Below are 115,343 nucleotides of genomic sequence, written 5' to 3' on the forward strand. Positions count from 1 at the left end.
CCGATTGTGAAATTTACCCAGTCAATCACGGCAATTTCATTGTCAGCAGGAAGACGGCATTGAACTGGTTTAACACCTGAAGATGTCATCACCATGTGAGCGTATGGAATTGTGTATAGCGAATGCTCTTGATACGGGAGATCGGCGTCTTGCAGTTGCGTATCGGATGTCTTTACCCCCATCTTATTAATGGGGGTTACAACCATCGCATTTTTCAATCCCCCCGATAAAGCTGTGGGGTTTGGTTGTTTTTTATACTCACCCATTAGCAGATCCCCATTGAACGGAAATTATCATTCTCAGCTTTCAACATGTCGTAGTACTCCGCTACTTTGGCAGACTTATAGCCCCACTCCACCATGCACATTTCTATGTGACGTAGAACAAGCTCCGACTCGTAAGCAGGATTTCCCCCAACAACTAAAGTGCAGGCTCTATCGAAAATGATCTTAGCCACGATCTCGAATGCTTGTTCTTTATCCATGTATGATTTATCACAAATGATATTTTGTGGTTTTATAACATCTAATTTGTGATTTAGCAACATATCATAAAATATAAATCAGATATGATGTGTCACCTTTTAGGAGTAAGACAAATGGCAGTTACAGTTAGACTTAGAGACGAAGAAGAAGATATGGTCAAAGAAGCGACCTTAGAAATGATGTTCGAGACAAAAATCCGAATTAAAGAATCGGACGTACTTCACACTTTAATAAGAAAGTATTTAAAAGACATCAAAACTGAAGATGTGATGAAGTACCGAGCGGAAGTACTTAAAAAAGACGATTAGTTGTTTATATTGATCCAGAGTACTAACTGCCCCCTACTCTAGCCTTCAGATCGCATAATGCCGACTATGTAAAAAAACGCCGATTTGCAGTTGAAATGATTGCAAATCGGCTATGTTACATAATCAGGCTTACATTATACGAACTGTTGTGTAACTTACACCTAGGTCTTTAATCCTCCTTATTTTTATACACTGGTACTGTGCTTTGCTTAGCCAACAATGAAATTTTTGGCTAAAGTCTGATAAAAATATTATGTCTTATCTTTCACGCTCCATTTTAGCTATTGCACTACATCCCAGAAAGCATGGCTTTTTTATAAATTATTTCTTTTCTTTTTTAAGCTTCATTGTGCATTAACGCTAAGACTGTGATTTAACTAAAAATTCAAAATTTGAATTAAATTACAGATATGAAACTTAATTGTTAATTGAATAACCAAATTTAGGCAGCTTTCTTCTCTACAACTATAAAATAATTTTCTTATATCTAAATGCTACTTATTTAAAATTAAATTACCTAGATTTCAGCAAAGTTACAACTTGCCTCATACAATGAGAGTTTATTTAATTATGCTAAACAACTTTACTTACTATTTAAAATGTATTCAATATTGTTCTTATTAACTTAAAGCTTTTATATTTTAATTTATATAAAACACCACAAATTAGAGTTAAAGATCTAATTACATAATTATTTTTTAGTAAAATATATTATTTTATTAAATAATATAAATTTTTAAATCATTGAGTTTTTTAATTTTTAAAAAAAATAAGAATATTTTAAATTAAAGCATTTATTATCAGTAATTTAATTTTATACAAACTAAGATTCATTATTTGTTTAAAATGTGATTTTATTATCATTTTTAGCAAAATAGCTATAAAGCAATAACTATTTATATAAATAAAATAATTAGTGAGATATGCGTCACATGTTATTTATTATTTTTTTATTAAAATGAATTTTCATATTGTTTTTAAATAAAAATTATTGTATCTCTTATATTAACTATTTAATAAATAGGTATATATAAAATGAAAAATAATATATTTAAAATTGTAGTTTTGGCGGTACTTTCCACTTCCCCACTATTTTGTTATGCGAATAACACAATAATGATTAAAGGAAATATTGTTGAAGATACTTGTTCTACAGTAAATATTGAAAAAGAATGCGCTCAAATCAATTCTTTGAATACAACTATTGATACTCAATATTTAAACAAAGATAATGTATTCAACTTAGCGCGACATACTGAAAAAATGGATACGAGTATTGAAACTATAAGTGCTAATAAAAAAGTAGTGCTTGTTAACTATCATTGAAATGAACGAGCTTTCAACATCAACTCAGTCTTAACTCTTTACGGTTACTTGAGTATGAATGGCCTTATAAGAGTGAATTTTTGACTTTACATTGCAATACTTAGCTAAAGTTAACAATTCGCTCTTATTTGCTTAATAAATGATAAATTTTTCACGTTTTTTCATGCATAAAGATAAATTGTTCTATATAATTACTTCATTAAATTTTTCTTAAAATAATTTTCTTTAATTGTATTTTTATTTTGCAATTATTCTTAATAGAACTTCTATCAAATATTTCATATTTAAAAACAAAATCTTAACTTAAAAAGAGCATTTGTCATGTTTACTCTAAATTCGTGGTATTTTTTCTTATTCTTTAAAAAATATGTGATCTAGTTTGCATTTTGTTTAAAAAATGTTAGTATCGCCGCATTACTTTTCAAGATGTCAACCTCTGGAAAAGTAACAGATTAAACTTTTATCCAGACTTTTTGAGAAAACACTATGAAAAAACTTGCTTTGATCGCTGCTCTTTCAGTTGTAGGGATTGCGAACGCTCAAGCTGCTGATGGTACAATTACAATTAATGGTTTAGTTACAGACAAAACTTGTGACATCGTTACACCTGCTGGTAAAGATTTCACAGTTACTCTTCCAACTGTTTCTAAACAAACTTTAGCTGCTGCTGGTAACGTTGCTGGTCGTACTCCTTTCCAGATCAAATTAGCTAACTGTTCAGAAGGTAAAGTTGCGACTTACTTCGAACCAGGTGCAACGGTTGACTTCAATACTGGTCGTTTACTTAACCAAGACGCTACTGGTGCTAAAAACGTTAACGTTCAACTTTTAGGTAGCAACAACCAAGTAATTCCAGTTCTTGCTGCTGGTGCAAATGGCGCTCAAGCAAACTCTCAATGGGTTGACGTTGCTAAAGCTGGTAGTGCAGACCTTAACTACTATGCTGAATACTATGCAACTGGCGCTTCTACTGCTGGTAAAGTGAACACTTCTGTTCAATATACAATTATCTATCAATAATTGATGGATGATAGGGTTTCTATATCCGTATAGAAGCCCTATTTTGTGTAACGCTTTCCCGAACTTCCTTGGCTGAGAATCCTGAAATGAAATTGAACAGTTATAATTTTTTGTTAGGTTTGGCATTTGCTTCAGCGGTAGCCGCACCTGCCTCTCATGCAGAAATTGTAATTCATGGCACTCGTGTAATTTATCCATCAGATGCCCGAGAAGTTACGCTACAAGTTAGCAATAACGGTTCAAAACCAGCACTTGTCCAAGCTTGGATTGATGAAGGCGACCCAAAAAGTACTCCGGATCAATCAAAAGTTCCTTTTATGATTGCTCCTCCAATTTCTCGTGTTGAAGCAACAAAAAGTCAGACTTTTCGTATTACTGCTCTACCCACTGCTTCTCAGTTAAATCAGAAGCAAGAAACTGTCTTATGGTTAAATGTTTTGGATATTCCTCCAAGACCTACCTCAAAGGGCTCAGATGCGACACCTGATAATTTTCTGCAATTAGCAATTCGTTCACGTATTAAATTCTTCTATCGTCCAGCTTCGATTAAAGATGATGCGAACTTAGCGGCAGATAAGCTTCAATGGGTTAAATCTGGTCAAAACTTAACGGTAAAAAATCCAACACCTTTTCATATCACCATGACTTCTGTTTATCAGAAAGTCGGCGATAAAAAAGTAGATTTATTACCTGAAGGGCTAATGGTTAAGCCTTTTTCTGATGCATCCATTCAGCTTAAGAATGGCAATCTTCAGGATATGAGTTTTATTAATGTGAATGACTATGGTGGCCGAGTCGAACACTCAATAAAACTTCAATAATCAGATTTATATTTTTTAATAAATTTTAAGCACCTATTATGTGAGTAGGCGGACTTAGCTATGCCAAAAAAACGGCAAGAATCTTATAAATTATTAAAACGCCATATTTGTTATTACTTGGCTTCCGGTGTTGTTACCATGACAATGCCTGTATTCGTGCACGCTGAAGAAACAGCTGCGAGTGCTCCTGTCGAAGCTGAGTTTGATTCTGCTTTCTTAATTGGCGATGCAAAAAAAGTTGATATTTCTCGCTTTAAATATGGCAACCCTGTTTTACCTGGCGAATATAACGTTGACGTATATGTAAATGGTCAATGGTTTGGTAAACGTCGTATGGTGTTTAAGGCGGTAGACCCAACACAAAATGCGGTCACTTGCTTTACAGGAATGAATCTTCTTGAATACGGCGTAAAACAAGAGGTTTTGTCTAAGCATGCTCCCCTTCAAAAAGAAAATAATAGTTGCTACAAAATAGAAGAATGGGTTGAAAACGCATTTTACGAGTTTGATAACTCTCGTTTACGTGTCGATATTTCAATCCCTCAAGTCGCATTACAAAAAAATGCGCAAGGTTATGTCGATCCGAGCGTATGGGATCGCGGTATTAATGCAGGCTTTTTATCTTATAACGGTAGTGCTTATAAAACGTTCACTCAATCGAATGATAGAAGTGAAACCTCAAATGCGTTTATGGGTATCACAGCCGGACTAAATTTAGGTGGTTGGCAGCTACGTCACAATGGTCAGTGGCAATGGCAAGATACACCTGCTGAAAATCAATCTAAGTCAAGTTACGAAGAAACAAGTACTTATTTACAGCGAGCATTCCCGAAATATCGTGGTGTTTTAACACTTGGTGATAGTTTTACAAACGGCGAAGTATTTGACTCTTATGGCTATCGTGGTATTGATTTCTCAAGTGACGATCGAATGCTGCCGAATAGTATGCTTGGTTATGCCCCACGTATTCGTGGCAATGCTAAAACTAATGCAAAAATTGAAGTACGTCAGCAAGGCCAACTTATCTATCAAACAACGGTAGCACCGGGTAACTTCGAAATTAATGACCTGTACCCTACTGGATTTGGTGGCGAGATTGAAGTTACTGTTATTGAGGCGAATGGGGAAATACAAAAATTTTCTGTGCCTTATGCATCTGTTGTTCAGATGTTACGTCCGGGTGTAAACCGTTACTCACTCACTGTAGGTCAATTCCGTGATCGTGATATTGATCTTAATCCTTGGGTGGTTCAGGGTAAATATCAACAAGGTATTAATAACTATTTAACGGGTTATACCGGAATTCAGGCTTCTGAAAATTATACAGCTTTATTGCTGGGTGCTGCTTTTGCAACACCTATTGGTGCTGTTGCATTTGACGTTACGCATTCTGAGGCGGACTTTGAAAAACAAGCTTCGCAGTCTGGTCAAAGTTTCCGTTTAAGCTATAGTAAATTAATTTCACCAACCAATACGAACTTAACACTTGCAGCTTATCGTTATTCAACAGAAAACTTCTATAAATTGCGTGATGCCCTTCTTATTCGTGATTTAGAAGAAAAAGGTATCAATACTTACGCTGCGGGTCGCCAACGTAGTGAATTCCAGATTACCTTGAACCAAGGACTCCCTGAGGGTTGGGGTAACTTCTATATGGTAGGTTCATGGGTCGATTATTGGAACCGTAGTGAAACAACTAAACAGTATCAGATTGGTTATAGCAATAATTACCATGGTTTAACTTATGGTTTGTCTGCGATCAATCGTAAAGTTGAATACGGCGCAAGTAACCAATCACGTGATACTGAATACTTAATGACATTGTCTTTCCCAATGAACTTCAAGAAGAACTCAGTTAATGTCAACATTACTGCATCTGAAGATAGTCGTACAGTGGGTGCAAGTGGAATGGTGGGTGATCGCTTTAGTTATGGTGCTTCTATGTCGCATCAGGACTATGCAAACCCAACATTTAACGTAAATGGTCGTTATCGTACTAACTATACAACTGTTGGTGGTTCTTATAGTGTGGCTGATTCTTATCAACAAGCTATGGTGAGCTTAAGCGGTAGTATCGTTGCTCACTCAAAAGGTGTGTTATTTGGACCTGAACAAGGTCAAACAATGGTACTTGTACATGCACCTGATGCAGCTGGCGCAAAAGTAAGTAATACCGTTGGTCTAAGCATCAATAAAGCAGGTTATGCCGTAGTTCCATATGTTACTCCATACCGTCTTAATGACATTACCCTTGACCCTCAAGAAATGTCTAGCAAAGTAGAACTTGAAGAAACAAGTCAACGTATTGCGCCGTTTGCTGGTGCAATTGCTAAAGTAGATTTTGCGACTAAGACAGGTTATGCAGTTTATATTAATAGTAAGACTGCAGATGGCAACAGCTTACCTTTTGCAGCACAAGTCTTTAACCAAAAAGACGAAGCAGTAGGTATTGTTGCACAAGGTAGTATGATTTACTTACGTACCCCACTTGCTCAAGATCGTCTGTATGTAAAATGGGGAGACGAAAGCAATGAGCGTTGTTCGGTTGAGTACAATGTTGGTAATCAGTTGCAAAACAAGCAACAAAGCGTGGTAATGACGGAGGCTGTCTGCAAATGAAAAGAATATTATTAACGGGTGCTCTATTTACCGCGGGCTTAGGTGTGTATGGTGAAGCTAATGCTGCATGCTATATAGTCAATTATGAAGCAAATGATGTTCTTATGGCGGTGGGACGTGTTGTCGTACGTCCTAGTGATCAAGTAGGTGCGATTTTAAGAAAAGCGACTTTTCCTATTACCCGGACTAGAACACAAGCAAATAATTGTGATAGCCGCGATGTTGCCGTTGCGGAATTAACACAGGCTTATCCGTTAAGCTCCTTAGGCAATAGCATCTATACAACCAATATTCCTGGTATTGGTATTCGCCTATACCGTGAAGCAGATAATAATACCAATTTTTCTGGTTATTACCCTTATCAACGTGGTGGAATCTCAGGTAATCGTTACTTAGCAGATGGCTATTTTGTTGTGGAAATAATTAAAATTGCCTCACAAACAGGTTCTGGGACTTTAGTTCCTGGTAGATATAGTAGTTATTATATCCGTGGTTTTCCAGATAAGCCTTTCTTAACAAGTACTGTTAATGCCAATGCGATTACCATTGCATCTTCTTCATGTGAAATTCAAGGTAATATCAATAAAGTTGTACAACTACCAACAGTTACTAAAGCTGGCTTTAAAGGTGTTGGTTCAACTCAAGGTGAACAAACTTTTGATATGAACATCCTATGTAATGGTGGTATTAACCCTACTGGCTATGAAGAGAAAAATCTTATTAGTTTGACCTATGACTTTACTCAAGATGGTACAAACAATCAGGTTTTAGCGAATACAGCTGCAGCTTCTGAAAAAGCAAACGGTGTAGGCGTTCAGTTACTTTGGAATTATCAAAATAAAAATCAGGTTATCAAAAAAGGTGACAAGCTGGCTTTAGGTACATTGTCTTCTAACCAGACACTTCAATATAACGTACCGATGACTGCCCGCTACTATCAAACAGCAACGAATGTTACACCGGGTAAAGTTCGTGCTATGGCAACTGTAACTATTGAATATGATTAATCATATTCAATAGTTTTTAAATTTAACAATATCAAATATTTAAGAATTAATAATAACTTTTTCTTTATCCATACTTTCTAAGAATTTACTTAACTTTATAGGAACATCTATGAAAAAAATAGGCATAGTTGCTGTTAGTGCAATTACCTTATGCTGGGCCATGTATGAGGTATCATCTGATAATACCAATACAGCATTACGTAATGAATCTAACCAAAAAGTCGCATCTAAAAGAATTTCATCAACTACAAAGAATGAAAAATTGGCATCTCAACCCCTTTTGACTCAAATGAATTCCCCTAATTCTTCTACCCCAATCTGCCAATATCATTTTGATGCAACTCAAGAAGATTATGACCTATGGAATAATGAACATCCTGATTATTTTCCTATGAAAATATTTCCAATAATAAGTGGGCAAAAATTTAGCCTTAAAGTAGATCCTATACTAGAAAATGAATATGGCAATATAGATTATATAGCGAGAAGTAAAGCAGGTCTCAACTCGACTAATGATATTGGCGATTTCTCTATACCTAATAAGGGCATTATTGCCTTTGAAATGGAACTAAAAATTCCAACTGTAGCCGTTGGTAACTCTTCTTATATCTCTAATATTGATTTTACTGGTGTAACAAATAATGGATATACCGTTAGATCAAACTACGGGTTTCATACAGGGACTTATGACCCAGATTTTGGCGAGAATCCTCCAACTTTAAATTACTCTTTAGCATATCGAGTTAGTGATAATAGCGGACCTGATCATCCTTACTTCAAAAGTCAAAATATGACAAATAATATGAATGGATACCAACGCTTGGGTATATATATTAATCAGAACACGAAGCAAGTAGGCTTTATTTTAAATGGAGTTGATCAGGGGTATCAATCTAATTTGCCAGCTCCGCTTGCGAATATACGTTTTTCTATTATGAATGGTATAGCAATATATTCTGAACAATTATTTGGACAAGAGTTGTCGAGTGAACTAATTACAGACCGTAATGCTCTACAGTTTAGCTATCCTCAAGGTACCACTGATATGTGTGGTAATGCCATTTAAAATATAAAACTATTAAGCATAAAAAAAGGGCTGAATTACAGCCCTTTTTACTTCATTTAAAAATGAATGACAGTGCGAATGGATTTACCTTCATGCATTAAATCAAAAGCGGTATTAATGTCTTGTAAAGGCATTGTATGCGTTACAAAAGGTTCAAGTTGAATATCACCTTTCATAGCATCTTCGACCATTTTAGGAAGTTGTGAGCGCCCTTTACACCACCAAATGCTGTACCCAACCATTTACGGCCAGTAACTAACTGGAACGGACGGGTTGAAATTTCTTGGCCTGCACCGGCTACACCAATAATGACAGATTGTCCCCAACCACGATGTGCACACTCTAGAGCTGAGCGCATAACATTGACGTTTCCAATACATTCAAATGAATGATCTACGCCCCAGCCTGTCATTTCTACAATGACTTGCTGAATAGGTTGGTCATAATCTTTAGGATTTAAGAAATCTGTAGCGCCAAACTGTTTTGCCAGCTCAAATTTATCTGGATTTCTATCTACAACAATAATGCGCCCTGCTTTTGCTTGACGTGCTCCTTGTACAACGGCTAAACCGATACCACCTAAGCCAAATACAGCAACAGAGTCGCCCTCTTGTACTTTCGCTGTGTTATGCACGGCACCAATACCTGTAGTTACCCCACAACCTAATAAACATACTTGCTCGTGATTCGCCTCAGGATTAATCTTAGCTAAAGATACTTCGGCTACTACCGTATATTCACTAAAGGTTGAACAGCCCATGTAGTGGTAAATCGGTTGGCCATTATAAGAAAAACGCGTAGTGCCATCCGGCATTACACCTTTACCTTGCGTCGCACGTACCGCAACACACAAGTTAGTTTTTCCGGATTTACAGAATAAGCATTCTTTACATTCTGCCGTATAAAGCGGAATAACATGATCACCCGGCTGAACGCTTGTTACCCCCTCACCAACTTCAACTACTACCCCCGCGCCTTCATGACCTAAGATTGCCGGGAAAACACCTTCCGGATCATCACCCGATAAGGTAAATGCATCGGTATGACATACTCCAGTATGGGTAATCTTGATTAAAACCTCTCCCGCTTTGGGTGGTGCAACATCAATTTCAACAATTTCTAAAGGTTTTCCTGGAGCAAAGGCGACAGCTGCACGAGATTTCATCTTTGGGTTTCCTTTATATCATTCGGTATTTATAGTCGAGCAAAATAGATAATGTAATGCTAATACAAGAGCTTAATTTTGCTTAAATTAAAATTGGCTTTCATAGCAATCCATTACAGCATAGCCAGTCACATACGTCTAAGCAAGCCTACATTTAAAAAACGAGAAAACCCCTTACTTGAAGAGGTTTCTTATCAAATCATTATCTTGTAACCAGCTTATTTTTACTTATAGGTAAATATCCGGTGGGTATGGCGTGTTATCACTAATAGGTGTATAGAGCGTATTTTCAACAAAGAAGCCATTTGGAGCTTGAGTAGTATCGATTGTAATCGAGTCAAACATAACTTGTGGATATGCCCAGATAAATTGCTTCATAAGCCCTAGAGATACATTATTTTGCATATCTCCAAAAATACGTTGCCAGATAGGTGTTCGATATGGTTTGTTTTTGTCGAATCCATAGATATAAGCAATAGATGCATCTGGTACAAACCCTGATAAATAAGCAACTTTACTGGCAGGATAGCCTAAATCTTGAGTTGGTATTTGTGAAACAGCTTGATGGGCTAAATCTAATTTCGCTTCTAAAAGCCAATCATAGGCTTCAGTCATAATGTAATCAAAATGAGGGTATGAATAATGCTCACTTGGATAATTAATATAAGTTGCTAGGGTTTGTATTGGTGAGCGAATAGATGGGAAAAATATTAAAGGACACACTTGGGCATTTGCATATTTTGCTTTAATTGCTGTTCTAATATCTTGGCAGGTCTGCCCTAACTTATTTCTTAACCATGTTTTAAATTCATCATACGGCGTTCCTGTTTTATTCATCGCCTCATAAATTGTTCCTAAGTCTGGTGCATATAAACCTGTATCTGCATTAAAAGCTAACTTGGTTGGATAGTCATAGACACATGGTAAGTTCGTATCTGTGTTATACCACCACCAAGGCTCACCAATTTGCATGTTGACATCACACCCACCCGTCACCATGGTATCTGCAAACTCAATAAAAACTTTATGTAAATATGCCAAAGCATTTTGATCACTTAAACTGAAGAAATAACTTGGTGGCTGGTAGCCTGTTTTACCCAAATTACTATTCCAGTCTCGCTGTGCCCAAAATTCATTTGCGCCTAGCGAGTACATTTCAAAACTTACCCCAAAAACGGGTTGCATATTTGCATTATGCAGAGCTTGGGCATATTTCTCATGCCATTTACGGGTACATGGGTTAATAACATCCTGTCCTGTAACGAGTGTGTCAGGAATCTGGAATCTATTAATATCACTTCTCCAGATTATTTCAGGATAATGTGACATACCACAGTAATGATTAATGAAACCGTGATAACCCAAAGCAGCCATGTTATCTACTATACGCTGCGGGTTCAGGTCGTAATGATCGTCATAGCTGGTACATAAGCCATAGTTATGCTGTGGTACAACCACTCGGCTTAGATTTAATTTTGCATTTGCACCTGTCACGACTGAATTAGTAATGCGAATATAACCATCTTCAGCCTGACTTAAGGGCAATGATGAGTGTGGGTTATAACTACTTGTAAAAGCCGAAAATGTGATTTGCTGAATATTGGTAACTGGAAAACTATCTGTAGCCGAGAAACCTGCTTTGACTGTATCCCAGTTGATATGAATATGGGCAGATCTTGAAGATGGAGTATTTGCATAGTTGAACAAGACAATATACGCAATTTTATCTACTCCATTGTCGTTATAATAAACCGTTAAAGTTGGAGTTAGCGACTCATTATTTAGAACTGGCATAGATGGTGATAGTTCAATATCAAAGTCCCATACCACACCTGAATAGCTATATTTAGTTTCATAAGCTAAAAATTTATGGTCTTTAGAGTCGTAAGAGTCCCAACTAATACCAGCCAAGTCTGTAGTCATGCGTGAGCGGAAAGACGCCTCAAAACCGTTGCCATAATTGGTAATCGCAAAAGACATGGTTTGTGGACCATCTATTCTCCAATAAGTTGGGTTGAACCGATCAATAAGTATATTTTGAGTAATGGGTTGAGGTGAAACAGTCGAATTATTTTGTACATTTTCTGAATTATTTATCATGTCATATTGCTCTTAATGGTTTTAAGAAGCTTTATATTAAATAATAATTTTATTTATATTGTTCAGATAAGTAACAATTTAGTCTAATCTATTAACAGTAGATAATGGTTGGAATCATTAAAATAATGTAAAGCTAACATATTATTTTAATTCTAAAGTGGACTTTGCAATAAGGAGCAATGAATGCCAAACTTTTCTCATTTAAGCCACTTTAGACTACTCGTTATTTTTACTCCAGTTCTTTCATTATTAAGTGGCTGTAGTGATCCAATATTTTATAAAAATACTAAAGCTTCTGCTATTTCTACTCCTACCTATACAACTAATTATCCAATACCTGATGAATATTTAGATGAAAAGCTCCAACCAAATGAAAAAAAACTGGCTCAAGAAATCTCTACCGTTATTGAAGAATCAATACGCAAAGAGTATGCACCTGGTAAAGCCTTAAGAGATGCACATCCTAAAGCACATGGCTGTGTTCGTGCCGAGTTCCATGTACTTAAAAATATTCCAACTCAACTTGCAAAAGGTATATTTGTTCCTGATAAGAGCTATCAAGCCTGGATTCGATTTTCGAATGCATCTAACGATGCTTCTCAAGCAGACATTGAAAAAGATGCTCGCGGCATAGCCATAAAAGTCTTAGGCGTACCAGGTCAGAAAATTTTAGAAAGTGAAAAAGAAGCGACAACTCAAGATTTTATTATGATCAATCATCCTGTCTTTTTCGTAAATGATGGGCAAAGATATCTTTCTTTTATGCAGGACGTTAATAGCAAAAGTACTCTCAGAAAGCTTCATATTCCGTTTGCTTTAGGGCTTAAAGGAACAATCAATGCTTTAGGAGCGCGTAATTCTAAAATTTCTAATCCATTATATGCACGTTACTGGTCTATGGTGCCCTATCAATTAGGATTAGATAATGACCGTCAAGCTGTTAAGTACTCCGTAAGAAATTGTTCTACGGTGTCTACATCTCTACCTGACCATCCAAGCCATAATTTTTTAAGAGCTGCACTACAAGATACGCTGCAAAAACAAGACGCTTGTATGGAGTTTCTTATACAGCCAAGAACTTCAACTCAAATGCAAGTTGAAGATGCAATGACAGAATGGAAAGAAGCAGAAGCACCTTTTTATCAGGTTGCAACTATTCGTATTCCAAAGCAAAGCTTTGATACACCGGAACAGAATCAATTTTGTGAAAATCTCTCCTTTACGCCGTGGCATGCTTTACCTGAGCACAAACCTTTAGGTGCAATAAACAGATTACGTAAAATTATTTATGAAAATATAAGTAAAGTGAGACACGATATGAACTCGGCCCCTCGACAAGAGCCTTAAAAGTGAGTTCGTTATACTTTACATATAAAAGAACTACCGATAAAAAAGGTAGTTCTATATCAATGGACCTTAAAAGAATGGCTATACTAAGCTAAAGCCTATAGATCAATTTTCTCAACAATAGAGTGTAGGATGGCTAACTTCTTTTTTATTGAATAATCTCCTTTACTTGTGTCGATAGTGATTCGATCAATGAAATCTGCTAACCAAAAAATAAAGTCTTCTTCACTTTTATAGATGGGAATCAAGCTAATATCTAACTTGAAAGGTAACTCATCCTGAAGATTAAGCAATGTGCCTCCGAAATCAAAAAAATTATATAAAAACTTTAATTCTGTACCATTAATTGCTTTTTTGATTTCCATAATTAAATTATTTAGGTTTTTTAGATGATTATTGGTATGTTCTTTTTTTATATTTTTTGAAATTTTTTCTGCTAATAGTAAATATTTTGGCATTTCTATCTCCTTATTAATTTCTTATAAAATATGAGTATAAGATTAAAGTTATAAATTTAAGTTTTTAGTTTTTATTGAAGTGTTATTTATTTTTTAAATTTAATATAAATTTATGTAAATTGAAACCTTTTATAATTTAAAAATGTGATCTAATTTGAATTATATTCTGAGTAAATTAATAGGTTTTTTATTATTCATAAATAAGCCCAATACTTTTAAATTATTGGGCTTATTTTTTTAATATGCTTAAAATCACTTTCTTTAATCTTAAGTCATTTTATGGAAACTTTTCACTTTATGAATTTTCCCACATTTTCTACATTCTCTTATCTCATCATGAGAAATATCAAAATCATATTCCCAGATGTGCATGCAGAAAAACTGTCTAAAATTATGGAGCATAGACACCTCCTTTAAAAAACTAACAAACATGAAAGTTCTTTATAGATTCAGAATACATCTAGACTAAATTGTCTACAAGGAAGCAATTTAACTCTCTTTTAAAATTTCTATATCTCCTTAAATCATGAAGATAATAAAAAGCTAACATTGATTTCTGTATCTATTTTTATAGCGAACAAGTGAGTTATGTTCATAGTGAAAACTTATGTGAAGACATCAACATAACAAGGAATTTTGCTAATTCCAAAAAAAAACCCGCCCCAGAAGGCGGTCGCTGAATTTTGACAGCGATATAGAAGTGTGGTGGAAACACTTCTATTCTTTAAATTATTTTTCTTCGTTTATAATTTTCATGAAGGCCTCTGATTTAAAGTAATTAATGATAAGTTCCCCCTCATCATGTCTCTGTACTTCTACTGGCTGAGTATGACCACTATCAAATTCACAGTTAAATTTAAAGTCTGGTGGAATAAATTTTGAAATAGGAGGAAGATGAGTCTCACCACCTGTCGTCATTCTTTCTATAAATCCCGCTAACCATAAAATATATTCGTCTTTATTTTTATGGCTTGGCATTAGGCTAATATCAATCTTAACGGCGCATTCATCCAGTGGCTTTGTTAAACATTCTTCAAAGTCAATAAAGTTATATTTAAGCTTAAATTTTGTACCTTTAATCTCTTTACGGATTACGCCTATCAAGTTATTCAAATGTTCAGTCGGAGTATCAGAAAAAAGATTATTTTCTTCAATTTTTTTATATACCTTTTCAGCAATCATTAAATATTGTGGCATTTCCTATCTCCTTCCTTCTACCTTCCATTGTTTGGTAGGTTGCTTATGCAGCTTTTTAAGGAAGTATGATAGAAATCATGTGTTTTAATGTAGTAGTTAGTGACCATTGTAAGTAATGTGAACTTGTGAAATTAGAGCGCATATTAAAACACAACTTATAAAAATAAGGAGTAATATGTCACAGTTTTATAAGTGAAATTCATAAATTATCGAAATAATTTCTTGCAGTAAAATACAGCTCACACAATCAAAATGATTATTTAACACGCCGCTAGTAAAATTTTAATCTCTACTAATACATTGTTTTCATTATATTTTAATTTTATAGTTTTTTAGAGTACAACAAAATCATACAGTTATTGAGGTTTTTGACATATAAATTGAATATAAGAATGCTCTGATAGATCTAACTTGGATGCAAATTAAATGCTTACATGATCAATCAGCTATATGAGCAGTATAGTACTATGGCCTTAAGTGCTTGGGGTTTTACTGATTTACCTTCTTATACAGATACATACGATCCTAATGAGAAAGATATAGTGATAAAGACAAATAATTGGTTGAATGATGAGGCAGCAGAAGAAAAAACACGTCAGGGTCTTACCGCTTTTGTAGCCCTCGATGATGCATTTATGAGTATCGCTTCACGTATTTATTTAATTAGAAATGCCAAAGAAACCATAGATCTACAATATTACATTTGGACTAATGATTTTGTGGGTAATCTGATCTTGCATGAATTACTGAAGGCGGCAGATCGAGGCATAAAAGTCAGACTGTTAATTGATGATCAAAACGGTATAAAACTCGATGGCATATTAAGAAGCCTTTTACAGCATTCCAATTTTGAAATTAGGTTATTTAATCCTTATAAATTTAGATATTTAAGAATATTCGACTATATTTTTCGCTTCAAAAAAGTGAATCACCGTATGCATAACAAGCTCATAATTGCAGATGCTTCAATTGCAGTAACCGGTGGTAGGAATATCAGTAGTGAATATTTTGAAGCAAGCAGTAAGTTTCAATTTACAGATTTAGATATTTTGTTTTATGGAGATGCTGTACGGCATGCCCAAGCTGTATTTGCTGACTTTTGGGAAAGTACCTTAAGTGTAGACGCGACTAAAGTGATTGGTACTTGTGCTGAGCATCATTTAAAAGCACTAAGAGAGCATTACGAACAATTACACCATGAAAACCATAGTCTGACTGAAGATAAACTTTATGATGCTCAGTCTTATCTAAAAGAGCTTTTAGAGCACAACCCTATACAATGGTCTAAAGCACACTTTGTAGCAGACTCTCCCAAGAAAATTTTAGGTACCGCAGCTGAACATGAAATGCTGTATGGGCAAGTCATGTCTATTATGGGTAAACCCAAGCAGCACTTAGAATTAGCTTCTGCTTATTTTGTACCCACTCAACAAGGTACGTATTATTTGAAACAGCTGCGAGTTGAAGGAATTAAAGTTCGTGCTTTAACTAACTCTTTTGCTGCGAATGATGTTGCGATCGTACATGCTTTTTATAGTCAATACCGTGTAGAAATGCTTAAAAATGGTATTGAGCTTTATGAGTTTAAACCTGTTTTAGAACGGCGACGTAGAACTTGGTACGAAATCGTAACGGGTAGCGTTATACCGGCAAAAGGTAAAAATAAATCAAGTTTGCATGCGAAATTTTTTGATGTAGATGGCAAAGTATTTATTGGTTCTTTTAATTTTGACCCTCGCTCTACTTATTTAAATACCGAAGTAGGTTTAGTCATTGAATCTAGCCAATTACAAACTCAGATTTCCGTTATGTTAGATCAACATTTACCTCAAGTGGCCTATCAGTTAAAACTAAATAGCCAAGGTGAAATTACTTGGCTAGATTACCAGTCGAATGGGCAAGTCATTGAATACGATAAAGACCCGGGAACCAGCCGTTTTCAACGAACAATGATTAAAGCTGTTTCTTACCTGCCTATTGAGTGGATGATGTAAGTTTGAATATTACAAGAAACCTATTTCATTAAAGAATTTTTGATAGGCTTCTGCTTTCTTCTCAAGCGCTAATGGATATGCTCTAGAAGATGACGGTAACCGATATAAATGAATATTGCGGTCGGCAAAATAAGTTGTTGTCGATGTTCCAATTAAAGGTTTTTCAGTGTTCTCAGGTAAAACTGAAATTAAGGTATCAGTTGCTTTGTCCCCTGTAGTCATAATAGTTTGGCATAAAGGGATTTTTTGAAGCAAAGCCGCCAAGTCTGTGGGTGTGACAATTTCCAGAAATTTGTCGGAAGCATTACCTTTGAGGCGTTTAATTTGATAAGCCGTATCGAAAATGGCAATACCTGTTTCAGTTAAGAAGTTTCGGATACGTTCTTCATTAAATGTTTTCTGATTTTCGCTTAAAAAATAGGTCTTGTTTTGGAAAAAGATTAAGCCAAAAATTCTCCACATGTCATTTTGAAAGTTTGGATAGTAAAAGTCCATTTTCCATTTATTACGAGGAGGTGGAAAACTCCCTAGCATTAATAAACGGGCATTTTCAGGTAAAAATGGTTGTAGTGGATGGGTTTCTATCTCAATTATCATAAAAAATCAGTATTTACTTCAAAAATTATAAGTAACTTAACGCATTTTCAGGTTAATCACGAGTCAAGAAATGCAAATTCACTTAATTAAATGCATTGAGGCGAAACCTTTTGTTGTTTCGCCTCAATCATTTCGTTTATATGCATGTTAGTAACCAAACTGTTTAGGAGTTTAAAATTTTAAAGACTTTACCTGTTCTTGGATGGGCAAAGGTGTTGTCTTGATCTAAATTGATAACTTTGTCTGAAATGACAATCTTCGAAAGTGGTAACCAGTTTTGCTCTACTTCGGTTGAAGCTAAATTTTTTTCCAACGCATTTTCAAAAATTTGCTCTACCACAATTTCCATACCACACATACTTTTTGCATTAACTTCTTTTAAAATATGACGTTTAGACATTTTAGTCTCCATTTTTTATTCTTAACGTTAAAGATAATAAAGGGAGTTTTGCTACAACATGTAAAATTTAGCATTTGAAGTGTTTTTTTTGTTTTAAACATATTTATTTAATAATTAAATGAATAGTGAAATAATTATTTAAAATAAAAGTTAATATTAGATGAACTTGTCAAAAAGCTTATTATTTTAAATAAATCTAATTTATAGAAAATAATATTTAAAGGGGCCACGTATGAACCCCTTTATTTACTTTTAAACTTGTACAGCATTATCTAGAGAACTATCATCTTTGTTTTTATTATTATCTTTACTAATCAATGAGTCAGTATCGCTATCGGCACTAAAGCTCTTACTATTTTTTTGCTTCTTCTTGTATACGCACATGCCAATGGCAATACCTGTTCCTAGTACTAAAATTGATTTTAACATTTTGCACCTCTTCAGTTGACGGAGAAACTTTTGAGAAATCAACTTAAATTAATAGCACATTAATTGTTATTTAAGGGCTTTGATTTGAGTCGCTTTTGTAAGGTATTTAATTTTTATGTTAATTGAAGAGTATAGTAGTTTCAAAAATAAATTTTGATACAAAGCAAAAAGCCTATTCTAAAAATGGAATAGGCTTTTTACTGTATTTCAGGATTAAGCAGTATTATTAATTGCTTTAAGCAATCTTATTTATCTTTAAATACAGTTCCAATGTATTTAATGCTGAACTTTTAGTCAAGATGGGAAAGGGACCATTTGCAATTAATTGGTCATTCTTGTGATGAAATTCTCATTTTTAAAATAAGCAATAAAAAACGACCATTTCTACTTCTCAAAAAGAAATGGGCGCATGTGAAAACCACTAAAGACCTGAAATACCAAATGTTCTTACATTCAGTAATATTGATTCTAATTAATTTACCGAATGGTTGACAATTAAACCATTTGTACTTTTTTTAGTCATTTCGGCCAATAAAAAATGCAAAATAATTCGCTATTTTCAATATGTTTAGCAATAAATTATTTAATTAGAATGCGATTGAGTACAGTTAACCAGTTTGAAAAACAAATTTTTTCTATAGTTTCATTTGAATAATGTCGCTTTTGCATTGCTTCAATAAGTAAGTGTAGTCCCCTTACATCTTCAATTTCATCGCTAATAAGTGCTCCATCAAAGTCGGAACCAAAACCGACATAATCTTCTCCCATTTGATCTATTAAATATTCAAGATGCTCTAAAAGTACATCAATAGATGTGTTGGCATCGCGCTGCCCGTCTTTACGTAAAAATGCAACGTCAAAATTTACCCCGACTATGCCTTTAGAGTCCCTGATCGCCCTAAGTTGGTCATCTGTTAGATTTCTAGCTTGTGGACATAAGGCATGTACATTCGAATGGGTCGCGACTATGGGCTGTTGAAGAATGTTAGCGGTATCCCAAAAAGCTCGTTCATTCATATGGGAAACATCAATCACCATTTTTTTATCAGCACAGCGTTTTATAAATGCTTTCCCCTCGTGTGTAAGGCCGGCTCCCGTATCGGGTGAATGGGGAAACTTAGCATTTAAACCATGTCCAAAGCGACTGGGTCTATTCCAAAGCGGTCCAATGCTACGAAGCCCTGCATCATAAAATACATCAAGTAAATCTGGATTGAATTGTAGTGCTTCGGCGCCTTCCATATGCAATACAATGGCTAACTTTTGTTTTGCTAAACAGTGCTGAATATGCTGAACAGTTGTGCAAATTTGAATATCGTTAGAATACTCGGCAAGTTGTTTTGCTAAATCGAGTTGTGCCAGACAAATTTGCTCAATTTGCTGTTGGGTAAAGTCAGACGCGTTTTGGTCAAATAGTTTGTTGGCATGATGCTGCTTAACATAATGAAAAGGCGGCAAGAAAATAGCAAACATCCCACCGACAAAACCCGCTTTTTGACAGCGTTTTAAATCGAGATGCCCTGCTAAACGTTCCTGAATAAAAGCCTGAGCAGGATTGCTATGATCACTTAACCACAAACGGGTTAATACATCGTTATGGCCATCAAAAACAGGAAATGTGCCATGATTCATATCGGTTTTCTCACAGCTAATCATCTACAATATTTTGAACAGGAATGTTTTGTTGAACCGTAAATTGCTTTGAATTTCGGCTATTACGGAACACCAATTTTTCCAGTGAAGAATCAATTTTGCTCTCGGCACGTGCCTGTTCAATCAGCTGATGATATGGCGATTTACCACAAACAGGGTCTGCATTGCTTGCATCGCCTGTTAACATATAGGCTTGGCAACGACAGCCACCAAAGTCGCGGTCTTTATCTGGGCAACTACGGCAACCTTCTGGCATCCATGCATCGCCACGGAAGTGATTAAAACCGGTAGATTTATACCAAATTTTTGATAGGCTTTGTTCACGAACATTTGGGAAAGAAATAGGCAATTGTCTTGCTGCGTGACATGGCAAGGCCATACCATCTGGAGCAACTGTAAAGAAAATTTTTCCCCAACCATTCATACAGGCTTTTGGCCGTTCTTCGTAATAATCAGGTACCACAAAAATAAGTTTGCAAGGATGGTTCTGCGCTTTTAACTTGTCGCGATATTCATTGGTAATACGTTCAGCACGTATGAGTTGTTCTTGTGTCGGTAATAAACCTTGACGGTTTAAAAATGCCCAACCATAAAACTGACAAATTGCTAGCTCGACTGTATCGGCATTGAGTTCAAGGCAAAGCTCGATAATTTTATCAATTTGGTCAATGTTATGCCGATGGATCACAAAATTAAGGACCATCGGATAATCATATTTCTTAACAAGTCGGCACATTTCATACTTTTGTTCAAAAGCATGTTTTGATCCTGCCAAAGCATCATTAACAACTGGGTCACTTGCTTGAAAGCTAATTTGAATATGGTCTAGGCCAGCTTGTTTTAAATGGGAAATACGCTGTTCAGTAAGGCCCATGCCTGAGGTAATGAGATTGGTATAAAATCCGAGTTGGTGTGCGTGTGCCACAAGCTGTTCCAGATCTTGACGTACTAAAGGTTCACCACCTGAAAACCCTAGCTGTACAGCACCCATTTGCCGAGCTTGATCGAAAACGTCAAACCACTCTTGAGTAGTCAGTTCATTTTTGTGCTGTGCGTAGTCTAAAGGGTTCGAGCAATATGGACATTGTAGCGGGCAACGATATGTTAGCTCCGCTAGTAGCCATAGGGGTAAACCAACACCATTGGTCATATAAAATCAATCCAGTGCTGTTGCTGGGCAACTAACATGTAATCAATAACATCGTTGTCAATTTCGGCTATATCGCCAAATTGTTCCTTGAGCTGGGCAATAATGGCAGAGACATTATTTTTCCCATCAATATACTGTCCAATAGCCCCTGCACTTTCATTTAATTTAATCATGCCTTCAGGATATAAAATGACAAAGCTATTTTGAGCAGGCTCAAATTGAAAGCGATAACCTTGTCGCCATGTAGGCACAAGATTTACATCAAATTGTTCTTTATTCATTTAAATAGTCCTTTGTGCCATACCCGTTCTTGAGTCACGCTATGATATGGTGCTTCATTGTGTACGTATGCCAGTGTTAAGGCATCTAAAATGCTCCATAAAATATCCAGTTTAAACTGCAATATTTCCAGCATTCTTTGTTGTTGCTCATGAGTGGTAAATGAATCAAGCGTAATTGTTAAACCATGTTCAACATCACGGCGTGCTTGACTTAAACGAGAACGAAAATACTCGTAGCCCTTGTCATCAATCCAAGGGTAATGTTGTGGCCATGATTCAAGGCGAGATTGATGAATCTGTGGGGCAAAAAGTTCAGTTAAAGAGCTGCTTGCTGCCTCACGCCATGATGCACGGCGTGCAAAATTTACATAGGCATCTACAGCAAAGCGAACACCCGGTAAAACCAATTCTTCGGAAATCACTTGCTCACGACTCAAGCCTACAGCTTCTGCTAACCGTAACCATGCTTCTCGTCCACCGCCGTCAGGATATTCGCCATCTTGGTCAATCATGCGTTGAATCCATTCCTGACGTACACGTTGGTCTGGACAATTTGCCATGATTGCGGCATCTTTGAGTGGAATATTGATTTGATAATAATAGCGATTTGCAACCCAAGCCTGAATTTGTTGTTGAGTGGCTTTTCCTTCATACATCATCACATGAAATGGATGATAGATATGATAATACTGACCTTTATCAATAATGGCTTGTTTAAATTGTTCGGTTGTTAAAGCTTCAGGGGTTTGAGTCATGTTTCACCTTAGAGTTCGATCTGCATGCCATCATAGGCAACTTCTACACCATGTGCTTTTAGTTCAGCAAATTGAGCAGAGTCTTCATTTAAAATTGGATTGGTATTGTTAATATGAATCAGCACTTTTTTGGGTGTATTGAGTTGGTTCAAATAAGACAGTGAACCGCCTTCCCCACTAATATATAAATGCCCCATTTCACGGCCAGTTTTTTTACCTACACCCGTTTGCTGCATTTCATCATCGGTCCAGAGTGTGCCATCAATCATGACGCAGTCAGAATTTTGCATAATCTGCATGATTTGATCATCAATCTTTCCAAGCCCTGGTGCATAAAACAACTGTTTTTGTGTTTTACGATCTTTGATGATTAAGGCAATATTGTCGCCCTCATGCGGGTCATGGCGATGTGGTGAATATGGCGGTGCCGCGCTTTGAATAATTAAAGGTAAAAATTCTAAATTTTCAAAACCATTAATTTTAAAAGCTTGTTTAGGATTAATTTCATTGTATTGAAGACCGCCATTCCAGTGCTTCAACATATTAAAGACTGGAAAACCTGTGGTCAGGTCTTGATAGACCATTTCTGTACACCACACATTCATTGGGCAGCCTTCACGTAAAGTTAACAGTCCAGTGGTATGGTCAAGTTGGCTATCCATCAAAATAACGTTGGTAATGCCCGTGTCACGTAATTTACGTGCAGGTTGAGCTGCTTTAAAGTCAAATAATTGTTGACGGATATCTGGTGATGCGTTTAATAAAATCCAGTCTACGCCGTTTTCTGAAACCGCAATTGAAGATTGAGTTCGTACTTTGGCATTAATTTTACCTGTACGAATACCATGACAATTAGGACAATTACAGTTCCACTGAGGGAAGCCGCCTCCAGCCGCTGAACCTAAAATATAAATATACATAAAATTAATATCTTATTAGAAAGACATAAGCCCTAGAACAAAACTAGGGCTTATGTCAGATTTGAATAGAAATAATTAACGTGCTTCAAAGTACATTGTTACTTCAAAACCAATACGTAAATCAGTGAAAGCTGGTTTTGTCCATTGCATAAATTTTTCTCCAGTCAGGATTAATCTTGCGAAATGAATCACTTGATTAAATCTTATAAAGCAATTAAAAATTTATTCTAATTAAAAATGCCACGTTTGTAGATAAGGTTGATACAAGATATTGTTCGATAATTGTGTTTTTTGTCCAAATTTTAATAACTCCTTATCAATCAAAGGCGATTAAAAGGTCATAACAGACAAATATTCTGCTATGACCGAACTTTTACACGGCTAAGTTCATTAAGTATTGCTGTGCAATATAAAGATCTTGCTCTGGTTTAGGCTGGCATTGCACCCAAGTTCCATCAGCTTGTAGTTCCCACGCTTGACGATTATCTTTTAGGTAATTGTTTAGACCATCTTCAATAACTTGTTTCTTTAATTTTTTACTTTCGATTGGAAAACACGTTTCGATACGAGAGAACAAATTTCGTTCCATCCAGTCTGCACTAGCGCAAAATACTTTTGTATCGCCATCATTATAAAAATAGTAAACCCGTGTATGTTCTAAATAACGCCCAACAATTGAACGTACCCGAATATTATCGGACAGCCCTGCAACTTGTGGTCTTAAACAGCAAATTGAACGAATAATTAAATCAATTTGTACACACGCTTGAGAAGCTTTATAAAGCGCACTGATGAGCTGTGGTTCAGTAAGTGCATTCACTTTAATAATGATATGTGCTTTCTTGCCAGCCAGACTGTTTTTAATTTCCTGTTCAATAAGCTCTAGTAATTGTGAATGCAAGGTAAAAGGTGCATGAAAAAGTTTCTTAAGCTTTGCCATTTTGCCCATACCGGTCAGTTCTTGGAAAATCTTATGTACGTCTTCACAGATTTCAGCATCACTCGTAAGCAGGCCAAAATCGGTATAAATTTTGGCATTCACTGCATGATAGTTGCCTGTACCTAAGTGAACATATCTTTTAATTTTGTCTTGTTCACGGCGAACAACTAAAATCATTTTAGCGTGAGTTTTATAGCCAACAATGCCATAAACGACAACTGCGCCTGCTTCTTGCAATACGTTAGCTACTTCAATATTGGACTCTTCGTCAAAACGTGCTCTTAACTCAATAACAGCAGTAACCTCTTTTCCGTTACGCGCCGCTTCTGCAAGAAGTTGAACGATTTCCGAGTTGGCACCACTACGGTATAAGGTTTGTTTAATTGCCAAGACATTTGGGTCTTGAGCAGCTTCCCGAAGAAACTTAATGACGGGTGCAAAAGAATCAAATGGATGATGAAGTAAAACATCCCCTGTTTTTAACACATCAAAAATTGGCTTTTTGCTATAGAGAAGTTTTGGTAAAACCTGTTGATACGGTTTATAGCGTAACTCTGGCAAATCAAAGTTGGAAATAAAACGGGCTAAATTGACAGGACCATCGACGTAATAAAGATGTTCTGCATCTAAATCAAATTGCTCTAATAAATAGTTCGCAATTTCTTCAGGACATTTTTTTGCTACTTCCAAACGAACTGCTTGACCAAAACGGCGTGAAGATAATTCACCTTTTAAAGCTGCCGCCAAGTCTTCTACATCTTCAGAAACGGTTAAATCAGCATTTCGGGTCACACGAAATTGATGACAGCCTGTCGCTTTCATGCCCGGAAATAAATCCGAAATATGCTGGTGAATAATGGCAGAGAGCAGAATGTAATGTTCTGCACCACCGGAAATATGCTCCGGAATTTTAACAAGTCTTGGTAAAGAACGCGGTGCCGGCACAATAGCTAAATCAATCTGACGTCCGAAAGCATCTTTGCCTTCCAAAGTCACAATGAAGTTAAGACTTTTATTAACTAACCGTGGAAATGGATGTGCAGGATCAAGACTAATGGGTGTAACTACAGGTTGTACTTCTTTAAAAAAGTACTCTTTAATCCATTCTTTATGTTTTTCTAATATATCGCCGTGCTGAATAAAGTGGACGCCATAGCCTTGCAACTGTGGCAACAACGTATAATTTAAAATCTTATATTGCTCTTCAACGGCTTCATGAGCATTTTTCGAAATTTGCTTTAATACTTCTGGTAATGGCAGACCTTCTGGTCCAGTCGCTTGTGTCATTAGACTAATTTTCTGGATTAAACTTGCCACACGAATTTCAAAAAATTCATCCAGATTACGTGAAAAAATAATTAAAAAATTTAAACGTTCAAGTAATGGGTGTTCAATATCTTTGGCCTGAGCGAGCACACGCTTATGAAACTCTAATAAAGAGAGTTCTCTATTGATATATGTCTCTAAATTATGCTGGTTTGAGCTAGATAATGTAGGTAATGATGTCATTCTTGACTCTTATAATGGATAAAAAGTGAACATGAATAAAAAAGATTAATTTAAAAATATATAACCGATTTTATTCACTGAACATTTTGTAACTGTTTTATTGCAAATTCATGAATTTTTTATGAAAAACTTAAAAATTAAGATGTATTTATGTGTCTTAAGTATTTCCTTTTATTAGTTTATCTCTAATATTATCTTAGCATTAATTTTTTAAAGATCATCTGATTTTGATTAAGATTTAGTTTTCATCAAATATTCACACAGTATGCGTATTTTTTATGCATCTTAATTCACCAATTGATAAAAAATGACAACTTTAAATATATTATTTAAGACAACATCTTTATGTCTGGCGATGGCTTTATTAGCCGGTTGTAATGATAACAATGACAGTGATTCAAATACATCTGCGCCCCGAAGTAACCAGATTGTCGATATTTTAGCTTTTAATGACTTTCACGGAAATCTAGAGCCACCTAAACGCTACGTTGATGCCGCTAACCCTAATGACGCGTCTCAAACAGTTCGTATTCCAGTTGGTGGTGTGAGTTACCTTGCAGACGCAATTAAAAAACTTAGAGCTCAAAATCCAAATAATGCTGTTGTTTCAGCGGGTGATTTAATTAGTGCTTCCCCACTCACTTCTTCATTATTTTTAGATGAGCCAACCATTGACGTCATGAATGATATTCAAATTGACTTTAATGCAGTCGGTAACCATGAGTTTGACCGAGGTACAGATGAGTTACGCCGTTTGCAAAATGGTGGATGTCAACAATATACAAGTACAGCACCCTGCCAAATTAATAAAAACTTTAGTGGGGCGAAATTTAATTTCCTTGCAGCTAACGTCGCAATGAAAAACGATGCAAGTAAAACTATTTTTCCAGCTTATAAAGTCAAAATGTATGGTGGAATTCCAGTAGCATTTATTGGTTTAACGCTTAAAGCGACTCCAAGTATTGTTTCTGCAGCCGGCATTAAAGATGTTGAATTTCGTGATGAAGCGGATACAGTTAATGCGCTAATTCCTGAACTACAAAAACAAGGAATTCAGGCAATTGTTGTGGTTGTTCACGAAGGTGCTGCACCAAGTACTAAACTTAATGAAAAAACTTGTGATGGCTTAAGTGGACCTATTTTAGGTATTTTAGATCGCTTAAATCCGGCAGTTGATATTGTTGTTTCAGGGCATACGCATCAATCTTATATTTGTGACTATGCAACTAAAAATCCAGCTAAGCCATTCTTACTGACTTCAGCTGGCCAATATGGCACGCTGATTACCGATATTAAGATTGAGCTAGACGGTAAAACTGGCGATATCATTAAAAAAGATGCTAAACAAATTCCGATTCAAAGTGAGGCCTATACTTCAGGCACAACGACCGTAAGCCTTACAGATCTTTATCAAAAATTTAGTAAGACACCAAGTATTGAAGCGATTTTAGATAAATACCGTCAGGCGGTAACAACCATTTCTGGACGCGTAGTTGGAACTTCTACTGCTGTTGTGAGCCGTACTCAAGTCGAAAGTGGTGAAAGTCCGTTAGGCGATATGATTGCCGATGCACAACAAGCCTCTGCTCTTAAAGCAAGCGACCAAGGTTCAGACTTTACACTCATGAACCCAGGTGGTGTACGTGCCGACCTCTTAATTAATAACAATAACCAAATTACTTTTGGTGATATTTTTGCGGTTCAGCCTTTTGGTAACTCTATTGTGACATTGAGTTTAACTGGTAAACAAATTCGAGATGTGCTTGAGCAACAATGGTCTGGTGGAAATGCTAGCTCTCCTAAAATTTTACAGCCGTCTAAAGAGTTAAGTTATCAATATTCAGCAAACACAACCGTTTCACCACGAGCAAGCAATATTATGGTTGCTGGTTCCCCATTGGTTGATACGAAGGTGTACCGTGTAACGGTAAATAGTTTCTTAGCAGATGGTGGTGACAATTTCACTGTATTAAAAGATGGCCAGAACCGTGTTGGCGGCGGTCAAGATATTGATGCTTTTGAGAGCTATGTTGCTAAAAATTCACCACTCATTATTCCGTCTACAACTCGAATTAAAGTCATCAAATAATTTCATTTAATGACGTATAAAGGACAGTACGAAGCTGTCCTTTATTTTTATATGAAAATTTAAACGAAATTTTTATTCAGTATAGAGGTTAAGTTCTACACTGCTGATGTCTGTTCCAGTATTTGCAAAAATAATATCCATAACTTCGTATAATAGTTCATTCACTTTTTCATGCTCAAAGCTTGAAGTTTCAGCAGTTTTTAGAGAAATCAGGTTACAGCTCATTTTATCTTTTCTGAGTTTATAAATACTTTTACTTTTTCCCAAGAACACTCTTTTAACAAGTTTTCGATTTTCAAACTCAGATAAAATTCGGTAAATGGTCCCTAGCGTAATTTTATATTCATTTTTAATTTGTGCATAAATACTATCTGCACTTAAGCCGTGTGGATTCTGATTTAAAATTTCAAAAACCTGTATTCTCGATTTTTTTATCGGTAGTCCATTTAATAATGATTTTGATATTGTCGTCATGTTAATTAACCTGAATGTTTAGAAATATAGGAATTTTTAAAAATTATTTTGTTTATGTTTACTTGAAATCATGGGTGTTTTACTAAAAATCTCAAAGCCTACTCCTCTATGAATAAGCTTTGAGACTAGATTTAGCTTAGAAACTATAAGTCGCTTTTAAGAAGTAATTGCGGCCATAAAGTTTGGTATTAAAGGTTTTGTTTTTATCCTCCAAATCAACATCGGTCAGGTTTTTTACACCGTAGTCCAGTGTTAAACGTGGCGTAATAGGAGAAGTAAATGTCACGTCATAGGTGGTATAAGCTGGCAACTCTTTAGTTGCAGAGTACATTTGTTTGCCTACATAACTCACACCTGCATTTATACGAAAGTCTTGAACTGGTGCCCAGGAAATAGAGCCATTGGCAAGCCATTCTGGACGTTCGGTTAAGTCTTTACCTGTGGTTTTATTTTTTGCGTCGAGATAAGTTGCGTTTGCCTTAACACCTAAATTGTCAGTGAAATCATATCCACCTGTAAGCTCAACACCTTTGAGTTCTGCGCGGCTCACATTGGTCCAGATTTTTCTAAAATCACCTACTAAACGCGGGTCACCATCACTCAAGGTAATTGCTTCAATCAAGTTCTTCACATCGTTTTGGAAAACTGTAACGCCAGCATTCCAGTTTGGACGGGTCACAATTAAAGATGCTTCATAGTTTGTACTTTCTTCGGGTGCTAAATTTGGATTACCTCGAATATGACAGCTACCACCACATGAAATCATCGAGTAGTTAATGTCTAACTGAGCAGGAGCTGGAACTTTATAAGCTTGTCCCACGCCACCTTTAAGTATGACTCCTTCAGCGAGTTGATATGCTAAATAGGCTTTACCTGTGGTTTTACCATCAAAGTCATCAAAATCGTCGTAACGACCACCTAATGTTAAGGTAAGTGCGTCATTAATATGGGTATCGTTTTGAACAAATATACCGTAGCTCTTTTGCTGATTCTTTCCAGTGCCGATATAACTTACGACATCTGTAATTTTCTGATCTTTATAATCAAAACCACTGGTCGTATTATTCATGAGCCAGTCAAAGTTGGCAAAAGCACGGCCAATTAAATTTTCTTGTTTATAGTGACGGCTTTGAGGCGCATCGTATTCACTGTCATAGTCATAAATTTTGGCGGTTTCTTTACCGATATAAGCTTCTGTTTTACCCCAAGCCCATTTACCACGGTGAGCAATCCCCACATTGGTACGTTTCATTTCTGATTCTTGAATGGAGGTAGCTGCATCTTGAGTTAGCGGGCGTTTATCGTTGTTATAGCCCAAATCTATATCTAAGGTTTGCTGGTCATTAATATTCCAGCTTAAAGTACCATTTACGTTTTTGGTGTCTTTTTCTACAAAATATGCACCATCTGGATCTGGCTGGCCCTTTCTATACCATGCATCGCGGCTATAAGCATCACCTGCCAGAGTGAAACTTAAATTATCGGTTAAACCACCGTATAGGTTAAACCCGTAACGGTACTGGTTTTTACCATCACCACGGTCTGCTCGGTTATATTGACCAAAAATAGAACCGTGTAATTGTCCATCTTCTGCTTTTTTTGTAATGATGTTAATGACACCGCCCATCGCATCTGCACCATAGAGAGATGACATTGGCCCACGAATCACCTCAACACGCTCAATACTATTTAAAGGAATCGCACTCCAGTCAAAGTCATTGCCTCGCCACATGGCGCCATTAGATGACATGCGTTTACCGTTTAAAAGAATTAAGGTGTAGTTCCCTGAGGTATTCAGCATTCCCCGTATAACGATTTTATCTTGACCACTGTTATAGTTATAAACCCCAGCTTGTTTTTGTAAAACATCGGCAAGGCTGAGTGCCGCGCTACGTTCAATATCTTCACTTGTGATTACACTAATCGATGCAGGTGCTTTATCTACATCTTGTTCTTTTAAAGCAGCCGAAACCACAATAGTTTTAAGTTTTTGAACAGGTTCATTTGTGTCCTGTTGGTCAATATCGGTATTTGCTTGGACTGCAAATGGAAGCAGTGTTGAGAGGGCGACCACCAGCGCCTTTTTTGTTAACGTCATTTCTCGGTCCTTATATTTTATAACGATTACCATATGATAATTGTTATCATTTATGATGTGCCGAGCATGATAGCCCCATGACTTTTATTGTTCAAGATAAAACTAATTATTATTTATATAATGATAATCATTATTGTTTGTTTGGTTTAAAAAAGTTAATATTACAATTTGGTGTGCCTAAAAACCTATTGAAAACAAGCTTAAAGTAGACATAACAATGCTCTCTCGATTTTTTATTTATCACCCTATTTTTGTATCTGTCATTGCCATCACTATTCTTATTTTTGGTTTTTTTTCTACTCGTGCAATGCCGGTTGAGCGTTATCCAAACCTAGCTCCTCCAAGTGTCACAGTGATTGCTAATTACCGAGGTGCGTCTGCTGAAACTGTTGAAGAAAGCGTAACTCAGATTTTAGAACAACAAATTAAAGGGCTAGATAACTTACTTTATTTCACATCAAATAGTGAATCTTCAGGAACGGCCAGTATTGATATTCATTTTAAAATTGGTACAGATATCGATAAGGCACAATTACAAGTACAAAATCGCATTAACAGTGCATTAAACCGTCTACCTGAACAGGTCCAACGACAAGGGGTAAATATTTGGAAAACCACAGGTGATATGCTGTTAATTGTGGGTCTATACGATGAAACAGGAAAAGCCAGCAATATCGAATTATCGGACTATATGGTCAATCACTTTGAACAACCACTCTCACAATTGCAAGGAATTGGTGAAGTGGATGTGTTTGGTTCAAGTTATGCGATGCGTATTTGGCTAAATCCAAATCAACTTAGAAATTATCAACTTATGCCGAGTGATATTGAACAGGCACTTGAAGATTACAATACTCAAATTGCTGCTGGCTCAATTGGTGCCATGCCTTCTGCTTCTGATCAGAATATTTATGCCAAAGTTACTGCTGGTTCTCGATTAAAAACAGTCGATGATTTTAAATCGGTTGTCGTTAAAGCTAATGTAGATGGCAGTCTGGTTTATTTAAAAGATGTGGCGAGAGTTGAATTAGGCGCCGAAAACTATGAAAGTATCAATACGCTAAACGGCTACCCTTCCGCTGGTTTAGGTATTTCACTCAGTCCTGATGCGAACGCGATTGAAACCTCTGGTCTAATTAAAGCAAAAATTGAACAGCTCAAGCAGCATCTACCTACTGGATATAAAATTGTTTATCCACGTGACAATACACCGTTTATTGAAGAGTCCATTAAACAAGTCATCATTACTCTGCTTGAAGCTGTGGTGTTGGTCGTCATTGTCATGTATCTCTTTTTACAAAATTGGCGCGCTACACTTATTCCAACCATTACTGTACCTATTGTGATTTGCGGTACCTTTGTTGTGTTGTATTTGACTGGTATGAGTATTAACACTCTTACCCTGTTTGCACTGGTTTTAGCGATTGGATTATTAGTTGATGACACGATTGTAGTGGTTGAAAATGTTGAACGGCTTATGCATGAACAACATTTAAGTGTTCGGGATGCATGCTTAGCATCGATGCAGGAAATTACTGGTGCATTGATTGGTATTACCTTGGTACTAACAGCCGTATTTATCCCGATGGCTTTTTTTAGTGGTTCAACGGGTATGATTTACCGCCAGTTTTCAATCACCCTAGCGGCTGCGATGTTGTTATCTTTATTGGTAGCCATGTTTATTACGCCAGCTTTGTGTGCTGTCTTACTAAAAAAACAAACTCAAAAACCTAAATGGGGACAAAAACTTGAGACTTTGCTTGAAAAAGTTAAAGTTGGTTTTAGTTTTTTAGCAACAAGTTTAATCAAATTTAAAGCACTTTCATGTCTTGTAGTGTTAGCTTTAGTTGCTGTTTTAATTGTGATTTATCGTAGTTTGCCGACGAGCTTTATTCCAAATGAAGATCAAGGTTTGTTGGCTGTGCCTTATAGTTTGCATAACAGTGCTTCTATGAGCCAAACACAAGAAGTAGGTAAACTGGTCAATAACTATTTCTTTGAACATGAAGCTAAAAATATTAATACCGTCCTAGTAGTTAATGGGCAAAACTTTTCAGGAAGCGGTCCAAATTTAGGCATGGCCTTTGTTTCCTTAAAGCATTGGAATGAACGTAAAGGTGAAGCTAATACTGCAAGTGCTATTCGTGAACGTGCGCAAAATTACTTGCAAAAAAACTTACCAGCTAAAGTTATGGTGGGTATGCCTGCAAGTGTTTCTGGTTTGGGCCAATCTGATGCTCTAGAACTTTGGCTCAGAGATGTAAATGGTCAAGGACGCAATGAACTCATTAAACAATATAAAGCTTTAGAAAAAGAATCTCGCAATTATCCTGCTTTTGAAAATTTAAGCCCGCTTGTAAGTGAGAATAAGGCTGAGGTTTTCATTCAGCTCGATCAGAATAAAGCCAAAATATTAGGGATTGATCAACAAGCGATTCGCTCAACCCTATCAACTGCTTGGGGTGGAAACTATGTGGGTGATTTTGTTGAAAGAGGCAAAATTAAACGAATTATTATGCAAGGTGATGCTGAGTTTCGTTCTAAACCTGAAGATTTAGCTTATTGGCACGTCCGTAATAATACAGGTGGAATGCTTTCTCTTGCGCATTTTGGTCGAAGCGAATGGATTGGCGGCCCAGAAACCTTAACGCGATTTATGGGGCTTGCTGCCATACAACTTGAAGCAAATGTCAGTTCTGGCTTTAGTTCAGGTCAGGCGATGCAACAGTTAAGTGATATGGTGAGCAAACAGTCTGGTGTAGATGTCGCATGGAGTGGCCTCTCTTTACAAGAGCAGCAATCGAGCCAACAAGCCTTATTTTTATACATTATCTCTATTTTATTTATTTTCTTATGTTTAGCCGCTTTATATGAAAGCTGGAAAGTACCTCTTATTATTTTACTAGGACTTCCACTAGGAATTACTGGAACTATTGTATTTGCTCAAATTTTTAACTTACCAAACGATGTGTATTTCCAAATCGCGTTACTAACGGGTATTGGTTTGTCTTGTAAAAACGCGATTTTAATTGTGGAGTTCGCAACTAAAGCCATAAAACAAGGTAAAGGCTATGTTACTGCTGCGTGTGAGGCTTTAGCTTTACGCTTACGTCCAATTTTAATGACGTCTTTAGCTTTTGGTGCAGGTGTTATTCCCCTTGTCGTTGCTACAGGTGCTGGTGCCGTGAGTCGCCATGAAATTGGTATGAGTGTATTTGGTAGTGTAGTTATAGGAACTTTACTGGTACCTGTATTTACGGTCTTTTTCTTTGTTTTGGTACATAGTTTACCGGTTTTAAAATGGTCGCTTGGCCGTGTATTTAGATATAGAAAAGACCATTCATCTTTATAAAATAAAAAAAGCAGATCAATGATCTGCTTTTTTATCATTTGAATTTAAGCGACTAGTTTCTCAATCCATACTTCTAAAGTTGGTTGTTCTGCTAAATCTTCAAAGCTCACTTGAGCACCATAAGCCTGCCATTTACCCACTAAAGTCATGAGTCGTACCGAATCAAGCCCAAGCATGAGTAGATCATCATTTAACTGAATGTCCGAAGCTGGAATTTGTAATTGTTCACTTACCGCGAGAACAATTCCTTTTGGGGTTAAGGGCGAGGCTGCTTGTTCGAGTTCCCAAGCACGAGTCACTTGTTGAGTTGTCATCACCTGAGCACAACGTGTACTCGCATATTTTAATGCCATATCGTGCTCTTCGCGACTAAAGTCAGCGAGTGCATCTCCACATAAAAATGGTTGTATGTTTAGCATAAATGCTTCTGCGGCACTCATGAGACAGCCAATATGGGCATAAACACCACAAATAATAAGTTGATCACGGCCCGACTCACGCATGAGTTGTTCAAGTGGGGAAAACTTAAATGCGCTATAACGCCATTTTGTTAAAACAGTATCATTTTTCTGAGGCGAGATTTCCGGCAAAATCTGAGTAATATACGGGTCATCTTTTAACCCGGTTCCCCAAAAATCAGTTAATAACTGGCGATGTTCAGGTGTCTGATTACCGGGTTGTGCGGTATAGACCACAGGGATATTAAACTTACGGGCAGTTTCAATCAGTTCTTTAGTATTTTTAATAAGCTCTGGAATAGGTGCTTGAGTTTGATCATAAAAGTCTAAAAAATACTGCTGCATGTCATGGACCAATAACACGGCGCGATTGGTATGTAACTGCCAATGGGTTTTATTAGGTGTAAACTCATGGGCTTGAGGCATACTGTAACTGGCAATTTTAGGAATACTCATCAAATTTTTCCTTTTTTATCTTTAAGCAAGAACATTGGTTTTAGTTTCAAGTTGTTGACGTAATCTTTTTTTGTCGATTTTTCCAAAGGCTGTATATGGAAACTGCTCGATAAATTCGACACGATCGGGAATTTTGTAGGTAGCAAGCCCATATTCTTTAAGATGTTGACGAACTGACATAGCAAGGCGAATTGGGCTTGGATCATCGGTTTGTGATTGCCATGCAATAAAGGCACAGCTTTTTTCACCCATCATCTCATCAGGCATAGCAACCAGTGCTGCAAGGCGAATTTGTGGATGAGTTAATAGAGCTTGCTCCACTTCTTCAGTCGCAATTTTTTCACCAGCACGATTGATTTGTTCTTTTGAACGCCCTTCTACAACAATGCAGCCATCTTCACGAATACGAACTAAGTCGCCTGTACGATAAAAACCATCTGGTGTAAAAGAACGAGCGTTGTGCTCTGGTGCTTGGTAATAGCCGCGAATAGTATAAGGACCACGAGTGAGTAAATGCCCTACCTCTCCAGCGTCTACCGGTTGGTCATGATCATCCAATACCAAAATTTCATCATCTGGCGAGATTTTTAAACCTTGAGTATGAATAATTTGTTCTTTTGACATACCAAAACGGGTGTAGTTCACCAGCCCTTCAGCCATTCCAAAGACCTGTTGCAAACTAACCTTAAACTCATCAATTAAACGTAAGGCAACAGCATCGGGTAAACGCGCGCCTCCGACTTGTAAACAACGTAGAGTCGATAATATTGGATCTTGATCTTTGGCTGCTTTGTCCATCCACGGTCGAACCAATGCAGGAACTAAACAAGCATCTGTCACACCGTGTTTTTTAATAAGTGGAAATGCAGTTTCAGGGCTTGGATCTATACCTAAAACCACCGCGCCACCAGCATAAAAAATGCCTAAAGAACCAGCCGAGCTCATTGAAAAGTTATGTGCCGCAGGTAAAACCATCAATAAACGTGAAGTCTGATTGAGTTCGCAAATTTTGGCACTTTCACGCACACTGTATAGATAATCATCATGAGTACGTGGAATCAGTTTTGGAACACCTGTGCTACCCCCCGAAAGCTGTAAAAAAGCCACTTGATCTGCTGTAGTTGGCGAGATTGCTTCCGCTAGAATTTCTGTTTCTTTTAATAGATTTTCGATAGCTACAAAATTGCCAGCATCTCCAAGTACAAATACATACTCTAAGCAAGCTGCTGTTTGCTGAAGCTTTCCGGCAAGCTCTCGGTAGTCAAATTTTTGTGCACCAAAATCAGAACAGAAATAAGCTTTTGCTTGTGTTTGTTTAAAAAAGCTACTGAGTTCAGCATATCGATGGGCAGGCAATGACATGATAGGTAAAGCACCTAATCGAATCAGGGCGAAAAATAGAACATAGAACTGATAGTGGTTTGGCATTTGTACGACGGCTTTATCACCCGCGCGTAAGCCATATTGATATAAATGGCTTGCACAACAGTCAACTAAGTTGTCAAATTTTTCATAGCTAACAGCTTTATCACCATCATAAATTGCAATATTTTTCGCATACTTTTGAGCACTTTCCCGTAAAAAATCACTCAGATTTTGCCCAATCCAATAGCCTTTTTTACGGTAAGCCATGGCAAATTCTTCTGGATATGGCACAGCGCCCTCTAAATACTTTATTGTTGTCATCTGTATATTCCTTATCGTGGTAATTGGTCTGGTGAAATGTGCAGGCCATCAAGTACAGTACGGAACTTTGCAGCAGTTTCAGCATGTTCAGCTTGTGGACGTGAGGCTTCCACAATTCCTGCACCGGCAAATAAACGGGCAATATTTTGATAAATACGAGCACAGCGCACGGTCACAGACCATTCACCATTACCTTCGGCGTCGGTCCAACCCATGGTTCCGGCGAATAGTTCACGATTAAATGGTTCAAGTTGCTGAATCAAATTTTTTGCTACGGAGCTTGGCTCACCACAAATTGCAGGTGTTGGATGTAGACGTTCAATTAAGTCAAAAACATGAGTATCGGCTTGCTTAAGCTCGCCCGTAATGTGTGAGGCCAAGTGCCAAAGACGTTTGGTGCGAATAAGTGAAGGTTGTTTGGGCACATGTAGTTGCTTGCAGAAAGGTGTAAGTTCATCGGCAATCATTTCGATGACAAGAGCATGCTCATGTTGATCTTTTTGTGAAGCCAGTAAAGCTCTTGCATTATTTTGGTCAACAATTGGGTCATCATCGCGCGCTAATGTGCCCGCAACAGGTTTACTCCAGATTTTATTATTTTGCTTTGCAATTAATAGTTCAGGACTTGCACCAACAAACCAACCTTCGCTTTGAGGGTGTCTTGCGACTGCATAGTTATATCCTTCAGGATTATGCTTGGCCAAGTTATAAAATACATCTGAGACTGGAAGATTTTCTTCAAATTCAAGTTGTAAAATACGAGCAAGTACTGCTTTATCTAGCTTTTGTGCCCGCATTTGTTGTACTAAATATTCAACCTGCTGTTGATAGTGTTCACCTGAAGGTAAATAATCGGCCTGCTTTAAGATTAAGTCATCAAGATTAATATCAGTTTGTGAAAATAAAGCTTTCTGGTAAACCTTGGCATCTTGCATTAGCATTAAATTGACATCTGCCGATGAACTAAATGGCAACCCACCCATAACCTTGGCATCGCTATAACCATCTGCAATTGCTTGTTGTAATTGTAGACGGGCTTCGTTTAGCCACTCTTTTAGCTGAGTGTCTTTTGTAACCTCAATATCTTTAAGTTTTTGATGACTCGATATGATGTATTCAGGAGTCGTAAATATAAAACCAGCGTTATCAGTGCAATTTAAAACTTCTTTTGCGAGTGTAATTCTGCTTTCAGTAAAATTTTCTCGTTGGATAAAATACGGATGCTGTACCGACATCTCGCAACTCCTTATAAAATTATTTTGTTGTGATGAATTAATATTTAAACGCCTAATGTGGCTCCCCCATCGACCACAATTTCTTGCATAGTAATTTGTGCTGCTTGGTCTGAAAGTAAAAAGCTAACGGTATTAGCGATATCTTCAGGCTGGGCAAGTTTTCTAAGTGGAATGCCAGTGCGGTACTGGTTTAAGTCGCCATCAATAACAGCAGGTGGAGGCGAATTGTCTGTCCAAAGCTGTTGTTGCATTTGCGTTAAAGTAGAACCTGGCGAAACGATATTGAGTCTGACTTGATGAGGTGCGATTTCAAGTGCAAGATTACGGCAGTAATGACTCAGTGCCGCTTTACTCGTTGCATACATGCCGAGCTGCATACGTGGCATACGTGCACTATTTGAGCTAATAGTGACAATACTTCCCTGTTTTTTTTCACAAAAGTGCTTGGCAAGTTGTTGACTAATTGCGATGGGTGCCATGACATTTACCGCAAAAAGTGTTTGCCAATCTTCCGGTTTTGCTTCAAGCATAGAACGCATAATTAATACGCCCGCTGCATTTACTAAGCCTGTAATGTTGTGCTTTTCCAAAAGCTCTGCAATCAAATTTTGAGTAGTTTGTTGCTGTGTAATGTCTTGTGAAATTCCTTGCCAACGTGATATTTCACGGTTTTCTAGCTTTTGAATGATCTCCCATTGTTCTGGGTTTTCCTGTTGATCAATACCAATCACTTGATGCCCTTGCTGCAATAATTTTTTTGCAATAGCAGCTCCAATACCTCTTGCAGCACCTGTGACCACGATGGTAGAGCTCATATTTAACTCCTGTTTGAAGCGATATTAAATTGCGCAACATAATTGCAAATAATTATCATTATTACCAAGTGCAATAAATATCAAACATATGATTACAATCTAAATCCAGCTATTTATTAACCATAATTTTAAATTAAGTTATTGTTTTTAATTAATATTATAAAAATAAGCATTTCTTTATTGATTATAATGATAATTGTTTTCATTTACTAATGAGAATCATTTTGATAATTTGACCGCGCTTTCTTGTCGAGATGGACTCAAAATGAAGCCATTTTCTCATCCTTTACATCCCCTATTTCAACAACTCAATGTTGGGAGTGAAGTCTGGTGGAATATCATTAAAAAAGTAGGTAGCCCACTCGTTAACCTACAAAAAAATAAAGCGCTATGTACCTTTGTTTGGCGTAGTGCTGAGTCTAAAGAAAGTATTGGTGTTTACATCGATATCTATTCACAGAGCCCTTCTATCTATGAAAAGTGGAATCGTTTTAGCCATATAGCTGGAACGGATGTGTACTTTTTTGAAATAGAACTTCCTCTAGACTGGTCTGGGAGTTACGTTCTAGTTGTCACGAAAGATGAAGCTCCAAACTCAACCTGTACTACTACTCGACGTCAGTGGTGGCAAACACAACTAAAGGAAAACGCTCAAATTGATCCTTTAAGCCACCAAGCAGTTTATACAGGACATTTAGCGCGTTATATCAATCAGATTCAACTCAGAAACACAAAATCTTTAATAGACGATTGCCGAATTACTAAGACATTTAAATGGTCAAGTCGCTTATGCCAACAAGATTACTTGGTTGATATTTTTATTAGCGGTGAATTAGCAGAAGAAAATCTGCCATTAATTATTTTGCTTGATGGCCAAATCTGGAGTCGAGAGCTTTCTCTTCTTCCTGAAATTCAACATTTAACTGTTTCATATAAGATTCGACCAGCAGTTTATGTTTTTGTTCATAGTTTAAATAGCCAACAACGTCAGCGAGATTACGGATGTCATGATCTGTTTTGTCAGGCACTTTTAAATGAGTTAATTGAACAACTTATTCAAAAATACACCTTTATTTCACATCAAAACATCACATTGTGTGGGCAAAGCCTAGGCGGGTTATGTGCACTTTATAGCGCTCTGCTTTATCCAGATATTTTTCAGCGGCTAATTTTGCAATCCGGATCTTATTGGTGGTCGGATTTTTCAAAAAGTGCTTTAGCCAAAGAACACATAGGTAACCTTTTAGAATTCGTTAAAAAATCCCCAAATGCTTTATCTCAAAAAGCACAGATTTATATCAGTGCAGGCATCTATGAAACCGATATGCAAGAAGATGCACTTCAACTTTACCAACAATTGCAAGCATTTAATGATGTGAGTTTCCACTGTTTTGCAGGAGGCCATGATCCTGTGAACTGGCGCCCAGACTTACTTAAAGCATTGCAAGTTTTTCTTTCACTATAACCATTTGTTTCATCAAGGATAACAATACTATGAGTAACTTACAGGAAAATTATATCAATCCATTTGATAACGAAAGTTTGTCTTTTCAAGTTCTAAAAAATCAGCAAGGTGAATTTAGTTTATGGCCTGCGCAGCATCCCGTTCCGTCTGGATGGGATGTGCAGTATGGTCCTGACACACGGTCTTCATGCATTGCTTATGTAGAAAAGCATTGGTTAACCATTAATCCTTTTCAGCAAGCGTAATGGAGAGCAGCCATGAATCAAGCATTACATAATGAGTTTACCCAAGATATTTCTGGTCCAACACGTTTTGAGCTGGCTTCTACACAATTGGGGATATTTCTAGCCGATCATTTAAGTTCTATTAACGATCTATATACCATTGCACACTGTCTTGAACTGCCTAAATCAGTTGATCTTTCATTATTTAAACAAGCCATTCAAATCGGTTTAAATGAGGCTGATACGGTTATTGCTTCATATTCATCTGACCCGTCAAAACCTTTTATTGAGCTTAATCATCAGGTCCAAATACAAATAGAGGAGTTTGATTTTTGTCATTTAACACCTAAAAAAGCTCAGCAACGCTTATGGGATTGGATGCCAACCGATCGGTTATACGCAAAATCACTCAAAGAAACCGATAATCACTTATATCGTCAGGTGTTATTTATTACTCATAATAAAGTGTATTGGTATCAGCGTTATCACCACATCATGCTGGATGGTTTTAGTATGATTAACCTGACAAAACGTATTGTTGATTTGTACCAGCAATTGCAAGCAGGAAAAGCTCTTAACCCTTCGCCTTTTATTGATGTTCAACAGGTTATTCAAGAACGTCAAGCTTATGAAAATAGTCATCAATTTAAGCAAGATCAAAATTTCTGGAAGACATATTGCCAAGATTTACCAAGTCCTGTCACTTTAAGTACTCATCATTTAGCATCAAAAACTACTGCACAATTTGTTAAACATCATCTTCGTTTTTCTTCAGGAATTTTAGCCCTGATACAACAGCTTGCTTCAAATCTCAAAGTCGGTTTGAATGACATGATGATGTCATTGTCATTACAATATATTTACAAAATGACCGATAAAGCAGAATTGGTTGTTGGTATTCCATTTATGCGCCGTTTAGGTTCAAAAGCAATTCGCTCCACTTTACCAGCGGTAAATGTCTTACCGGTAAAGTTCAGTGTGAGTGAAAAAGACAGTTGGGCGAGCTTAGCGCTGCATGTGCAGGCTCAATTGCAACAGATACGTCCACATCAAAAATATGATGCTGAACAAATTTTAAGAGATTTAAATAGTATCGACATTCATGAACGAATGTATGGCCCTATTTTAAACTATAAAGCTTTTGACCAAGATCTGGTGTTGGATGGTGAAAAAGTAAAAACACACCACATTTCTACAGGTCCAATTGATGATTTTGAGTTTTCTTTTATTGTTCAAGATCAAGAACTCATTATAGAACTGCGTGCAGATGCAGAGCGCTATACACAAGATGAGCTCTTTATGCATGGGCAACGTTTAACTCTATTGCTTGAACAAGCGCTGATTCGACCAGAACAACAATGGAATAGTTTTAATATTACACCACAGCAGGAACTTGCTGCCCTGACTCAAAGTGGTATTGGTCCGCGTGTTAGTCATCCTGAACAATATAATAATGTTCTAGATATTTTTTATGAACAAGTTAAAAAGTATCCCGAACGTACGGCAATCGTGAGTGGCGAACGTCCAAATCTTGAGCATCTTAGTTTTGCTGAGCTTGCAGTACGCGTGAATCAATTGACTCGTTTTTTACAAGAAAATGGCGCTAAAAAGCAAAAGGTTATTGCTGGGGCTATTCCTCGTTCGATTGACTCAGTTGTGGTGATGTTATCTGTACTAAACTCTGGTGCGAGTTTCTTGCCTCTAGATTTAGATTATCCAATCGATCGTATGCAAATGATGTGTGAAGATGCCAACCCATTATTTGTATTAACTACTCAAGAACTTGCACAAAAGCTACCGCAAAATATTCCGCAGTTATATCTTGATCATGAAGATGTTCAAATACAAATCCGAAAGCAAGATGCGAGTGATATTCCTGCCGAAAATCGTAAATTTAATTTCCAAGACGTCGCTTATGTAATTTTTACCTCGGGAAGTACGGGCCGTCCTAAAGGTGTAATGAATACACATGGTTCTTTACTTAACCTTATTTTGTCACATAAACCAACTATTTATTGGCCTGTATTAGAAGCTGTAAATCAGCGTTTCCGTAACCGTCCACTACGTGCAGCGCATACACACTCTTTCTCGTTTGACTCATCTTGGTTGCAAGTTTTCTGGATGTTATGGGGCCAAGAGCTACATATTTTTGATGAAAACATGCGTCGTGATGCATTTGGTTTAGTGCAAGAGATTCAGCAACGACAAATCGATACACTTGATTTACCGCCATCTTTTTGTGCGCAAATGATGACGAATGGCTTATTTGCTGAAAACCAGCATCAGCCAACACTTATTTTAATTGGTGGTGAAGCTGCACCATTAGCTTTATGGCAACAACTTAATGACCAGCCTGAACTTTTTGCTCATAACTTATATGGCCCAACGGAATATACAGTTGATACTTTCCGAGCAGAATTAAAACAGACAGCTCGTCCTGTTATTGGTAACCCTATTGGTAATACACAAGCCTATGTACTCGATCGTCATTTACAACGATGCCCGACTGGCGTTATTGGTGAGCTTTATATTTCTGGTTTTGGGATTGCCAACGGTTATTTAGGTCGCGCGGACTTAAGTGCTGCCCGCTTTGTAGCAAATCCATTTGAACATGGACAGCGTATGTACCGTACAGGTGATTTAGTTCGCTGGAATAGCGTGGGTAAACTTGAATTTATGGGGCGCTGTGATGACCAGATTAAAATTCGTGGTTATCGTGTGGAGATTGGTGAAGTTGAAAATGCGCTTTCGATTTTAGCCAATGTTGAAAGTGCTGTCGTAATTGCAGAACCGATTAATAATAGTCATCGTTTACTCGGTTATTGTGTAGTCAAAAATGTTGAACTTGATGAAAAAACCAGTGAACAATTAAGTCAGCAATATTTAAGTCAGTTACGTCAAAACTTACCTGAATATATGGTGCCTTCTGCCCTAACGGTTATGTCCGAATTTCCACGAAATGTAAGTGGCAAAGTCGATAAAAAAGCACTGCCAAAGCCTCAAATTCGTACCCATAGCCGAATGGCCGAAACGTCTGAACAACAACTTTTATGTCAAATTACTGCATCTGTTCTTAAGCTTGACGCAATTGGAATTGATGACGACTTCTTTATGACAGGTGGCGATAGTATTTCTGCGATTATGCTTTGTACTCAATTACGCCAACGTGGTTACGGCTTAAGACCAAGTGATGTATTCCAATTTAAAACAGTCGCCGCTATAGCACAGCAACTCACCCGACTAGATGAGCAACAAGCAGCCATTTCAAAACCGTTATTTTCAGCTGAACTAGAACAAAAGGTTCAAGAAAAATATGGTAAAAACAGCACCATTTTACCTTTGCTTCCTTTGCAAAAAGGCATGCTGTTCTTGTCTCAAGTTGAAAAACAATTGAATTATAATGCCTTTACTCGTCTTAGCTTAAATGGAGACATTGATCCGGTACGTTTGCAACAAGCATTAATTACTGTATTAAAACGTCATCCTCAACTAGGTGGACATTTTGATAGTGAATTAGCTGAAGAACCTGTTTTTATTTATTCATTACACCCTACTCAAGCTTGGCCAGTTCAGTTTTGTTCAGTCACTCCCGATCTGCTTGAGCAAAGCATTCAAGAAGTCTTACAGCAGCCGATTCACCTTGACCAACCTTATGGCCTGATTCGGGCAACTTTAATTCAACATGCTCCTGAACAGTCAGAACTATTGATTATGGTGCATCATCTGTTAACAGATGGCTGGTCAACTCCACTATTTTTACAAGATTTTATTAAGGCCTATCAGCAAGTTAACCAGCCATTACCTGCACTTGAACATAGTTATGAAAAGGTAATTAAAGCCTTATCTGCACGTGACCATGAAATATCAAAAGTGATATGGAAACGTGATTTAACTGATTTGCAACCACTTATTTTATTTAATCAACCACAGAAAGCTGTACAGGAAACTTCATATCGTTTAAGTGCTGAGTTGGGTGCAAAACTTCAGCACAAATTACGCCAGCAAGGCATCACGCTTAATGTCTTCATGCAAATGATTTGGGCAATAACCTTAAATATTTATGCTCATCGTGAAGATATTGTATTTGGTACACCTGTTTCTGGGCGTTCAGCACCTATTAATGGTTTAGAACAGCAAATCGGATTGTTTTTAAATACAATTCCAGTGCGTGTGAAGCTCAACATGCAGCAATCACTTTGGGAACAATTACCTCATTTACAGCAATTGCATGTTGAACATTTAGAACATGATGGTTTAGGCCTACACGGTATTCAACAATTAATAGCTCAAGGCAATCTTTTTGATAGTTTGCTAGTTGTAGAAAACTACCCCGATAGCCAATATTTACAGCAAAAACTTGGTAATGCTGCAATTTCAAAGCTCACAAATCGCGGTTATAGTCACTATCCACTTGCGTTATTGGTCATCCCGGATCATCAAATTGAGCTGTTGCTCGAACAGCGTGGTGTAATTGATCAGCCTGAGCATTTCCTTGAGCGAATGGTTCAATTAATTGAAATCGCATTAAATGAACCGGAGACTTGTCTAGGTCACTATCGCTTACAACTTGCTGGGGAGCGTGATTTAATCCAGAAAGTTAATCAAACTCAACATGAAGTTCCTCCAACAACCTTACAGCAATTACTCAGAGAACAAGCTCGAAATACTCCCGACAAAACAGCGTTATGTGATGAACATCATCAGCTTAGTTTTAGTGACGTACGTTTTCAAGTTTGTGCTTTAGCTCAGCAATTGCAAAAAATGGGCGTGCAGGCTGGAGACATAGTTGCCGTTGCCCTGCCAAGATCAATCAAACTCAGTATTGCTATTTTAGCGGTGATTGAAGCAGGTGCAGCTTATTTACCTATTGATTTACAACATCCGTCTGAGCGCATCAAATTTATGTTGCAGGATGCCAAATCTAAACTTGTGATTGGTGAACAAAAAGATCTAGCTGCTATTGCCCATCCATCAATAGCTACCTTTGCTTTTAATGAATTGTTTGATGAAACAAAGGTTGATTTAAGTAGTTATAAAACGACAGTTATTACCCCACAACATCCGGCATATTTAATCTATACATCGGGTACAACAGGCCAACCAAAAGGTGTCATGATTTCTCACCAAGCCATTGTGAACCGTATTTTATGGATGCAATCAGAATATCCACTGTCAGCCAACGATACGATTTTGCAAAAAACGCCATGCACTTTTGATGTCTCTGTATGGGAATTTTTCTGGTCGTACTTAGTAGGTGCACGATTGGTTATGGCACCTGTAGATGCACACCGTGATCCATTGGCATTATTAAGCCTTATTCAAAAATATCAGATAACGACATTACATTTTGTACCTTCAATGCTGGCTGTTTTTGAAAATGCTGCCACTGAAATTTTGTCATCTGCTCAGCTCCAAAGTTTGCCAATCCGCCGAGTATTCTGTAGTGGTGAGGCATTACCAACGGCTTTAGCAAAATCATTTACCGAGCACTTTAGCTGTGAGCTGCATAACTTATATGGCCCAACAGAAGCTGCGGTAGATGTGAGTTATATGGACGCAACACTGGGATTACACCCAGAAGAAAGTAGCGTTGCAATTGGCTATCCAGTCTGGAATACCCAGCTTTATATCTTGGATCAATACTTACGCCCTGTTCCTGTTGGAGTGGATGGTGAGCTTTATTTAGCAGGTCATCAATTGGCTATGGGTTATTTACATCGAGCAGACTTAACAGCAACACGTTTTGTGGCAAACCCATTTGCAGCAGGTCAACGCATGTACCGCACTGGTGATATTGCGCGTTGGCATGCAGACGGCAGTATTCAATATGTGGGCCGTGCTGACGACCAGTTAAAGATACGTGGGCAACGTATCGAACTGGGTGAAATTGAACAGCAATTATCCTTAATCAGCAGCCTTGATGTAGTTGTACATCCTATTTCTTCTGAACAAAATAAAGCTGATGTTCAGTTGGTTGCTTACTTGCAAACAACAGCACCTGTGGATATTGAGCAGTTAAAGAAACAATTAGCGAAACAGCTTCCAGCTTATATGGTGCCTACATACTATGTGCTAGTTGAGAAATTCCCATTAAGTCATAATGGGAAGCTAGATCGTAAAGCACTGCCGCAACCAAAAATTAATCCTTCAAATGCAGAAAAACAGTACGCCACCACTGCTTTTGAACACGAACTGACACGTATTTTCCAGCAAGTTTTAAATACGGATCAAACTATTGGTGTGAATGAAGATTTCTTTGCCCTTGGTGGACATTCTATTTTAGTAATGAAGCTTGCAATTGAAATCCGAAAGGTATTTAAGCGGACCATTCCAATAGGTCAGTTGATGAGTCATGTCACAATTCAACGTTTGGCGGCTTTACTTCTTACACAAGAACGTTTGGCAGAAGTCGAACAAACTGGCATGCAACCCATTTTACCGATTCGTTCTGGCTCTGCGCATCCATTGTTCTGTTTTTACCCAGGTTCTGGTTCAGCATGGCAATATACGGTATTGAACCGTTATCTACATCCTGATTTACCAATTATTGGGTTGCAGTCACCTCGCCCAGATGGCTTATTGGCAAATAGTACAGATATGGATGAGCTGGTTGAAAAACAACTTGAGATTATTCGCAAGCAACAACCAACAGGCCCTTATACTTTATTAGGTTATTCACTTGGCGGTACAGTGGCTTATGCAGTTGCAGCGAAGCTCACTGAACAAGGTGAAAAAGTTGATTTTCTTGGTTTATTAGACACTTACCCTGCCGAAATTCATCAATGGTTAGATCTATCTGTAGAGGAAATGAATGCTGAAGCTGAACAAGAACAGCTCCAATTCTTCAATGATATTTTAGCCGATGCAGATACGGCATTAAGTGAAGAAACACGGCGTTTACAAGAGGATATTTTTGCGAACTACCGTGATGCCGTACGTTTATTAAAACCTTATAAAATGCCGCATTTTGACGGTGATCTACACTTAGTAGTCGCTGAAAAAGATTTGCTTCCGTATATACAACCAGAACAACAATGGTCACCTTTGGTTAAAAAACTCAATATTTTTCGTTTAAGCGAAGCAGACCATACCACTGTGTTGTCACCCGAACAACTTCAAATACTTGGACCAATGTTAAACAGCATGATTTGTCAGGCACGCGGTTTAGAGGAGCGTATGCCATGAGCTTTAAATCTATATTGACCGATTTTAGTCTTTTAAAACGTAATGCTCATTTCCGACATGTATTTATTGCCCGCACCTTGTCATTGTTAACCATTGGCATGTTGGTCGTAGCTATTCCAAAACAAGTCTATGACATCACTGGTAGCTCACTTAACGTTGCTGTCGCCATGGCTTTTGAAGGCATTGCCATGTTTATTGGCTTATTACTTGGTGGTTTGCTGTCAGATCGCAAAGATCGGAAATGGCTGATTCTATTGGCTCGTGGGGTGTGTGGTTTAGGCTTTGCAGGCCTCGCCATTAACGCCATGTTTGAGCATCCATCGCTGTATGCCATTTATTTTTTATCGGCATGGGATGGTTTCTTCGGTGCACTGGGTGTAACTGCAATGATGGCGATTATGCCTGTGATTGTAGGGCGTGAAAATATCGTACAAGCTCGTGCGATTAGTATGGTATCCGTACGTCTTGCAACCGTGATTTCACCAGCAATCGGCGGTATTTTAATTGCTGCTAGTGGTGTCGCAACTGTGTATTGGGTCTCAACGGTTGGTACTTTACTTACTGTATTTTTATTGATGGGATTGCCTGCACTTAAACCGCAACATACATCAAATGATGAAAGTCCTCTTCGACAATTAGCTCAAGGGTTCAAGTTTGTTTTTAAAAATAAAGTGGTCGGTAGCACCATTTTAATTGGAACATTGCTTAGTTTTAGCAGTGCTATTCGAATTATTTTTCCACAAATGGCAGATGAAATTTTCCACGGCGGTGCATTTGAACTCGGACTTATGTATTCAGCTTTTCCTTTAGGTTCAACCTTGGGTGCCTTACTCAGTGGATGGACAACACGTTTACTCAGACCCGGTTTAGTCATGCTCTATACCTGCTTAGGTGTTTTTGGTTGTATGATTATGATTGGGCTCTCTCCTTGGTTACTGGTGACCTTGCCCATTTTATGTTTGTTCGGATATTTGATGTCGATTGCGAACTTGCTTCAATACAGCATTGTGCAAGGACATACACCTGATGAATATTTAGGACGCATTAATGCTATCTGGCTTGCACAAGATGCTTTAGGTGATTCAATTGCTACAACAACTTTAGGCCTTTTAACTCGGTTTTTACCAATATCAGGAAGTATTCTCTTCTTTGGGATAGTAAGTTTTGCGGTAGGATTTATGTTCTTATTCCATTCTCAAGATATGCGTGAAACCGGATTTCAAGATCCTAAACTACAAGAAAATTAAAATCTAAATAAAAAAGAAGGCAATGCGTTGCCTTCTTTTTCTTTAAACACAATAGCTTGCTTGATAAACCCAAGTCATAATACAGTCTTGTTCTACAACCCATCCCCCTTGATATTGTTCTAAAAGTTGATAACGCTGTTGAGTTTCTAATGTAAAAGCTAACGTTAATGTTTGATTGTCAAAATTAATATCAACAATAGATGCTTCTAAGAAATCAATATATTGCTTTGCTGTGGAATAAACTGCTTTATATAGGCTTTCTTTTACAGAGAAAATTAAGCTTACGTATCGGGCAAAATCAAAAAACTTAGCCGCCTTACCGCTCCATAAATCACGCTCAGATGGCGTTAAAATAAGGTGTGCACTTTCTTTTGCAAATTCTGAAGTTACCCAGTGCTCGATATCAATTCCCAAATAAAGCGCGTTATTTGATAGCCCAACAATTAACTTATTTTGTGAATGACTAATACTACCCAAAACATGAGATGGCCAAATGGGCAAATGTTCATGCATAGAAGTTATTGGCTGATTCAAACCGAAATGATGATTTAAAACAGCCTGTGCTAAGACCCTACCACATAAGTACTCATTTTTACGCTCGACACGCGCTTGAGCAATTTTTAGGGGATGCTCTAACTGTTGATCTATATGCAAATGCTGTGTTTTTGATAAATCTAACTTATAACAGAATAGCCCCGATGTGAGAAAAATAGAGCTCGAAATTTCATAAATTGATTTGCTGAGTTGTTCAGGAATATATAGATAATGACTCACTGTATTTTGCTTCAAAATAAATACTTTTAATATGTTCTCTCTTATCTTAACTTACGAGCCGCAATTTAATAAATAATTATACTTATCATTTGATAATAATTATTATTTACTTATACTATTGGGTAAATTTTGACTTTAATTTACTTATAAACATCGATTATGAAACTTATAGGACTTTTTTTGACCCTGTTAGGAGCGGTCAGTATCTATTGTAGTCATAGCAATCAAAATCTGTTGTCTCACCATCTTCCAGCTCTATTTAAGTATTTGGGTCTAGTACTGTTGAGTGTTGGATTGATTGAACTCTTTGCGAGCTTACCAAAAGTTGTTGCTGCTTTCTGCTGGTTCATGCTCATCATTTTTGCATGGTCGTTTCTTCCCTTTATAGCGCTTTTTAAACGGAAATTGGTTTCATGAAAGCTAAAATTCAGTCTCCTATCCAGCCAGACTGGTGGAGTAAAACTTTTGCTGGCGGGGTTTTAGGACTAAGTCTTTCCATCGCGATTGGCAATTTAGTAGTTCTATTAGGTCGTCCTTATGTTGCCATGGATTTATTGGTGCAATTGGGAATGTGGAGTGTGCCGTGGGTTTGGATGCCTATTATGTTTGCCAGTTATTTTTTTACGACCGGACAAAAAGCACTGATCTATTTATCCATTGCGATTGCCCTAGCGTATAGCTGTATTTTCGTATTGCGGGGTTAAACATGAAAGTACGTTCAGACATTATGAAATTAGCAAAAAGCATGCATACTTGGGTGGGTGTATGTGCAGGGATTTTGCTTTTTATCTGTTTCTTCGCTGGTGGGCTTAGCATGTTTCAGCACCACATTAGTAAGTGGGCTACGCCAACGCAGCAAGTTTTACCTAAAGTTTCACCCAACCAATATAATGAGCTTATTCAAAAAGTTCAGGCTACCTATCCTGCTGCACAAAAGAACTTCACACTAAATTTATCGTCTAATGAATTTCACTACGCGCCTATTACGTGGAGTGAACATGGAGATGGCTTTAATGCTGCTCAGTCTACGTGGATGGCAAGCTTAGACAATAAAGGTCAGTTAATCGTTGCTCAGGAAAACTTATCTAAAGCAGGCTGGCTAATCGAACAGTTGCATGAAACAGCAGGCATACCCGGCATGGCAGGTCATCACGGATTAGGACTTTACGTGATGGGCGTGGTTTCTATTTCATATTTTCTTGCTTTACTTTCAGGAGTGATTATTCTTTTACCAACTTTGGTAAAGGATTACTTTGTCATCCGTCCTGGTAAAAATAAAAAGCGTTTTTGGTTAGATGCGCATAACGTGATTGGAATTACGAGCTTACCTTTTCACATCATTATTAGCATTAGCGTTATTGTCTTTGCTTTTCATGACTTTTTTTACGATGCGATTGGTCAGCTGGCACTCAAAGGACAGCCAGTTTTTCAGCGTTCTCCCCCTGCGCTTATTCAACCTAAACAAACACAAATAGATGTGCAGCAAATATTAGCTCAAACAAAAAAAGTAGCACCTGAATATTCAGTTGACTATATCCAGTTCAGTAACCTCGATAAACCTGAAAAAGCCAATGCACGTATAGCCTTGTATAGCCCCGATCAGATGTTACGCGGCGCAAATCAAGACTTTATGCGCATGAACCCCTATGCAGTTGAGCACTTTAATCATAAAGGTATTAATACTCAGACTGATGGAGGTAATAAGTTAATCAACGCCATGTTTAGCCTACATTTTGGAAGTTTTGGGGGTACGGGCGTACGTTGGATTTATTTTGTGTTAGGTGTCGGTGGCGCTTTCTTGTTTTACACAGGGAACATTCTTTGGGTTGAAACTCGTGCACGTAAACAAAAGCGTGCTGAAGATTCTGTTCCTGTTCAACGTAAAGATGTGGTGTTCCTCGCGAACTTAACTATAGGTGCATGTTTAGGGTGTGTTCTAGCTGTCGTAGGCACAATGTTAGCTAGTCGTTGGCTTTTCGCTACACTCAACATTGAAAGTATAAATCACCTCTTCATGTATGGTTATTATGCGATTTTCCTACTGACTCTGATTTATACCTTTGTGATTGGCTACGCAAAAGCTTTACCACAACTGCTCTTAACCTTGGTTTTTGTGTTATTTGCGATTCCACTTACATCTCTTTTAGCCTACTTCATTCCCCAAAGTGGCTTATGGGTCCATGGCGGAGAAATCTTAGTAGTTGATTTCTTAGCTGTCATTTTTGCGTTAGCTTTCTGGCGTTTTTATCAACAAGCCCAAGATCGCCGAAAATCTGCTCCAACGGGCAGTTTATGGGCTAGCTAACAACCATAAATCAACATGGCTGAAATAATGTGTGAAATATGAAAAATTATAAAACCCACATTGTTTCGGTCAGTTGTTTAATTTCTTGAATATCATGACTTACATAAATCATCGGAATTTTTATTTCCTCTTTTACCTTCTGAAAAAAAGGAATAATTTCAGCTTTATGATTCGCATCTAATGCTGATAACGGCTCATCTAGTAGTAACAGCTTAGGTGAATATAACAATGCTCGACCCAGTGCCACGCGCTGCTTTTCCCCACCTGAGAGTTTGATAGGCATACGTTGTAATAAGTGCCCTAACTTTAATAATTCAATAATGTAATCTGCTTCAAAGTGACGTTCTTGTTGGGAAAGATGCTTAAGACCAAATAATAAATTTTGCTTTACCGTTTTATGCGGAAAAAGCTGAGCATCTTGAAAAACCAATCCAACATGTCGCTTTTGCGTACTCAAATTAATGTTTTGATTTGAATCAAACCACGTTTGATCCTGTATTTTAATGACTCCACTACGCGGAGTGTTCAGCCCTGCAATAGCATGTAAAATGGACGTTTTACCTGAACCGGATGCACCAAATAGCCCAATAACAGAAGCATCGGACTGGAAACTAGGCTCAATATGAAATTGACCCATGTGTAGCTGGAAACGGCAATCAATCAACATAATCTTACCGCCCTAGGCGCTTCTTTTGATAACGATGAAACCACTGTGCAAACCATAGTGCTAAAAAAGCCACGCTTAACGATAAAACAATAAGTCGTTGAATAGCGGCCTCGGTATCGGGTTGTTGCATTAAGCTATACATGGCTAGAGGCAAAGTCCGTGTTTCATTTGAAATATTACCAACAAAAGTAATAGTGGCTCCAAACTCACCTAGACTCCGGCAAAAGCACAAAATGACACCAATTAAAATACCACTGCTGGCAAGTGGCAATGTGACATGGAAAAATGCCCCTAAAGATGAGGCACCTAATGTCTTTGCTGCCATTTCTAAACGCTGATCGACCAGCTCAATTGCTAGTCGAATCGATTGTACCAACAGCGGAAAACCCATTACTGCGGAAGCAAGAACGGCGCCTTTCCAGTTAAATGCAAAATCAATTCCGAGTGGAGCTAAATATTGCCCAATAATCCCGCGGCTCCCAAAAACTTGTAAAAGCAAATAACCAGGCACCACTGGCGGTAATACCAAAGGTAAAAACACCAATGTTTCAATGAATGACTTACCCCAAAAGTCTTTACGTGCTAGAAACCATCCCACACAAATTGCAGGAATAATACTGACAACAAGACAACTTGCTGCAACCTTACAAGAAAGTTGCAGCACGCTGAGTTCTTCTGGGGTTAAAGAGAACATCATGGTTTAACTGGAGCTAGCACACTAAAGCCATATTTTTTAAAGACAGCTTTGGCTTGGTTGCTTTGTAAAAATTGATAGAACTTTGTTGAATTTGGAGTCTTTTTAACTATCCCTATAGGGTAAGTAATTGGCGAATGTGTATTTTCTGGAAATACGCCAGCTACAGTCACATCTTTGCTAATCGCTGCATCGGTTGCATAGACAATCCCAACCTGACATTCACCACGCGCAACAAAATTTAATGCAGCTCGAACATCTTCTGTTTCAACTAACTTCGGCTCAATACGACTCCACCAACCTAAATTGATAAAAGCTTGTTTAGCATATTTGCCTACAGGCACACTTTTGGTATCTCCTGTACAAATCTTGCCTGTAAACACTTTATTGGGATCAGTGGTTTTATCTAATTTTATATTTAATGGTCTTCCTTTAGGTGTAATTAAAACCAAACGGTTACCTAATAAATTTATACGGTCATTTGCTGCAACTTGTTTTTTGTTTTGTAGATAATCCATCCACTGTGTATCTGCTGAAATAAAAATATCGGCTGGGGCTCCAGCTTCAATTTGTTTCGCTAAGGTCGATGAGCCTGCATATGAAGTCTTAATTTCTACTTTATTTTGTTTTTCGTAAATTTTTTCTAAATCTGCAATCGCATTCGTTAAGCTCGCTGCTGCATAAACAGTAACTGATTCAGCCTTGGCTGAAATATTAAAGATCACTCCTATGCTGAGGATTGAACAAGCTAAAGCTAATTTTTTTATCTTTGTATTACTTACCATTATGTTTTACCTTTTTTGTCGTTTTTTGCAGCGATATATACCCAAGAATATAGCGATAAGCATAGACGATTAAAAGTAGAAATTATTTATAAAGATGGGTATTTTTTCTGAGCAATTGAAAACTATTAGTAGATAAAACTGATTCGCGCTTAAATTCTTTGATTTATAAAGCATTCCTAATCTTATTTCTTTAAATAACTACTCATAATTTGATAATCATGTTCTAAGGCTTGTCGAGCATTGATTTCCATTTGGCGGTAATGCTCTAAGACTTTGTGGCCCAAAGCTGTGACGGCTGCCCCACCACCATGGGTTCCACCCGTTTGTGTTTCCACTAAAGCTGTTTCAAAGCATTGATTCATGGTGTCGACCAACTGCCATGCACGGCGGTAGCTCATATTCATAGATTTTGCTGCCTGTGAGATTGAACCCGTTCTCTCAATTGCTTCAAGTAAGTCTGCCTTACCCGGACCAAATGCAATATTTTGCTCTAAAAGAATTCTAATTTGTAATTTTAAGTTTTGTTCTTTCATAGACTTAGTTCACAAAGTTTCATTTTTATGCTGCTTAACATTATAGGGAACTTTAATAGGTTAAAACACATACAAATTTAAATCTCTACTTTTTCTTCAAAAGAATTCGATTAAAAAATCAAAACTGCACAAAGTGGATAAAGATCTGGAAAAAACGGATAGAGAGGAATGCTTAATCGCGGTTCAATCAGTTAAAAGCTGATTGATTGGAGGATTGAGTAAATGACCTCATCTAATTTAAAACAATGGAATGATTTTATAGATGGATGTATCGACTTCCGTCCTAACGATGGCGTGTTCCGTATTGCACGTGACATGTTTACCGAGCCAGAACTATTTGACTTGGAAATGGAACTTATTTTTGAAAAAGTTTGGATTTACGCATGTCATGAAAGTGAAATTCCAAACAATCATGATTTCCTAACCGTTCAAATTGGCCGCCAACCGATTATTGTAAGCCGTGATGGTAAAGGCGAACTACATGCCATGGTCAATGCTTGTGAACACCGCGGTGCGACCTTAACACGCGTTGCTAAAGGCAATCAATCTACATTTACCTGCCCATTCCATGCTTGGTGTTATAAGTCAGATGGTCGCTTGGTTAAGGTAAAAGCACCTAGTGAGTACTGTGAAGATTTTGATAAATCAAGCCGTGGTTTAAAACAAGGCCGTATTGCCAGCTATCGTGGATTTGTATTTGTTAGCCTTGATACTCAAGCAACAGATTCGCTAGAGGACTTTTTAGGCGATGCAAAACTGTTCCTTGATTTAATGGTTAACCAGTCCCCAACAGGTGAACTCGAAGTATTACAAGGTAAGTCATCTTATACCTTTGCAGGTAACTGGAAGCTACAAAATGAAAATGGCTTAGATGGCTACCATGTCAGCACTGTTCACTATAACTATGTCTCTACAGTCCAACACCGCCAGCAAGTCAATGCCTCAAAAGGTGAAGAACTCGATACACTTGACTATAGCAAGTTGGGTGCCGGTGACTCAGAAACTGACGATGGCTGGTTTAGTTTCAAAAATGGTCATAGTGTTTTATTTAGTGACATGCCAAACCCAACAGTTCGTCCGGGCTACAGCACGGTTATGCCATATATGGTCGAAAAATATGGCGAAAAATATGCTGAATGGGCAATGCATCGTTTAAGAAACTTGAACTTGTACCCTAGCCTATTTTTTATGGATCAGATTAGCTCACAACTTCGTATTGTTCGTCCTGTGGCATGGAATAAAACCGAAGTCATCAGCCAATGCATTGGGGTTAAAGGAGAATCTGCTGAAGCACGCCGTAACCGTATTCGCCAGTTTGAAGATTTCTTTAATGTGTCGGGCCTTGGTACACCAGACGATTTAGTTGAATTCCGTGAGCAACAAAAAGGTTTCCAAGCACGACTTGAACGTTGGAGCGATATTTCACGTGGTTGTCAGTCTTGGGAATATGGTACGACCAAAAACTCACAAGATTTAGGCATTCAACCCGTTATTACTGGCCGTGAATTTACCCATGAAGGACTCTATGTAAATCAACATGGACACTGGCAACGTCTCATGCTGGACGGCTTAAATAAAAAAGCCTTGAAAATGCAGGATATTACTTTTGAAAATAATGCCGTAATGGATGAGGTGTAACCATGTCACAAGAACTACATTTTGCTGTATCTCAGTTTTTGTACAAAAAGGCAGAGCTTTGTGATGCTTATGACTGGGATGCCTACCTAGAGCTTTACGATGAAGATAGTGAATATCATATTCCACAGTGGATTGATGACCATAACTATGTTCAAGATCCAAATCAGGGCTTGTCTTATATCTATTATGCGGACCGTACAGGCCTTGAAGACCGTGTATTCCGTATTCGTACCGGAAAAGCAGCATCTGCAACACCGTTACCACGTACTTTGCACAGCATAAACAACATTCGAGTTAAAACACTGGAAGATGGTCTTATCGAAGCAAAAGTTGCATGGCAAACGCTCTATAACCGTCAAGGTTTAGAAGGCTGTTTTTACGGACATGCCACTTATCTTTTACGTCAAACCGCTGATGGTTTCCGTATTCGTCGTCAGCACAGCATTTTGCTGAATGACAAAATTGATTCCGTTTTAGACTTTTATCACGTTTAAGGGGAATGAAAATGGGACATTCAGTTGCACTTAACTTTGCCGATGGCAAAACCTTTTTTATTTCGGTAAATAAAGACGAATTGTTGCTTGATGCAGCAGTTCGTCAGGGAATTAACCTGCCGTTAGACTGCCGTGAAGGTGTTTGTGGTACCTGTCAGGGACAGTGTGAAACTGGTATTTATGAACAAGAATATGTCGATGAAGATGCATTAAGTGAACGTGATTTGGCCGAACGAAAAATGTTAGCTTGCCAGACCCGTGTAAAATCAGATGCAGCTTTTTATTTCGATCATGATTCTGCTATTTGCAATGCTGGCGATACATTAAAAATTGAAACCAAAGTGACTGCGGTTGAGCTGGTTTCAGAAACAACAGCAATTTTACATCTTGATGCGAGCAGTCATGCTGAACAACTTCAGTTTTTACCTGGTCAATATGCTCGTTTGCAAATACCGAATACAGAAGACTGGCGCTCTTATTCTTTTGCAAATAGACCAAACGCAACCAATCAATTGCAATTTCTCATTCGCCTCTTGCCAGACGGTGTGATGAGTAATTACCTACGTGACCGTTGTCAGGTTGGACAAAGCTTACTTATTGAAGCACCGCTTGGTAGTTTCTATTTACGTGAAGTAGAGCGACCACTGGTTTTTGTGGCGGGTGGAACAGGCTTATCGGCTTTCTTGGGAATGCTTGATAACTTGGTTGAGCAGCCTAACTCACCTGCCGTTCAGTTGTACTACGGCGTAAATAGTGAAACCGACTTGTGTGAACAACAGCGTTTACATGCCTATGCTGAACAGCTACCCAACTTTAGTTATCACCCGATTGTGACTAAGGCAACGGAAACTTGGCAAGGTAAAGCAGGCTATATCCATGAGCACTTAAATAAAGATCAACTGGCCGAGCAAGCTTTTGATATGTATTTATGTGGCCCACCGCCAATGATTGAAGCCGTTAAAAATTGGTTAGATGAGCAAGCTCTGCAAAACTACCGTATCTACAGCGAGAAATTTTTACAGAGCAATACCTCACGTTAAAAGTATAAATAGCTTAAAAACTACTAAACCTGAAATGATTCAATATACTCTTATAAGGGGTATATTGAATTTTTGTATTTAAATTAAAAGCTTTTATATATCAATAATATAAAATAATGAATTCCGACAAAATAAATTGACCAGTTCGCACGGATTTGTTATAAATTTTGATAGATCTTAAGGAATAAGATCATGATGAGATTAAGTTATAGCACCTTTTATATCCCCCTATTCTATTTCTCGAATGTATTAAATTGATGGACAAAATCCGACGTAAAAGTTTGAGAAAATCACAATAACTAGCGGTTAGATTGGTCTATATCTTGCTTATATCTCATTGTATTTTACGCTTAACTTAATTTTTAAGTGCCGTATGTACTTATTGCACAGTGAAAGTTTAAAACTTTTGCAACATAGGTAAATACAGGAGTGAGCCAAAAGGGATAAATATGAACCAAGCCAACTCCCACGAACTCAATGGACGTCATTTTCAAAATGAGTCTATCTTTACTGATCATAATTTGGTGTTCGATCACCACGATTTAAGCGAAACCTGCCGCAATGTAGGCCAAATTTTTAAACCGCATGATCTTAAAATCTCTCATCAGAAGCGAGATTTCAGTGCAACTATGCACCATGTTAAAACAGGTGCGCTATCTATTAGTCGCTTAGAATATGGCGCAGATGTCATTATTGAACCAGATCATCTGGATAACTTTTACTTAATTCAAATTCCAACTCAAGGCTACGCAGAAATCGAGTTTGGTTCGCAAAAGTTTATTTCTTATTCTCAAGTTGCTTCTCTTATTTCACCTCAGCAATCTTTACGTATGCGCTGGCATGCGAACTCACCACAGCTCATTCTAAAAGTTTCAAAGGATGATTTTACTTACCATTGTCGTCAACATATTGCCGATTCAGAAAATAACTTTACTTATTTTTGATCCAAAATTAGATTTTTCTACCCAAGGTGGAGCCTATTTTTTGCAGCTTGTTAGAACCTTAATGGATGCTTTAGCATGCGAACAGCATCCGCTCCATCATCCTTTAGCCTTTAAACAGTTTGAGTCAAATTTATTTAATGCGCTCATTTATGGTCAGCCCAACAATGCATTACATAAGCTTGATCATTATAAAGAAAAAACCGTTTCTCCTTATTTCGTGAAGCGTACAGAAGCCTACATTAAAGAACATTTGCATGAGCCGCTCAATGTCGAGATTTTAGCTGAACATGCAGGCGTGAGCGTAAGAACCCTATTTACTGGTTTTAAAAACTATTTAGGGACCACCCCAATGTCTTATTTAAAAGAATTACGCTTTGAACAAGCTCATTTAGAACTCATGCATAATGAAAATCTATCGGTTACTGACGTTGCATTTAAATGGGGATTTACTCACTTAGGTCGTTTTTCTCAAGAATATAAACGCCGTTATGGTGAGTTACCTTCGTCTACTCGCCGTTCTGGTCACAGTGAAGGTTCAGGCTTAATTACTTCAATTTTTTCTTAAACTAAAATAGATAAAAGCCTTTTATATTTGTTGATATAAAAGGCTTTTTTTATGATTTAAAAATGATGGACATAACGAACTTGTAGTCGCGTACCTTCTGGTCGGTTTTCAGCATCTTGCTCAAAATATGCATTTGCAACCAAGTGATCATTTTTAGAAAAACTATACATCGCACCGGGACCAATTGCCCAAACTTGTTCACGTCGACCTTTGACTTTTTCACCATCGACTTCGGTATCTGTAACTTGTTTTAGCCAATAGCCATTGAGCCCTAAACGCAACTGTTCGGTAATAGCATAGTCTGTTGCAAAGTTTGCATGAATTGCTTGCCCTGCCTGTATATCATTTGCTCCAGCAAACGTATAGCTTGGGTCATCATTCTTAAAGTTATAGAGATAATGGATACGTGTTGAAGCTGTCCATTTTGGATTAAACCAATATGTGGCAGCCCAATACGGGTCAAATGAAACAGCGTTATTACCTGGGTTAATATCTTTTTGCTGGTCGTATTCGCCAGTAGGTAAATTCACCTGAAACTCAAAACGATGTACAAACTTCGGTCCTTGTGCGCCTATGACTGGATCGAACTGAATAAAAGGCCCAATCATAATGTCCCCAAAGCCACTTTGGGCTTTAATTGCCGCATTATTCAAGCCATCATCCATGTCCATTTTACTGACAAAAGGAATCAGAAAATTTATGCCTAGACTGGCTTTATCTTTTACTCGGATATTCGATAAATAACTAATCTGTTCAACCAGTACTTGATAATTTAGATCTGTTTTAGGTAAACCGAGTTTTTGTCCATTAACATCGACCAGTTTATTACTATCGTAATTTTGAAAATAGGTTTGAGCATACCAACCGGACCCTGCTGGTAATCCACCATCGAGAAAGCTGGTCATACCTAAGTTTACGGTCGGTAAATCATAGGCATGTGCAGCCAAAGGCACACCCAACAATGTCCCTGCTAAAAAGCCATGTTTAATTAAAGTGCTTTTCATCTTCTTATTTCCTATAAAAAAAATCACGACCGGATTGATCGTGATTGTGGTGAATTAATGGGCTAATTCTGGATGCTCAGCAGCAATCCGATACTTTCCTGCGTGAAATACCAATGGTTCACCTTGGCGTTGTTGGTATTGTTCAATTTGACCAATAAAAATCAGGTGATCTCCGCCTTCATACTGATTTACATTGCGACAAACCAAGGTTGCGAGTGCATCAGTCAAAATTGGAACGCCAGCATTGCATTGTTGATGAGCAATGCCTGCAAATTTGTCTTCGGCACCTCGAGCAAAATGCCCAGAAAGCTGATGATGCTCTTGTGCCAACATGTGAATTGCAAAATATTCAGCTTCTACAAAATCAGGCAAACTTGGCGCCGTTTTTGAAAGACTCCACAAAATTAATGGTGGGTCTAAAGACAGTGAGGAAAAAGAATTGGCGGTCATTCCTATTTTCCGACCATCTTTACCACGGGTTGTAATCACGGTAACGCCAGTTGCGAATTGCCCAAGTAAATTACGGATTTCTCTTGGGTTTTCAGCATTAATTGCTTGTAAACCTTGAGTTTCAATTGTGTCCATTTTTAATTCTCCCTTTGCTGTTTTGCCCTTAAGCAACTTTTGCTGCGGTTTTTGAGGCCATGAATGCCTGAGCTTGATCTGCATCAAACCACCACGGAGCAAAAGAGCGCGGGTCATCAAAGTTATTGGCCATAATTGAAGCAATGCTTTGGTTTTGGCTTGCAGCTGCTAATAGCTCAACAACATGCGGTTGTGGTGGTACTAATAAGCTATTGGTCCAAGCTACGACTTTTTCTGCATAAGCCCAATAACGTTCAAATGTTTGAACCATCCATTGTTCGCTAAAGTTTTGATTATCATTGGCTAAAATGGCATCGAAATAGATTTTGCTACACTTAGCAGCGTTGTTTGAGCCTTGACCAGTAATCGGATCATTTACCACCAAGGCATCTGCCATACCAAAAATTTTCTTGCCAGACGGTAAGGTTAAAACGGGTTTACGTACTGTCGGCGGGAAACGTCCTGCTAAATATCCACCAGCATCGGTTAACTCAACATTCGCGCAGCGTTCGTATTCCCAAGGCACAAATTTCTTGAGTAAATCCAAACTGCATTGCAGATGCTGTTCAGGTGTTTTGACATCTTGCCAGCAGTCCATTGGACCGTTGGGAATACCTTCAAACACCATAATGTCGCAAGGCCCATTCACGGTAAGTGCCGGAAAAGAAAAGTACTCACCGACTTCGGGAATAATGTTAAAAGTCACACGTGAATAAGGTGAAATTGGCTTCATGTTTTTGACGTAGGTCAATGCCAAAGCGCGCTGTGGTTTATCAAAAACGCTACGTGCATCATCACGCTCAAACTGTTTAACGACTTCACCTTTACCAGCCGCGAGTAATACAAGCTCGTAGTCGTTTGCGAGTTGTTCTAACTCTTCTATTCCAACATCTTGTATCACCAATCGACCGCCACGGCGTTCAAATTCTTCCATCCAATATGGCATTTTGACGCGTTGATCGACCGATTGAGCGTAGCGCTCAAGACGAGCGCTCCATTCAAATGCTTTACCACCATTTTCAGGATTAACTAAAGCTAGCCCAATGCCTTCTACGGCTGGACATTGTTCTTCCCAGAAATTTAGTCCCAAGTCACGTTCAGTTTGTAAAGCGGTATGAAACATACACTGGCTTGACATGACTTTACCTTGACGGATTTCATCGGCAGTTCGGTTGGTGATCATGGTCACGTCATAGCCTGTATCTAATAAGCCTAAACCAAGCTGTAAACCAGACTGTCCTGCTCCAACAATTGCAATACGGCGCATAATATTCTCCATAATTTTCTAAATGTGCTTTTAAAACACTGTGCTATTCGGCTAAACGCGGAATAGCGGGCTGTGATCCTTCAGGGCCCATCACTGAATAGCCACCGTCGACCGCATAATCTGCTCCGGTCACAAAGCTCGCAGCGGGTGACAATAAAAATAAAACAACATTGGCGACTTCTTCGGGATGACCCAATCGGCCTAGTAAGTGATAATCGGCTGCCACGCTATCGGCTTTTTCACGGTTATTACCGCTGACTTCTGCAATGACACGAGACCATGTCCAACCCGGAGAAACCGAATTAACGCGAATACCATCGGCAGCAAAATCCATTGCCATGCTTTGTGTGAGTTGACGTATCGCGGCCTTAGAAACCGGATATAACCAGCGTCCTGTTTGTGCCACTTTGGCGGAAATGGAAGTAAAGTTAACGATTGAACCTTGCTGCTTTTTTAGGTCATTGTATAAAGCACGGCTCAGCTCAACTGTAGAGACCAAATTAATATCGAGTGCTTGTAACCAGTCCTGACGTGAGGATTTAAAACCATCATCTAAGTAGGTACATGCCAGATTGACCAAGTAACTCACTTCACCTAAATGCTGGTGAATATCCGCCACGGTTTGTTGAATAGCCGCATCGCTGGTTAAATCGGTTTGAATAAACATCACGTCATGGTTAAAGCTTTCGGCAATTGCCTTGCCTTTGGTATCAATATCTAAGATAGCGACATGAGCACCTGCACTGACTAAGGCTTGTATAACAGCTTTACCAATCAGTGTTGCACCGCCGCTCACCACAGCGACTTTTCCTTTTAAATCTATATTCATTGCAGATACTCCTTAACTAACTGGCTTGCCTTCACTACTTGACCAAGATGGCATCAAAGTATTGGAAGGAAGATCTTCATCAAGAAGTTTTCGCGCGGTCTCAACACCTGCAACGGGTAAGCCTGTTGGGTCTAATAAACCAATTTGAACGAGTACCGACGCTTGGTCCCAGTAAATATGCTCATGGCACAGCTTTGAACCTCTGAACTGAATTACACCTAACATTGGAATTTCGACATATTTACCAGTCGGTTTTACACCCGGTAATAACCAGTCAATTTCTGCGTCGTGGGTAAAGCTCATAATGAACTCGTCTACCACTTGCGTTGAGCCAACCGTACGAGAGATCGAAGTGATCTTCATATCTTTTGGGTTTTGATGAACAAAGTGATATTGATAAAAACGAGCAAGCTGGCTTTGGCCTACACCACCAGTCAAGGTTGGGATATGGTTGACATAAGGCTCCGCGACCATCGTTGCCATGGTTGCTGGTACGTCACGCGTATCGAACTCATGACGAATATGCTCTTCCCATAGTGCGACCAGATCATATTTCGGCCCAATCGTTTCATGTAGAGCTGTTACTGTACGCTCGTGAGCAAAGCGTGCTGAAGGTTTGTGGTAATGGTTGCTTTTTGGTCGTGCAAAGGCATGATCAACACCTTCATAAACATAGGCTTGTACATTTAAATATTGGTTGGCTGCATCGACAATCGCTTGTCTCGCATCTGGCGGTGTAAATTGGTCCAGTTCAGCAATATGTAAAACCAAGCGCCCTTTTACGTTAGCTAACTCATCTAACGCTTTTTCAATGCCTACACCGTAATAACCTATGGCACATGCCACTTCCGAAAGTCTGCAGCCTGCCAAATAAGCTAGCTTTCCACCTAAACAATAGCCAACCACGCCGAGACCTGTAGAGGTATCACATTCTGGTCGTGTCTTTAAAAAAGCTAAGCTGTCTTGAATATCTTCAACACCGAGGTTTTCGTCATATTGCTGATAAAGTTCAAAAGCTTTTTGAAAATCTTCTGGTGTGTAACCCAGTTCAATATTAGGTGCTACACGCCAAAATAAATCAGGAACCAAAACGGTATAGCCTTCTTCTGCAAGAAAATCTGCCTTTTCCCGCATTGCTGCATTCACCCCAAAGATTTCCTGACAAAGCACCACACCGGGTCCTTTTCCTGTTTCTGGTGTCGCTAGATATGCACCGAACTGCTTTCCAGATGCAGTTTGAATTTGAATGGTTTGACCAGCCATAGTGTCAACTCCTGACATTGTTATGGCTTTATCTTCTATCTGAAAATTTTTTTAGACTGTCCAAAAGCTGCAAGCACTATCCAATCTCTGCGCAATTATCAAAATCAATCAAACTGAATAAAAAATTAAAAATAAGAAACACCTATATTTCAAAAGATTAAATTAAAAGTGAAATGAATGCTTTTTATCTCATTTGGAAAAAATGGATGAAGATTAGGACTTATTGGATAGTGAAGGTTGGTTAAAAATAGTTCAATCAAAGACACAGGTTTTGTAACGAATACATTGAATTACTTAGGGAATGAAATAATTTTAAGAAGGAATACATATGAAAACGATAGATGCAAATACAATTATCAACCGTGAGAAACTGTCTCCCTTACAGTGGATAGTTTTTATTCTAGGCTTTTTTGTCTTTTTCTGTGATGGTCTAGATACAGGAATTATTGGTTTTGTTGCACCGGCATTATTGGATGATTGGGGAATTACCAAGCCTCAACTTGCTCCCGTTTTAAGTGCTGCTTTAGTCGGTATGTCAATTGGTGCAATCATTTCTGGCCCCTTAGCCGATAAATTTGGCCGTAAAGGTGTTATTGTTTTTACAAGCCTTTTGTTCTCAATATTTACGATTTTGTGTGGCTTTGCTAATTCAACTCAAGACTTAATGATTTATCGCTTTATTACTGGCGTAGGTTTAGGCGCAGCTATGCCAAACATTAGTACCATTGTCTCAGAATATATGCCTGTAAAACGTAAAGCATTTCTCACAGGGCTTGCTGGCTGTGGATTTATGCTGGGTATTTCTTGTGGCGGTGTGTTATCAGCTTATCTGTTAGAAAGCTATGGCTGGGCCAAAGTGATTATTATTGGCGGAAGTATTCCCCTAATTTTAGTGGTTGCTTTATTACTTAAATTACCTGAATCAACTCAATACTTAATTACACGTCATCAACAAGATAAAGCGCAGCATATTTTAGAAAATATTTAAGGCCATTCCTTCCAAGAACCGGTAAAACTTATTTTAGCTCAAGCAGAAAATCCTTCAGATGAAAATCCAGTTAAAGTGGTTTTAGGAAAATATCTGTGGGGTTCAAGCATGCTTTGGATCTGCTGTTTTACCAGTCTTTTGGTGTTCTATCTTTTAACAAGCTGGATGCCAACGATTTTAAAAACAGCAGGTTTTAGTACCCAACAGTTTAGTTTAATTGCTGCGATTTTCCCTTTTGGCGGTGTAATTGGCGCAACCATTATGGGATGGTACATGGATAAACTAAACCCAACTACAGTGATTAAATATTCATATTTCATCGCTTTCAGCCTATTTATTGTTGCTGGTCTAGTGAGCTCAAATATTTTCTTATTAGGCCTTACTATCTTCTTAATTGGTGCATTACTGGCTGGGGCACAGTCTTCATTACTGCCACTTGCAGCTATGTTCTACCCAGCGGTATGCCGCGCGGTTGGTGTTTCATGGATGCATGGTATTGGTCGTATTGGTGCAATTTTAGGTGCATTCTTTGGCTCACTCATTTTCACCTTTAACTTAAGTTTAAGCGGTATTTTCTTTATTCTCGCTTTACCAACTTTCATCTCATTTATTGCACTTAGCCTGAAAGTGATTTATGAAAAATCTAAACACAAACAAGTGTTAAAACTTGAAGAAAGTCTATAAACATTAATCTATAAATAAAAAACTGATTTAATTACTTAAATCAGTTTTTTATTGCGAAAGTTAAATATCAGAAAATTTTACCTTTAGTCTCACTTGGGTTTTCTCCAAATTCTTCACGATATTCTTGAGAAAAACGGCTTAAATGGTTAAAGCCCCAGTCATATGCAAGCTTTGAAATAGAAATCTTTTTATCTGCTCCTGTGGTACTCAAGATTTTATAAATTTGTTGGAGTCGATATTTTTTCAAATACGACATTGGGCTGGTGCCGTAGTATTGTTGAAATTCGTCATACAATTTTGATTTTGAAACCCCAGCCAGACGCTGCAAGTCTTCTGCACAGATTTCTTCATGAGCATGTTCAATAATAAAATTACGAACCTTACGAATATAAGCTGGCTCATCTTGATGTGAAAGTGACTTTAAAGCTTCAGAGTAGTTGTTTTCTTGAGATAATAGTAAGGCTTTAATTACAAAATTTTCATAGTCTTCAGATAACATCTGCAAACCATAAAAATTGCTATATTGCGATTTTAGCTGTAAAAAATTCTGAATATTCTTCCACCACGCTCCAATCAGTTGCTCAGAGTCTAAGTGCATTTCAGGATTAAAAATGATAGGCGTTTCTATAGGTTTATTGAGTAGATCCGCAAGGACAATTTGCATACTCCGCTCAGGAATAACCACCTGAAATTTTCTACAGTCTTTATCGATAATCAGATCTTGTTGATCATTATTTGAAACAATAAGGCCTCTGTTTTCATCAGATTGATAATGTGCACCACGAATGTTGAGAGCTTGTCGCCCCTGTATAGGTAAACTAATGCTATACGCTTTTAAATTTGAGATGTTAATAGCGACGTTAGCACCATAACTGATTGTGCCGATTGCCATTTTTTTATTAGGCAAACGCATTCCGTCATAATGGAAATCGAGATTGTCTTTGTAAATTGTGTCTAGACGGTGTTCACCACAAATTGTGGACATCAGATTCTGCGCAAATTCAGCTTTGCGTGAATAATGATTGAGTTCCATCTGTTGGCTGAGTGATATCATATCCTTTTCACCTAGCTAAAACTTATTGCTAAAAAAGCAACTTGTATGCCAATTAATACCCTTTAATTGACGAGTTTTCCTGAAAGTATTTAATCAGGACATGCGTAAATATTACTTTCTCATACTCTATTAAATTTTAAAAATGCAAATAAGTTAAATACCTTTAAAGTATAATTTCATACCTTAACAAACTTATTTTATTGGTTTTTTTATAACAAGTTATAGTAGAGATAAAGCATTATTTTGAACAGTAGATGACCGTAAATTTTTAATGAATAAAAAACCGCTTATATAAAATAAACGGTTTTTATAAAACAATTAAATTATTGGGCCGTATAACCGCCATCCATCACGACAGCTTGACCTGTTACCCCACCTGATTTTTCACTTGCGAGGAAAATTGCATAGTCAGCGATTTCTTCAACAGATAGCAAACGCTTTTGAGGAACCATTGCCAAAATTACATCTTCAAGTGCACTGTCTAAACTTACATTACGGGTTTTAGCCAAATCTGCAATTTGCCCACGAACCAATGGTGTATCTACATACCCCGGACATAAAGCATTTACCGTAATACCGTCACGTGCACATTCTAATGCGGCAACTTTTGTTAGACCGATCACGCCGTGTTTAGCGCTGTTATAGCCTGCCTTTCCAGCGAAACCAATCAAGCCATTAATTGAAGCCATATTAATAATACGACCATATTTTTGAGCTTTCATAATTGGGAAAACATGTTTAATACCAATAAATGCTCCCGTTAACATGACTTGAACTAACTTTTGAAAAACAGCAGTTGGAAACTCTTCAATAGGCGCAACATGCTGGAAACCAGCATTATTAATTAAGATATCAACCGTGCCAAAGTTCTTTTGAGTTAGCTCAATTGCTTGTTTATAAGCGTCTTCATCAGTTACATCACATGGTGCAGATAGTGCTTCAAAGCCTTGCTCTTTAAGTGAGTTCGCCGTTTCTTGGCACTTTTCGGCATTCATATCAGAAATGACAACTTTGGCACCTTCTTGAGCAAATTTCTTAGCAATCTCTAGACCGATACCACTTGCAGAACCTGTAATAAAAGCAACTTTACCGTCTAAAAGTTTAGTCATCTATTTACTCCTTAATACTTATAACGTGCTGATTTAAACAATACCCGTCACGGTAAAGACCGTAATCACCACAAATACTGCTAATGTTTTAATTACCGTAACTGCAAATATATCTTTATACGATTGTTTATGGGTTAAACCTGTAACAGCGAGTAAAGTAATGACAGCACCATTATGCGGTAAGGTATCCATACCGCCCGACGCCATTGCAACCACACGGTGCATAACTTCTGGTGGAATACCCGCAGCCAAAATCGCTGCATTATAGTGTTCAGCCATCGCACTTAAAGCGATACTCATACCACCAGAAGCTGAACCGGTAATACCTGCTAAAACAGTTGTCGTCACCGCCCCATTTACTAAAGGATTTGTAAAAGTACTGCTCATTGCATGACTAATCATGGCAAAGCCCGGTAATGACGCAATAATAGCACCGAAACCGTACTCAGAAGCCGTATTCATCACGGCTAAAAGTGAGCCGCCGATACTCGCATTAATACCTTCTTTAAAGTTCGTTACTACACGTTGGTAATCAAACAAAATTGCAGTAATAATCCCGACAATGAGCGCAAGTCCAACCGCCCATATCGCACCAGTTTTCGCAACATCTACGGTGTAATCAGCTAGACCAACTGAGGCAAAATCAAAGCCATTTGGATACCATTCTTTGATTGCTTTAGATAAATATTTGTTCATTACTGCAACAAGAATGAGCGGTACAAATGCTAGAAACTGACGAGCCGAACTTCCATTATTTTGCAAGTTCATATCAGCTTCAACTTCTTGAGACGGTGTATTGTCTATACCAAAACCAGAGAATCCTTCGCCAGCTTTTGCAGCAGCGCGGCGACGCCATTCTAAGTAACTTAAACCCATGCATAGAACAAAAATAGCACCAATAATTCCTAAGAAAGGTGCGGCATAAATATTAGTACCGAAAAAAGTGGTTGGAATTACGTTCTGGATTTGTGGCGTACCTGGCAATGCATCCATAGTGAATGTAAATGCACCCAGCGCGATGGTTCCTGGAATTAAACGTTTTGGAATATTTGCTTGTCTAAATAACTGATTGGCAAAAGGATAAATTGCAAATACAGCAACAAATAAACTAACACCGCTGTATGTTAAAATTGCACCTAGTAATACAACCGTTAAAATTGCTTTTTTTGCGCCAATCCATCTCACAATGGTTCGAGCGATAGACTCAGCAATCCCTGACATTTCAACGACTTTACCAAAAATTGCCCCGAGCAAAAACACAAGAAAGTAATCTTTAATAAAGTTCACCATTTTGGGCATAAAGACACCCGAATAAAACGGTAAAACATTGGCTGGGTTAATGAGTAAAACTGCAAGTAAGGCACAAATTGGTGCCATGAGAATGACAGAAAAGCCCTTGTAAGCTGTATACATTAACAGCCCAAGCGAAAGTAGAATTACAAATAATTCCCACATATATTCTTTCTCCCTAAAGAATAGATATTAGGTTTAATAAAATTACCAAAAGATATTTAGGTTATCCCAAACCTAAAATGATAAAAATCACAATATCTACGATTGGTAATAGATAAATGAGCTTAAAAATAAAATATCACTAAAATATTTAAAAACAATGTAATTTATTTAAATTTTAAAATATCAATAAAATACAGGTATTTATATAAATTTCTTGGTAAAACAAATTATTTAAAAGCCATTATTAATTTATAAAACTTATTAATTATTGAGTAAATTAAATTAATAATTTCATATTATTTAGTAAAGACAATTAAATAATATGTTTTTTAAAATAATTTAGTAGATATTCATAATTTAATCTTAAGAAAATAGTGAGAAAGCTGTATCTTAAACATCACATCGCTATCCTGCCTACATTAAAAATTAGTCTTTACTAATTTACTAATTTATTAATTTGAGTTTTTTGAGAGCTGTTTATAGATTGAGCCAAAGGCTTTTTAAAGAGACTGGTTCTGAAATGACTTATCAGTAAGAATGAATGAAAAACAAGCACGAACACATAAAAATTTAATGAATGGTCATATTTTTTTATGAATAAATTAGGGTCTAATTATAGTAAAGGCGTTAAAATATAAAACTTTAATTACTGCGACCAACCTATGAGTCCAATAAAGATGAAGAAAAAGATATTGTTTACAGGAAGTATATTGCTGACTTCTCTATCTGCCTCAGCTACACCATTAAAGTTACCTGATGACTGGACACAAAATACTCAGCCATTCCAAATTACTGAAAATATATACTATGTAGGTACTCACGGTCTTGGAACCTATTTATTGACCTCTGATCATCAAGCTTTATTGATAGATACAGGTCTTCCGGAAAATACAGAGCAAATAGAGCAGAATATTAAAAAATTGGGTTTTAAGTTATCAGATGTAAAAATTATGGTTACAAGCCATGCTCATTGGGACCATGTAGGTGCACTTGCCCGCATTAAACAAGACACTGGCGCCAAATTAATTGCTATGCAGCAGGATGTTCGAGCTTTAGAAATAGGAAAACCAATAGGTGAAAACACCTTCCAAAGTATTCCTTTTACTCCAGTTAAAGTTGATAAAGTCATTCACGATGGAGAAGTAGTTAAACTAGGGAAATTAAAACTAAAAGCTACTCTTACCCCAGGCCATACTCCGGGTTGTACAACTTGGTCAACTGAAGTTAAATCTAATGGTAAGAACCTAAATGTTGTTTTCCCTTGCAGTCTCTCTGTTGCTGGCAATGTTTTACAAAATAATCATCAATATCCAAATATTGTAGAAGATTATCGTCAGAGTTTTAAGCGTTTAAAAAATATGAAGGCAGACATTGTGCTTACTAGCCATCCAGAAGTTGCAGATGTTATGGGAAATAAAGCGCGCAAAGATGCAGGTCAAGTTAATGCATTTATTCAACCAGAAAAACTTTCTGCTATTGTAAAAGATGCAGAAATGGCATTTGAAAAATCATTAGTTAGTAGTAAGCCGTAAATGTAAAATAGTACTATTTATATTTAATATAAATTTAAAAGCCCTGATTGTGCAGGGCTTTTTTAGAAACTTTAATATCATCACCCTTCAACATTTTCTTTTTGGATCTATATCCAATCAAAAAATATATTTTTGGTTAAACTTGATATTGATCCGCTTTCAAATTGGGTTGATCTACAAGTAATTCAATAAAAGATGGGATTGAATTAGTGTTAAGTAAATACGGATTAAACTCATCAACATGATGATGAAAAAAGAAATCTTTTATTTTGGTATTTATAGGCGCAAATTTCATACTCCAATGTTTAAATAACCGCTGTTCGGACGGTTCCAAAAAGATAATTTCGCAGTTTTGATGTCTCGAATCTTTCAAAATTGATTTATAAAATAGCGTCTCAACTTGTTCTTTCTCCCCTTCTAAGTATTGTAAGAAGTATCCATTACCATAGTAAAGCACACCAGTAATATCATTTTGAGAGTTGAATTTGACCGCTTCTGTGAGGATATCAATTAAATCTTGTTTTATTTGACTATGTTCACTATTGGTTTTACTTGCATACATAAAGCCTATTAAACTCATAGCGATAACTCGAAGATAAATGTCAACGTGCATTCTGACACTTAGATATAAGCCTTACAATGCAACCAACTTAAAACCTTGTATTTCAAGAGTAAAGATTATTATCATTTTGAAAATGACAAACTTTAACAAGCAGAAATGTTTTGTAAATGAATGCCAACCTAACCAATTAACCAGAAAATCTTATTTCAAGTACACTTAAAACCTGTTTTTTAATTTGTGGCGGTCTAATGGAGAACCATGAAATTATTCTTCAAGACGAACACCATAAACAGCTTAAGATTGTCAAAGTTCAAGATGTTCGTTTTGATACTCATACACTGAACCATAGCTACCAATGGTTATGGGTATTTGATCATAGCTCAGAGTTTTTTCCATTTGAGCTGTGGGATCAACTCGACAGTGCAACCGTCCATCAAAAAATAAAGCTGAATAATCAGGTCTTTAAGATTATTAAGATTTTGACAAAGAAAACCAAATTAAGATATTCGTGATCAAAACTTTCTTTAACTAATTTTAATTAATAGAGATGCTCCCGAAAGTGAGCTTTTCAAAACTTTGTCTAGTGTAAAATTATTAATTTAGCGTACGTAATTATGGTGTAACCATTAAGCCAGTGAGAGCTCCTTCTGGACTTAAAAAACTATTAACTGATTGTCCCCACAGCACACAGCTGCTTAATCAGACGATAAAGAAAATTTTATTTATAGGAATTTTCACCAAAAATATTCCGTAGATAACGGACTGGAGTAGTACCTGTATGTTGGTGGAAAAAAACGATAAATGCACTCTCACTGACAAATTCTAATTGCTGCGCTACCTCACTTATTTGTCTTCCTTTTGCTAGCATTTCCATCGCTCTTAATAATCTCCATTGCTGTCTCCATTTTTGATAATTCATTCCTGTATCACGAATGAATATTCGCCTAATAGTGCGCTCACAAGCACCTACTATCTGAGCTAGTTGGCCTAACCGTGGAGGTAGTTCACCAAAACGGACATGCTCTAACCACGATTCTAGACGAGCATCTGATGGATATATTAATTGCCAATTTTCACTTCGTTTGGCTGGACAGGATTATTATTAGCAATTATTTTTTAGATCTAAAGTATATCTATTGAAAGCATTCTTGTATGGACTCTAATAAGAGTAATATAAGTTTAAAACACTATGAAAGCATTGAGCGTACTTATTTCAAATTCTGTATAGCTTAAATTTTTTAAATTCAACTTTTGGTTTACAAGCTATGAAATCTTTGGATCTTACTCGCTTTGATCTTAATCTTCTGGTTGTACTTGAAGCTTTATGGAATGAAAGACACGTTGGTCGTGCGGCAGAAAGCTTGCATATAACACAATCTGCAACTAGCCATGCTTTATCAAGGCTACGTAATACTCTAGAGGACCCTTTATTCATTCGTAACCCTAAAGGAATAGAGCCTACTCCACTAACAGTTGAATTAATGCCACAAGTAAAAACAGCTCTTGAATTAATAAGACAAGTTGCTACTCCTAGAGGGCAATTCGATCCCATGAACTTAAAGAGGCCCCTTGTACTGGCAGTTACTGACCATGCAATATTAACAGTTATCAATCCTGCATTTGCTCAGCTTCAGAAGGCTGCTCCTGATATAGTTTTGAAGTTAAAACAAGCTAATACTGAATCAGCTTTAAGCATGTTAGATAATGGAGATATTGATATTGTAATTGGCTCAGGATCATTTTTTCAAATCCCCCAGCGTTTAGATTGCCAATTTGTCCATCAAGAAAGATTTGTAGGGATTGCTCGTAAAAATCACCCAGCTTTAATCAAACGCGACAATAAAAAGTACATAGATATCAATAACTTTGTCAAGTTTTCGCATATCTTAGTCTCACCAAATGGAGATATACGAGGAATTGTAGATGAAGTACTAAAAACTCATAACCTTACACGCAAAATTAGCGTAATTTGCCCTAGTTTTTTGGCTGTACCATTCTTAGTTGGTAGTTCAGATTCAATAGCAGTAATAGCTGAGCGAGTAGCATTAAAATTACAAGAGACTGCTCAATTGAGCATTTTTGAGCTACCTTTGGTATTACCAACTTGGGAGGTTTATATTATTCGATCGAGAGATAGGATTAATGAACCTATGATCGAATGGATTACAAACACACTAATATCAGCGCAATCAGCCATTTAAAAAATTCTTTTTTTAATTATTAATTTTATGCATGCATTCAATGAATGAATGCCATTAGAGATCATAATTTCAGCTGATTAGAATCACTCTAATATGATTATATAAATTATTGGAGTAATTCATGAATAACCAGCCAACCCTAGTCATGATTCCATGCTTCTCAGGAGCAGCATGGCAACTTAATCAACTTACTGAATTAAAAAATTATAATATGCGCACTTTTTGTTTACCGAATGATATTAATAAAATAGAAGAATTAGCTGATTTCATTATGGATCAAGTAATAGATCTAGATAATTACGTTTTAGTTGGTGATTCTTATGGTGCTATAGCAGCAATTGCTGTTGCAATACGTCAACCAAAAGGTTTAACAGGTTTGGTTATTTCTGGCGGTTTTGCTAAAAGTCCGATTACTTCTCCACTACTCAAATTTTTATCAATGCTTGCCCCTTTCTTTTCAGGTCCATTTTATCGACAACTAACACTTCGATTTCATTCTGCACAGCTCACTTCATCTTTTGATAAAGAGGGAGAAATACCCTGGTCAACAAATCTAAGTAGAGATTTATTTATTAAATCCACGCCTCACAAAGCCTATATCAATCGTATTCAATCAATTGAAGAAATCAACTATATATCTCTCTTAGGAAACATTTTAGTACCCACATTAATTCTTACACCTGATGAAGACAAGCTAATTGGAGAAGAAGCTTCTAAAACTCTTTTAAAGAATATTAAAAACTCAGAAGAAGTGATTATCAAGCGTACGGGTCATATGTTTCGATTTTCACACCCTTTCAAATACTCTCTTGAAATAAAAAAATTCTTGAAAAAATATTATATGTAAATATTTAAAAGAAAGCCCTTCAAAGGGCTTCGACACATAAATCTACGCGTACTTAATATTAATAGTGTTAGTGGTATATCTTAATGAGCATATACAGAAAGCTAAAATCCTCGTTAGAAAATTAGCTTTAATATCTGTTCTTTACCATCCTACAATTTGTTCTCTATCAAGTAAGTACGTGATTTTTATTTTTCATAATTTTTTGTCAAAAAACATCATATTAGGCAAATTTTCGTATAAATTACTCTTCTAAGTAAGTTGAGTAATTTAAAGGAAAGAAATGACGCTTAAACAACTAAAAGCTTTTTTAGCCCTTGCACGTACACTCAACTATGCCAATGCTTCTTTAGAGTTACATTTAAGCCAATCAGCTTTAAGTCTCACCATCAAAAGTTTAGAAGAAGAGTTAGGCGGTAAACTGTTTAACCGTAATACACGCCGTGTTGAGCTTACCCAAGAAGGCAAATCCCTCATTCCGTATGCAAAAAAATTACTCGCCAATTGGGATGAAATGGAAAATGATGTCAAACAACGCTTTAAGCTTAATCGGGGAACTTTAAGTATTGCATCTATGCCCTTTGTGACTCACGCAATTTTGCCTGAAGTAATTCACCAGTTTTTAGCTGTTCACCCTAATCTTAATTTTTCAATTCACGATATTCCAAATGAGACCATTATAGAAAAAGTTCAGGATGGTATTTTTGAGCTTGGTATTTGTTTTGAACCAGATCTCACCGAAGGTTTAGAGTTTAACCCCCTATTTGAAGAAGATTTCTTGGCTCTATTGCCAAAGACTCATCCACTTGCTCAATCATCTTCTATTACATGGCATGAGCTTTGTTCAAACCCATTTGTGACCTTACAGAAACCTTCAATTGTTCGATATTTAGTAGAGCAAAATTGTTTGCGAAATAATATAACGCTCGATTTAAAAGTTGAATGTCATCAAATTTCATCACTCTCAAGTTTTGTGGCTTACGGTATTGGAGTAAGTGCAATTCCAAGACATTTTGCCAAACACATTGATAAGGAACATAACGTACTGATAGATTTAAAAGATGAAGCCATTCATAAAACAGTAGGAATTGTTTATAAAAAGAACTTTGAAATTTCAAATATTTCTGCTCAATTTATTGAAGCACTGGTTCAATATAAATTTTAAAAAATTAAAGACTGTCTTTTAAGATGAATTAAGCACACGTTTAAGATAAATTTATTAATTATTATATTTTTCAGTATATTGCAATCAGTTTTTAACATTTTTTGCTCAGTGTAAAACTGTTATTTTGTTGAGAGTTTGATACCATTCATTGATTATACTTATTAATCCTTTAAAAAAATTAACTTCTATAACGCAAAATGTGATGCTAAAACTAAATTACTAAGGGATATAGGAAAACAACAGAATGAATAAAGTTTATGCCAATGCAGAGGCAGCACTGAAAGATGTTATTGCAGATAATCAAACACTTGCTGTAGGCGGTTTTGGTTTATGCGGAATTCCTGAAAAACTGATTATTGCAGTTAAGCAAAGTGGCGTGACTGGTCTCACATGTATTTCTAATAATGCAGGTGTAGATGATTTTGGTTTAGGTATTTTGCTTCAAACCAAACAGATCAAAAAAATGATCTCTTCTTATGTTGGTGAAAATAAAGAATTTGAGCGCCAGTATTTAAATGGTGAACTAGAAGTTGAACTAACCCCACAAGGTACTTTAGCTGAAAAGTTACGTGCAGGAGGCGCTGGAATTCCTGCGTTTTACACACAAACTGGCGTACGGACACTCATTGCCGAAGGTAAAGAAGAACGTACTTTTCATGGCAAGAACTACATTCTAGAAGAGTCGTTAACAGCAGATGTGGCTCTTGTTAAAGCATATAAGGCAGACAAGGCAGGTAATTTAGTTTTTCGTAAAACTGCTCAGAATTTTAACCCTGAATGTGCAATGGCAGGAAAAATTACAATTGCGGAAGTTGAACAGGTGGTTGAAATTGGTGAATTGGATCCGGATGAAATTCATTTACCAGGTATATATGTGAACCGCATTGTATTAAATGCATCACCTGAAAAACGCATTGAGCATAAAACTTTAAGCACGGAGGCAGTATAAAATGGCTTGGTCACGTAATGAAATGGCACAACGTGCTGCAAAAGAACTTGAAGATGGTTTTTATGTCAATTTAGGTATTGGCTTACCTACCCTTGTTGCCAATTATATTCCTGAAAATATTAATGTTTGGCTTCAATCTGAAAATGGCCTCTTAGGTATTGGTGAGTTTCCAACCGAAGAAACTGTTGATGCCGATTTAATTAACGCCGGGAAACAAACGGTTACTGCCCGCCCTGGTGCAGCATTTTTCTCAAGCTCAGAATCTTTTGCCATGATTCGTGGTGGCCATGTCAACATTGCAATTTTAGGTGCAATGGAAGTTTCTGAAAAAGGTGACTTAGCGAACTGGATGATTCCGGGTAAGAAAGTCAAAGGTATGGGCGGTGCAATGGACTTGGTTGTTGGTGTCCAAAAAGTTGTGGTTCTAATGGAACACTGTGCAAAAGACGGTACACCAAAAATCGTGAAAAGCTGTAGTTTGCCTTTAACAGGTAAAGGTGTTGTTCATCGCGTGATTACAGACTTAGGTGTAATGGATATTACGCCACAAGGTGTAGAGCTCATTGAACTAGCTAAAGACGTAACGCTCGAACAAATTCAAGCTGCTACAGGTGTTGAGTTTTATAAAACCTTAGTTGCGTAAATTCTAAGATTTAGTTAGCTGTACAAGACTCAAGTTAGTAAGTGAGCTTGGGTCTTAACCCTTTTAAGCACCGGATGTGCTGTTTATAAATAAGAACGAGAAGGATTTTTCAGTTATGGAAAAACAGCAAGGAATTTTTGAAAGATTTGCGCTTCGGATTAGTGACTGGTCTGAAAAATGGTTTCCTGATTCATATATTTTTGCTCTGCTTGGCGTCATTATTGTCTCTGTCGCTGCTTTAGCTATTGGCGCCCCAATCCACGATGTGGCCACTTCATTTGGTAATGGCTTCTGGAGTCTTATTCCCTTTACCCTGCAAATGACGATGCTCATTATTGTAGGTTATGTCGTTTCTGTATCTAAGCCCGTTAAATACCTCATTCAAAAAATGGCACGTATTCCAAATTCTGGACGTGGTGCTATTGTCTTAGTTGCAACTGTAAGCTTATTAATTTCTCTGGTGAATTGGGCTGTTAGTACAATTCTTACTGCACTTTTAGTGATTGCATTAGCGAAACGTAAAGAGCTGAATATGGATTATCGTGCTGCTGCGGCAGCCGCAATCATTGGTATGGGAGCAACTTGGGCGCTTGGAATTAGTTCATCAGCAGCACAGCTTCAGGCAAATAAAGCCAGTTTACCTGAATCAATTTATAACCTAACTGGTGTTATTCCATTTACCGAAACTATTTTCCTTTGGCAATCAATTGCGATGACGATTATTTTGGTGATTGTTTCAATCGCTATTGCATATTGGTCAGCGCCCAAAGGCAATAACGTTAAAACAATTGATAGTTTTGATGTGCAGTTTGAAGAAGACAAACCACATGAGGAGAAATCAACACGCCCAGGCGACTGGTTAGAAAACTCACCTATTTTAACGATTATTGTGGTGGCTTTAGGCTTAATCTGGATGTTTTTTGAATTTTCAAAAAGTAATCCCATCATTGCCATTTCAAGTTTAAACACATACAACTTTGTATTTTTAATGCTTGGTCTAGCGTTGCATGGCACACCACGAAACTTTTTAAATGCTGTTGCAAAGGCAGTTCCAGCCGTATCAGGAATTTTAATTCAGTTTCCACTTTACGGAAGTATTGCATTTATTATGACGCAAGCTTTAAACAGTCAGGATTTATCACTATCACATTACGTTGCCGAGTTTTTCGTTTCAATCGCATCAAAAGAAACCTTTGCGATTGTAATGGGAGTTTACTCTGCGGTACTTGGATTCTTTGTACCGTCAGGTGGTGGAAAATGGATTATTGAAGCCCCATATGTTATGCAAGCAGCAAATGATTTGAAGGTTCATTTAGGCTGGTCTGTACAAATCTATAATGCAGCCGAAGCTTTACCAAACTTAATCAATCCATTCTTTATGCTTCCAATGTTAGGCATTTTAAAACTAAAAGCAAAAGATGTGATTGGTTTTACAGTGACTCAGCTCGTTGTGCATTTTCCTTTAGTTTTATTCTTGCTGTGGTTCTTTGGTAGAACGCTCAGCTATACCCCTCCAACTTTTTAATTTAGTGGCGCCTTTAGTTTAGGCTAAAGGCAAATTTAGCAAATACACCAATAAGAGATATTAAGATGAGTTCAATTGTTATAGTTTCAGGTAGCCGTACTGCAATGGGTGGTTTTCAGGGTAGTTTATCTTCTCTAACTGCTCCAGAACTTGGCGCTGCTGTCATCCGTGAATCGATCCAACGTGCAGGTGTTAAGCCTGAACAAGTAGATGATGTAATTTTTGGTTGTGTACTCAGTGCAGGTATTGGTCAAGGTCCTGCTCGTCAAGCCATGCGTAAAGCTGGTGTGCCTGATCATGTCGGAGCTGTGACCATTAATAAACTTTGTGGCTCTGCAATGAAAGCGGTGTTAATGGCATCAGATACCTTAAAAGCAGGCAGTGCCAATATTATTGTGGCTGGCGGGATGGAATCTATGACAAATGCACCTTATATTTTGCCTAAAGCTCGCGGTGGGTATCGTATGGGACACGGTGAAATTAAGGACCATATGTTTTTAGATGGCCTTGAAGATGCAGAAACAGGTCGTTTAATGGGTTCTTTTGCGCAAGACATGGCAAACACCAAAGGCTTTACCCGTGAGCAAATGGATGACTTTGCAATTTCTTCACTTAAAAAAGCGCAAACTGCGATTACGGAAGGTTATTTCAAAGAAGAGATTGTTCCTGTTGAAGTAAAAACCCGCAAAGGTGTTGAAGTTGTTGATCAAGATGAGCAACCATTAAAAGCAAATCTTGAGAAAATTCCAACTTTACGCCCTGCTTTTAGCAAGGACGGTACAATTACAGCCGCTAACTCAAGCTCGATTTCTGATGGTGCTGCTGCATTAGTACTAACTACTGAAGAATATGCTCAAAGCCATGGGTTAAATACCTTAGCAAAAATTGTGGCAACTTCGACGCACTCTCAGCATCCAAGCGAATTCACAATTGCTCCAATTAGTGCAATTCAGAAAGTACTTGAGCGTGCTGGTTGGTCTGTTGATGAAGTAGATGCTTGGGAAATTAATGAGGCTTTTGCAATGGTGGCAATGGCACCAATTCATGAGCTAGGTATTGATGAAGCTAAAGTAAACATCCATGGTGGTGCATGTGCATTAGGCCATCCAATTGGCGCTACAGGTTCAAGAATTATCCTTTCTCTTATTTATGCATTAAAACGCTTAGGTAAAAAGAAAGGCGTTGCGGCTCTATGTATTGGTGGTGGTGAAGCAACAGCCGTTGCGATTGAAATTTAATTCAAAATTAAAAGAAGATGTAAGGATTTTTCTTACATCTTCTTTTTTATAAGTAAAATTCCTAAACTGTTTTAAATAGCTCATAACAAGTTTGACGGAACCATTTATGGCTACTCTTATGGTGACAAGACATATGCCAATGTTGCTTAACGTCATAAGTTGGAAAATCAAGCGGTGCAGGTAAAATTTGTAAGTTCTCTCTAACCAATAAAACTTGGCTTAAATAATATGGAACAGTGGCAATCGCATCTGTTTCCTGAACGACTAGACCTACACCTAAGTAACTTGGTAAGCGAATTAAAATATTTCGATCCAACCCTTTATTTTGTAGTTCATTTTTAATGTGATAATGCCCAATACCTGCATCAATATCGATATGATATTCACGCATGTAATCCTCTAAAGTAAAATTATTTGGGTCTAAACGCGGATGGCTTTTCGAGCTAATCACAACATAGTGTTGACGGAAAAACTTCTGCTGATAAAAACCTTCTTCTAATTGTGGCAAGAAACCTATCGCCAAATCAATTTCACCATTTGCCATTTGATAGCTGGTTTCTGGCGTAATCGGTCTAATATTTAAACGGATAAGAGGTGCTTTTTCTTTTAAATAGTTGGTTAACTGAGGCAGTAAAACTAAATGTGACACATCAGTCATTGCAATCGTAAACAGCTGGTCTGATGTCAATGGATCAAAGTTCACATTAAAGTTATTAATACTTTCAACTTTATCAATAACTTCACTAATCAGAGGAAAAATCTGCTTTGCCAGTTCGGTCGGAATCATTTCATTGCCGACTCGAATAAACAAAGGATCATTAAAATGTTGACGAATTTTGTTTAGACCGTTACTTACACTCGGCTGTGTTAAACCAATAGCATGTGCGGCCATTGAAACACTTTTGAACCGATAAATATGATAAAAAATATTTAATAATCTACTGTCTAGATCAAACAAAATTGTCTCCGCTTGGACTTAATAATCCATTGAAATAAGTTCAAAAGCAGATATAAATGATAGAAACATTCCTCTACCCTACTTTTGACTTATTGAATTTTACTCTAAATTAGCAAAGAATTCAGATGAGGGGCAATGCTTTATCATGCCTTTCATCCTAAAGCCCCCAAGCATAATCTACTTATTTGCTTAATTTATATATAAATATCGTGTACTTCACCCTTTGAATGAGTATGCGTTATAGTTCTTGCTGGGCTTTAAAACCATTCCATATTTGTTGTACCGATTTATTATCACTCAAATTATTTTTGAAAATATAAATATCTTGAGCAAGGCAATATTCTTGCTGATCTAAAATAACCAATTTCCCAGCTGCAAGGTCTTCTTCAACATTAATTTTCGGAATCCAAGCAACCCCTAGACCTTGTAAAACAAGCTCTTTTAAATTGGTGGCATTATCAGTTTCATATAACGTTTTATATACGAGCTTACCTTCAATAAGTTGGTCCACTAATTTTCTTAAGTATGCGTGTTTACTATACGCTAGTAGAGCAAAGTTACTTTGTATTGTATGTTTTGGGCTATGGTCGGGTTCAGTTGCAGAAACCGGTACAATGACCGTTTCAGCAATTTTAATACCACTTAAAATATCATCTCCAACTTTTCTAATATTGCTTTTATCTGCATAGCAAATCATGAAATCACAGGCTCCTTCTTTTAACAAAGATAGGCCTTCTCCACTATTCGTTGCGACAATTTCAATTTTTAAATCACGAATAAGTGTAGGAAATTTCTTTAAAAATGTTGTTAAAAAACCTGAAGCTAATGAGTGAACCACACAGAAACGAATGGTAGATTCAGTCTCATTTTTAATATTTTTAATGAGTTTTGCGGTTTCCTCTACCTGTTTTTCAATATTCTTAGACATCACTAATAAAATTCGGCCAATATCTGTAAATTCGATGTTGTTTTTATTGTTCCTAATAATGACTTCAGCACCAATCATTTCTTCAATTTGTTGAATTCTTCGAGTAAATGCAGACTGACTAATAAATCTTTTCTCGGCTGCTTTTGAAATCGAACGTTCACGTTCTAATGTGAGGAGATCCTCTACCCAACGGACTTCTAAATTCATCTTATCTATTCCCTTTTAGATTTGTAATTTTATTAATTGATATTTTTGGGAAGAAGCATAAATAAATTTAGGGATGAGAAAGAATGATAAAACATAGGGAGTACCTGCAAAAATGCGAGAAGTGAAAGGACAAAGCCAATCTATAAAATTAAGTATTTAATAATTCTGACATAGAAAAGAAGATAAGAAAATAATAGGTTTTGTTTTCACGAGACAAGAGATGAACATAAGTACAGTTCAGCTAAAAAAATTATTTAAATCAATCAATAAAAACCCATCATAAAATTAAATAAGTGATCTTAACAAGATAACTTTTAGAAATAAGCACGAAATTCTATTCGTACATTTTAATGATAAAAAAAGTCCGCACCTTGGGGAAGAATGCGGACTGTAAACTGTTTCAATAACCAATCTCTAGGTTATTGATTGAATTTTAAGAATCTTAAATTAATACACTATTCCACTATAAAAAGTATCTAAAAAATCTAGTTTTAGACTCTTTCTCACTTCATCTAATCATCAAAAAAAGAATTATTATTTACTCTTACTATGATTTGGTAAGGTAATAATTGATAAGTAAATGATTACCTTACCTCATTTCAGGATTTAAGCAGTATTAATAATTAATTGTATTTCATACAATATTTAAGGTAAGTATAAATTAATAAGATAATCCCGACTATTATACTAAAGTATCTATAGACTGACAGGGAGTGCATTAATTCATCAGTAAGAGCGATAATTCATCCACATAATGATCTATAGAAAATGAACTAATATTCACCAATTAAGTAGTATAACTTTCTTGAAATTTCAACCATCATGTTTGAGGTATATTGGCTGATTTCAAATATCTGTTTTTTCTGTGGGTTAAATACCATATTGTCTTTTTCATCACTAAAAAAAACATAAGTTGTGTATTTATCCATGTGATGAATATGCTCTTTCAAGCTTAGTTTTTCACCAGAGTTAGGGTCATATGCAATAAACTTCATTCTCATGCATTTGTCTCTTTACAGCGCTGACATCTTAATAAAATTTCAGTCAGAAGATTATTTAATAGACAATAATCTTCATTACCTCAATTACTTATACGATGCAGTAGGGATATTTTGTTTTGCTTTTTGAATAGATAACTCAGCATTCTTAATCGATTGCTCAGCTTCTTTAAGCATGTGTGAACTTTTGGTTTCAGTTTTTTCTTCATTTCCTATAAGGAGATAGCAAGTAAAACTTCCCAATATTAGTAAGGCACCAATTACTTTTAACATAAACTTAATAAATCAAAATTTTCTGTATTATAAGTATTTTTATGTGAAATGCATCACAATTTTATTAAAATTTATTAAACAAAACTCATTATTTCTTTATATAAATTAATTTTCACATGAAAATTCAAATAATTTAATGACGTTCCTAAATAAAAATCATTATTTAGTTCGCTTCAAATTTTTTAATTTACTTAATTCTTGTTGAGCAACTCACTCTAAAGAAATTATACAAATATTTGAATATTTTAAATTTTATAAAATATATAGCTTCCAAGACTCATCAAATATTCCATATTCATTTTAGTGTAATTCAATTTTTGATATGCAAAAAATGCATAATTACTTTAATAAATGCATTAGAAGTGAAGCATTTCGAATTCTAAGATGAATCATCTTTAATGAATCGAAGTTTAATGATGAACGCAGATATTACTACCCGTATTGAGAAGGATCTTATTGGTCATAGAGAAATCAACAATGATCATTATTACGGAGTTCAAACATTACGTGCTTTAGAAAATTTCAACTTAACAAATAGCAAAGTTGGAAATTTCCCTAACTTAATTAAAGCATTAGCTATGGTTAAGCTTGCCTGTGCTGAAGCAAACTATAATCTTAAAAACTTAGATCAAACTAAATTTGAAGCGATCGAATATAGCTGTAATCAGCTTATTCGTGGAAACTTCCATGACCAGTTCCCAATCGACATGATGCAAGGCGGTGCTGGTACTTCAACCAATATGAATGCAAATGAAGTATTGGCAAACGTTGCTTTAGAATATATGGGACATTCTAAAGGTCAATATCAGTACTTACATCCAAATAACGACATTAACATGTCACAGTCAACAAATGACGTATACCCTACTGCAATCCGTTTAGGTTTGTTACTTAGCCTAGATGAGTTAAATCTTCCATTTAACAATTTGATTCTTAGCTTCCTAAATAAGTCTCAAGAGTTTGCACACATTTTAAAAATGGGACGTACTCAGTTACAAGATGCTGTGCCTATGACATTAGGTCAAGAGTTTGGTGCTTTTGCGGTAACTCTACAAAAAGACCTTGAGCAAATTAATACGCTTATTCCAAATGTTTTAGCTTATATGAACCTTGGCGGTACAGCGATTGGTACAGGAATTACCACTGAATATAGTTACCGTGAACTCGCGATTCAAGCGCTTGGAAAAATTTCTGGTAAGAAAATTAAGTCAGCTCCAGATCTAATCGAAGCAACTTCAGACATGGGTGACTTTGTTCTTTTATCTGGTTTATTAAAACGTACTGCAACTAAACTTTCAAAAATTGCCAATGACTTGCGTTTACTTTCAAGTGGTCCACGCACTGGCATTAATGAAATTAACTTAGAAGCACGTCAACCGGGTAGCTCGATTATGCCGGGTAAAGTAAACCCAGTTATTCCAGAAGCAATGAACCTTGCTTGCTTCCAGATTATTGCAAATGATTTGGCTGTAACTTTAGCTGCTGAAGCGGGCCAATTACAGTTAAATGCAATGGAACCACTTATTGCATTCAAACTATTTGAATCGATGGACTTACTTGGTAAAGCAATGGCAATGTTCCAAAGTAAATGTATTGATACGATTACGGCCAACCCTGAGCACTGTAAAGCTTTAGTTGAAAACTCAATTGGTATTGTGACTGCACTTAACCCATACCTAGGTTATGAAACTACAACTCGTATTGCTAAAACAGCAAATGAAACTGGGCAAAGTGTATTGGCTCTAGTTCAGAATGAAGGTTTATTATCAGCACAAGTGCTTGATGATATCTTGTCGATTAATAATATGGTTAAACCAAAAATGTCGGCTTAATTCCTGAAATAAAAAAGGAGCTTTTAAAGCTCCTTTTTTATTTGTCCTGTAACTTTTAAAAGCTAAAAGTTGTAGAAAATTGAGCTGTGCGAGGATTACCTAAGAACAGATAGTCATCCCCCATAAATGCCCCTACATCACGCCAATATTTCTTGTTAAATAAGTTATCAATATTGAATCTAAAAGTTGTGTCATGCCCAGCAAAATTTGTTTTATAGGCAGCACCAATATTAAAGACACTATATCCGCCTACTTTTGCAGTTCCCTCTTTGTTTGCATATTTACTGCTACTATATTGCATACCACTGAGTAATCTTAATCCTTCAACTGACGGTACTTTATAAGATAACTGTGCAGTTGCGCGTACCTTTGGTACATTTTGAGTTTGATGACCTTTGTAGCTATCAGTATCAATATCAACAAGACGAGATTTGGTAAAGGTAATGCCAGAGCTTACATCAAGTGTATCGGTTAAGGCGCCTGTTAAACCTAACTCAATACCTTGATTGTGTTGTTCGCCTTGCTCAACAAAATCAAAAGTTCCATCTACATTCATTTGGCTATATTGATTGTCTTGTTTTAAATCAAAAATAGCTGCTGTTAATAAGAAGTTGCGTAATTGTTGCTTAACACCAAGTTCATATTGTTCAGAATTTTTCGGTGATAGAACTTCTAGAGCATTATTAGCAAACCAAGGAGCTTCGCCACCATCTGATAAACCTTTAGCATATGAAGCATAAAGATTAGTCGTAGCAGTTGGACTATACATGAGTGCTAATTGTGGCAAAAACTTATTTAAATCGGTATCTCGGCTTTGCTGCCCATCTGAATTATAAGCTTGCTCATCAAGGTGAATAAGTTTTCCACCAAGTAGAGTTGACCATTGATCATTAAATTGAACTCGGTCAGAGATTATAAATGCAGTCTGATTACTCTCTAAAGCTTTATAATAGTTTCTCAAATCAACCTGAGCAGGTGCATAATCCTTTGTTTCCTCATAAATATTACCTGTTCCAATAGGGTCAAGCTCCATCGAGTTGGAATTGTAGCGCTTCAATGTTTTATAAGAGTGTTGTATTTCAAAAGCAATTTGATGCTGAATATTGGCAGTATTGAACTGACCATTTAACCCAGCAGCAAACTGATTAGTTATACGTGTGTCATCTGGACTACGGAAATCGTAAATACCATAATTACCATGTTTATCAAAAGTATTGCCCAAGCCAGTAACCTCACAAATGCTGCTATAACATCCCCATGGGAAAGCACTATTGTCATCAATCACAACACGGCTTTGTGATGCAGTTAAGCTACCATTCCATTGATCATTAAAAGCGTATTGATATTTCAAGCTCGCATTTACACTATTATTTACAACAGGTTTGCTCCAAGACTGGTAACCCAATAAACGGTCTTGATCTACATTTGTTGGTACTTCTTGCCCATCAAGCAGTTGATAACCTGGTACTGAACGTTGACTTTGATGCTGCGCTTCAATATCAAACAATAATTTAGAACGCTCATTAATTTTCCAGTCTAAAGCAACTGAACCAAACTCACGCTTACCATTTGCGTGATCAACATTTGGATGAATACTTTCATATGCTAGATTGATTCGATAACCGAAATTATCATTAATAAAGCCGCCGACATCCGTTGCCAGTGTATAGCCGCCTTCTGAATTTGCATCGACCGTAATATTTTTAACATCGGCAGGGCTTTTGGTTACATAGTTAACAACACCACCTGGCGTCGACATACCACTTTGAATTGCAGAAATGCCTTTTAAGATTTCAACTTGTTCTTTATTTTCTAAAGCTACATTTTGTTCGCCGCGTATGGTATGACCATTAATGAGATAACTTGAACCTAAATCGAGTGCAAAACCCCGTGCTACAAAGTTTGGATAGTAGCCAATAGCAGCGTAGCCATCGCCTAAGGATGAATCATTTTTAATAACATCGGTGAGTGTTTTTGCGTGTTGATCTGCTATGCGTTCAGATGTAATGGTAGTAATAGATGCAGGAACTTTTTTTACTTCACCAGTTTGAAAGCCAGATAAATTAACTTTTTTTGATGTGTATAGTGCATCAATATTTTGTGTAGCGTTCACAGTAATGGTTGGGAGCTGCGAAACCTCCACTTCATTTGCATAAACGACAGATGTTATGAGTGCAATAGATGAAGCCAATGCTGTTTTAGAGCATGTCATGAAGTGAAGATTTAACGAACGTCTTTCCATTGAATAGTTACCTGCTATTGCGAGCATAATTTATAAGGCTAAAAATGGTTATCTACCCTGTTTTCAGCCACGCAAGAATACAGGCACACATATTGAGAAACAACACATTCTGTATTTTTTCGATTAAGTGAATTTGGTCCGAATTTTTGAACTTATCATTATATAAATTTTATTTATTTACTTGAGAATTGAGACTATAACTTTTTAAGTATTATCAAATATTCAAAATACACTTAAGCTCAAAATGGAACCTAAAAAGGAGAAACAGAATAGAAAAAATACTGGTATTAAATTAGCTCAATGATTTTAAATATAATTCATTATCAAATTGAGCGTAAGGAAATGTTCGATCATTGGTTAAAATATCTTTAAATCGAACAAAAGGACGTAATCTCACTAGAAACGAATTTTAAAATTAGAAAAAATGAATGGTTAGGAATTTTAAGGACGTGCTCAGGGTTGAGTAACTTTTACTGTTTCATTCTCTTTTCTGTTTAGCATACCTAAAAAATTCCTAGTTTTTGTCTACAAAACGATGGATGTAATATGACATATACTCAGGAAGAAAAACGTAGCCGGATACGTGGGATTGTAGGCGCAGCCTCTGGTAATTTAGTCGAATGGTTTGATTTTTATATTTATGCAGTATTTGCTGCTTACTTTACTCAAGCTTTAACCGCGCCAGATATGGATAGCACAACTAAATCTATCTATGTTTGGGGGGTATTTGCCGCAAGCTTCTTTATGCGTCCGATTGGAAGCTGGCTATTTGGTCGTATTGCAGATCGACATGGCCGAAAGAAGTCGATGATCATATCAATTTGTCTTATGGCTTTAAGCTCATTTTTATTTGCAGCTTTGCCTACTTATGATCAAGTCGGTTTATTTGCCCCTTTTCTGTTACTGCTTGTTCGTTTACTTCAAGGCTTATCAGTGGGTGGTGAATATGGCGCCGTTGCCACTTATATGAGTGAATTAGGCTTAAAAGGTCAGCGTGGTTTTTACTCGTCTTTCCAATATGTCACCCTCTCTGGTGGTCAATTGCTTGCAAGCTTACTGGGCGTTATTTTGTTGACGTTCTTAAGTGAACAACAATTACATGATGGCGGCTGGCGTATTCCGTTTGTTATTGGTGGTATCGCAGCAATTTTATCTTTGCTTGCACGTAGTCGTTTAGAAGAAACGCTTTCTCATCAAAACAGCGAACGAAAAGAGTCTGGCAGCTTAAGAGAACTCTTTAAAAAACACTGGAAAACCTTTTTATTGGTGGTTGGATACACTTCTGCCGGTTCATTAACGTTTTATGTAGAGACCGTTTATTCAAAAACCTATTTAACCAACTTAGGGATGGATGGAAAAACCGTTGGTTATATCATGACCTTTGCCCTATTTGTCTATATGTGTGCTCAACCTGTATTTGGTGCAATTTCAGACCGTATTGGGCGACGCTCTTCAATGTTGGCATTTAGCTTATTGTCCGCCATTTTTATTTATCCCGTCATGGTGATCGGGATGCGTGCCTATATAGATTCTCCGATCATCATCACCTTGCTACTCATCTTTATGATGATGTTACTCAGCTTCTATACTTCTATTAGTGGTTTGGTAAAAGCTGAAATGTTCCCACCTCATGTGCGAGCTTTAGGTGTAGGTTTCTCTTATGCAGTAGGTAATGCACTGTTTGGTGGTTCTGCGCCTTCGGTTGCCTTACAGTTCAAAGCTGCCGGAATTGAAAATACCTTCTTTATATATGTGATTGTCATGCTGGTTATCTGTTTCTTATGTAGCCTTGCGCTTCCGAAAAAACCAGATTATTTAGAACATGATCATTAATTAAATAAGATGCCTTCTGTCCCAAGCAGAAGGCATCTTTTAGCTCTTAGCAAATTCTTTTAAAAAAGCCCACGGAAAAATCCCTTTGTCATGCCCATCACTAAAGCAAATTTGGGCACCATAACCTTGATCAAACATAGCTGTCACTTCAACATTTTGATACTCTATTTTAATTTGTTTAATCCGCTTCGCTCGACAAAAGCCACATGGGCAAATTTCCCTTAAACTTTGATGACTCAGACATACGCTTGAGCCATCGGTCCATATAAAGTGAACCTGCTTATTTATAGTGTCGACACGGATATCAGGTCTGGTTTGCATACTTCACCTCACCAATTTGATTTAATCCAATACGAATCGCTTTTCGTACTTCAGGATCTGGATCATTTTGATGTTGTTCCAATAGCTTCTGAGCTTCTGCTGTACCAATTTCACCGAGTGCTAAAGCGACTTCTTTACGCAAGTTACTAATTTCATGCTTAAAGTTATCAGTCAAATGAGCAACTGCCAGATGTGATTTAAGTAGTCCCAAGCTCCGTACTGCTGCAATACGTACTTGCCAATACAAGTCTGATACAGCATGAATTAAAGGAGCCTCGAGCTGAACAATACGTAATTTTCCAATCGTAAGAGCAGCTTCCACTCTTAGTTGCCAACTTTCCGAAGTTAAAGAGTGTTGAAGTGCTTGGATGACCTCTGCGGATATACTCTGACTATAAGCCAAACCACCTGTTGCAATACGGCGGACCTCATCATCTGTATCTGTTTCGGCAATTTTTGCCAATATCGTAATTGCTTGGTCTTGTTGTAACCAACTTAATGCACTGACTGCCTCACGGCGTACAAATGCATCTTCGTGGTGCACCAAAGCAGATATCTCTTCAAATAATTGCTGTGGTCGTAAAGGTTTTAAAGCACGCAGAATTGCACCAAGAGCAAAAGTATCCGTATGCTTTAAATACGGTGCCAGTATCTGGGCCGATGCCGCATTTTTGACTTCACTTAAACTCTGGCTGGCAGCTTGTCTCACATTCAGATCAACATCAAATAAGGCTTGCGCCAATACTTGCAAACTGGTTGGATCTTCCCAGCTTTCTAGTTTTTTTGCCGCTTCTTCACGAACTAAAGCTGAAGAATCATATTGCAATGCTGCATGCAACCAAGGGAGTAAATCCGGATTTTCTTCATCACCAATATTCATTAAAGCAACAAAGCGAATCCTTTCATCTGCATGATTGAGCTGTGCGAGAAATTCCTGATTATATTCATCGAGGTCATCTAAAGCTTGATAATAAAAACTCATTCGTATTCCTTAATTTGTGATTTCTTTCCAAGCCCTAATGGATTTAAACGTCTTAACTCTTCTTGTTGAGTGGCTTCTTTTAAAGTCTGGATGCAATGCTTCTTAATGGCTGTAAATTCACTATTTGTTACAAGCTCAACATCTCGTGGACGTTCAAACTTAAGTGGAATTTCTTCAATAATTCGTCCTGGGCGATGGCTCATAATCAACACTCGATCGGCTAAAAAAAGTGCCTCATCAATATCGTGGGTAATAAATAAAACCGACGTTTGGATTTCTTGCCAAATTTCGAGTAATAGCATTTGCATTTTTAAACGAGTTTGAGCATCTAAGGCACCAAAAGGCTCATCCATTAATAAAATACGAGGTTGATTAATCAGTACTCTCGCAATTTCAACCCGTTGCTGCATGCCACCAGAAAGTTCGGCTGGAAATTTATGTTCAAAACCTTTAAGTCCGACCAGATCAATCATTTTCTGAGCTTGTTCAATACGCTTTTGCTTAGCAATGCCCTTCATTTTTAAACCAAAAGCAATATTTTCAAGCACGCTTTTCCATGGAAATAAGGTATGTTGCTGGAACACCAAACCTCTATCTGGATGCGGTTCAAATATCGATTCATCATCGACCGTTAAAGACCCAGAACTAATTAGTAAGTGCCCTGCCAAAGCACCTAATAATGTTGATTTACCGCAACCCGATGGGCCAAGTAAACAAATAAATTCACCCGGTTGTATTTCGAAATTAATCCGATCTAGTGCCTGAAAACGATTTTTAGCTTGCCCTAAATGTAGCGATAGATTTTGAATACGAACATGGCCTTGTGTAATTGACATTTTAAGACTTCCTCAATTGATACCATGGAGTAAATCGGTTTCCAATCACACGCACCAATGTACTGCTAAACATACCTAACGCTCCTATTAGCACCATGCCAACCACGATATTGCTATAGTTTTGCAAGGTGAAAGATTCCCACGTGAAGTATCCAATTCCGTGTTGTCCAGAAATCATTTCGGCAGTCACTAAACAGAACCAACAGGTACCCATTCCAATAGATAAACCAGTAATAATGTTCGGTAATGCACCTGGAATAATGACTTCATGAATGATGGCAAGATCAGAAGCGCCTAGACTTTTTGCAGATGCAACGAATCTTGGGTCAACTGCACCAACACCATGTACGGTGTTTAATAAAATTGGAAATAAAGCCCCAATAAACGTAATAAAAATCATGGAAGCTTCTGATGAGGGAAAAATCAGAATTGCTAAAGGAATCCATGCAACTGCTGGAATTGGACGTAATACTTCTAATGGTGGCATTAGAAATGCAGCCAGTTTTTGGTAACGTCCTGCCAACAAACCAATACCTACACCAATTAGAGCCGCAAGCACAAAACCAATCACTACACGAAACACACTAGATTCAACATGTTCAAATGCAGCGCTGAGTTGAAAAAAAGCCCAAAGCGCATGGATGACATCTAAAGGTGTCGGGACATTGCTAAAGTTCACAAAGCCTAAATTTATTTTAAACTGAGCAAGTCCTTGCCAAATTGCTATCCAAAAAGCTAGAGATGTGAAAGCAATGACATAGCTTTTCAAACGCGCTGGATATGATCTCAACTGCCGAAAAAATTTAATCAAAAATGTAATTTGGTTATTAGGTTTTGTCTGGGCTAAACTACTCATTTGTTACCTCCTGCTCATTAGGTAAGACAACACATCAGCTCTGTGTTACAAGCTGAATAGCTTTAAAGTCATATACTTTTCCGCCCTGTTGTTTAGCCCATTTTTCAGCATCATCTTTTAATAAAAAGGCTTGAATTTGTCCTGCTTTGTCTGTGGCATACCATGCCAAATTAGCAAGTAACTTAATGTCGGACTGATGATCTTGGCTATAAACCACACGTACCGTTTTTCCATTGGCTTGTATTTTCTTTAAATCAGAAAAAGCATGCTCAGGCGTTTCATAGCTACGAACTTTTTCTTCACCCTTTACCCAAATTTGAGTTACCCGATCAAATGTTTTGATGGGTTGGCCCGTTAATGCATCATTGGCAACCAAAGGTGATTTTGCATAGTCAGCAAATTGCTGGCTGTAATTAAGTCCAGATGCCTGAAATGCATCCTTAATATATTGATCATCAATAAATTTATTTACATCAAGCGTACCGTCGTTTTTGCCTAAAACTTTTAAGGTGTCTATCGCAATTTGAGTCGCTTTTCGATATTCGGGTTTCCAAGTTAAGTCACGAGTCTGCAGACCTAAAGGGCCATGAAATAGATAAACAACTTCGGCAGGAATACCGGTTTTTTCAGCAATCAGCTCACTATATTTTTCTGGTTGTTCCCGAATTAGACGATTCGCTTCAATGGTTGCCTGTAAATAAGCCTTTATAACTTCTGGATGCTGCTGTGCATAATCCTTGCGCGCAAGCGAACCATGAAATGTGGGTGATTTTGCTTGTGAACCATCATAGATTTTTTTGGCAAAACCTTGGTAAGCAAACAACTCGCCAAATGGTACGAAGTCAGCATGCGCAGCAATCTTATGACTTTTTAAGGCAGGCCCTGCTACTTCTGGCGCCTGAGCAATCACTTTAATATCTTTATCAAGTTGCCAGCCTTTTGCCTGAATCGCTCGTAGCAACAGTCCATGAGCAGTTGAGGCAAAAGGTACAGAAATGGTTTGTCCTTTTAGTTCTTTAAGCGATGTTACTTTTGAGTCAATTGGAACAACAATCGCATTACCGCTACCATTAATACTGCCTGACAAAGGGGCTAAAAATATGCTTTCTTTGCCAGCTTTTTTAAATGCCGCTAAATTATTCACAGCAGGAAAGTCAGCCATTGCTCCCAAATCTAGACGCCCCGCTACCATCTCACTGGTAAGTGGTGCACCAGAGGTAAAGTTTTTCCATTGAATGACATATTTAACGTGTTTGTATTTACCATCTTTAGGCAAATATTTTGGTAATAAATTCAATTCACGAATCAGCAACCCACCTGTTGCACAATTAATGGTCGTGTCTTGTGTACCAATCGCTACACGCACAGTTTCTGTTTTACTACCGCACCCCAAAGTGCCAAGTACAATGGCACCAATTAAGCTACTGAGTAATAGTTTTTTATTGATTAATTTATTTTGTCTCATGTTGCGTATTCCAAATTAATTATTTGAGTAGGTATGGGATATTTACTTTGACTGCATCTGTTGGACAGTCCTTTTCACAAGGCATGCAATACCAGCATTCATCAAATTGCATATAAGCTTTTTGGGTTGTTGGATCGATTGCTAATAAGTCCATTGGACAAACATCTACACAGACAGTACATCCTTTATCAGCAATACATTTATCTTCATCGATAATGACGGGTGCGACAGTACGGTGCTGTACTTCTTTAAAAATAAAAGCCATGATTTGAGTTCCTGATTTATTTAGTCTGCTAGAGCAACATCTTTTTGAATGCGTAAACGGTCATACGACACAGCTTCATCTTGATTAATCGGAACTACATAAGGCTCGATTGGCTTTTTGAAACTGACCATGTTGCCGTGTTCATCTTTTTTCAAATGCGCGTGACAGAACCAATCCGAGTTATTCTTTTGAGGGAAATCTGCTCTATAGTGGTACAGTCCCCAACGGCTTTCTTCTCTAAACAGTGAAGCTCTTGCTGCCATTTCCGCGCAATCTCGAATAAAAGAAACTTCAGCAGCACGCATCAGCTCATGGGGATTTCTTGCAGAAATTTGCTTAATATCTTGTTTAATTTCTTCAAAACGCTTGAGCCCAATTTCCATTTTTTGGCGAGTTTTAGGGGGCTGCAAATAGTCATTTACAAAACGGCGCAGCTTATATTCCACTTGTTCTGGAGGTAAACCTTCTGAGCAATCTAGTGGCGCAAATATTCGAGCTTTTTCTGCTTCTATTTCGCTTTGGTTTAATTCGCTATCTTCGACTGCATTCACATATTGCGCGGAATTTACACCTGCAAACCATCCGTAGGTAAATGCACCAAGCATATAGTTATGAGGTACAGCCGCCATATCACCAGCACTGTATAATCCCTTAACTGAAGTCTCAGCTTTTTCATTAACCCATACGCCAGAAGCGCTGTGTCCACTACAGAAACCAATTTCTGAAATATGCATTTCCACCATATCTTGACGATAATTGGTTCCTCGGCCCTCGTGGAAACGTCCACGGCTTGGGCGCTCATTGGTATGTAGAATCTCTTCAATGGTTTGAATGGTTTCTTCGGCCAGATGATCTACTTTTAAATAAACAGGGCCATTACCACTTTCCAGTTCTTGGTAAAACTCCCACATCATTTGACCACTCCAGTAGTCACATTCAATGAAACGTTCACCTTTACTATTAGCCGTATAACCTCCTAAAGGTCCGGTCACATATGCACAAGCCGGACCGTTATAGTCTTTAATCAGTGGATTAATCTGGAAGCATTCTAAATTGGCTAGTTCAGCACCGGCATGGTATGCCATTGCATAGCCGTCACCTGCATTGGTTGGATTTTCATAAGTACCCATTAAATAGCCGGAAGCTGGCAAACCTAAACGCCCTGCGGCACCACAACATAAAATGGCAGCTTTCGTTTTAATGACATAAAAATCACCACTACGACAGTCAAAACCGAGTACACCATTGATTGCACCTTGCTCATTTTTTAAAAGCTTTGTGGTGACAATCCGATTATTAATTTTGACTTGAGCACGCTTTAATTGACGATATAAAACTTTTTTAACATCATGCCCTTCGGGCATTGGTAAAACATATGCCCCCATGTGATGTACTTTTTTTACTGCAAATTCACCTGTCTCATCTTTTTCAAACTTAATGCCCCATTGATCGAGCTGTTGAATGGTTTTGAAACTATGCTTTGCATATGCATATACAGTGGTTTGATTAACTACCCCATCATTAGCAATCGTAATTTCTTTGGTGTATTGCTCAGGTGTCGCATATCCCGGAATAACAGCATTATTCAGCCCATCCATTCCCATTGAAATCGCCCCACTACGTTTTACATTCGCTTTTTCAATGAGCAAGACTTTTAAATTCGGGTTTTCTTGTTTTGCTTTAATCGCAGCCATTGGTCCGGCAGTTCCACCACCAATCACCACAATATCAAACTCAAGATATTTAGTTTCCATTATAAAATCCTTATTTTTATTTGAGTTATTAACGATGAATACGTAAACGGTACTGGAAGGTATCGCCCGAGAAATAGAGATATTCATAGTCAATCGGTTGACCATTTGCATCGTGAGTCAAACGTTCGACCCGTAATACCGGAGTTCCGATTTCGACTTGCAACAAGGCCGCTAATTCTTCATCCGCTACAGTGGCATCAATACTTAAATCTGCATGCCCTAAAGGAATGCCACATTCTTGTTCTAATGCTTTGAAAATATCGGTTGTGCGTAAATCAATCGCTTTTTCTTTAAGTTTCAAACCAATATGTTCTGGCAAATAAGTCAACTCATACGATACTGGCTGACGGTTGAGTAAACGAACACGTTGAATTTCATACACATTGGCTTTAACAGGTAACTTTAATTTCGGTACTACATGCATCGGGACCTGCTTAAGCTCGGCCGAGATGACGCGGTTTAAAATTTCGTGACCAGCAGATGACATTGCTTCTGCAAAACCTTGCAAACTTGAAATGTTCTGGAACGTTTTTGGCTTGCTTACAAAGGTCCCTTTACCTGGCACCTTAAAAATATAGCCTTCCAACTGTAATTGGTTGAGCGCTTGACGAACTGTAATTCGGCTTACACCGAACTGTTCAGCAAACTCGTTTTCAGATGGAATTTGACTCAACACGGCATATTCGCCATTTACAATTTTGTTAAGGATGAGTTCCCTTAACTGATCGTAAAGAGGCTTATGATTTTTAGGATCTTGGGGTAGCTGGCTCACGGCTCACAACCTGTTATAACAACTTGAGCAAATAATGTTTAAAATATTTCAGCTTTGGAAATAATTTAAAGCGATAACTTTAGTTAAAAAAATAATTTCAATGAATATCAATAAATTAATTAATAGCTATCTATAAAAGTTAAATGGTTATCATAAAAAATACATTTGTGTTTGTTATGCTATAAAACATACTCCGTTGTGCCATAAACGTAAAAATTACTATTATTTTTTAGGGGATAATATGCAACAAAAACAATTAAATACCCCTGATGATTCAGTGGAACAAGTCACCTTCTGGCAAGCCTTCTTGTTTTGGCTCAAGCTTGGTTTTATTAGCTTTGGGGGGCCAGCTGGACAAATCGCTGTGATGCATCAGGAATTGGTTGAACAAAAGCGCTGGATATCAGAAAAAAGATTTTTACATGCACTGAACTACTGCATGTTGTTACCTGGACCTGAAGCACAGCAGTTAGCAACCTACATTGGTTGGCTCATGCACAGAACTGCGGGAGGTTTAGTTGCCGGTATTTTATTTGTATTACCCTCTTTATTTATTTTAATTGGGCTGTCTTGGATTTATATAAAATTTGGAGACGTTCCGGTTATTGCGGGTATTTTTTACGGGATAAAGCCTGCTGTTACCGCAATTGTCTTTCATGCAACGTACCGTATAGGTAGCCGTTCGCTTAAAAATAGATTTTTATGGTTCGTCGCAATTGCGGCGTTCTTTGCCATCTTTGTCTTAAAACTTCCTTTCCCGCTTATTGTTTTATCAGCAGGCATTGCAGGTTATTTAGTTAGTAAAAAGTACCCTGAGCTACTTTCCTCAACTGCTGGTCATAAAGTTAGTCAAAAAGATTATGGCCCAGCATTTATTGATGATGAGACTCCGACACCAGAACACGCTAAATTCCACTGGTCACGGTTAGCCAGACTTATTTTTATAGCAATCATTTTATGGTTATTACCCATTTTAGCTTTAGGCGTATATTTTGGATGGCATCACTCTTATACCCAAATGGCATGGTTCTTCACTAAAGCTGCGCTGCTTACGTTTGGGGGCGCTTACGCAGTTTTACCTTATGTCTATCAGGGAGCTGTCAATCATTTTGCATGGCTTTCACCTACACAAATGATTGATGGACTGGCTTTGGGTGAAACTACCCCCGGTCCACTGATTATGGTCGTTGCCTTTGTGGGTTTTTTAGGAGGGGTCAATCATTCATTACTTGGGTCCGAGCATCTATTTTTTGCTGGTGCACTCGGTGCTGTCATTGTGACTTGGTTTACTTTTCTCTTTTCATTTGTCTTTATTTTTGCGGGTGCACCCATCATTGAATCTACCCATAACGAAATTAAATTTACTGCGCCCCTCACTGCAATTACCGCGGCTGTGGTCGGTGTAATTTTAAATCTCGCACTATTTTTTAGTTATCACGTGCTATGGCCACAAGGTTTTTCAGGGCATTTTGATATTGTCGCAGCCCTCATTACTGTTGCTGCATTTATTGCTTTATTCCGATTTAACATTAATGTGCTGTATGTCATTTTTACTTCGGCACTAATTGGTTTAGGGTTTTATCTTTTATAGAAATTAGTCATGAGTTCTTTAACGTAACTGTGAAGGACTCATGCCATAAAACTGTTTAAAACGATGGCTTAAATGACTTGCTGAACTAAAACCACATACTAGGGCAATATCTTGCAAAGAAAGCTGAGATGACTGAATGAGTCCTTTTGCCTTAGTTAAACGTCTTTGCATGACATACTGGTGAGGTGCCATATTCATGGACTGTTTAAACATATGTGCAAAATGGTATTCGCTTAAATTCACAACATTTGCCAAATCAGACAAAGTGAGAGCCTGATCTAGATGATCTTCAATCCATTCCTGAATATATTTGAGCTTATGAGGTGCCAACCCGCCTTTAATAATAGGCTGTTGCCATTGAACACTGCTGTATCTTCGAATTAAATGATTTAGCAATAAACTTGCTGTTGTGCTCATTTGCAAATGATTTGAAGAATCTTGCCAATCGCAATCTAGCAAGAAGAACTGATAAAGTGCTCGAATCCGTTCATCGTCATTAAAGACAACTTCGTTTAACTCAATTTGATTAGGTTCTTTGTCCCATATTTTTTCAGCAACATCACGTAAATGTTGGTCGGTATAATACAAGTGAACAAATTTAAGCCCACCTCGTATATCCCAAGTCGACTCTTGATGCTCAGGCAACAAACAAAAACGCCCTGGCCCGCCACCATTTTTCCAGCCTGCAGGTGTTTTTTGATAACTTTCATAACCATCTTGGATATAGAGACTCAAAGTATGGTGGTCGCTACAGACACTTACACGATCTTGCTGATTAGACCAAAATGCAAGTTGCATATTTTCATCAAGCACCACAGTTTCGTGAAGCTTGGCTTTAGATTGCTGTAGCTGTTCTAAAGTTTGATAGGCCATGCAAAATTAAAACAAATATCATTGAGCTTAAGTTAACCATATTCAGTAAAATTCAGCTAGTTCAGACATATAAAAAACGCAAGATCTTGCATGTACTACACAAGAATATATACGTGAAAAATGAAGCATTCCTAGATACTTAAGCTTGGTAATCGAGGATGAAGTTATGAATATTTTACTCTATGTTGCGGTGGTGTTGATTTGGGGAACAACATGGATTGGAATTGCCGTTCAGAGCCATTATGCAACACCCGTTGTCGCAATTTTATGGCGTTTTGCCATTTCAGCCTTATTACTTTGGGTTGTTTTACTATTTTCAGGAAAATTACAGCGAATTGCTTTAAAAGATCATTTGTTCTGTATGCTGCAGGGTCTTTGTGTTTTTGGCCTAAACTTTATTTGTTTTTATACCGCTGTTAAATATGTAAATAGCGGTTTAGAGTCCGTCATTTTTTCAATGGCCGTTTTCTTTAATGCCATTAATGCACTTATCTTTTTTAAGCAGAGACCTTCTCCAAACTTTGCGCCAGCTGCACTTTTGGGTCTAAGTGGTATTGTTTTACTGTTTTGGCATGACCTGATTAATAGTCAGTTTAATGCACAGTTATTAATGGGTATTGGGCTTTGTGCAATAGGCACTTACGGTTTTTCTTTAGGGAATATGATTAGTGTTAGACACCAAAAACGTGGCCTAAATATTTTTTCAACAAACTGTTATGCCATGTCTTATGGTGCATTGGTGATGCTAAGTCTAGCTTTATTTACTGGACAAGATTTAATGCCGCCGATGAATTTCCCATTTTTAAGCTCGGTACTATACTTAGCTGTATTTGGTACGGTTATTGGGTTCTCTGCTTATTTTTCTTTAGTTGGACGAATTGGCGCAGCCAAAGCAGCCTATAGCACGTTGCTCTTTCCTTTAGTTGCTTTAACAGTTTCTACTTTCTTTGAAGGATATGAGTGGACTTTAAATGCTGTATTTGGAATTTTGCTAATCTTGCTTGGTAATTACTTAATGTTTAGTAAGTTTGAAATTGGAAAGAAGTTATTTAACACTCAAAAAAATTGTGAGAAGCAGGCTTAAAGCCTGCTTTTTTATAAATCATAATTAATTTTAGCAGCTCGTTTTTAGCATTAACTCGAAATCTTTTAAAGCTGCGGCTGCTGTGGCTAAAGGCGCAGATGCCCCTCCACTGACCACAAATTCACCCATTTCTTGTGTTAACACCCGAATACATTTTTGAGAACCTTGCAGATGAGCAAACGCATGATTTGCTGGGACTAACCTTAATTCAATACCTATTTCAATTTGCTGATTTTTAACATAAATAAAACCGACCAGACGAGGAATTACATTTTCTTTTTTCCAGTCACGAATATGATCGGGTGTGACATGACTGATTCCTTGTCTTGGAATATCCCGAATTTTTATATCAGTCCCCAAAACAGTGTTGGCTAATATGGTAATTTTAGCAGCGGTATCCCATCCATCTACATCGAAAGAACTGTCAGGTTCCGCAATACCTTTTGCTTGAGCTTTTTCAAGAGATTCTGCAAATGCGCATTCATGTTGCAACATATCATTTAAAATAAAATTCGTGGTGCCTGTAAACACACCTTCTATTTCTAAAATTTGGCATCCAGCCAAGTTATATTCAAACAAATCAACAGTTGGTAAGGCGGCAGCCGTCGCACCGCTAAAAAATAGTTTTTTATTGTGCTGATGCGCCAAGTTAATTAATTTTTTACCTTCTACGACTAAAGCACCTTTAGATACCGCAATCGCATTCATGTTATGTGTTAAAGCATAATTTAAATAAAATAGGCCTTTCCCACCTGTCACATAGTCACTTGGTCCAGTTTCAATAATGACATCTGCTTGAACCTCTTCTAAAAACTTTTGCTCAGTTAGGCCTGCTTGATATTGTGTTTTATCTAGCCACTTTGAAGCCTGCAAACCCTCTTGATCAATTAAACCTGATGATGAGTTGCAGACACCCACTAAACGGGCATCAATTTGATATTTTTGTTTATAGTACGTCGATCGATTTAAAAGGAGCTCTGCAATTTGTTGTCCAATCCGTCCAAAACCACAAATTGCCACGTTAACTCGCTTCATATCGCTTTCTCAAAAATTTAAATGCTTTAAATGAAATTTCCAAAGATAATTTAAACATCTTATCTCTGGAAATTTAGTATTCATAAAGATAGTTAAAATACTATATATCTTAGATATTTGTTAGATTAACAATCTTAATAACCATATAAATTGCAACAGCAAAAACCATTAAAGCAAAGACTTTTTGTACAATTGACGCTGGAATAAAACGAATAGCTCGGCGCCCTAATAACATACCAAATGCACATGCGAGTGCGAACGCACTAGTGATTACTACTGGATAGTGAAAACCCTCTGCAATATGCATCACAATACTTATGCCACTGATGAGAAAAATAATCATAAGTGAGGTTGCAACAATGCTATGCATATCCAAATTGGTGACTTTTCTCAGCGCGGGCACAATTACAAAGCCGCCACCCACCCCTAACATACCAGTTAAAAGCCCAGCAATAATCCCGATGCTGGCAAGCACGCCACCAGTTTTAAAATTCCAGATAAAACGTCCCGTACTTGGGTTGACCTGACACGGCGGGTTGTGAAAATCCGAAACACGGTTACTGATAAGTCGATAGCCCACTGTAAACATGACCAAGCTAAACATTAACATGAGCCAAACAGGTGAAATCGCGTTGGCTATTAAAATGCCGATATGTGCCATAGGGGCACCAATTAAGGCAATCCAGATTGCAGCACGATAACGAACTATTTTTTTAAATAAACCTTCAATGGTTCCAATGAGTGTAGATAACGCAACTGCCAATAACCCTATCGGTGCGGCTTGAGTCACGCTCCAGCCTTGACTGGTCATAAGTGCGGGTACGGCGAGAATGCCACCACCCGCACCAGTAAGACCAAGTAAAAAGCCAATCACAATGCCTTCAACGACAAGTAATAACATATTAAAAGCCTAAAATTGCATATACATTGTTTGCAGTAGACTGCTGGTTAATGAGTGAGTAGATCTCATCTTCTTGCGAAGATTTAACCGCTTCTCAGGATAAAGCGTTGCTTTGTTTATCCTCTTCCGCTCAAGCACAGCTTTCGCCTTCTTGCGAAGCTTCAACCGCTTCTCAGGATAAAGATTATTAATCTTTACTCATCCTCTTAACTCGAACATAGTTCTCGCCTTGCGCTCGGACAAAGCGTTGCTTTGTTTATCCTCGCTCAGGTTTGACCATCCACTCGCGGCCTTTGAGCATGCCTTGCCAATAAATCGGCGGTAAAATCTGCTCTTTAAGTAACCATGCCAAACGAGATGGCTTTTGCCCATCAATTACCCATTTCGGAAAACTTGGGAGTAATTTTCCGCCGTAACCAAACTCAGCCAGAACAATTTTTCCACGCTCTACGGTAAGTGGACATGAGCCATAGCCGTTGTATTCACAGAAGTTCTGCTCCCCCTTGAGCTGCGTTATCACATTCACAGCAACGATCGGAGCTTGTGCCCGTGCCGCAGCAGCAGTTTTGGCATTAGGTGCATTCATCACATCGCCTAAAGCAAAAATATTGGCATGTTGTGTGTGTTGTAAGGTTTGAGGATTCACACTCACCCAGCCTGCTTCATCAGTAAGAGTACTTGCACGAATAAAATCAGGTGCTTGTTGTGGTGGAACAACATGCAACATGTCGAAATCTGTTTCGACCAATGCTGCATTTTCATCATTCAACACCTTAAACCATGCTTTTTTTGCAGGCCCATCTACTTTGACAAGTTGATGGTTAAAATGTAGTTCAGAATCATATTTTTCGACGTATTGCATGAGTGCAGGTATATATTCCTTCACACCAAATAAAACAGCACCAGTGTTATAAAAATGGATAGAGATATCTTTAAGTTTGCCTTGCTTTAACCAGTAATCCGCTGAAAGGTACATCGCTTTTTGAGGAGCACCTGCACACTTAATCGGCATAGGTGGCTGGGTAAAAATTGCCTTTCCACCGTTTAGCTGTTGCACAAGTTCCCATGTATACGGTGCTAAATCATAACGATAGTTAGACGTCACCCCATTTTTACCTAAGGTTTCGACTAAACCTTCAATGCCATGCCAATTGAGTTTTAAACCGGGACAAACCACCAAAGCTTTATATTGAATGGGTTGGCATCCTTCCAAAATGACTTGATTATGTTCAGGGTCAAATCCAGCAACGGCAGCTTTCATCCATTTCACTTTTGAAGGAATCACACTTGCCATTGAGCGTGCTGTTATTTGCGGTTTAAAAATACCGCCACCGACCATGGTCCAACCCGGTTGATAATAATGGGTGTCTGCCGGATCAATAATGACAATATCTAAATGAGGTTCGCGAGACAGCAAGCTCGATGCTACAGAAATTCCTGCTGCTCCAGCGCCCACAACCACAACGCTATAACAAGGAATTGTCGCTGGTTCATGATCATGTTTTAAAATACGTGGCACTAAGCCTTTTAAGTTAAAACCAAGTTTGTTAGCCGATTCAACTAGCAGTACTGCATCTTGTGGAGCAACTTCAGCCAAAGCCCACACACTAATTGCACGCATACCAGAGCGACAATATGCTAAAACAGGTTTTTGGGCATTCTGATAAAGCTGCTTAAACTCGGTAACTTGTCCATCGCTAATTTTGCCACTGGTAACGGGCTGGTAGATTACGTTTAGGCCATGTCGCTGAGCTGCTTCTTCAATTTCAATTACATTGGGTTGATCTGCACCTTCTCCATCTGGACGGTTACATATCAGAGTTTTTATTCCTTGGTCTGCAATTTTTGCAATATCGTCGACTGTAATCTGGCCAGCAACATAAAAATCTTGATTAACTCGTTTAAGTTCCATATTGCCACCTTCTTATGATTGTGAAATTGAGCCGCAAGCCTGATTGGCAGGAAGTGCTTTATCGATTTGTTTTGGATATGGCAGATTTAAATTATTCATTAATTTAATAAAATCTTCACGCGAGCGATTTTGACCTAGACGTGAATTATTTAAGCGTTCATAACCAATCGTTGAAGATAGACGACCTTTGTAATCGTGTCCCGGATATACAATAGTCTCGTCAGGCAAGCTGAAAAGTTGTTTATGAATACTGTCATAAAGTGTGCCTGCATTACCTTGCTGGAAGTCAGTGCGACCACAGCCATCAATTAATAATGCATCACCAGTGAAAATCATATTTCCAACCAAATAACTGGTACAAGCATTGGTATGACCTGGTGTATAACGCGCTTCAATACTGAGGTTGCCGACTTTAAGCATGCAACCATCTGTAATTAAAATATCTCCGCAATTTACATCTGAGTTTCGGTGTAAAACCGATTTGCAATGGAAGCGTTCACGAAGTAAATTTGCGGCCGTAATATGATCTGCATGAACATGAGTATCTAAGGTGTAAATGAGCGTAAATTGATGCTGTTCTAATTCTTTTGTGTAAACCTCTATATCTGATGCAACTGGGTCAATTAAAACAGCCTCTCGTGTTTCTTCACATCCAAGCATATATGTATAAGTCGAACTTTCCTGCTCAAAAAACTGCTTAAAGAACATGATTTATACCCTAATAATTTATTTCTTTCCTATATTTTGCAAATAAGATGCCAATTATTTAAAATTAAATAATAAATATAAAAATTAAATACTTATAACATTTAATAAAATTAAAGATAGAAAAAGGAATCAACTTGATGTTCCTATGAAACTCAAGTATGTTTCAATGAAACGATTGTGAAACAAATAAAATGGCAAAGCTAAATTTTGAGTCAGAACAAGATTTTTTTATTTTATTTGAGCAGCTTAAGGCTCTCTTCCCAAATGCGAGTCTGTTTTTAGCAGACACAACGACTCAAGCAATTCACTATAAATTTAATACAGATGATATTTCTGTTGAGAGCATGGCAGCGCTTACTCAAGACCATCACAATCAATATCTTGAGATCAATACTCCTAAAATGAGACAGCGATTTATCTATCAAGAACATGATATTTATATTGCCGAGCATCGCATTATCGGGAAGCTACATATTTTACAGCCTATTAGCATAGAAAATGATATTGCTAATCAAGTAGAGCTAACAGAACAGTTGCAAGACTTGGCCAAGGTTTTTAATAGCTGCTCACCAGAAATGACCCGTATGTTTTCAATTATTCAAAGAGTGGCAATTACTGAATTTCCAGTGCTTGTTCGCGGTGAATCTGGCAGTGGTAAAGAGCTTGTGGCAAAAGCAATTCATGATTATAGCCAACGTAAAAATAAGATTTTTGTAGCGATTAACTGTGCCGCTCTCAATGCCAATATTTTAGAAAGTGAATTATTCGGGCATGTGAAAGGTGCCTTTACAGGAGCAATTCGTGACCATAAAGGCGTGTTTGAACGTGCCGCTGGCGGAACACTGTTTCTGGATGAAATTGCCGAGATTCCTTTAGAGCTTCAAGCTAAATTATTACGGGTTTTAGAAACAGGGGAATTTACTCCTGTCGGTGGTGAAAAACCGATTCAGGCCAATGTCCGAATTATTACAGCCACACATAAAGCTTTACGAGAAGAAGCTAAGGCTGGGCGTTTCCGCCATGATCTACTCTATCGCTTGCGTGTGATTCCAATTTTTATACCACCACTCAGAGAACGAAAAGTCGATATTCCACTGATTGTCGATCAAATTTTAAAAGAAAGCTCCACTCAACTCGACACGATGCCTCGCCATGTTAATCAAAAGGCCATGCAAGTTCTTTTAAATTATGACTGGCCCGGAAATGTTCGTGAGCTTAAAAACACCCTACTTTATGCGTTAACCATGGCAAATGGTAAGGATGAGATTGAAGTTGAAGACTTACCAAATGAGCTCTTAAATGCTGAGGATTACGTTAAATTACCCGAGACAAATACAGAGCTTAGTCCGGAAAATGTGCAAGCAGCTTTAGAAAAATATAACCATAACCTGAATATGGTCGCGAATATTTTCGGAATTAGCCGCACTACTCTTTGGCGATACAGACAAAAGCACAAGCTTTAGCTAGGTATTTAGCTCATCTAAGGCGTATCATATTGCAGTTGGTTAGGTCCGTTAGTTCAAAGGCTTTCTATGATTGTTCGCGATAAAAGCAGCGTTTTTAAACTCTTATTTGCATGGAAAGGAACTGTTCTACCCAAGGTTTTACCAGCACTAAGTTTTGTTGTACTTATTTCAGCATGTGTGGTCTGGCTCTCTTATTATCATTGGATTCAAATTCCTACTGTACCCGCGATTGGATTTACTATCTTTGGCGTGATTCTTTCCATTTGTACGGGTTTTCGAAATAATGCCTGTTATGATCGATGGTGGGAAGGTCGCAAACTTTGGGGTGCTTTAATTGCCAATGCCAGACATATTGTTAGAGACAGCCATGTTTTATCCAATGAACAACGTGAACATTTAATTCATCAGGTCTTAATTTTTAGCAATTTATTGCGTGATCGCTTACGCCAACAAACCGCTGAACCAACCAAATTTCTTGAACATGCCTATTTAAACAACTCCTCACTTGATTATTTAAATGAGCATATTAATGCACCACAATTTGTACTCGAAAATATTCAAAAAGATTTAGTCAAGGCTCTAAAAGACGGCGAAATTAGTGACATTATCTACGGCATTCTGACGCGTCATATTGTTGAGTTAGGCAATATTCAAGCGGGTTGTGACCGTATTGCCGGTACACCTTTACCCTACTCATATTCAGTACTTTTACATCGTGCTGTTTACTGTTTTTGTTTCATATTACCTTTTAGCCTTGAAGCAGCTTTAGGTATTTGGACACCGCTTATTGTGGGTTTAATTGCTTATATGTTTTTAGGGCTAGATGCTTTAAGTGCTCAAATTGAAGAACCTTTTGGTTTACAAGAAAATGATTTACCGCTCGATTCAATTGTTCGCTTAATTGAGCGAGAGTCTTTAAGCTCTTTAGGACAGCCATTACCTCCTATTATTGAAGCCAAAAACAATAATTTACTTTAATAAAAAAGAGCGATGATTCGCTCTTTTTTATAGGCTTAAGTACTTATTTATGGATGTACGATAATCTTAACGGCTGATTTATTGTTATGAATTAAGGTTTCAAAACCTTGTGAAATCAAATCATCAAGTTGGATGCGCTGTGTAATAAAAGGTTCCAGATTTATTTTACCTTCTTCGACCAGTTTAATAGTTTCTTGGTGGTCATTTACGTAGGCAATTGTGCCTCTCACATCAAGCTCTTTCATTACCACACTATGCACATTAATTGATGCTGGATGGCTCCAAATCGAAACAATAACAATAACGCCTGTTGGTTTCACTGCCGCAACCAAAGTATCTAATACCTTGTTAACGCTACTACATTCAAACGCGACATCAACACCATCGCCATTAGTGATTTTCATGACCTCAGAAACAACATCAACTTCTGATGGGTCTAAAATATAATCTGCGACTCCCGACTCTTTGGCTTTTTCTTTACGTTTTGCACTTAGCTCAGTAATGATAACCTTAAGCCCTTTCGCTTTTAAAATTGCCGAAAGTAATAAACCAATTGGGCCAGCTCCGCCAACCAGTGCAATATCACCAGCTTTTGCACCACTACGCACATAAGCATGATGCCCAACCGATAACGGTTCAATTAAGGCTGCCTGATCCAGTGGAATTTTATTGGAAATTGGGTGTACCCAACGGCGTTTAACTGCAATTTTCTCCGACAAACCACCGCCACGTCCGCCTAAACCAATAAAGTTCATATTTTTAGAAAGATGATAATTATCGCCCGGTCCAGTTGGTACATCATCGGCCACAATATAAGGCTCTACGACGACATGCTGACCAATTTCAATATCATCAACACCTTCACCTACGGCATAGACCACTCCTGAAAATTCATGTCCCATAGTAATCGGGGCAGATTCGCCTGAAATAGGATGCGGATGTCCGCACGGTGGAATAAAAATTGGCCCTTCCATAAATTCGTGCAAATCTGTACCACAAATTCCACACCAAGCTACCTTGATACCTACAGTGCCGGGAGTAACTTCTGGTTCAGGGATATCTTCAATACGGATATCGCCTCTGTCATAAAAACGTGCTGCTTTCATTATTATCTCCCTCAAATCAGGATGTTATTTTAGCGATAGACAATTCCGCCGTCCGTTAAAATGGATTGACCCGTAATATAGTCCGAATCTTCACTTGCCAGAAAAGCAACTAATGCGGCTACATCGTCTGGTGTTTGGGCTCTACCTAAAGCAATGCCTTCCACATATTTTTTATAAGTTTCACCAATTGCAGCACCGGTAATTTCAGCAAAACGTTTATCGATTTCAACCCACATATCAGTTCCGACAATTCCGGGGCAATATCCATTTACCGTAATACCGTGACTGGCATATTCTTTTGCTGCAGCTTGAGTAAGAGCACGTACTGCAAATTTGGTTGCTGAGTAAATACCGAGTAAAGCAAACCCGTCGTGGCCAGCAATTGAGCAAGCATTAATGATTTTTCCTTTATGTTCGCGTTGTTTAAATTTTGCAGCAGCAGCCTGTATGCCCCACAGCACTCCACCAATATTAATATCAACAATTTTTTGAAATTCATCAGGTGTGATATCAGCAATCGCTTGAACTTGTGCAATTCCAGCGTTATTAATCATGACATCAAAGCCACCAAGTGTCTGCTCAGCATGATTTATAGCAGCATACACTTGCTCGCGGTCACTGACATCGGCAATAAATGTGCTCGCATTTACATCTAAAGCCTGAACTTCCTGCTGCACATCGTTTAGTCGATCTTGTTTCATATCCACTAATGCAATATGTGCCCCTTCTTGCGCCAAGCGCAGGGCAATCCCACGGCCAATGCCTTGAGCTGCCCCAGTCACTAAAACGACTTTATTTTTTAATCCCTTAACCATGTTCAACTCCTGTAAATGTAGAATTTCTACATATGAATCGCTCGTTGCATTGAAGCCAAAATAGATTCATGCATGGCTTCTGATAATGTTGGATGCGGGAAAATCACTTGAGCTAAACTTTCATCAGTTGCTTCTAGATATTTCGCAATGGCAAATCCTTGGATATGTTCGGTCACTTCATGGCCGACCATATGTGCACCAAGTAATTCACCCGTCTCTGCATGTATCACTGTTTTAACGAAACCTGACGCATCTCCAATTGCCAAAGCTTTACCATTTGCAGTTAAAGAAAACTTGCCGATTCGTACAGGTAAATTCTGAGCTTTTGCTACGTTTTCCGTTAAACCAATACTCGCCACTTGTGGATGAGTAAAAATACAACCCGGAATCTGGCTACGATCGAGTGAATGTACGTTTGCTACACCAGCAATTTTCTCGACACATATCATGGCTTCATGGCTTGCTTTATGAGCAAGACACGGTGCTCCAGCCACGTCACCAATCGCATAAAGCCCTGCTACATTGGTTTTACAATAGTCATCAATTGCCACAAAACCTTGTGGATTCAGTTCTACACCTAAACGTTCTAGTCCTAACCCTGTGGTATTCGGCTGTACACCAATTGCCGAAAGCACACGGTCGAAAATAATCGTTTGAACGTCATTTGCCGTTTCAATTACACAGTGGACTTGATCATTTTCAATTTGAATACTTTGAACAACAGCATCGGTTAAGACCTTCATTCCTTTTTGTTCAAATTGCTTTCTGACAAATTGAGCAACTTCCGCATCTTCAGTTGGTAAAATTTGCTTGGCTAAATCAATTAATGTCACCTGACATCCCAAATCTTGATAAAGGCTAGCAAACTCACTACCAATTGCACCTGAACCCACAACCAGTAAACTTTTCGGTAACTGCTCTGGAACAAGAGCCTCTTTATAGCTCCAGACATAGGTTCCATCGACAGGAAGCTGAGGAACATGTCGAGCTTTAGCTCCAGTTGCCAAAATGATATGTGGTGTACTCAAAGCCTGACTATTACCTTGAGCATCGGTCACTTCAATTTTTTCTTTTGCCGTAAGCTGAGCGCGACCGTTAAAAACAGTCACCTGATTCTTTTTCAGCAAGTAATCGATGCCTTGTACTAATTGAGCTGACACTTGTCGGCTATGTTGCACAAGCTTTTGGATATCAAAATCGAGTTGGGATACCTGAAAACCAAACTGTCCAGCATGTTTAAACTGGTTTGCAAGCTCTGCCCCTGCAAGCAAAGCTTTAGTTGGAATACAGCCCCAATTTAGACAAATTCCGCCTAAATGTTGCTCTTCTACAATTGCGGTTTTTAACCCGAGCTGGGCTGCACGAATTGCAGCCACATATCCACCCGGTCCCGCGCCAATCACAATTAAATCAAATTGAGCTTCTGACATGCGGGTTCTCCTACACCAAAATTAAAGCAGGGTTTTCAACAAACTGCTTAAAGCTGGCCAAGAATTTCGCCCCAACTGCGCCATCAATGACTCGGTGATCACATGACAATGTCGCTGTGACAATCTCACGAACCACTACATTGCCATTTTCAACAACAGCACGTGATTCAGAAGCACCTAATGCCATAATTGCACCTTGCGGTGGATTAATAATGGCGTCGAACTGTTTAATACCTAACATTCCTAAGTTTGAAATGCTAAAGCTCCCACCCTGAAACTCGTCAGGTTGTAACTTGCCAGTCTTGGCACGCGTTGCCAAATCACGCATGTCATCGGAAATCTGTGCTAAAGACTTCTGATTCGCAGCTTTCACAATTGGTGTAATTAAACCGTTTGAAATCGCTACGGCCACCGAAATATCCGCTTGAGAAAACTGTAAAATTGATTGAGTCGCCTCATCAAATTGAACATTCACCTCAGGTACTTTAATCAGTGCCGCCGCCGCTGCTTTAATTAGCATGTCATTAATAGAAAGTTTCACTTGTGGAACAGTCTCATTAATCTGCTTACGTAATTTTTGCAAAGCCTCTACGTTGAGATCGACCACCAAGCGGAAATGCGGTGCGTTACGTTTTGCAGCCTGTAACCGTGAAGCAATCGCTTTACGCATCCCATTCATCGCCACAGTCGTAATTATCGATTGTAGTTGAGCAACAGCACATTGAGTCGATTGTTCATTTACCGATGTTGGGTTATTACGATAGTAAACTGCCTCAACATCTTCTTTACAGACACGGCCACGAGTACCTGAAACACGGCAATCATTTAGGTTAATGCCCCATTGTTTTGCTAAACGGCGTGCTACAGGTGTCGCTAAAACTTGACTATCATCGGCCCTAGATTTAACCACTTTAGCTTGAGTTTGCTGCTTAACATCAGGCCATTGACCACCAGCAGCCTGTACAGCCTTCTGGATGTCTTGAATACTAATACGTCCTTCACGACCAGAACCTGTGACTTTTGCCAAGTTTACATTGTGTTTTTCTGCAAGCTTCAAGGCATGCGGCGTTGCAAACAACTCATTAGATGTTTGATAACCTTGTAATGACTCTGGTACAGCGTAGTCATCTTTCGCTACCTTTGCAGGAGCTGAAGCACTAGCTGCTACAGTCTGTGGCTGTTCTGCTTTTTCAGCAACAGGTGCAGATGTTTCTGCTTTACTTTGCTTCGAAGGTGCTTCGGGTGCTTGAGCTGCTGAACTACCTAGTGATGCGATAAACTTTTCAATTTCTGCATCAGAAACTTCACTATCAGCACATACGGCAATAAGACCACCAACAGCTAAAGTATCACCATCTTTCGCTAAAATTTTACGGAGCTTTCCAGCAAAAGGCGCTTCTAACACATTGACGATTTTTGTGGTTTCAATTTCACAAATTTCATCGCCTTTATTAAAGCTATCGCCCTCTTTAATCAACCATTGGGCGATCGTGCCTTCTTCCATGGATAATCCCCATTTTGGGATCTCCAGCGTTTTAATTTCGCTCATCCTAAGCCTCCAATGTTTTTCGCACAGCTTGCTCAATACGCTCTACACTTGGAATCCATTCTTTTTCTAAAACTGGAGAGAATGGAACAGGCGTATGTGGTGGCGTTACGAGTTCAACAGGTGCTTTCAAATAGTGGAAACCTTTTTGGGCGATCAGGGCAGCAACATCATGACCAAAGCCACAGCGTGCTGCTGATTCATCCACAATAACCACACGCCCAGTCGATGCAACAGACTCTAAAATTCCTTCTTCATCTAGAGGTGAAATTGTTCGAGGGTCGACTACTTCAACCGAAATGCCATCTTTTGCCAGTTTGTCTGCTACTTCATTAGCACGGTGTACCATCAGGCCTAAAGCAATAATGGTCACGTCTGTCCCTTCACGGGTGTAATTTGCCACACCAAAAGGAATGGTATAGGCATCATCTGGAACTTCGCCTTTAATGTCATAGAGCATTTTATGTTCACAGAACACTACAGGGTCGTCATCACGAATAGCCTGAATTAACAGCCCTTTCACATCATATGGGCTAGATGGAACTACAACTTTTAAGCCCGGAACCGCAGCAAATACGTTATACGGTGACTGAGAATGCTGAGCTGCTGCAGAAAAACCTGCGCCGATCATGCCACGTACAACCATGGGTGCTTTTGCTTTTCCACCGAACATATAACGGAATTTAGCGGCTTGGTTATAGAGCATGTCATGACACACGCCATAGAAATCCATAAACATTAAATCGGCCACAGGACGTAAACCTGTTGCTGCAGCACCAGCGGCCATACCGATAATTGCAGACTCGGTAATTGGCGTATCAATAACACGTTCCGAACCAAATTCTGTCCATAAGCCTTTGGTTACGCCCAATACACCACCGAAACCTTCTAACTGGTTTTCTTCAGTATTTTTACCGCCGTGTCCACCGCGAACATCTTCACCAACAACAAATACGGTTGGATCACGACGCATTTCTGATTCAATGGCTTCTTTAATTGCATTACGAAAACTTTTATTTGGCATCTTTACTATTCCTTTAGTAAGAGACATAGACGTCAGTAAGGAGTTGTTCTGGTTTTGGGTATGCCGCAGCACGGGCTTTTGCAACGGCATCATCAACATTTGCCTTTGAAGCTGCATCAATCTCGTCTAGTTTGGCTTCATCAATTTTGCCTTTGACTTTCTCACGGAAAATTTTCAAAGGATCTTTATTTTCTTTAATGAACTCGACTTCTTCTTTAGAACGAATCAAGCCAGGATCACCTTCGAAGTGGCCATAAAAACGGTTTGTGATGGTTTCAATCACGCTTGGACCTTCACCACGGCGCGCGCGTTCAATGGCAGTTTGAGCGGCTTCATAGACGGCAAAGAAGTCTGTACCATCAACTTTAACTGCCGGTAAACCAAAGCCTGCTGCACGGCCAGCAATGTCTTTGCTTCCTACCGCGTAATCATGACCAGTACCTTCGCCAAAACCGTTATTTTCAAAAACGAAAATTACTGGAAGTTTAAGAACAACAGCCATGTTCATCGCTTCAAAAGTAAGGCCTTGGTTTGAGCCGCCGTCACCTGTAAAAGACAGTCCGACGCCACCAGTCTTTAAGGTTTTTGCTGTCAAAGCTGCACCAATTGCTAAAGGAGGTCCACCACCCACAATTCCGTTGGCACCGAGCATACCTTTATCTAAGTCGGCAATATGCATAGAACCGCCTTTTCCACGGCACAGCCCATCATCTTTACCGAAAATTTCCAGCATCATGGCGTGAATGTCGCAGCCTTTTGCAATACAGTGTCCATGTCCACGGTGTGTTGAAGTGATATAGTCTTTGTCGGTTAAGTTTTCGCAAATCCCGACTGCTACAGCTTCTTCTCCGCTATATAAGTGAATAAAGCCTGGAATATCACCATTGGTATTTTCTTCATGAAGTCGATCTTCAAATTCACGAATATCACGCATGCGCTTATATGCTGCGAGTAATTGCTCTTCCGTTAATTGCATATCCTTTTCCTTTATTATCTTGATTATTAAAAATCAACCAAGTTTCAGCGAGTCTTATATATTTCGCTATAAATAATAAAGCTCAATTTAATTTAATATGCTATTAGACTAAAAAGTTTTAAATAAGTTTTTTAGCTATTATTTTTTATTTTTCACAAACTTAACCAGCAAAAATAAAATTAAAATATTTTAATAAATTTCATATGATTGCAAAACAAACCTTTAACCAACCTTTATTAATTTATAATATTTGCTGTGCACTATACGCATTAATAAATTCTTTATTTTTTTGTTTATATAAATAAGGTTTTTATTATAAACAGTCTAGTTGCAAATTTATTTAATATAAAATGGAATTTTATATATGGACTTAAAAAGGCAAATAGAAACAGGTATTAAATTAAGAGGAATAGATAAAGTTTCTCGTATTCCTATTAAAATTTTACCTACCGAAGAATTACCTAAAAAACCTGAATGGATTCGAGCAAAAATAACTGATTTCGAAGAAATTCAACGTATCAAAAATTTATTACGCCAACAAAAGCTACATAGTGTTTGTGAAGAAGCCGCATGTCCAAATCTACCTGAATGTTTTGGTGGTGGTACGGCAACCTTTATGATTATGGGAGATATTTGTACAAGACGTTGTCCTTTCTGCGATGTAGCACATGGTCGTCCAATGCCTTTAGATGAAAATGAACCTAAACATCTAGCTGAGACGGTCGCTAATCTAAACTTAAAATATGTAGTCATTACCTCTGTAGACCGTGATGATCTACACGATGGTGGCGCAGCACATTTTGTGAAGTGTATTGAAGAAATCAGAAACCGTTGTCCAGACACGCTAATTGAAATTTTAGTTCCAGACTTTCGTGGCCGTTTAGAAACAGCACTCTCTACATTAAGCTTATCACCACCCGATGTGTTTAATCATAATATTGAGACAGTACAGCGTTTATATAAAGCGATGCGTCCCGGTTCGGACTATCAGCATTCATTAAATTTATTAAAACGTTTTAAAAAATACTGTCCAGATATCAAAACTAAATGCGGCCTAATGGTAGGGTTAGGGGAAATTGAAGCTGAGGTTATTGCTCTACTCAATGATTTAAAAGATCATGATGTAGATTTAGTGACTATTGGACAATATTTACAGCCCTCTAAATCACATGCCCCTATTCACCGGTTTGTGAATTTACAAGAATTTGAAAGATACACACAGCATGGCAAGCGTTTAGGCTTTAAAAATATCTGGAGTGCACCAATGGTCCGTTCTAGCTATTTTGCCGATCGGCAATATTTCGGTGAACCTTCACCAAAGCCATTTTCAAGAGAGGACGTTTTGTCATAGGACGAGGCGAAATAACAAAACTTACCCAATAGGATAATAGTCAAACTGTTTAAAATTATTTAAGGTAAATGAAATAACAAGGAAATAGTCACAATAAGAAAGCTAAACCTGTTGAGCGGCCACGGATACGCCATTTCAACGATAAAGGAACTTCGATATGGATATGTCAAAACAATTATTATTGCCTTCTACAGACAACCTTCCGTCTTTCTTTAGACCGGAAACAATCTCGGAAACACCTTGTTTAGGAAAAAAGCCGTCACTCGATCTAGATGCGGCTCCTATATTTGATCTAGATCAGGAATGGCAACATTCCTTATTTGGTCGTTCAATCCAAGAGTGCCATAGAAATTTGATG

General features: G+C 37.8%; 95 protein-coding genes and 6 pseudogenes (1 of these 101 running past the window's edge). 39 read left to right on the plus strand and 62 right to left on the minus strand.

The genetic code is table 11. The features are described 5' to 3' along the window. A pseudogene (locus tag J678_RS09465) lies at window positions 1-266 on the minus strand (replication protein); the annotation flags it as partial. Continuing rightward, the gene (locus tag J678_RS0104030; RefSeq protein WP_024432478.1) at window positions 266-484 is read right to left on the minus strand and encodes a hypothetical protein; all 219 of its coding nucleotides are present in this window, start codon (window positions 482-484) and stop codon (window positions 266-268) included. The pseudogene J678_RS09465 and the gene J678_RS0104030, both read right to left, overlap by 1 nt. Before the next feature lie 114 nt (window positions 485-598). Between J678_RS0104030 and J678_RS09470 the strand changes: the two genes are divergently transcribed. The 7 genes from J678_RS09470 to J678_RS09495 all read left to right on the plus strand — a co-directional run bounded on the left by J678_RS09470 (window position 599) and on the right by J678_RS09495 (window position 8,652). Beyond that, window positions 599-793: a hypothetical protein gene (locus tag J678_RS09470; RefSeq protein ID WP_004739051.1), complete on the plus strand. Its 195-nt coding sequence runs from the start codon at window positions 599-601 to the stop codon at window positions 791-793. Window positions 794-1,828: 1,035 nt separating this feature from the next. Continuing rightward, on the plus strand, window positions 1,829-2,119 hold the full coding sequence (locus tag J678_RS0104035) for a hypothetical protein (RefSeq protein WP_004887207.1): 291 nt from the start codon (window positions 1,829-1,831) through the stop codon (window positions 2,117-2,119). 486 nt (window positions 2,120-2,605) lie between these two features. After that, complete coding sequence (locus tag J678_RS09475) at window positions 2,606-3,139, plus strand: fimbrial protein (RefSeq protein ID WP_000731816.1); 534 nt, start codon at window positions 2,606-2,608, stop codon at window positions 3,137-3,139. Between the two features lie 86 nt (window positions 3,140-3,225). Then, a complete protein-coding gene (locus J678_RS09480) occupies window positions 3,226-3,960 on the plus strand; it encodes a molecular chaperone (RefSeq protein WP_000774082.1) in 735 nt (244 codons plus the stop codon). A gap of 60 nt (window positions 3,961-4,020) precedes the next feature. Further along, window positions 4,021-6,579 (plus strand): fimbria/pilus outer membrane usher protein, encoded by a 2,559-nt coding sequence (locus J678_RS09485; protein WP_004887210.1) that lies wholly within the window; start codon window positions 4,021-4,023, stop codon window positions 6,577-6,579. Beyond that, window positions 6,576-7,586 carry a fimbrial protein gene (locus J678_RS09490; RefSeq protein ID WP_002049906.1) on the plus strand — a complete coding sequence of 337 codons (1,011 nt, stop codon included), beginning with the start codon at window positions 6,576-6,578 and terminating at the stop codon, window positions 7,584-7,586. The genes J678_RS09485 and J678_RS09490 overlap by 4 nt, the downstream gene beginning before the upstream one ends. 109 nt (window positions 7,587-7,695) lie before the next feature. Next, window positions 7,696-8,652 (plus strand): DUF4882 domain-containing protein, encoded by a 957-nt coding sequence (locus J678_RS09495; RefSeq protein ID WP_017392738.1) that lies wholly within the window; start codon window positions 7,696-7,698, stop codon window positions 8,650-8,652. 56 nt (window positions 8,653-8,708) lie between these two features. Here the strand turns inward: J678_RS09495 and J678_RS09500 are convergent. After that, window positions 8,709-9,817, minus strand: a pseudogene (locus tag J678_RS09500) (S-(hydroxymethyl)glutathione dehydrogenase/class III alcohol dehydrogenase). Window positions 9,818-10,045: 228 nt separating this feature from the next. Continuing rightward, window positions 10,046-11,917 (minus strand): hypothetical protein, encoded by a 1,872-nt coding sequence (locus J678_RS09505; RefSeq protein WP_017392739.1) that lies wholly within the window; start codon window positions 11,915-11,917, stop codon window positions 10,046-10,048. A gap of 183 nt (window positions 11,918-12,100) precedes the next feature. Here J678_RS09505 and J678_RS09510 point away from each other — a divergent pair, with 183 nt between their 5' ends. Then, window positions 12,101-13,264 carry a catalase family protein gene (locus tag J678_RS09510; protein WP_017392740.1) on the plus strand — a complete coding sequence of 388 codons (1,164 nt, stop codon included), beginning with the start codon at window positions 12,101-12,103 and terminating at the stop codon, window positions 13,262-13,264. 98 nt (window positions 13,265-13,362) lie between these two features. Here J678_RS09510 and J678_RS09515 read toward each other — a convergent pair whose 3' ends face one another. Then, on the minus strand, window positions 13,363-13,722 hold the full coding sequence (locus J678_RS09515; RefSeq protein ID WP_004887222.1) for a hypothetical protein: 360 nt from the start codon (window positions 13,720-13,722) through the stop codon (window positions 13,363-13,365). A gap of 729 nt (window positions 13,723-14,451) precedes the next feature. Continuing rightward, window positions 14,452-14,919 carry a hypothetical protein gene (locus J678_RS09520; RefSeq protein WP_016805599.1) on the minus strand — a complete coding sequence of 156 codons (468 nt, stop codon included), beginning with the start codon at window positions 14,917-14,919 and terminating at the stop codon, window positions 14,452-14,454. 434 nt (window positions 14,920-15,353) lie between these two features. On the opposite strand from J678_RS09520, the gene J678_RS09525 reads away from it, so the two are divergent. After that, entirely contained in the window at window positions 15,354-16,913 is a 1,560-nt protein-coding gene (locus tag J678_RS09525) for a phospholipase D family protein (RefSeq protein WP_002084057.1), read from the plus strand. Window positions 16,914-16,922: 9 nt separating this feature from the next. On the opposite strand, the gene J678_RS09530 is transcribed toward J678_RS09525, so the two are convergent. From J678_RS09530 to ppk1, 10 genes are all read right to left on the minus strand, one after another. After that, window positions 16,923-17,510, minus strand: a complete 588-nt coding sequence (locus tag J678_RS09530; RefSeq protein WP_017392742.1) for a uracil-DNA glycosylase family protein — start codon at window positions 17,508-17,510, stop codon at window positions 16,923-16,925. 163 nt (window positions 17,511-17,673) lie between these two features. Beyond that, on the minus strand, window positions 17,674-17,910 hold the full coding sequence (locus tag J678_RS09535; protein WP_000044007.1) for a hypothetical protein: 237 nt from the start codon (window positions 17,908-17,910) through the stop codon (window positions 17,674-17,676). A 252-nt stretch (window positions 17,911-18,162) separates the two neighbouring features. Further along, window positions 18,163-18,339, minus strand: a complete 177-nt coding sequence (locus J678_RS22960; protein ID WP_004708777.1) for a hypothetical protein — start codon at window positions 18,337-18,339, stop codon at window positions 18,163-18,165. 579 nt (window positions 18,340-18,918) lie between these two features. Beyond that, the gene (locus tag J678_RS09545; protein WP_025466090.1) at window positions 18,919-19,971 is read right to left on the minus strand and encodes a dipeptidase; all 1,053 of its coding nucleotides are present in this window, start codon (window positions 19,969-19,971) and stop codon (window positions 18,919-18,921) included. A 16-nt stretch (window positions 19,972-19,987) separates the two neighbouring features. Beyond that, on the minus strand, window positions 19,988-21,142 hold the full coding sequence (gene pqqE, locus J678_RS09550) for a pyrroloquinoline quinone biosynthesis protein PqqE (RefSeq protein ID WP_004708780.1): 1,155 nt from the start codon (window positions 21,140-21,142) through the stop codon (window positions 19,988-19,990). Further along, window positions 21,139-21,423, minus strand: coding sequence for a pyrroloquinoline quinone biosynthesis peptide chaperone PqqD (gene pqqD / locus J678_RS09555; RefSeq protein ID WP_017392744.1), 285 nt, complete (start codon window positions 21,421-21,423; stop codon window positions 21,139-21,141). Before pqqD ends, pqqE begins: the two co-directional genes overlap by 4 nt. Continuing rightward, the gene (pqqC, locus tag J678_RS09560; protein ID WP_000195110.1) at window positions 21,420-22,178 is read right to left on the minus strand and encodes a pyrroloquinoline-quinone synthase PqqC; all 759 of its coding nucleotides are present in this window, start codon (window positions 22,176-22,178) and stop codon (window positions 21,420-21,422) included. Before pqqC ends, pqqD begins: the two co-directional genes overlap by 4 nt. 8 nt (window positions 22,179-22,186) lie before the next feature. Continuing rightward, window positions 22,187-23,098: a pyrroloquinoline quinone biosynthesis protein PqqB gene (gene pqqB, locus J678_RS09565; RefSeq protein ID WP_017392745.1), complete on the minus strand. Its 912-nt coding sequence runs from the start codon at window positions 23,096-23,098 to the stop codon at window positions 22,187-22,189. A gap of 75 nt (window positions 23,099-23,173) precedes the next feature. Further along, window positions 23,174-23,248 carry a pyrroloquinoline quinone precursor peptide PqqA gene (gene pqqA / locus J678_RS0104045; RefSeq protein WP_001982218.1) on the minus strand — a complete coding sequence of 25 codons (75 nt, stop codon included), beginning with the start codon at window positions 23,246-23,248 and terminating at the stop codon, window positions 23,174-23,176. A gap of 223 nt (window positions 23,249-23,471) precedes the next feature. After that, a complete protein-coding gene (gene ppk1, locus J678_RS09570) occupies window positions 23,472-25,547 on the minus strand; it encodes a polyphosphate kinase 1 (protein ID WP_017392746.1) in 2,076 nt (691 codons plus the stop codon). Window positions 25,548-25,854: 307 nt separating this feature from the next. Between ppk1 and J678_RS09575 the strand changes: the two genes are divergently transcribed. Next, window positions 25,855-27,636 carry a bifunctional metallophosphatase/5'-nucleotidase gene (locus J678_RS09575; protein WP_017392747.1) on the plus strand — a complete coding sequence of 594 codons (1,782 nt, stop codon included), beginning with the start codon at window positions 25,855-25,857 and terminating at the stop codon, window positions 27,634-27,636. A 72-nt stretch (window positions 27,637-27,708) separates the two neighbouring features. On the opposite strand, the gene J678_RS09580 is transcribed toward J678_RS09575, so the two are convergent. Both J678_RS09580 and J678_RS09585 read right to left on the minus strand, forming a co-directional pair. Beyond that, a complete protein-coding gene (locus J678_RS09580) occupies window positions 27,709-28,110 on the minus strand; it encodes a transcriptional repressor (protein ID WP_017392748.1) in 402 nt (133 codons plus the stop codon). A 136-nt stretch (window positions 28,111-28,246) separates the two neighbouring features. Next, window positions 28,247-30,208, minus strand: a complete 1,962-nt coding sequence (locus tag J678_RS09585) for a TonB-dependent receptor plug domain-containing protein (RefSeq protein ID WP_017392749.1) — start codon at window positions 30,206-30,208, stop codon at window positions 28,247-28,249. A gap of 217 nt (window positions 30,209-30,425) precedes the next feature. Between J678_RS09585 and J678_RS09590 the strand changes: the two genes are divergently transcribed. Next, on the plus strand, window positions 30,426-33,560 hold the full coding sequence (locus J678_RS09590; protein ID WP_017392751.1) for a multidrug efflux RND transporter permease subunit: 3,135 nt from the start codon (window positions 30,426-30,428) through the stop codon (window positions 33,558-33,560). A gap of 44 nt (window positions 33,561-33,604) precedes the next feature. Here the strand turns inward: J678_RS09590 and J678_RS23830 are convergent, their stop codons facing one another. From J678_RS23830 to J678_RS09610, 5 genes and pseudogenes are all read right to left on the minus strand, one after another. Then, entirely contained in the window at window positions 33,605-33,805 is a 201-nt protein-coding gene (locus J678_RS23830; protein WP_371508613.1) for a phosphopantetheine-binding protein, read from the minus strand. Window positions 33,806-33,823: 18 nt separating this feature from the next. Next, window positions 33,824-34,474 (minus strand): annotated as a pseudogene (locus J678_RS09595) (isochorismatase family protein); the annotation flags it as partial. Window positions 34,475-34,495: 21 nt separating this feature from the next. Beyond that, entirely contained in the window at window positions 34,496-36,160 is a 1,665-nt protein-coding gene (locus tag J678_RS09600; RefSeq protein WP_017392753.1) for a (2,3-dihydroxybenzoyl)adenylate synthase, read from the minus strand. Window positions 36,161-36,171: 11 nt separating this feature from the next. After that, window positions 36,172-37,395: an isochorismate synthase gene (locus tag J678_RS09605; RefSeq protein ID WP_017392754.1), complete on the minus strand. Its 1,224-nt coding sequence runs from the start codon at window positions 37,393-37,395 to the stop codon at window positions 36,172-36,174. Window positions 37,396-37,439: 44 nt separating this feature from the next. Further along, entirely contained in the window at window positions 37,440-38,210 is a 771-nt protein-coding gene (locus J678_RS09610; protein WP_004708802.1) for an SDR family oxidoreductase, read from the minus strand. A gap of 265 nt (window positions 38,211-38,475) precedes the next feature. Here J678_RS09610 and fes point away from each other — a divergent pair, with 265 nt between their 5' ends. From fes to entS, 4 genes are read left to right on the plus strand one after another with little or no spacing between them, the layout of a single operon-like run. Continuing rightward, window positions 38,476-39,675 (plus strand): enterochelin esterase, encoded by a 1,200-nt coding sequence (fes, locus tag J678_RS09615; protein ID WP_017392755.1) that lies wholly within the window; start codon window positions 38,476-38,478, stop codon window positions 39,673-39,675. A gap of 29 nt (window positions 39,676-39,704) precedes the next feature. After that, window positions 39,705-39,920, plus strand: coding sequence for an MbtH family protein (locus tag J678_RS09620; protein ID WP_004708805.1), 216 nt, complete (start codon window positions 39,705-39,707; stop codon window positions 39,918-39,920). A gap of 12 nt (window positions 39,921-39,932) precedes the next feature. Then, window positions 39,933-47,084 carry a non-ribosomal peptide synthetase gene (locus J678_RS09625; protein WP_017392756.1) on the plus strand — a complete coding sequence of 2,384 codons (7,152 nt, stop codon included), beginning with the start codon at window positions 39,933-39,935 and terminating at the stop codon, window positions 47,082-47,084. Beyond that, window positions 47,081-48,331, plus strand: a complete 1,251-nt coding sequence (gene entS / locus J678_RS09630) for an enterobactin transporter EntS (protein ID WP_017392757.1) — start codon at window positions 47,081-47,083, stop codon at window positions 48,329-48,331. Before J678_RS09625 ends, entS begins: the two co-directional genes overlap by 4 nt. A gap of 42 nt (window positions 48,332-48,373) precedes the next feature. Here the strand turns inward: entS and J678_RS09635 are convergent, their stop codons facing one another. Further along, window positions 48,374-49,105 carry a 4'-phosphopantetheinyl transferase family protein gene (locus J678_RS09635; protein ID WP_017392758.1) on the minus strand — a complete coding sequence of 244 codons (732 nt, stop codon included), beginning with the start codon at window positions 49,103-49,105 and terminating at the stop codon, window positions 48,374-48,376. Window positions 49,106-49,518: 413 nt separating this feature from the next. Here J678_RS09635 and J678_RS09640 point away from each other — a divergent pair, with 413 nt between their 5' ends. Both J678_RS09640 and J678_RS09645 read left to right on the plus strand, forming a co-directional pair. After that, window positions 49,519-49,809, plus strand: coding sequence for a hypothetical protein (locus J678_RS09640; RefSeq protein WP_017392760.1), 291 nt, complete (start codon window positions 49,519-49,521; stop codon window positions 49,807-49,809). A gap of 2 nt (window positions 49,810-49,811) precedes the next feature. Further along, window positions 49,812-51,410: a PepSY-associated TM helix domain-containing protein gene (locus J678_RS09645; protein WP_017392761.1), complete on the plus strand. Its 1,599-nt coding sequence runs from the start codon at window positions 49,812-49,814 to the stop codon at window positions 51,408-51,410. A 46-nt stretch (window positions 51,411-51,456) separates the two neighbouring features. Here the strand turns inward: J678_RS09645 and J678_RS09650 are convergent, their stop codons facing one another. The 4 genes from J678_RS09650 to J678_RS09665 all read right to left on the minus strand — a co-directional run bounded on the left by J678_RS09650 (window position 51,457) and on the right by J678_RS09665 (window position 54,089). Next, window positions 51,457-52,077 carry an ATP-binding cassette domain-containing protein gene (locus J678_RS09650; protein ID WP_017392762.1) on the minus strand — a complete coding sequence of 207 codons (621 nt, stop codon included), beginning with the start codon at window positions 52,075-52,077 and terminating at the stop codon, window positions 51,457-51,459. Window positions 52,078-52,081: 4 nt separating this feature from the next. Beyond that, window positions 52,082-52,774: a molybdate ABC transporter permease subunit gene (modB, locus tag J678_RS09655; RefSeq protein ID WP_017392763.1), complete on the minus strand. Its 693-nt coding sequence runs from the start codon at window positions 52,772-52,774 to the stop codon at window positions 52,082-52,084. After that, entirely contained in the window at window positions 52,771-53,556 is a 786-nt protein-coding gene (gene modA / locus J678_RS09660) for a molybdate ABC transporter substrate-binding protein (RefSeq protein WP_017392764.1), read from the minus strand. Before modA ends, modB begins: the two co-directional genes overlap by 4 nt. A 182-nt stretch (window positions 53,557-53,738) precedes the next feature. Next, window positions 53,739-54,089, minus strand: coding sequence for a winged helix-turn-helix domain-containing protein (locus J678_RS09665; RefSeq protein ID WP_002050018.1), 351 nt, complete (start codon window positions 54,087-54,089; stop codon window positions 53,739-53,741). Between the two features lie 222 nt (window positions 54,090-54,311). On the opposite strand from J678_RS09665, the gene antA reads away from it, so the two are divergent. The 4 genes and pseudogenes from antA (at window position 54,312) to J678_RS23750 (ending at window position 58,770) form a co-directional block, all read left to right on the plus strand. Continuing rightward, on the plus strand, window positions 54,312-55,727 hold the full coding sequence (antA, locus tag J678_RS09670) for an anthranilate 1,2-dioxygenase large subunit (RefSeq protein WP_017392765.1): 1,416 nt from the start codon (window positions 54,312-54,314) through the stop codon (window positions 55,725-55,727). Between the two features lie 2 nt (window positions 55,728-55,729). Then, window positions 55,730-56,221, plus strand: a complete 492-nt coding sequence (gene antB, locus J678_RS09675; RefSeq protein WP_000076813.1) for an anthranilate 1,2-dioxygenase small subunit — start codon at window positions 55,730-55,732, stop codon at window positions 56,219-56,221. Window positions 56,222-56,226: 5 nt separating this feature from the next. Then, complete coding sequence (gene antC / locus J678_RS09680; protein ID WP_079377496.1) at window positions 56,227-57,261, plus strand: anthranilate 1,2-dioxygenase electron transfer component AntC; 1,035 nt, start codon at window positions 56,227-56,229, stop codon at window positions 57,259-57,261. Window positions 57,262-57,710: 449 nt separating this feature from the next. Next, a pseudogene (locus tag J678_RS23750) lies at window positions 57,711-58,770 on the plus strand (AraC family transcriptional regulator). 56 nt (window positions 58,771-58,826) lie between these two features. Here J678_RS23750 and J678_RS09685 read toward each other — a convergent pair. The 5 genes from J678_RS09685 to J678_RS09705 are packed head-to-tail and all read right to left on the minus strand — an operon-like array spanning window position 58,827 to window position 63,718. Next, window positions 58,827-59,774, minus strand: coding sequence for a SphA family protein (locus J678_RS09685; protein ID WP_017392768.1), 948 nt, complete (start codon window positions 59,772-59,774; stop codon window positions 58,827-58,829). Between the two features lie 54 nt (window positions 59,775-59,828). Beyond that, the gene (locus tag J678_RS09690) at window positions 59,829-60,359 is read right to left on the minus strand and encodes a flavin reductase family protein (RefSeq protein ID WP_017392769.1); all 531 of its coding nucleotides are present in this window, start codon (window positions 60,357-60,359) and stop codon (window positions 59,829-59,831) included. Between the two features lie 28 nt (window positions 60,360-60,387). Then, window positions 60,388-61,626 carry a styrene monooxygenase/indole monooxygenase family protein gene (locus J678_RS09695; RefSeq protein WP_017392770.1) on the minus strand — a complete coding sequence of 413 codons (1,239 nt, stop codon included), beginning with the start codon at window positions 61,624-61,626 and terminating at the stop codon, window positions 60,388-60,390. Window positions 61,627-61,669: 43 nt separating this feature from the next. Continuing rightward, window positions 61,670-62,455, minus strand: coding sequence for an SDR family oxidoreductase (locus J678_RS09700; protein ID WP_017392771.1), 786 nt, complete (start codon window positions 62,453-62,455; stop codon window positions 61,670-61,672). 12 nt (window positions 62,456-62,467) lie between these two features. Beyond that, window positions 62,468-63,718 (minus strand): dienelactone hydrolase family protein, encoded by a 1,251-nt coding sequence (locus J678_RS09705; protein WP_017392772.1) that lies wholly within the window; start codon window positions 63,716-63,718, stop codon window positions 62,468-62,470. A gap of 328 nt (window positions 63,719-64,046) precedes the next feature. Between J678_RS09705 and J678_RS0104060 the strand changes: the two are divergent. Continuing rightward, window positions 64,047-65,390, plus strand: a pseudogene (locus J678_RS0104060) (MFS transporter). Between the two features lie 67 nt (window positions 65,391-65,457). Here J678_RS0104060 and J678_RS09710 read toward each other — a convergent pair. The 3 genes from J678_RS09710 to J678_RS09720 all read right to left on the minus strand — a co-directional run bounded on the left by J678_RS09710 (window position 65,458) and on the right by J678_RS09720 (window position 69,008). Continuing rightward, window positions 65,458-66,444 (minus strand): AraC family transcriptional regulator, encoded by a 987-nt coding sequence (locus J678_RS09710; protein ID WP_004708836.1) that lies wholly within the window; start codon window positions 66,442-66,444, stop codon window positions 65,458-65,460. Window positions 66,445-66,767: 323 nt separating this feature from the next. After that, window positions 66,768-67,553, minus strand: a complete 786-nt coding sequence (locus J678_RS09715; protein ID WP_017392773.1) for a 3-hydroxybutyrate dehydrogenase — start codon at window positions 67,551-67,553, stop codon at window positions 66,768-66,770. Window positions 67,554-67,586: 33 nt separating this feature from the next. Further along, window positions 67,587-69,008 (minus strand): GntP family permease, encoded by a 1,422-nt coding sequence (locus J678_RS09720; RefSeq protein WP_002049969.1) that lies wholly within the window; start codon window positions 69,006-69,008, stop codon window positions 67,587-67,589. Between the two features lie 677 nt (window positions 69,009-69,685). On the opposite strand from J678_RS09720, the gene bla reads away from it, so the two are divergent. Then, window positions 69,686-70,540: a putative subclass B3 metallo-beta-lactamase gene (gene bla / locus J678_RS09725; RefSeq protein WP_029771699.1), complete on the plus strand. Its 855-nt coding sequence runs from the start codon at window positions 69,686-69,688 to the stop codon at window positions 70,538-70,540. 136 nt (window positions 70,541-70,676) lie between these two features. Here the strand turns inward: bla and J678_RS09730 are convergent, their stop codons facing one another. Continuing rightward, the gene (locus tag J678_RS09730) at window positions 70,677-71,120 is read right to left on the minus strand and encodes a BLUF domain-containing protein (RefSeq protein ID WP_004708845.1); all 444 of its coding nucleotides are present in this window, start codon (window positions 71,118-71,120) and stop codon (window positions 70,677-70,679) included. Between the two features lie 230 nt (window positions 71,121-71,350). On the opposite strand from J678_RS09730, the gene J678_RS09735 reads away from it, so the two are divergent. Beyond that, window positions 71,351-71,614, plus strand: a complete 264-nt coding sequence (locus J678_RS09735) for a hypothetical protein (protein ID WP_002049812.1) — start codon at window positions 71,351-71,353, stop codon at window positions 71,612-71,614. Window positions 71,615-71,820: 206 nt separating this feature from the next. On the opposite strand, the pseudogene J678_RS22965 reads toward J678_RS09735, so the two are convergent. Beyond that, window positions 71,821-72,189: pseudogene (locus J678_RS22965) on the minus strand (helix-turn-helix domain-containing protein); the annotation flags it as partial. A gap of 178 nt (window positions 72,190-72,367) precedes the next feature. Here J678_RS22965 and J678_RS09745 point away from each other — a divergent pair. From J678_RS09745 to J678_RS09775, 7 genes are all read left to right on the plus strand, one after another. Then, window positions 72,368-73,303, plus strand: a complete 936-nt coding sequence (locus tag J678_RS09745; protein WP_004708850.1) for a LysR family transcriptional regulator — start codon at window positions 72,368-72,370, stop codon at window positions 73,301-73,303. Between the two features lie 121 nt (window positions 73,304-73,424). After that, window positions 73,425-74,150: an alpha/beta hydrolase gene (locus J678_RS09750; protein WP_017392776.1), complete on the plus strand. Its 726-nt coding sequence runs from the start codon at window positions 73,425-73,427 to the stop codon at window positions 74,148-74,150. 280 nt (window positions 74,151-74,430) lie between these two features. Next, window positions 74,431-75,312: a LysR family transcriptional regulator gene (locus tag J678_RS09755; RefSeq protein ID WP_017392777.1), complete on the plus strand. Its 882-nt coding sequence runs from the start codon at window positions 74,431-74,433 to the stop codon at window positions 75,310-75,312. A 244-nt stretch (window positions 75,313-75,556) separates the two neighbouring features. Next, on the plus strand, window positions 75,557-76,261 hold the full coding sequence (locus J678_RS09760; protein ID WP_017392778.1) for a CoA transferase subunit A: 705 nt from the start codon (window positions 75,557-75,559) through the stop codon (window positions 76,259-76,261). A 1-nt stretch (window position 76,262) separates the two neighbouring features. Continuing rightward, window positions 76,263-76,904 carry a 3-oxoacid CoA-transferase subunit B gene (locus J678_RS09765; RefSeq protein WP_004887295.1) on the plus strand — a complete coding sequence of 214 codons (642 nt, stop codon included), beginning with the start codon at window positions 76,263-76,265 and terminating at the stop codon, window positions 76,902-76,904. Between the two features lie 115 nt (window positions 76,905-77,019). Next, window positions 77,020-78,429 carry a short-chain fatty acid transporter gene (locus J678_RS09770; protein WP_017392779.1) on the plus strand — a complete coding sequence of 470 codons (1,410 nt, stop codon included), beginning with the start codon at window positions 77,020-77,022 and terminating at the stop codon, window positions 78,427-78,429. A gap of 65 nt (window positions 78,430-78,494) precedes the next feature. Next, window positions 78,495-79,667 (plus strand): thiolase family protein, encoded by a 1,173-nt coding sequence (locus J678_RS09775; RefSeq protein ID WP_017392780.1) that lies wholly within the window; start codon window positions 78,495-78,497, stop codon window positions 79,665-79,667. Window positions 79,668-79,728: 61 nt separating this feature from the next. On the opposite strand, the gene J678_RS09780 is transcribed toward J678_RS09775, so the two are convergent. The 4 genes from J678_RS09780 to J678_RS09795 all read right to left on the minus strand — a co-directional run bounded on the left by J678_RS09780 (window position 79,729) and on the right by J678_RS09795 (window position 83,031). Beyond that, window positions 79,729-80,625 (minus strand): LysR family transcriptional regulator, encoded by an 897-nt coding sequence (locus J678_RS09780; RefSeq protein WP_031944623.1) that lies wholly within the window; start codon window positions 80,623-80,625, stop codon window positions 79,729-79,731. A gap of 238 nt (window positions 80,626-80,863) precedes the next feature. Continuing rightward, window positions 80,864-81,760: a LysR substrate-binding domain-containing protein gene (locus J678_RS09785; protein WP_002050172.1), complete on the minus strand. Its 897-nt coding sequence runs from the start codon at window positions 81,758-81,760 to the stop codon at window positions 80,864-80,866. A gap of 773 nt (window positions 81,761-82,533) precedes the next feature. Next, entirely contained in the window at window positions 82,534-82,755 is a 222-nt protein-coding gene (locus tag J678_RS09790; protein WP_000668585.1) for a hypothetical protein, read from the minus strand. A 90-nt stretch (window positions 82,756-82,845) separates the two neighbouring features. Beyond that, window positions 82,846-83,031: a hypothetical protein gene (locus tag J678_RS09795; RefSeq protein WP_004708863.1), complete on the minus strand. Its 186-nt coding sequence runs from the start codon at window positions 83,029-83,031 to the stop codon at window positions 82,846-82,848. 413 nt (window positions 83,032-83,444) lie between these two features. Between J678_RS09795 and J678_RS09800 the strand changes: the two genes are divergently transcribed. Then, entirely contained in the window at window positions 83,445-84,863 is a 1,419-nt protein-coding gene (locus tag J678_RS09800; protein WP_002047389.1) for an aspartate ammonia-lyase, read from the plus strand. 55 nt (window positions 84,864-84,918) lie between these two features. Here J678_RS09800 and J678_RS09805 read toward each other — a convergent pair whose 3' ends face one another. After that, on the minus strand, window positions 84,919-87,132 hold the full coding sequence (locus tag J678_RS09805; RefSeq protein ID WP_032027286.1) for a TonB-dependent siderophore receptor: 2,214 nt from the start codon (window positions 87,130-87,132) through the stop codon (window positions 84,919-84,921). A gap of 519 nt (window positions 87,133-87,651) precedes the next feature. Here J678_RS09805 and J678_RS09810 point away from each other — a divergent pair. After that, complete coding sequence (locus tag J678_RS09810) at window positions 87,652-88,938, plus strand: MFS transporter (RefSeq protein WP_000222736.1); 1,287 nt, start codon at window positions 87,652-87,654, stop codon at window positions 88,936-88,938. Between the two features lie 39 nt (window positions 88,939-88,977). Here the strand turns inward: J678_RS09810 and J678_RS09815 are convergent, their stop codons facing one another. The 8 genes from J678_RS09815 to J678_RS09850 are packed head-to-tail and all read right to left on the minus strand — an operon-like array spanning window position 88,978 to window position 96,189. Then, window positions 88,978-89,259, minus strand: coding sequence for a gamma-butyrobetaine hydroxylase-like domain-containing protein (locus tag J678_RS09815; RefSeq protein ID WP_017392783.1), 282 nt, complete (start codon window positions 89,257-89,259; stop codon window positions 88,978-88,980). Then, window positions 89,243-90,241 (minus strand): HEAT repeat domain-containing protein, encoded by a 999-nt coding sequence (locus tag J678_RS09820; protein ID WP_017392784.1) that lies wholly within the window; start codon window positions 90,239-90,241, stop codon window positions 89,243-89,245. Before J678_RS09820 ends, J678_RS09815 begins: the two co-directional genes overlap by 17 nt. Then, a complete protein-coding gene (locus tag J678_RS09825) occupies window positions 90,238-91,077 on the minus strand; it encodes an ABC transporter ATP-binding protein (protein ID WP_017392785.1) in 840 nt (279 codons plus the stop codon). Before J678_RS09825 ends, J678_RS09820 begins: the two co-directional genes overlap by 4 nt. Before the next feature lies 1 nt (window position 91,078). Then, window positions 91,079-91,933 carry an ABC transporter permease gene (locus tag J678_RS09830; RefSeq protein WP_017392786.1) on the minus strand — a complete coding sequence of 285 codons (855 nt, stop codon included), beginning with the start codon at window positions 91,931-91,933 and terminating at the stop codon, window positions 91,079-91,081. A 34-nt stretch (window positions 91,934-91,967) separates the two neighbouring features. Further along, window positions 91,968-93,398, minus strand: a complete 1,431-nt coding sequence (locus J678_RS09835; protein WP_017392787.1) for an ABC transporter substrate-binding protein — start codon at window positions 93,396-93,398, stop codon at window positions 91,968-91,970. 19 nt (window positions 93,399-93,417) lie between these two features. After that, window positions 93,418-93,663, minus strand: coding sequence for a 4Fe-4S dicluster domain-containing protein (locus J678_RS09840; RefSeq protein WP_000864074.1), 246 nt, complete (start codon window positions 93,661-93,663; stop codon window positions 93,418-93,420). A 20-nt stretch (window positions 93,664-93,683) separates the two neighbouring features. Continuing rightward, window positions 93,684-95,417 (minus strand): fumarate reductase/succinate dehydrogenase flavoprotein subunit, encoded by a 1,734-nt coding sequence (locus tag J678_RS09845; protein ID WP_017392788.1) that lies wholly within the window; start codon window positions 95,415-95,417, stop codon window positions 93,684-93,686. A 28-nt stretch (window positions 95,418-95,445) separates the two neighbouring features. Beyond that, a complete protein-coding gene (locus J678_RS09850; protein ID WP_017392789.1) occupies window positions 95,446-96,189 on the minus strand; it encodes a GntR family transcriptional regulator in 744 nt (247 codons plus the stop codon). Between the two features lie 241 nt (window positions 96,190-96,430). On the opposite strand from J678_RS09850, the gene chrA reads away from it, so the two are divergent. Then, window positions 96,431-97,780, plus strand: a complete 1,350-nt coding sequence (gene chrA / locus J678_RS09855) for a chromate efflux transporter (protein WP_017392790.1) — start codon at window positions 96,431-96,433, stop codon at window positions 97,778-97,780. Between the two features lie 18 nt (window positions 97,781-97,798). On the opposite strand, the gene J678_RS09860 is transcribed toward chrA, so the two are convergent. Continuing rightward, window positions 97,799-98,653, minus strand: a complete 855-nt coding sequence (locus J678_RS09860) for a helix-turn-helix domain-containing protein (protein WP_002050074.1) — start codon at window positions 98,651-98,653, stop codon at window positions 97,799-97,801. Window positions 98,654-98,819: 166 nt separating this feature from the next. Here J678_RS09860 and J678_RS09865 point away from each other — a divergent pair, with 166 nt between their 5' ends. Continuing rightward, window positions 98,820-99,737 (plus strand): DMT family transporter, encoded by a 918-nt coding sequence (locus J678_RS09865; protein WP_017392791.1) that lies wholly within the window; start codon window positions 98,820-98,822, stop codon window positions 99,735-99,737. Window positions 99,738-99,767: 30 nt separating this feature from the next. Here the strand turns inward: J678_RS09865 and J678_RS09870 are convergent, their stop codons facing one another. From J678_RS09870 to J678_RS09885, 4 genes are all read right to left on the minus strand, one after another. Further along, a complete protein-coding gene (locus tag J678_RS09870; RefSeq protein ID WP_017392792.1) occupies window positions 99,768-100,772 on the minus strand; it encodes a homoserine dehydrogenase in 1,005 nt (334 codons plus the stop codon). Between the two features lie 109 nt (window positions 100,773-100,881). Beyond that, entirely contained in the window at window positions 100,882-101,673 is a 792-nt protein-coding gene (locus tag J678_RS09875) for a sulfite exporter TauE/SafE family protein (protein ID WP_017392793.1), read from the minus strand. A 256-nt stretch (window positions 101,674-101,929) separates the two neighbouring features. Beyond that, window positions 101,930-103,585: a bifunctional protein tyrosine phosphatase family protein/NAD(P)/FAD-dependent oxidoreductase gene (locus J678_RS09880; protein ID WP_017392794.1), complete on the minus strand. Its 1,656-nt coding sequence runs from the start codon at window positions 103,583-103,585 to the stop codon at window positions 101,930-101,932. Between the two features lie 12 nt (window positions 103,586-103,597). Continuing rightward, on the minus strand, window positions 103,598-104,293 hold the full coding sequence (locus tag J678_RS09885; protein ID WP_017392795.1) for an MBL fold metallo-hydrolase: 696 nt from the start codon (window positions 104,291-104,293) through the stop codon (window positions 103,598-103,600). A gap of 191 nt (window positions 104,294-104,484) precedes the next feature. Between J678_RS09885 and J678_RS09890 the strand changes: the two genes are divergently transcribed. Both J678_RS09890 and J678_RS09895 read left to right on the plus strand, forming a co-directional pair. Next, window positions 104,485-105,756, plus strand: a complete 1,272-nt coding sequence (locus tag J678_RS09890; RefSeq protein ID WP_017392796.1) for a sigma-54 interaction domain-containing protein — start codon at window positions 104,485-104,487, stop codon at window positions 105,754-105,756. Window positions 105,757-105,825: 69 nt separating this feature from the next. After that, on the plus strand, window positions 105,826-106,737 hold the full coding sequence (locus tag J678_RS09895; protein WP_017392797.1) for a bestrophin family protein: 912 nt from the start codon (window positions 105,826-105,828) through the stop codon (window positions 106,735-106,737). A 47-nt stretch (window positions 106,738-106,784) separates the two neighbouring features. On the opposite strand, the gene J678_RS09900 is transcribed toward J678_RS09895, so the two are convergent. The 6 genes from J678_RS09900 to J678_RS09925 are packed head-to-tail and all read right to left on the minus strand — an operon-like array spanning window position 106,785 to window position 113,634. Continuing rightward, window positions 106,785-107,843, minus strand: coding sequence for a 2,3-butanediol dehydrogenase (locus J678_RS09900; RefSeq protein ID WP_017392798.1), 1,059 nt, complete (start codon window positions 107,841-107,843; stop codon window positions 106,785-106,787). A gap of 29 nt (window positions 107,844-107,872) precedes the next feature. After that, entirely contained in the window at window positions 107,873-108,658 is a 786-nt protein-coding gene (locus J678_RS09905; protein ID WP_017392799.1) for an acetoin reductase, read from the minus strand. Window positions 108,659-108,684: 26 nt separating this feature from the next. After that, window positions 108,685-110,088, minus strand: coding sequence for a dihydrolipoyl dehydrogenase (lpdA, locus tag J678_RS09910; RefSeq protein WP_017392800.1), 1,404 nt, complete (start codon window positions 110,086-110,088; stop codon window positions 108,685-108,687). A 10-nt stretch (window positions 110,089-110,098) separates the two neighbouring features. Further along, window positions 110,099-111,637 carry a 2-oxo acid dehydrogenase subunit E2 gene (locus tag J678_RS09915; RefSeq protein WP_017392801.1) on the minus strand — a complete coding sequence of 513 codons (1,539 nt, stop codon included), beginning with the start codon at window positions 111,635-111,637 and terminating at the stop codon, window positions 110,099-110,101. Between the two features lies 1 nt (window position 111,638). Further along, entirely contained in the window at window positions 111,639-112,658 is a 1,020-nt protein-coding gene (locus J678_RS09920; protein WP_001133053.1) for an alpha-ketoacid dehydrogenase subunit beta, read from the minus strand. Window positions 112,659-112,671: 13 nt separating this feature from the next. Then, window positions 112,672-113,634 (minus strand): thiamine pyrophosphate-dependent dehydrogenase E1 component subunit alpha, encoded by a 963-nt coding sequence (locus J678_RS09925; protein ID WP_001177517.1) that lies wholly within the window; start codon window positions 113,632-113,634, stop codon window positions 112,672-112,674. A 364-nt stretch (window positions 113,635-113,998) separates the two neighbouring features. On the opposite strand from J678_RS09925, the gene lipA reads away from it, so the two are divergent. Then, window positions 113,999-114,985, plus strand: a complete 987-nt coding sequence (gene lipA, locus J678_RS09930; RefSeq protein ID WP_017392802.1) for a lipoyl synthase — start codon at window positions 113,999-114,001, stop codon at window positions 114,983-114,985. A 157-nt stretch (window positions 114,986-115,142) separates the two neighbouring features. Beyond that, window positions 115,143-115,343, plus strand: the beginning of a protein-coding gene (locus J678_RS09935) for a helix-turn-helix domain-containing protein (RefSeq protein ID WP_000367591.1). The gene runs 939 nt beyond the window's last position; only the first 201 of its 1,140 coding nucleotides appear in the window; its start codon is at window positions 115,143-115,145; its stop codon lies off the right edge, out of view.

The sequence above is a fragment of the Acinetobacter sp. 1424608 genome (assembly GCF_000588255.1).
Classification (GTDB): Bacteria; Pseudomonadota; Gammaproteobacteria; order Pseudomonadales; family Moraxellaceae; genus Acinetobacter; species Acinetobacter nosocomialis.

Coding starts and splice junctions, on each gene's coding strand:
- J678_RS09875 (WP_017392793.1), bottom strand. CDS start 101,673: ATGTTATTACTTGTCGTTGAAGGCATTGTGATTGGCTTTTTACTTGGT.
- J678_RS09520 (WP_016805599.1), bottom strand. CDS start 14,919: ATGCCACAATATTTAATGATTGCTGAAAAGGTATATAAAAAAATTGAA.
- J678_RS0104035 (WP_004887207.1), top strand. CDS start 1,829: ATGAAAAATAATATATTTAAAATTGTAGTTTTGGCGGTACTTTCCACT.
- J678_RS09895 (WP_017392797.1), top strand. CDS start 105,826: ATGATTGTTCGCGATAAAAGCAGCGTTTTTAAACTCTTATTTGCATGG.
- J678_RS09695 (WP_017392770.1), bottom strand. CDS start 61,626: ATGCGCCGTATTGCAATTGTTGGAGCAGGACAGTCTGGTTTACAGCTT.
- J678_RS09665 (WP_002050018.1), bottom strand. CDS start 54,089: ATGAAAGAACAAAACTTAAAATTACAAATTAGAATTCTTTTAGAGCAA.
- J678_RS09810 (WP_000222736.1), top strand. CDS start 87,652: ATGACATATACTCAGGAAGAAAAACGTAGCCGGATACGTGGGATTGTA.
- J678_RS09625 (WP_017392756.1), top strand. CDS start 39,933: ATGAATCAAGCATTACATAATGAGTTTACCCAAGATATTTCTGGTCCA.
- bla (WP_029771699.1), top strand. CDS start 69,686: ATGAAGAAAAAGATATTGTTTACAGGAAGTATATTGCTGACTTCTCTA.
- J678_RS0104030 (WP_024432478.1), bottom strand. CDS start 484: ATGGATAAAGAACAAGCATTCGAGATCGTGGCTAAGATCATTTTCGAT.
- J678_RS09690 (WP_017392769.1), bottom strand. CDS start 60,359: ATGGACACAATTGAAACTCAAGGTTTACAAGCAATTAATGCTGAAAAC.
- J678_RS09800 (WP_002047389.1), top strand. CDS start 83,445: ATGATGAACGCAGATATTACTACCCGTATTGAGAAGGATCTTATTGGT.
- J678_RS09705 (WP_017392772.1), bottom strand. CDS start 63,718: ATGGCTGGTCAAACCATTCAAATTCAAACTGCATCTGGAAAGCAGTTC.
- J678_RS22960 (WP_004708777.1), bottom strand. CDS start 18,339: ATGTTAAAATCAATTTTAGTACTAGGAACAGGTATTGCCATTGGCATG.
- J678_RS09830 (WP_017392786.1), bottom strand. CDS start 91,933: ATGAGTAGTTTAGCCCAGACAAAACCTAATAACCAAATTACATTTTTG.
- lpdA (WP_017392800.1), bottom strand. CDS start 110,088: ATGTCAGAAGCTCAATTTGATTTAATTGTGATTGGCGCGGGACCGGGT.
- J678_RS09795 (WP_004708863.1), bottom strand. CDS start 83,031: ATGTTAAAAGTAATTGGTGCCTTACTAATATTGGGAAGTTTTACTTGC.
- J678_RS09835 (WP_017392787.1), bottom strand. CDS start 93,398: ATGAGACAAAATAAATTAATCAATAAAAAACTATTACTCAGTAGCTTA.
- pqqC (WP_000195110.1), bottom strand. CDS start 22,178: ATGACTCAAACCCCTGAAGCTTTAACAACCGAACAATTTAAACAAGCC.
- J678_RS09650 (WP_017392762.1), bottom strand. CDS start 52,077: ATGTTGATTGATTGCCGTTTCCAGCTACACATGGGTCAATTTCATATT.
- J678_RS09505 (WP_017392739.1), bottom strand. CDS start 11,917: ATGATAAATAATTCAGAAAATGTACAAAATAATTCGACTGTTTCACCT.
- J678_RS09610 (WP_004708802.1), bottom strand. CDS start 38,210: ATGAGCTCTACCATCGTGGTCACAGGTGCTGCAAGAGGTATTGGAGCT.
- J678_RS09735 (WP_002049812.1), top strand. CDS start 71,351: ATGGAGAACCATGAAATTATTCTTCAAGACGAACACCATAAACAGCTT.
- J678_RS09785 (WP_002050172.1), bottom strand. CDS start 81,760: ATGAATTTAGAAGTCCGTTGGGTAGAGGATCTCCTCACATTAGAACGT.
- J678_RS09575 (WP_017392747.1), top strand. CDS start 25,855: ATGACAACTTTAAATATATTATTTAAGACAACATCTTTATGTCTGGCG.
- modA (WP_017392764.1), bottom strand. CDS start 53,556: ATGGTAAGTAATACAAAGATAAAAAAATTAGCTTTAGCTTGTTCAATC.
- J678_RS09645 (WP_017392761.1), top strand. CDS start 49,812: ATGAAAGTACGTTCAGACATTATGAAATTAGCAAAAAGCATGCATACT.
- J678_RS09815 (WP_017392783.1), bottom strand. CDS start 89,259: ATGCAAACCAGACCTGATATCCGTGTCGACACTATAAATAAGCAGGTT.
- J678_RS09510 (WP_017392740.1), top strand. CDS start 12,101: ATGCCAAACTTTTCTCATTTAAGCCACTTTAGACTACTCGTTATTTTT.
- J678_RS09925 (WP_001177517.1), bottom strand. CDS start 113,634: ATGCAATTAACGGAAGAGCAATTACTCGCAGCATATAAGCGCATGCGT.
- J678_RS09535 (WP_000044007.1), bottom strand. CDS start 17,910: ATGTCTAAACGTCATATTTTAAAAGAAGTTAATGCAAAAAGTATGTGT.
- J678_RS09915 (WP_017392801.1), bottom strand. CDS start 111,637: ATGAGCGAAATTAAAACGCTGGAGATCCCAAAATGGGGATTATCCATG.
- J678_RS09600 (WP_017392753.1), bottom strand. CDS start 36,160: ATGACAACAATAAAGTATTTAGAGGGCGCTGTGCCATATCCAGAAGAA.
- J678_RS09870 (WP_017392792.1), bottom strand. CDS start 100,772: ATGAAGCGAGTTAACGTGGCAATTTGTGGTTTTGGACGGATTGGACAA.
- J678_RS09840 (WP_000864074.1), bottom strand. CDS start 93,663: ATGGCTTTTATTTTTAAAGAAGTACAGCACCGTACTGTCGCACCCGTC.
- J678_RS09485 (WP_004887210.1), top strand. CDS start 4,021: ATGCCAAAAAAACGGCAAGAATCTTATAAATTATTAAAACGCCATATT.
- J678_RS09585 (WP_017392749.1), bottom strand. CDS start 30,208: ATGACGTTAACAAAAAAGGCGCTGGTGGTCGCCCTCTCAACACTGCTT.
- J678_RS09580 (WP_017392748.1), bottom strand. CDS start 28,110: ATGACGACAATATCAAAATCATTATTAAATGGACTACCGATAAAAAAA.
- J678_RS09890 (WP_017392796.1), top strand. CDS start 104,485: ATGGCAAAGCTAAATTTTGAGTCAGAACAAGATTTTTTTATTTTATTT.
- ppk1 (WP_017392746.1), bottom strand. CDS start 25,547: ATGACATCATTACCTACATTATCTAGCTCAAACCAGCATAATTTAGAG.
- J678_RS09825 (WP_017392785.1), bottom strand. CDS start 91,077: ATGTCAATTACACAAGGCCATGTTCGTATTCAAAATCTATCGCTACAT.
- J678_RS09530 (WP_017392742.1), bottom strand. CDS start 17,510: ATGATAATTGAGATAGAAACCCATCCACTACAACCATTTTTACCTGAA.
- J678_RS09475 (WP_000731816.1), top strand. CDS start 2,606: ATGAAAAAACTTGCTTTGATCGCTGCTCTTTCAGTTGTAGGGATTGCG.
- J678_RS09865 (WP_017392791.1), top strand. CDS start 98,820: ATGAATATTTTACTCTATGTTGCGGTGGTGTTGATTTGGGGAACAACA.
- J678_RS09640 (WP_017392760.1), top strand. CDS start 49,519: ATGAAAGCTAAAATTCAGTCTCCTATCCAGCCAGACTGGTGGAGTAAA.
- J678_RS09480 (WP_000774082.1), top strand. CDS start 3,226: ATGAAATTGAACAGTTATAATTTTTTGTTAGGTTTGGCATTTGCTTCA.
- J678_RS09605 (WP_017392754.1), bottom strand. CDS start 37,395: ATGTCGGTACAGCATCCGTATTTTATCCAACGAGAAAATTTTACTGAA.
- J678_RS09715 (WP_017392773.1), bottom strand. CDS start 67,553: ATGACTAAACTTTTAGACGGTAAAGTTGCTTTTATTACAGGTTCTGCA.
- J678_RS09845 (WP_017392788.1), bottom strand. CDS start 95,417: ATGGAAACTAAATATCTTGAGTTTGATATTGTGGTGATTGGTGGTGGA.
- J678_RS09880 (WP_017392794.1), bottom strand. CDS start 103,585: ATGGAACTTAAACGAGTTAATCAAGATTTTTATGTTGCTGGCCAGATT.
- J678_RS09860 (WP_002050074.1), bottom strand. CDS start 98,653: ATGGCCTATCAAACTTTAGAACAGCTACAGCAATCTAAAGCCAAGCTT.
- J678_RS09545 (WP_025466090.1), bottom strand. CDS start 19,971: ATGAATCATGGCACATTTCCTGTTTTTGATGGCCATAACGATGTATTA.
- J678_RS09490 (WP_002049906.1), top strand. CDS start 6,576: ATGAAAAGAATATTATTAACGGGTGCTCTATTTACCGCGGGCTTAGGT.
- J678_RS09805 (WP_032027286.1), bottom strand. CDS start 87,132: ATGCTCGCAATAGCAGGTAACTATTCAATGGAAAGACGTTCGTTAAAT.
- J678_RS09900 (WP_017392798.1), bottom strand. CDS start 107,843: ATGAAAGCAGCACGTTTTTATGACAGAGGCGATATCCGTATTGAAGAT.
- J678_RS09685 (WP_017392768.1), bottom strand. CDS start 59,774: ATGAAAAGCACTTTAATTAAACATGGCTTTTTAGCAGGGACATTGTTG.
- J678_RS09745 (WP_004708850.1), top strand. CDS start 72,368: ATGAAATCTTTGGATCTTACTCGCTTTGATCTTAATCTTCTGGTTGTA.
- J678_RS09885 (WP_017392795.1), bottom strand. CDS start 104,293: ATGTTCTTTAAGCAGTTTTTTGAGCAGGAAAGTTCGACTTATACATAT.
- J678_RS09515 (WP_004887222.1), bottom strand. CDS start 13,722: ATGCCAAAATATTTACTATTAGCAGAAAAAATTTCAAAAAATATAAAA.
- chrA (WP_017392790.1), top strand. CDS start 96,431: ATGCAACAAAAACAATTAAATACCCCTGATGATTCAGTGGAACAAGTC.
- J678_RS09620 (WP_004708805.1), top strand. CDS start 39,705: ATGAGTAACTTACAGGAAAATTATATCAATCCATTTGATAACGAAAGT.
- J678_RS09790 (WP_000668585.1), bottom strand. CDS start 82,755: ATGAAGTTTATTGCATATGACCCTAACTCTGGTGAAAAACTAAGCTTG.
- J678_RS09710 (WP_004708836.1), bottom strand. CDS start 66,444: ATGATATCACTCAGCCAACAGATGGAACTCAATCATTATTCACGCAAA.
- J678_RS09765 (WP_004887295.1), top strand. CDS start 76,263: ATGGCTTGGTCACGTAATGAAATGGCACAACGTGCTGCAAAAGAACTT.
- J678_RS09905 (WP_017392799.1), bottom strand. CDS start 108,658: ATGGTTAAGGGATTAAAAAATAAAGTCGTTTTAGTGACTGGGGCAGCT.
- J678_RS09470 (WP_004739051.1), top strand. CDS start 599: ATGGCAGTTACAGTTAGACTTAGAGACGAAGAAGAAGATATGGTCAAA.
- J678_RS09820 (WP_017392784.1), bottom strand. CDS start 90,241: ATGAGTTTTTATTATCAAGCTTTAGATGACCTCGATGAATATAATCAG.
- pqqE (WP_004708780.1), bottom strand. CDS start 21,142: ATGACCAATGGTGTTGGTTTACCCCTATGGCTACTAGCGGAGCTAACA.
- J678_RS09730 (WP_004708845.1), bottom strand. CDS start 71,120: ATGAGTTTAATAGGCTTTATGTATGCAAGTAAAACCAATAGTGAACAT.
- J678_RS09720 (WP_002049969.1), bottom strand. CDS start 69,008: ATGTGGGAATTATTTGTAATTCTACTTTCGCTTGGGCTGTTAATGTAT.
- antC (WP_079377496.1), top strand. CDS start 56,227: ATGAAAATGGGACATTCAGTTGCACTTAACTTTGCCGATGGCAAAACC.
- J678_RS09700 (WP_017392771.1), bottom strand. CDS start 62,455: ATGAATATAGATTTAAAAGGAAAAGTCGCTGTGGTGAGCGGCGGTGCA.
- J678_RS09760 (WP_017392778.1), top strand. CDS start 75,557: ATGAATAAAGTTTATGCCAATGCAGAGGCAGCACTGAAAGATGTTATT.
- pqqD (WP_017392744.1), bottom strand. CDS start 21,423: ATGAATAAAGAACAATTTGATGTAAATCTTGTGCCTACATGGCGACAA.
- lipA (WP_017392802.1), top strand. CDS start 113,999: ATGGACTTAAAAAGGCAAATAGAAACAGGTATTAAATTAAGAGGAATA.
- fes (WP_017392755.1), top strand. CDS start 38,476: ATGAAGCCATTTTCTCATCCTTTACATCCCCTATTTCAACAACTCAAT.
- J678_RS09755 (WP_017392777.1), top strand. CDS start 74,431: ATGACGCTTAAACAACTAAAAGCTTTTTTAGCCCTTGCACGTACACTC.
- J678_RS09920 (WP_001133053.1), bottom strand. CDS start 112,658: ATGCCAAATAAAAGTTTTCGTAATGCAATTAAAGAAGCCATTGAATCA.
- J678_RS09495 (WP_017392738.1), top strand. CDS start 7,696: ATGAAAAAAATAGGCATAGTTGCTGTTAGTGCAATTACCTTATGCTGG.
- antA (WP_017392765.1), top strand. CDS start 54,312: ATGACCTCATCTAATTTAAAACAATGGAATGATTTTATAGATGGATGT.
- J678_RS09770 (WP_017392779.1), top strand. CDS start 77,020: ATGGAAAAACAGCAAGGAATTTTTGAAAGATTTGCGCTTCGGATTAGT.
- modB (WP_017392763.1), bottom strand. CDS start 52,774: ATGATGTTCTCTTTAACCCCAGAAGAACTCAGCGTGCTGCAACTTTCT.
- entS (WP_017392757.1), top strand. CDS start 47,081: ATGAGCTTTAAATCTATATTGACCGATTTTAGTCTTTTAAAACGTAAT.
- J678_RS09525 (WP_002084057.1), top strand. CDS start 15,354: ATGATCAATCAGCTATATGAGCAGTATAGTACTATGGCCTTAAGTGCT.
- pqqB (WP_017392745.1), bottom strand. CDS start 23,098: ATGTATATTTATATTTTAGGTTCAGCGGCTGGAGGCGGCTTCCCTCAG.
- J678_RS09750 (WP_017392776.1), top strand. CDS start 73,425: ATGAATAACCAGCCAACCCTAGTCATGATTCCATGCTTCTCAGGAGCA.
- J678_RS09775 (WP_017392780.1), top strand. CDS start 78,495: ATGAGTTCAATTGTTATAGTTTCAGGTAGCCGTACTGCAATGGGTGGT.
- antB (WP_000076813.1), top strand. CDS start 55,730: ATGTCACAAGAACTACATTTTGCTGTATCTCAGTTTTTGTACAAAAAG.
- J678_RS09590 (WP_017392751.1), top strand. CDS start 30,426: ATGCTCTCTCGATTTTTTATTTATCACCCTATTTTTGTATCTGTCATT.